Annotated in this window: 103 protein-coding genes, 4 tRNA genes and 4 pseudogenes (1 of these 111 cut by a window edge); 25 read left to right on the top strand and 86 right to left on the bottom strand. The window is 69.4% G+C overall.

Going from position 1 to position 115,060, the window contains the following annotated elements:
- The 10 genes and pseudogenes from rlmN to rpsB all read right to left on the bottom strand — a co-directional run.
- Positions 1-728 carry the 5' portion of a 23S rRNA (adenine(2503)-C(2))-methyltransferase RlmN gene (gene rlmN, locus ADK57_RS04630; protein WP_053748036.1) on the bottom strand. 379 nt of this gene lie to the left of the window's left edge, so the window shows 728 of its 1,107 coding nt (coding positions 1-728); its start codon is at positions 726-728; its stop codon lies beyond the left edge, outside the window.
- A 705-nt stretch (positions 729-1,433) separates the two neighbouring features.
- Positions 1,434-2,234, bottom strand: coding sequence for an alpha/beta fold hydrolase (locus ADK57_RS04625; protein ID WP_053748035.1), 801 nt, complete (start codon positions 2,232-2,234; stop codon positions 1,434-1,436).
- 32 nt (positions 2,235-2,266) lie between these two features.
- A pseudogene (locus tag ADK57_RS48770) lies at positions 2,267-2,395 on the bottom strand (IS256 family transposase); the annotation flags it as partial.
- A gap of 113 nt (positions 2,396-2,508) precedes the next feature.
- Positions 2,509-2,685: a hypothetical protein gene (locus ADK57_RS49780; RefSeq protein WP_159050010.1), complete on the bottom strand. Its 177-nt coding sequence runs from the start codon at positions 2,683-2,685 to the stop codon at positions 2,509-2,511.
- A 33-nt stretch (positions 2,686-2,718) separates the two neighbouring features.
- Positions 2,719-3,168: an SRPBCC family protein gene (locus ADK57_RS04620; RefSeq protein WP_053748034.1), complete on the bottom strand. Its 450-nt coding sequence runs from the start codon at positions 3,166-3,168 to the stop codon at positions 2,719-2,721.
- 161 nt (positions 3,169-3,329) lie between these two features.
- Entirely contained in the window at positions 3,330-4,544 is a 1,215-nt protein-coding gene (locus ADK57_RS04615; RefSeq protein WP_078972944.1) for a phosphatidate cytidylyltransferase, read from the bottom strand.
- Complete coding sequence (gene frr / locus ADK57_RS04610) at positions 4,544-5,101, bottom strand: ribosome recycling factor (RefSeq protein WP_053748032.1); 558 nt, start codon at positions 5,099-5,101, stop codon at positions 4,544-4,546. Before frr ends, ADK57_RS04615 begins: the two co-directional genes overlap by 1 nt.
- 130 nt (positions 5,102-5,231) lie before the next feature.
- Positions 5,232-5,990 carry a UMP kinase gene (pyrH, locus tag ADK57_RS04605; protein WP_053748031.1) on the bottom strand — a complete coding sequence of 253 codons (759 nt, stop codon included), beginning with the start codon at positions 5,988-5,990 and terminating at the stop codon, positions 5,232-5,234.
- 176 nt (positions 5,991-6,166) lie between these two features.
- The gene (gene tsf, locus ADK57_RS04600; protein ID WP_053748030.1) at positions 6,167-7,003 is read right to left on the bottom strand and encodes a translation elongation factor Ts; all 837 of its coding nucleotides are present in this window, start codon (positions 7,001-7,003) and stop codon (positions 6,167-6,169) included.
- A 97-nt stretch (positions 7,004-7,100) separates the two neighbouring features.
- On the bottom strand, positions 7,101-8,057 hold the full coding sequence (gene rpsB / locus ADK57_RS04595) for a 30S ribosomal protein S2 (protein WP_053748029.1): 957 nt from the start codon (positions 8,055-8,057) through the stop codon (positions 7,101-7,103).
- A gap of 270 nt (positions 8,058-8,327) precedes the next feature.
- Here rpsB and ADK57_RS04590 point away from each other — a divergent pair, with 270 nt between their 5' ends.
- Positions 8,328-8,924, top strand: coding sequence for a M23 family metallopeptidase (locus ADK57_RS04590; RefSeq protein ID WP_234389957.1), 597 nt, complete (start codon positions 8,328-8,330; stop codon positions 8,922-8,924).
- Between the two features lie 293 nt (positions 8,925-9,217).
- On the opposite strand, the gene ADK57_RS04585 is transcribed toward ADK57_RS04590, so the two are convergent.
- From ADK57_RS04585 to ADK57_RS04570, 4 genes and pseudogenes are all read right to left on the bottom strand, one after another.
- Positions 9,218-9,775 (bottom strand): TetR/AcrR family transcriptional regulator, encoded by a 558-nt coding sequence (locus tag ADK57_RS04585; RefSeq protein WP_053748027.1) that lies wholly within the window; start codon positions 9,773-9,775, stop codon positions 9,218-9,220.
- An 83-nt stretch (positions 9,776-9,858) separates the two neighbouring features.
- On the bottom strand, positions 9,859-10,701 hold the full coding sequence (whiG, locus tag ADK57_RS04580; protein ID WP_053748026.1) for an RNA polymerase sigma factor WhiG: 843 nt from the start codon (positions 10,699-10,701) through the stop codon (positions 9,859-9,861).
- 282 nt (positions 10,702-10,983) lie between these two features.
- Complete coding sequence (dprA, locus tag ADK57_RS04575) at positions 10,984-12,144, bottom strand: DNA-processing protein DprA (protein ID WP_053748025.1); 1,161 nt, start codon at positions 12,142-12,144, stop codon at positions 10,984-10,986.
- Positions 12,141-12,659, bottom strand: a pseudogene (locus ADK57_RS04570) (ATP-binding protein); the annotation flags it as partial. The gene dprA and the pseudogene ADK57_RS04570, both read right to left, overlap by 4 nt.
- Positions 12,660-12,944: 285 nt before the next feature.
- Between ADK57_RS04570 and ADK57_RS04565 the strand changes: the two are divergent.
- The 3 genes from ADK57_RS04565 to ADK57_RS04555 all read left to right on the top strand — a co-directional run bounded on the left by ADK57_RS04565 (position 12,945) and on the right by ADK57_RS04555 (position 16,457).
- Complete coding sequence (locus ADK57_RS04565) at positions 12,945-13,298, top strand: hypothetical protein (RefSeq protein ID WP_199830477.1); 354 nt, start codon at positions 12,945-12,947, stop codon at positions 13,296-13,298.
- Positions 13,299-13,336: 38 nt separating this feature from the next.
- Positions 13,337-16,063 carry a tetratricopeptide repeat protein gene (locus ADK57_RS04560; RefSeq protein WP_063785923.1) on the top strand — a complete coding sequence of 909 codons (2,727 nt, stop codon included), beginning with the start codon at positions 13,337-13,339 and terminating at the stop codon, positions 16,061-16,063.
- Between the two features lie 163 nt (positions 16,064-16,226).
- Complete coding sequence (locus ADK57_RS04555) at positions 16,227-16,457, top strand: hypothetical protein (protein WP_053748023.1); 231 nt, start codon at positions 16,227-16,229, stop codon at positions 16,455-16,457.
- Positions 16,458-16,562: 105 nt separating this feature from the next.
- Here the strand turns inward: ADK57_RS04555 and ADK57_RS04550 are convergent, their stop codons facing one another.
- From ADK57_RS04550 to ADK57_RS04535, 4 genes are all read right to left on the bottom strand, one after another.
- Positions 16,563-18,029, bottom strand: a complete 1,467-nt coding sequence (locus ADK57_RS04550; RefSeq protein ID WP_053748022.1) for a UvrD-helicase domain-containing protein — start codon at positions 18,027-18,029, stop codon at positions 16,563-16,565.
- A gap of 263 nt (positions 18,030-18,292) precedes the next feature.
- Positions 18,293-18,460, bottom strand: a complete 168-nt coding sequence (locus ADK57_RS50850; RefSeq protein ID WP_234389956.1) for a hypothetical protein — start codon at positions 18,458-18,460, stop codon at positions 18,293-18,295.
- Between the two features lie 109 nt (positions 18,461-18,569).
- A complete protein-coding gene (locus ADK57_RS04540) occupies positions 18,570-19,361 on the bottom strand; it encodes a DUF6083 domain-containing protein (protein WP_420711839.1) in 792 nt (263 codons plus the stop codon).
- A 233-nt stretch (positions 19,362-19,594) separates the two neighbouring features.
- Positions 19,595-19,867 (bottom strand): helix-turn-helix transcriptional regulator, encoded by a 273-nt coding sequence (locus tag ADK57_RS04535; RefSeq protein WP_053748020.1) that lies wholly within the window; start codon positions 19,865-19,867, stop codon positions 19,595-19,597.
- A gap of 618 nt (positions 19,868-20,485) precedes the next feature.
- Here ADK57_RS04535 and ADK57_RS50845 point away from each other — a divergent pair.
- The gene (locus tag ADK57_RS50845) at positions 20,486-21,046 is read left to right on the top strand and encodes a hypothetical protein (protein WP_053748019.1); all 561 of its coding nucleotides are present in this window, start codon (positions 20,486-20,488) and stop codon (positions 21,044-21,046) included.
- 254 nt (positions 21,047-21,300) lie between these two features.
- On the opposite strand, the gene ADK57_RS04525 is transcribed toward ADK57_RS50845, so the two are convergent.
- Both ADK57_RS04525 and ADK57_RS04520 read right to left on the bottom strand, forming a co-directional pair.
- Positions 21,301-22,467, bottom strand: coding sequence for a hypothetical protein (locus ADK57_RS04525; RefSeq protein ID WP_053748018.1), 1,167 nt, complete (start codon positions 22,465-22,467; stop codon positions 21,301-21,303).
- A gap of 40 nt (positions 22,468-22,507) precedes the next feature.
- On the bottom strand, positions 22,508-23,761 hold the full coding sequence (locus tag ADK57_RS04520) for a hypothetical protein (RefSeq protein WP_199830475.1): 1,254 nt from the start codon (positions 23,759-23,761) through the stop codon (positions 22,508-22,510).
- A gap of 612 nt (positions 23,762-24,373) precedes the next feature.
- Here ADK57_RS04520 and ADK57_RS04515 point away from each other — a divergent pair.
- Entirely contained in the window at positions 24,374-25,336 is a 963-nt protein-coding gene (locus ADK57_RS04515; RefSeq protein WP_159050009.1) for a hypothetical protein, read from the top strand.
- 124 nt (positions 25,337-25,460) lie between these two features.
- Here ADK57_RS04515 and ADK57_RS04510 read toward each other — a convergent pair whose 3' ends face one another.
- From ADK57_RS04510 to ADK57_RS04500, 3 genes are all read right to left on the bottom strand, one after another.
- Positions 25,461-26,525, bottom strand: coding sequence for an RNA methyltransferase (locus ADK57_RS04510; RefSeq protein ID WP_234389955.1), 1,065 nt, complete (start codon positions 26,523-26,525; stop codon positions 25,461-25,463).
- A 529-nt stretch (positions 26,526-27,054) separates the two neighbouring features.
- Positions 27,055-27,459, bottom strand: a complete 405-nt coding sequence (locus ADK57_RS04505; RefSeq protein ID WP_053748014.1) for a hypothetical protein — start codon at positions 27,457-27,459, stop codon at positions 27,055-27,057.
- 515 nt (positions 27,460-27,974) lie between these two features.
- Positions 27,975-30,671 (bottom strand): tetratricopeptide repeat protein, encoded by a 2,697-nt coding sequence (locus ADK57_RS04500; protein ID WP_199830474.1) that lies wholly within the window; start codon positions 30,669-30,671, stop codon positions 27,975-27,977.
- A 178-nt stretch (positions 30,672-30,849) separates the two neighbouring features.
- Here ADK57_RS04500 and ADK57_RS04495 point away from each other — a divergent pair, with 178 nt between their 5' ends.
- Positions 30,850-31,059, top strand: a complete 210-nt coding sequence (locus ADK57_RS04495) for a hypothetical protein (RefSeq protein ID WP_053748071.1) — start codon at positions 30,850-30,852, stop codon at positions 31,057-31,059.
- 163 nt (positions 31,060-31,222) lie between these two features.
- Here the strand turns inward: ADK57_RS04495 and ADK57_RS04490 are convergent, their stop codons facing one another.
- From ADK57_RS04490 to proS, 24 genes and pseudogenes are all read right to left on the bottom strand, one after another.
- Positions 31,223-32,293 carry a hypothetical protein gene (locus ADK57_RS04490; protein ID WP_053748013.1) on the bottom strand — a complete coding sequence of 357 codons (1,071 nt, stop codon included), beginning with the start codon at positions 32,291-32,293 and terminating at the stop codon, positions 31,223-31,225.
- A 598-nt stretch (positions 32,294-32,891) separates the two neighbouring features.
- Positions 32,892-33,791 (bottom strand): hypothetical protein, encoded by a 900-nt coding sequence (locus ADK57_RS04480; protein ID WP_053748011.1) that lies wholly within the window; start codon positions 33,789-33,791, stop codon positions 32,892-32,894.
- An 84-nt stretch (positions 33,792-33,875) separates the two neighbouring features.
- On the bottom strand, positions 33,876-34,835 hold the full coding sequence (locus ADK57_RS04475) for a hypothetical protein (protein WP_053748010.1): 960 nt from the start codon (positions 34,833-34,835) through the stop codon (positions 33,876-33,878).
- A complete protein-coding gene (locus tag ADK57_RS04470; RefSeq protein ID WP_420711838.1) occupies positions 34,832-35,338 on the bottom strand; it encodes a DUF6932 family protein in 507 nt (168 codons plus the stop codon). Before ADK57_RS04470 ends, ADK57_RS04475 begins: the two co-directional genes overlap by 4 nt.
- Before the next feature lie 404 nt (positions 35,339-35,742).
- Positions 35,743-36,147, bottom strand: a complete 405-nt coding sequence (locus ADK57_RS04465; protein WP_053748008.1) for a hypothetical protein — start codon at positions 36,145-36,147, stop codon at positions 35,743-35,745.
- Positions 36,144-38,228 carry a phage integrase N-terminal SAM-like domain-containing protein gene (locus tag ADK57_RS04460; RefSeq protein ID WP_053748007.1) on the bottom strand — a complete coding sequence of 695 codons (2,085 nt, stop codon included), beginning with the start codon at positions 38,226-38,228 and terminating at the stop codon, positions 36,144-36,146. The genes ADK57_RS04465 and ADK57_RS04460 overlap by 4 nt, the downstream gene beginning before the upstream one ends.
- The gene (locus ADK57_RS48765; protein WP_053748006.1) at positions 38,219-40,114 is read right to left on the bottom strand and encodes a hypothetical protein; all 1,896 of its coding nucleotides are present in this window, start codon (positions 40,112-40,114) and stop codon (positions 38,219-38,221) included. Before ADK57_RS48765 ends, ADK57_RS04460 begins: the two co-directional genes overlap by 10 nt.
- Positions 40,111-41,373: a site-specific integrase gene (locus tag ADK57_RS04450; protein WP_159050008.1), complete on the bottom strand. Its 1,263-nt coding sequence runs from the start codon at positions 41,371-41,373 to the stop codon at positions 40,111-40,113. Before ADK57_RS04450 ends, ADK57_RS48765 begins: the two co-directional genes overlap by 4 nt.
- Positions 41,374-41,790: 417 nt before the next feature.
- Positions 41,791-43,350 (bottom strand): serine/threonine-protein kinase, encoded by a 1,560-nt coding sequence (locus ADK57_RS04445; RefSeq protein WP_199830473.1) that lies wholly within the window; start codon positions 43,348-43,350, stop codon positions 41,791-41,793.
- A gap of 140 nt (positions 43,351-43,490) precedes the next feature.
- A pseudogene (locus ADK57_RS04440) lies at positions 43,491-44,597 on the bottom strand (YifB family Mg chelatase-like AAA ATPase); the annotation flags it as partial.
- 1 nt (position 44,598) lies between these two features.
- Positions 44,599-44,970, bottom strand: a complete 372-nt coding sequence (locus ADK57_RS04435) for a YraN family protein (protein ID WP_053748004.1) — start codon at positions 44,968-44,970, stop codon at positions 44,599-44,601.
- 118 nt (positions 44,971-45,088) lie between these two features.
- A complete protein-coding gene (locus tag ADK57_RS04430; RefSeq protein WP_030667243.1) occupies positions 45,089-45,397 on the bottom strand; it encodes a DUF2469 domain-containing protein in 309 nt (102 codons plus the stop codon).
- Positions 45,398-45,453: 56 nt separating this feature from the next.
- Positions 45,454-45,987, bottom strand: coding sequence for an NUDIX hydrolase (locus ADK57_RS04425; RefSeq protein ID WP_053748003.1), 534 nt, complete (start codon positions 45,985-45,987; stop codon positions 45,454-45,456).
- Complete coding sequence (lepB, locus tag ADK57_RS04420; protein ID WP_053748002.1) at positions 45,977-46,759, bottom strand: signal peptidase I; 783 nt, start codon at positions 46,757-46,759, stop codon at positions 45,977-45,979. Before lepB (ADK57_RS04420) ends, ADK57_RS04425 begins: the two co-directional genes overlap by 11 nt.
- A gap of 93 nt (positions 46,760-46,852) precedes the next feature.
- Positions 46,853-47,833: a signal peptidase I gene (gene lepB / locus ADK57_RS04415; protein WP_078972941.1), complete on the bottom strand. Its 981-nt coding sequence runs from the start codon at positions 47,831-47,833 to the stop codon at positions 46,853-46,855.
- Positions 47,721-48,815, bottom strand: coding sequence for a signal peptidase I (gene lepB, locus ADK57_RS04410; RefSeq protein ID WP_053748001.1), 1,095 nt, complete (start codon positions 48,813-48,815; stop codon positions 47,721-47,723). The genes lepB (ADK57_RS04415) and lepB (ADK57_RS04410) overlap by 113 nt, the downstream gene beginning before the upstream one ends.
- Positions 48,808-49,548 (bottom strand): signal peptidase I, encoded by a 741-nt coding sequence (gene lepB, locus ADK57_RS04405; RefSeq protein ID WP_053748000.1) that lies wholly within the window; start codon positions 49,546-49,548, stop codon positions 48,808-48,810. The genes lepB (ADK57_RS04410) and lepB (ADK57_RS04405) overlap by 8 nt, the downstream gene beginning before the upstream one ends.
- A gap of 45 nt (positions 49,549-49,593) precedes the next feature.
- Complete coding sequence (rplS, locus tag ADK57_RS04400) at positions 49,594-49,944, bottom strand: 50S ribosomal protein L19 (RefSeq protein WP_030041016.1); 351 nt, start codon at positions 49,942-49,944, stop codon at positions 49,594-49,596.
- A gap of 132 nt (positions 49,945-50,076) precedes the next feature.
- The gene (gene trmD, locus ADK57_RS04395) at positions 50,077-50,910 is read right to left on the bottom strand and encodes a tRNA (guanosine(37)-N1)-methyltransferase TrmD (protein ID WP_053747999.1); all 834 of its coding nucleotides are present in this window, start codon (positions 50,908-50,910) and stop codon (positions 50,077-50,079) included.
- Positions 50,907-51,452, bottom strand: coding sequence for a ribosome maturation factor RimM (gene rimM / locus ADK57_RS04390; RefSeq protein WP_053747998.1), 546 nt, complete (start codon positions 51,450-51,452; stop codon positions 50,907-50,909). The genes trmD and rimM overlap by 4 nt, the downstream gene beginning before the upstream one ends.
- 95 nt (positions 51,453-51,547) lie before the next feature.
- The gene (locus ADK57_RS04385) at positions 51,548-51,787 is read right to left on the bottom strand and encodes an RNA-binding protein (RefSeq protein WP_003973401.1); all 240 of its coding nucleotides are present in this window, start codon (positions 51,785-51,787) and stop codon (positions 51,548-51,550) included.
- A gap of 2 nt (positions 51,788-51,789) precedes the next feature.
- Positions 51,790-52,209: a 30S ribosomal protein S16 gene (gene rpsP, locus ADK57_RS04380; protein ID WP_053747997.1), complete on the bottom strand. Its 420-nt coding sequence runs from the start codon at positions 52,207-52,209 to the stop codon at positions 51,790-51,792.
- A 294-nt stretch (positions 52,210-52,503) separates the two neighbouring features.
- On the bottom strand, positions 52,504-53,106 hold the full coding sequence (locus ADK57_RS04375; protein WP_053747996.1) for a hypothetical protein: 603 nt from the start codon (positions 53,104-53,106) through the stop codon (positions 52,504-52,506).
- 260 nt (positions 53,107-53,366) lie between these two features.
- Entirely contained in the window at positions 53,367-54,782 is a 1,416-nt protein-coding gene (gene proS, locus ADK57_RS04370) for a proline--tRNA ligase (protein WP_053747995.1), read from the bottom strand.
- A gap of 200 nt (positions 54,783-54,982) precedes the next feature.
- Here proS and ADK57_RS04365 point away from each other — a divergent pair, with 200 nt between their 5' ends.
- Positions 54,983-55,840: a class I SAM-dependent methyltransferase gene (locus ADK57_RS04365; protein WP_053747994.1), complete on the top strand. Its 858-nt coding sequence runs from the start codon at positions 54,983-54,985 to the stop codon at positions 55,838-55,840.
- A gap of 94 nt (positions 55,841-55,934) precedes the next feature.
- On the opposite strand, the gene ADK57_RS04360 is transcribed toward ADK57_RS04365, so the two are convergent.
- The 6 genes from ADK57_RS04360 to ADK57_RS04335 all read right to left on the bottom strand — a co-directional run bounded on the left by ADK57_RS04360 (position 55,935) and on the right by ADK57_RS04335 (position 64,436).
- Positions 55,935-56,390, bottom strand: a complete 456-nt coding sequence (locus tag ADK57_RS04360; protein WP_053747993.1) for an AAA family ATPase — start codon at positions 56,388-56,390, stop codon at positions 55,935-55,937.
- Positions 56,391-56,757: 367 nt separating this feature from the next.
- Entirely contained in the window at positions 56,758-58,311 is a 1,554-nt protein-coding gene (ffh, locus tag ADK57_RS04355) for a signal recognition particle protein (RefSeq protein WP_053747992.1), read from the bottom strand.
- Between the two features lie 145 nt (positions 58,312-58,456).
- The gene (locus ADK57_RS04350) at positions 58,457-60,907 is read right to left on the bottom strand and encodes a [protein-PII] uridylyltransferase (protein WP_053747991.1); all 2,451 of its coding nucleotides are present in this window, start codon (positions 60,905-60,907) and stop codon (positions 58,457-58,459) included.
- Between the two features lie 26 nt (positions 60,908-60,933).
- Positions 60,934-61,272, bottom strand: a complete 339-nt coding sequence (locus tag ADK57_RS04345) for a P-II family nitrogen regulator (protein WP_006379495.1) — start codon at positions 61,270-61,272, stop codon at positions 60,934-60,936.
- A complete protein-coding gene (locus ADK57_RS04340; protein WP_053747990.1) occupies positions 61,269-62,609 on the bottom strand; it encodes an ammonium transporter in 1,341 nt (446 codons plus the stop codon). The genes ADK57_RS04345 and ADK57_RS04340 overlap by 4 nt, the downstream gene beginning before the upstream one ends.
- Positions 62,610-62,933: 324 nt before the next feature.
- Complete coding sequence (locus ADK57_RS04335; protein ID WP_053747989.1) at positions 62,934-64,436, bottom strand: hypothetical protein; 1,503 nt, start codon at positions 64,434-64,436, stop codon at positions 62,934-62,936.
- Between the two features lie 444 nt (positions 64,437-64,880).
- Here ADK57_RS04335 and ADK57_RS04330 point away from each other — a divergent pair, with 444 nt between their 5' ends.
- Entirely contained in the window at positions 64,881-65,537 is a 657-nt protein-coding gene (locus ADK57_RS04330; protein ID WP_053747988.1) for a bifunctional DNA primase/polymerase, read from the top strand.
- 105 nt (positions 65,538-65,642) lie between these two features.
- On the opposite strand, the gene ftsY is transcribed toward ADK57_RS04330, so the two are convergent.
- Positions 65,643-66,845 carry a signal recognition particle-docking protein FtsY gene (gene ftsY, locus ADK57_RS04325; protein ID WP_053747987.1) on the bottom strand — a complete coding sequence of 401 codons (1,203 nt, stop codon included), beginning with the start codon at positions 66,843-66,845 and terminating at the stop codon, positions 65,643-65,645.
- Positions 66,846-66,993: 148 nt separating this feature from the next.
- On the opposite strand from ftsY, the gene ADK57_RS04320 reads away from it, so the two are divergent.
- Positions 66,994-67,965 (top strand): LLM class flavin-dependent oxidoreductase, encoded by a 972-nt coding sequence (locus ADK57_RS04320; RefSeq protein ID WP_053747986.1) that lies wholly within the window; start codon positions 66,994-66,996, stop codon positions 67,963-67,965.
- A 313-nt stretch (positions 67,966-68,278) separates the two neighbouring features.
- Here ADK57_RS04320 and ADK57_RS04315 read toward each other — a convergent pair whose 3' ends face one another.
- From ADK57_RS04315 to ADK57_RS04300, 4 genes are all read right to left on the bottom strand, one after another.
- Entirely contained in the window at positions 68,279-69,697 is a 1,419-nt protein-coding gene (locus tag ADK57_RS04315) for a sugar porter family MFS transporter (RefSeq protein WP_053747985.1), read from the bottom strand.
- Positions 69,698-69,884: 187 nt separating this feature from the next.
- Positions 69,885-73,562 (bottom strand): AAA family ATPase, encoded by a 3,678-nt coding sequence (locus tag ADK57_RS04310; RefSeq protein ID WP_053747984.1) that lies wholly within the window; start codon positions 73,560-73,562, stop codon positions 69,885-69,887.
- A gap of 213 nt (positions 73,563-73,775) precedes the next feature.
- Positions 73,776-73,979 carry a hypothetical protein gene (locus ADK57_RS04305; RefSeq protein WP_053747983.1) on the bottom strand — a complete coding sequence of 68 codons (204 nt, stop codon included), beginning with the start codon at positions 73,977-73,979 and terminating at the stop codon, positions 73,776-73,778.
- A 382-nt stretch (positions 73,980-74,361) separates the two neighbouring features.
- Positions 74,362-74,643: an acylphosphatase gene (locus ADK57_RS04300; RefSeq protein ID WP_053747982.1), complete on the bottom strand. Its 282-nt coding sequence runs from the start codon at positions 74,641-74,643 to the stop codon at positions 74,362-74,364.
- Between the two features lie 168 nt (positions 74,644-74,811).
- On the opposite strand from ADK57_RS04300, the gene ADK57_RS04295 reads away from it, so the two are divergent.
- On the top strand, positions 74,812-75,891 hold the full coding sequence (locus ADK57_RS04295) for a CAP domain-containing protein (RefSeq protein ID WP_053747981.1): 1,080 nt from the start codon (positions 74,812-74,814) through the stop codon (positions 75,889-75,891).
- A 53-nt stretch (positions 75,892-75,944) separates the two neighbouring features.
- On the opposite strand, the gene ADK57_RS04290 is transcribed toward ADK57_RS04295, so the two are convergent.
- On the bottom strand, positions 75,945-76,529 hold the full coding sequence (locus tag ADK57_RS04290) for a flavodoxin family protein (protein ID WP_053747980.1): 585 nt from the start codon (positions 76,527-76,529) through the stop codon (positions 75,945-75,947).
- A 128-nt stretch (positions 76,530-76,657) separates the two neighbouring features.
- Here ADK57_RS04290 and ADK57_RS04285 point away from each other — a divergent pair, with 128 nt between their 5' ends.
- The gene (locus ADK57_RS04285) at positions 76,658-77,059 is read left to right on the top strand and encodes a winged helix-turn-helix transcriptional regulator (protein ID WP_053747979.1); all 402 of its coding nucleotides are present in this window, start codon (positions 76,658-76,660) and stop codon (positions 77,057-77,059) included.
- Here ADK57_RS04285 and mutM read toward each other — a convergent pair.
- From mutM to ADK57_RS04245, 8 genes are all read right to left on the bottom strand, one after another.
- Positions 77,032-77,892, bottom strand: coding sequence for a bifunctional DNA-formamidopyrimidine glycosylase/DNA-(apurinic or apyrimidinic site) lyase (gene mutM, locus ADK57_RS04280; RefSeq protein WP_053747978.1), 861 nt, complete (start codon positions 77,890-77,892; stop codon positions 77,032-77,034). The genes ADK57_RS04285 and mutM overlap by 28 nt on opposite strands.
- 81 nt (positions 77,893-77,973) lie before the next feature.
- Positions 77,974-78,786, bottom strand: coding sequence for a ribonuclease III (gene rnc / locus ADK57_RS04275; RefSeq protein WP_053747977.1), 813 nt, complete (start codon positions 78,784-78,786; stop codon positions 77,974-77,976).
- Positions 78,787-78,805: 19 nt separating this feature from the next.
- Complete coding sequence (rpmF, locus tag ADK57_RS04270; RefSeq protein ID WP_006139588.1) at positions 78,806-78,979, bottom strand: 50S ribosomal protein L32; 174 nt, start codon at positions 78,977-78,979, stop codon at positions 78,806-78,808.
- Between the two features lie 2 nt (positions 78,980-78,981).
- Positions 78,982-79,626, bottom strand: coding sequence for a YceD family protein (locus ADK57_RS04265; protein WP_053747976.1), 645 nt, complete (start codon positions 79,624-79,626; stop codon positions 78,982-78,984).
- 164 nt (positions 79,627-79,790) lie between these two features.
- Positions 79,791-80,849, bottom strand: coding sequence for an ATP synthase F0 subunit B (locus ADK57_RS04260; protein ID WP_053747975.1), 1,059 nt, complete (start codon positions 80,847-80,849; stop codon positions 79,791-79,793).
- Positions 80,850-80,947: 98 nt separating this feature from the next.
- Entirely contained in the window at positions 80,948-81,427 is a 480-nt protein-coding gene (gene coaD, locus ADK57_RS04255) for a pantetheine-phosphate adenylyltransferase (protein WP_053747974.1), read from the bottom strand.
- Between the two features lie 26 nt (positions 81,428-81,453).
- The gene (gene rsmD / locus ADK57_RS04250; RefSeq protein WP_053747973.1) at positions 81,454-82,038 is read right to left on the bottom strand and encodes a 16S rRNA (guanine(966)-N(2))-methyltransferase RsmD; all 585 of its coding nucleotides are present in this window, start codon (positions 82,036-82,038) and stop codon (positions 81,454-81,456) included.
- A gap of 77 nt (positions 82,039-82,115) precedes the next feature.
- Positions 82,116-85,349, bottom strand: coding sequence for a helicase-related protein (locus ADK57_RS04245; RefSeq protein ID WP_053747972.1), 3,234 nt, complete (start codon positions 85,347-85,349; stop codon positions 82,116-82,118).
- 165 nt (positions 85,350-85,514) lie between these two features.
- Between ADK57_RS04245 and ADK57_RS04240 the strand changes: the two genes are divergently transcribed.
- On the top strand, positions 85,515-87,341 hold the full coding sequence (locus ADK57_RS04240) for an HSP90 family protein (protein WP_078972939.1): 1,827 nt from the start codon (positions 85,515-85,517) through the stop codon (positions 87,339-87,341).
- The gene (locus tag ADK57_RS04235; protein WP_053747970.1) at positions 87,341-90,619 is read left to right on the top strand and encodes a proline-rich domain-containing protein; all 3,279 of its coding nucleotides are present in this window, start codon (positions 87,341-87,343) and stop codon (positions 90,617-90,619) included. Before ADK57_RS04240 ends, ADK57_RS04235 begins: the two co-directional genes overlap by 1 nt.
- Before the next feature lie 3 nt (positions 90,620-90,622).
- Here ADK57_RS04235 and ADK57_RS04230 read toward each other — a convergent pair whose 3' ends face one another.
- On the bottom strand, positions 90,623-92,458 hold the full coding sequence (locus tag ADK57_RS04230; protein WP_053747969.1) for a DAK2 domain-containing protein: 1,836 nt from the start codon (positions 92,456-92,458) through the stop codon (positions 90,623-90,625).
- 257 nt (positions 92,459-92,715) lie between these two features.
- Between ADK57_RS04230 and rpmB the strand changes: the two genes are divergently transcribed.
- Positions 92,716-92,901 carry a 50S ribosomal protein L28 gene (rpmB, locus tag ADK57_RS04225; RefSeq protein ID WP_003993230.1) on the top strand — a complete coding sequence of 62 codons (186 nt, stop codon included), beginning with the start codon at positions 92,716-92,718 and terminating at the stop codon, positions 92,899-92,901.
- Positions 92,902-93,101: 200 nt separating this feature from the next.
- On the opposite strand, the gene thiD is transcribed toward rpmB, so the two are convergent.
- On the bottom strand, positions 93,102-93,905 hold the full coding sequence (gene thiD, locus ADK57_RS04220) for a bifunctional hydroxymethylpyrimidine kinase/phosphomethylpyrimidine kinase (RefSeq protein WP_053747968.1): 804 nt from the start codon (positions 93,903-93,905) through the stop codon (positions 93,102-93,104).
- Positions 93,902-94,867 carry a thiamine-phosphate kinase gene (locus ADK57_RS04215; RefSeq protein ID WP_053747967.1) on the bottom strand — a complete coding sequence of 322 codons (966 nt, stop codon included), beginning with the start codon at positions 94,865-94,867 and terminating at the stop codon, positions 93,902-93,904. Before ADK57_RS04215 ends, thiD begins: the two co-directional genes overlap by 4 nt.
- 206 nt (positions 94,868-95,073) lie before the next feature.
- Between ADK57_RS04215 and ADK57_RS04210 the strand changes: the two genes are divergently transcribed.
- Both ADK57_RS04210 and ADK57_RS04205 read left to right on the top strand, forming a co-directional pair.
- Complete coding sequence (locus ADK57_RS04210) at positions 95,074-95,307, top strand: Lrp/AsnC family transcriptional regulator (protein WP_003997603.1); 234 nt, start codon at positions 95,074-95,076, stop codon at positions 95,305-95,307.
- A gap of 20 nt (positions 95,308-95,327) precedes the next feature.
- Positions 95,328-95,816, top strand: a complete 489-nt coding sequence (locus ADK57_RS04205; protein ID WP_053747966.1) for a DUF3515 domain-containing protein — start codon at positions 95,328-95,330, stop codon at positions 95,814-95,816.
- Between the two features lie 119 nt (positions 95,817-95,935).
- Here ADK57_RS04205 and ADK57_RS04200 read toward each other — a convergent pair whose 3' ends face one another.
- The 3 genes from ADK57_RS04200 to ADK57_RS04190 are packed head-to-tail and all read right to left on the bottom strand — an operon-like array spanning position 95,936 to position 98,935.
- Positions 95,936-97,093, bottom strand: a complete 1,158-nt coding sequence (locus ADK57_RS04200) for a D-alanine--D-alanine ligase family protein (RefSeq protein ID WP_053747965.1) — start codon at positions 97,091-97,093, stop codon at positions 95,936-95,938.
- Positions 97,094-97,151: 58 nt separating this feature from the next.
- Entirely contained in the window at positions 97,152-98,162 is a 1,011-nt protein-coding gene (locus ADK57_RS04195; RefSeq protein WP_053747964.1) for an NAD(P)H-dependent glycerol-3-phosphate dehydrogenase, read from the bottom strand.
- Positions 98,159-98,935 carry a lysophospholipid acyltransferase family protein gene (locus tag ADK57_RS04190; protein ID WP_053747963.1) on the bottom strand — a complete coding sequence of 259 codons (777 nt, stop codon included), beginning with the start codon at positions 98,933-98,935 and terminating at the stop codon, positions 98,159-98,161. Before ADK57_RS04190 ends, ADK57_RS04195 begins: the two co-directional genes overlap by 4 nt.
- Before the next feature lie 154 nt (positions 98,936-99,089).
- On the opposite strand from ADK57_RS04190, the gene cofC reads away from it, so the two are divergent.
- Positions 99,090-99,728 (top strand): 2-phospho-L-lactate guanylyltransferase, encoded by a 639-nt coding sequence (gene cofC / locus ADK57_RS04185; RefSeq protein ID WP_053747962.1) that lies wholly within the window; start codon positions 99,090-99,092, stop codon positions 99,726-99,728.
- Positions 99,729-99,737: 9 nt separating this feature from the next.
- Positions 99,738-99,941, top strand: coding sequence for a hypothetical protein (locus ADK57_RS04180; protein WP_053747961.1), 204 nt, complete (start codon positions 99,738-99,740; stop codon positions 99,939-99,941).
- Positions 99,942-100,012: 71 nt separating this feature from the next.
- Here ADK57_RS04180 and ADK57_RS04175 read toward each other — a convergent pair whose 3' ends face one another.
- From ADK57_RS04175 to leuC, 4 genes are all read right to left on the bottom strand, one after another.
- Positions 100,013-100,666: an HU family DNA-binding protein gene (locus ADK57_RS04175; protein ID WP_053747960.1), complete on the bottom strand. Its 654-nt coding sequence runs from the start codon at positions 100,664-100,666 to the stop codon at positions 100,013-100,015.
- A gap of 137 nt (positions 100,667-100,803) precedes the next feature.
- Complete coding sequence (locus ADK57_RS04170) at positions 100,804-101,034, bottom strand: hypothetical protein (RefSeq protein ID WP_053747959.1); 231 nt, start codon at positions 101,032-101,034, stop codon at positions 100,804-100,806.
- A gap of 277 nt (positions 101,035-101,311) precedes the next feature.
- Entirely contained in the window at positions 101,312-101,905 is a 594-nt protein-coding gene (leuD, locus tag ADK57_RS04165; RefSeq protein WP_053747958.1) for a 3-isopropylmalate dehydratase small subunit, read from the bottom strand.
- Between the two features lie 5 nt (positions 101,906-101,910).
- Positions 101,911-103,341 carry a 3-isopropylmalate dehydratase large subunit gene (leuC, locus tag ADK57_RS04160; RefSeq protein ID WP_053747957.1) on the bottom strand — a complete coding sequence of 477 codons (1,431 nt, stop codon included), beginning with the start codon at positions 103,339-103,341 and terminating at the stop codon, positions 101,911-101,913.
- A 189-nt stretch (positions 103,342-103,530) separates the two neighbouring features.
- On the opposite strand from leuC, the gene ndgR reads away from it, so the two are divergent.
- Complete coding sequence (gene ndgR / locus ADK57_RS04155; RefSeq protein WP_007384919.1) at positions 103,531-104,247, top strand: IclR family transcriptional regulator NdgR; 717 nt, start codon at positions 103,531-103,533, stop codon at positions 104,245-104,247.
- Between the two features lie 88 nt (positions 104,248-104,335).
- On the opposite strand, the gene ADK57_RS04150 is transcribed toward ndgR, so the two are convergent.
- Positions 104,336-104,854 carry a DUF4188 domain-containing protein gene (locus ADK57_RS04150; protein ID WP_053747956.1) on the bottom strand — a complete coding sequence of 173 codons (519 nt, stop codon included), beginning with the start codon at positions 104,852-104,854 and terminating at the stop codon, positions 104,336-104,338.
- A 115-nt stretch (positions 104,855-104,969) separates the two neighbouring features.
- Between ADK57_RS04150 and ADK57_RS04145 the strand changes: the two genes are divergently transcribed.
- The gene (locus tag ADK57_RS04145) at positions 104,970-105,614 is read left to right on the top strand and encodes a MerR family transcriptional regulator (RefSeq protein WP_053747955.1); all 645 of its coding nucleotides are present in this window, start codon (positions 104,970-104,972) and stop codon (positions 105,612-105,614) included.
- Positions 105,615-105,666: 52 nt separating this feature from the next.
- Here ADK57_RS04145 and ADK57_RS04140 read toward each other — a convergent pair.
- The 8 genes from ADK57_RS04140 to ADK57_RS04100 all read right to left on the bottom strand — a co-directional run bounded on the left by ADK57_RS04140 (position 105,667) and on the right by ADK57_RS04100 (position 109,673).
- A tRNA-Glu gene (locus tag ADK57_RS04140) sits at positions 105,667-105,739 on the bottom strand.
- A 120-nt stretch (positions 105,740-105,859) separates the two neighbouring features.
- A tRNA-Glu gene (locus tag ADK57_RS04130) sits at positions 105,860-105,932 on the bottom strand.
- Positions 105,933-105,996: 64 nt separating this feature from the next.
- Positions 105,997-106,069 (bottom strand) — tRNA-Glu (locus ADK57_RS04125).
- A gap of 42 nt (positions 106,070-106,111) precedes the next feature.
- Positions 106,112-106,183 (bottom strand) — tRNA-Gln (locus tag ADK57_RS04120).
- A gap of 91 nt (positions 106,184-106,274) precedes the next feature.
- Positions 106,275-107,006, bottom strand: a complete 732-nt coding sequence (locus ADK57_RS04115; RefSeq protein ID WP_053747954.1) for an HAD family hydrolase — start codon at positions 107,004-107,006, stop codon at positions 106,275-106,277.
- A gap of 94 nt (positions 107,007-107,100) precedes the next feature.
- Positions 107,101-108,585 carry a glutamate--tRNA ligase gene (gene gltX / locus ADK57_RS04110; RefSeq protein ID WP_078972938.1) on the bottom strand — a complete coding sequence of 495 codons (1,485 nt, stop codon included), beginning with the start codon at positions 108,583-108,585 and terminating at the stop codon, positions 107,101-107,103.
- Entirely contained in the window at positions 108,569-109,345 is a 777-nt protein-coding gene (locus ADK57_RS04105) for a fumarylacetoacetate hydrolase family protein (protein WP_053747952.1), read from the bottom strand. The genes gltX and ADK57_RS04105 overlap by 17 nt, the downstream gene beginning before the upstream one ends.
- Positions 109,346-109,481: 136 nt before the next feature.
- Entirely contained in the window at positions 109,482-109,673 is a 192-nt protein-coding gene (locus ADK57_RS04100; RefSeq protein WP_053747951.1) for a hypothetical protein, read from the bottom strand.
- Between the two features lie 611 nt (positions 109,674-110,284).
- Between ADK57_RS04100 and ADK57_RS04095 the strand changes: the two genes are divergently transcribed.
- The 4 genes and pseudogenes from ADK57_RS04095 to ADK57_RS04080 form a co-directional block, all read left to right on the top strand.
- Positions 110,285-113,989 carry a nitrate- and nitrite sensing domain-containing protein gene (locus tag ADK57_RS04095; protein WP_053747950.1) on the top strand — a complete coding sequence of 1,235 codons (3,705 nt, stop codon included), beginning with the start codon at positions 110,285-110,287 and terminating at the stop codon, positions 113,987-113,989.
- 9 nt (positions 113,990-113,998) lie between these two features.
- Positions 113,999-114,412 carry a roadblock/LC7 domain-containing protein gene (locus ADK57_RS04090; protein WP_030611534.1) on the top strand — a complete coding sequence of 138 codons (414 nt, stop codon included), beginning with the start codon at positions 113,999-114,001 and terminating at the stop codon, positions 114,410-114,412.
- A gap of 110 nt (positions 114,413-114,522) precedes the next feature.
- Positions 114,523-114,918 (top strand): DUF742 domain-containing protein, encoded by a 396-nt coding sequence (locus tag ADK57_RS04085; RefSeq protein WP_030611532.1) that lies wholly within the window; start codon positions 114,523-114,525, stop codon positions 114,916-114,918.
- A pseudogene (locus tag ADK57_RS04080) lies at positions 114,899-115,060 on the top strand (ATP/GTP-binding protein); the annotation flags it as partial. The gene ADK57_RS04085 and the pseudogene ADK57_RS04080, both read left to right, overlap by 20 nt.

Genomic DNA, 115,060 nt, shown 5'->3' with positions numbered 1-115,060 from the left:
TGCAGCGAGATGGCGAGACGACACTTGAAGCCCTCGTCGGCGAAGCGGTTGATCGCCGGGACGAGTCCGACCGTCGAGACGGTGATCCCGCGCTGCGAGAGCCCGAGTCCGTCCGGCTCGGGGTCGGTGAGCCGCCGGATGGCACCGACGACCCGGTTGTAGTTGGCCAGCGGCTCGCCCATACCCATGAACACGATGTTGCTGAGCCGCGCGGGACCACCGGGGATCTCGCCGTCCCTGAGGGCCCGCATCCCGTCCACGATCTGGTGCACGATCTCGGCGGTGGACAGGTTCCGGTCCAGGCCCGCCTGGCCGGTGGCGCAGAACGGGCAGTTCATCCCGCATCCCGCCTGGGAGCTGATGCACATGGTCACCCGGTCCGGGTAGCGCATCAGCACCGACTCGACGAGCGTCCCGTCGAACAGCCGCCACAGCGTCTTGCGGGTGGTGTCCTGGTCGGTCGACAGATGCCGGACGACCGACATCAGCTCCGGAAGCAGCGCCTCCTGGAGCCGGCCGCGGGAACCGGCCGGAATGTCGGTCCACTCCTGCGGGTCGTGCGCGTACCGCGCGAAGTAGTGCTGCGAGAGCTGCTTGGCTCGAAACGGCTTCTCACCGACCGCGGCCACCGCTTCCTTGCGCTCGGCGGGCGTGAGGTCGGCAAGGTGCCGCGGCGGCTTCTTGGCTCCGCGCGGGGCGACGAAAGTGAGTTCTCCGGGTGCAGGCATAACTCATCCAGTGTCGCAGATCGAATCGTGTGGCCTGGAGGCCGAGGCGTGCACGGTGGTCGTTGTCGGTCGTCCCTGGTCGTCCCTGGCCGTCCCTGGCCGTCCCTGGCCGTCGTGGGTCCCCTCGGACGGCCCGCAGACGGCCCGACCCGGCGGGCCTGCGGGGCCTGCGGCCTGCGGGCGCATCTGCGCAGGTCGGCTGGGGCTGGGGCTTGGTCCAGTCAGAAGGCCGTCGGTCCGCCACCAACCATGCGGTGGGTCGCCGTATGGCAGGGCGTCGGGACGTTTGAGGATCTTCAGATCGAGAGGCCGGACGATGCTGCGGAGCTCCCGCGACCAGCAGGCCTCGCTCGTCCGCCGGTTCGGGGCAGCACTCCGGGACGCCGCACCGGTCGCTGAACGGCGAAGGGAGCTGATCTCGTGGTGCCCTTGCGACGGCAGCCCACCGAACAAGAGCCTGCTGAATCAGGCCGGGCTGAAGGCGCGTTCGCTCCAACTGGATGATCTGTGCTTGAGCTGGGCCGGACAGCCGACCGATGTTCGAGTAGCTGCGGTGCGCAGCAAAGTGCCTGTTGTCCGCCCGGAGGCGTGAGGGGCGCCTACGCGGCACAGCCCTTTCGGTTGCGAGTCATGACCGGCAGGCTGACACCGCCCGACCCTCGTTCGCGGGAGTAATTGTCAAGCGCAGGCCTGGCTTTGGTGTTCTCAGGCGAGGCCCCGGAGGAAGTCCGAAAGTGCGGTGTGCAGGGTTTCAGGCTGTTCCAGGTGCAGGTCGTGGCCTGTGCCGGGGATGCTCATGGACATGGCTGCGGGTCGCTGCCGGAGCATCTCGTCGGCTTCCTGGGCAGGGATGAAGCTGGATTGGGCCAGGACGACCAGCGTGGGACAAGCGACCTGCCCCCACTCGTGCCGGAAGGATCGCTGGGCGTTCTCCGCCAGCGAGCGGACCATCACGTCCCGGTCGAAGCGAGGCCACCATCCGTCCTCGCGTTCCTCCAGCCCGGCCGCCCAGCCCGCGCCGACCGGTCCGCCTCCCAGGAACGCGGCTGCCGCCTCGCGTGAGGGGAACGGTGTCGGCCACGAGTCGAGCCATCCGCCGATGTCCACGGGACCGTTCGGGTTTGGACCCCCGGGGCCGGCCTCGATGAGCACGAGCGCGCGGACCAGCCCGGGATGCGCAGCGGCGGTGAGCATGGCCGTGTGCCCGCCCAGCGACTGGCCGACCAGGACAGGCCGCCGCAGCGCCAGCTGATCGGCAACGGCGATGACGTCGGCGACGTAGGCGGCGCGCGACACGTCCTGCGGGCGGCGCTCGCTGGCACCGTGCCCGCGCTGGTCGACCGCGACGACCCGGTACCGGGAGCTCAACCACCGTGCCGTCGTGTCCCATTCACCCGCGTGACCAGCCAGGCCGTGCAGCAACATGATGGGCTGTCCCGGCCCGCCCCAGTCCCGGCAGACAAGACGGATGCCGTCTCGCACCACCACGTGTTCGGACCATGCCACGTCGGACCTCCCGAGGGATGGGCTGGCCTTGATCATGCCGCGAGGATCTCGGGACGTTCGATGAGCTGCCCCCGTTCGAAGCGGGCTCCGGAGCGGGCGAGGGCGACCCGGTGGCGCGCGTTCACAGCCCGCCGACGGGCCTGGGCGGCCTCGACGAGCTTGCCGGGAAAGCCGTCCATCACACCGGGAAGAATCCCGAAGACCCCGCGTAAGGGGAAGACCCAGCACAGGCTGCCAGGCCGTGGCGCAGATCCGATCGGATGCCCCGGTCGGCTCAGAAGGCGCCGGTGATCACGACCACGACCCGAGTGACGTAGAGCCTTGTCCGGTGCCACCCCCCGCAGTACCGCCTCACCCGGCGCCGCCCGCCCTGGTCGATCAGCGCACCGCACCACTGGCACGGCAGATCACCGTGATACCTGCCGTCGTCACCCAGCCTCGCCTGCCCCATGGACGGACCCTAATGGCCCGCCCACCAGGTGGTCTACGCCGTCGGGTGCTCCAGCCGGTCCTTGAGCAGCTGCTCGTCGCGCGGCAGCTCCTTGCGGAGCTGTGGGCGGACGACGAGAGGTACGAGGACCCTGCCGAGGCCGTGGCCCTCGAAGTCGATGTCGATCGTGACACGGGAGCGTCGGCCCTCGTCGAGCGGCTCGATCTCACCGTGGACGCGCGGCCTGACGGGGCCGTCGACACCGTGCAGCCCCCAGCTGAGCGGCGGGACGACCTCGGTGAACTCCACGGTCATCGGCATCTCGCGGCTGCCGACACGCCGGGTGACCCGGACCCGGGAACCCTCGTGCAGCGGGCCCTCGTCGAGCCGCTGTGCGGAGACCGCGCTCAGCTGCCAGTCCGGCAGATGGGAGGGGTCCGTGACATACGTGTAGACCTCGCCGGGGCTGCAGTCGACGTCGATCACTTCTCGGATGGCGGACATCGCACCCTCCTTCCAGAGTGAACCCATTTGAGGGCTTACACCGGAATCGTCCCACTCGGCGGCCCGGGAGGCCATCGCCCGGAACACGTGGGGCCCCCGCCGAAGCGAGGGCCCCACGAAAACGACGTACAACTGCCAACGGACCCGAGGACGTGCGACGGTCAGCCGGACCCGACGAAGACCACCAGCAGCAGCCACACCACGGGAGCCGTCGGCAGGAGCGAGTCCAGACGGTCCATGATGCCGCCGTGCCCCGGCAGCAGCGTGCCCATGTCCTTGATGCCCAGGTCCCGCTTGATCATCGACTCGCCGAGGTCGCCCAGCGTGGCGCTGGCAGCGACGGCGAAGCCCAGCACCAGCCCCTGCCACCAGGTCCCGTCGTCGATCAGGAACTCCATGCACAGCGCGCCCGCCACCATGGCGAAGCTCACCGCGCCGAGCAGGCCCTCGCGGGTCTTGCCCGGGCTGATGCGCGGGGCGAGCTTGTGCTTGCCGAAGCGCCAGCCGATGGCGTACGCCCCGGTGTCGCTGACGACGGTCAGCAGCAGGAACGTCAGCACGCGACGCGAGCCGTCGTCGGCCGTGAGCATCATGGCGACGAACGTGGCCAGGAACGGGACGTAGAAGGCCGCGAAGACGCCCGCGGTGACGTCCTTGAGGTAGCCCTCCGGCGGCTCCGTCATCCGCCAGACCAGGACGGCCAGCGCGGTGAGCGCCATCGCCACCCACGCGCCCTCGGCACCCCGGACGTACCCCGAGACGACCATGGCCGCGCCGCCGAGCGCGAGCGGGACGAGGGGCGCCTTGATGCCCTTGCGCTCCTCCAGCCGCCTGGTCAGCTCCCACAGACCCACCACGACGGCGACCGCGATCACGCCGACGAAGGCGGCCTTGACGACGAACAGCGACGCGACGATCACCACACCAAGACCGACACCGACCCCTATGGCCGCACTCAGGTCACGACCCGCGCTCTTCTTCTGCGGCGCGGACGCCGGCTGCGAGGAGTCGGGCATGGGCTCCGGATTCTGCGGCGCCGCCCCGTAGGACGGCGTCTGCGGCATGTCGTCAGGGCCGTAGGACGAGGCCTGCGGCGGGTCGTACGGCGGCGACTGCCGTACGTCGTACGGCGGCTGCGGCGTCTCGTCGCGGAACAAGGGGCCGCTCAGCCGAGCGGCCCCCCGGTCGTCATCCTGGTCTCCGCCATGTGCGGGTACGTCGGGCACGATGGGCATGGGGCGAGTCTGTTGCGCGTCATGCGCATCGTACGTGGGACCCGCCGGGGCGGCCCCCTGGACAGGCCCCTGGTCGGTGGGCCCCCAGTACCCGGCTTGCGGCCCGGTGTGTGGCGGAGAGCCCCAGGAAGAGTCGTTCATCAGACCTCGAGCAGCTCCGCTTCCTTGTGCTTGAGGAGCTCGTCCACCTGGGCGACGTACTTCGCGGTGGTGTCGTCGAGCTCCTTCTCCGCACGACGGCCCTCGTCCTCGCCGACCTCGCCGTCCTTGATCAGCTTGTCGATGGCGTCCTTGGCCTTGCGGCGAACGGCGCGGATGGACACCTTGGCGTCCTCGCCCTTGCCCTTGGCGACCTTGATGTAGTCGCGGCGGCGCTCCTCGGTGAGCTCGGGGAACACCACACGGATGATGTTGCCGTCGTTGCTCGGGTTGACGCCCAGGTCGGAGTCGCGGATCGCCTGCTCGATGTTGCGCAGCGCGCTCTTGTCGAACGGGGTCACGACCGCCATGCGCGGCTCCGGCACGGAGAACGAAGCCAGCTGGTTGATCGGCGTCGGCGCGCCGTAGTAGTCGGCCACGATCTTGTTGAACATCGCCGGGTGCGCACGGCCGGTGCGGATCGCGGCGAAGTCCTCCTTGGCGACCACGACGGCCTTCTCCATCTTCTCCTCGGCCTCGAGGAGGGTCTCTTCGATCACCACTTGCTCCTGCGTGTCTTGAGTAGGCCCGGCTGCGGTTCCTTGGTGGGGGCGGCGGCCGGCTGCGTCGCGTCTTCTTCCTGCACGGTTCCCGACCGGCAGGACATTGTCCATCCCCCGGTCAGGGTCATCAGCCCTGGCTGACTTGGTCACCCACAAGCGTGCCGATCTTCTCACCCTTGACGGCGCGCGCGATATTGCCCTCGGCCAGAAGCTCGAACACCAGGATCGGGAGCTTGTTGTCGCGGCACAGTGTGACGGCCGTGGCGTCGGCGACCTTGAGGTCACGCGTGATGACCTCGCCGTAGCCGAGGGCGTCGAACTTGACCGCGTCGGGGTTGGTCTTCGGGTCGGAGTCGTAGACCCCGTCCACGCCGTTCTTGCCCATGAGCAGCGCCTCGGCGTCGATCTCCAGGGCGCGCTGGGCGGCGGTGGTGTCGGTGGAGAAGTACGGCATGCCCATACCGGCGCCGAAGATGACCACGCGGCCCTTCTCCAGGTGCCGGATGGCACGCAGCGGAATGTACGGCTCGGCGACCTGCCCCATGGTGATGGCGGTCTGCACCCGTGACTGGATGCCCTCCTTCTCCAGGAAGTCCTGGAGGGCGAGGCAGTTCATGACCGTGCCGAGCATGCCCATGTAGTCCGAGCGGGCCCGGTCCATGCCGCGCTGCTGCAGTTCGGCACCGCGGAAGAAGTTGCCGCCGCCGATGACGACGGCGATCTCCGCGCCGTCCCGCACGACCGCCGCGATCTCGCGGGCCATCTTGTGCACCACATCGGGGTCGACGCCCAGGCCCCCGCCACCGGCGAACGCCTCTCCGGACAGCTTCAGCAGAAACCGCCCGCGTACTTTGCCGTCGTCGCTCTTCTGGGCCTTGGTGGTCATGGCGTTCTCCTCATGGTGCACATACGAGGAGGCCATTGCCGGTGGGGTGTCGTTCGCAACCCATGCGCGGCAATGGCCTCCTCGTCAGATCTGCTGCCGTCCGCCACACATGTGACGGCGTACGCGGACGACTGCTGCCGACCCTATCGGGGTCGCGCGTCGGTCGCGGTACGGACTCAGATGCCGACCTTGATGCGCGTGAAGCGCTTCAGGGTGACACCCGCCTCGTCCAGAACCTTCTGGACGGACTTCTTGTTGTCGAGCGCGTACGGCTGGCCGAGCAGCGTGGCGTCCTTGAAGAAGCCGTTGAGGCGACCCTCGACGATCTTCGGCAGGGCGGCCTCGGGCTTGCCCTCGGCGCGGGTGGTCTCCTCGGCGACGCGGCGCTCGGACTCGACGACGTCGGCCGGCACGTCCTCCTTGGAGAGGTACTTCGGCGCGAACGCGGCGATGTGCTGGGCGATGCCCTTGGCGATCTCGGCGTTGGGCTTGTCGAGCTCGACGAGGACACCGATCTGCGGCGGCAGGTCGGGCATCGTGCGGTGCATGTACGCCGTCACGAAGCCGTCCGCGAACTGCGCGAAGCGGTCCAGGACGATCTTCTCGCCGAGGTTGGCGTTGGCCTCGTCCACGAACGCCTGGACGGTCTTGCCGGGCTCGATCTCGGAGGCGAGCAGCGCCTCGAGGTCGGCCGGGGAGCTCTTGGCGACGTGCTCGGCGATCGTGTTGGCGACGGCCTGGAACTTGTCACCCTTGGCGACGAAGTCCGTCTCGCACTTCAGCTCGACGAGGACGCCGGAGGAGTTGTCGTCGGCGATGATCGAGACCACGGCGCCGTTCTCGGCGGAGCGGCCCTCGCGCTTGGCGACGCCCTTCTGGCCCTTGATACGGAGCGCCTCGACGGCCTTCTCGACGTTGCCCTCGGCCTCGTCCAGCGCCTTCTTGCAGTCCATCATGCCAGCGCCGGTGAGCTCGCGGAGCTTCTTGACGTCGGCGGCGGTGTAGTTCGCCATGATTCTGGAATCTCTCTCGAAGTCCGAAGATCTACGGGCGCCGGACGGCGGGGGCTTCGTGGGCCCCCGCCGTCCAGAACCCGAAGATGGTGAGGGGTCAGGCCTGCTCGGCGTCCGCGGCGGGGGCCTCGGCGGCGGGGGCTTCGGCGGCAGCCTCGGCCGGAGCCTCAGCAGCGGCCTCGGCCGGAGCCTCAGCGGCGGGGGCCTCGGCGGCAGCCTCGGCAGCCGGAGCCTCAGCAGCGGGAGCCTCAGCAGCGGGGGCCTCGGCCTCGTCGGCCTTCTTCTCGCCCTCGAGCAGGTCGCGCTCCCACGCGGCCAGCGGCTCGCCCGCGGCCTTGTCGCCCTTGCCCTCGGTGGCGACACCGGAGCGGGAGATGAGGCCCTCGGCGACCGCGTCCGCGATCACACGGGTGAGCAGCGTGACGGAGCGGATCGCGTCGTCGTTGCCCGGGATCTTGTAGTCGACCTCGTCGGGGTCGCAGTTGGTGTCGAGGATGGCGACGACCGGGATGTTGAGCTTCCGGGCCTCACCGACCGCGATGTGCTCCTTCTTGGTGTCCACGATCCAGACGGCGCTGGGCACCTTCTGCATCTCGCGGATACCACCGAGGGTCTTCTCCAGCTTGGCCTTCTCGCGCGAGAGCACGAGAAGCTCCTTCTTGGTCAGACCGGACGCGGCGACGTCCTCGAAGTCGATCTGCTCGAGCTCCTTGAGGCGCTGCAGACGCTTGTAGACGGTCGAGAAGTTGGTGAGCATGCCGCCCAGCCAGCGCTGGTTGACGTAGGGCATGCCGACGCGGGTGGCCTGCTCGGCGATGGCCTCCTGCGCCTGCTTCTTCGTGCCGACGAACATGACCGTGCCGCCGTGGGCCACGGTCTCCTTGACGAACTCGTAGGCGCGGTCGATGTACGACAGCGACTGGAGCAGGTCGATGATGTAGATGCCGTTGCGCTCCGTGAAGATGAAGCGCTTCATCTTCGGGTTCCAACGACGGGTCTGGTGACCGAAGTGGACGCCGCTTTCCAGCAGCTCCCGCATCGTGACGACGGCCATGGCCGTTCTCCTTGAGTTTCTCGGTTGTGCCGCGGGTACCGGCGGTACCCGCGCCTGACGCCCGCGATGCGCCTTGCCGCTAGGGACCGAGAGGCGCTGACACCGGCTGTTTGATGGCCTGATGTCGGGGCGTGCGAAGTCGACCCGGTGACCCGGATCGCCAGAAGAAGTGTACGGGACCCGCGAGGCAGCGGGTGACGCCGCTGTCCACAACCGGGAAGTACTCCACAGGTCCCGACCGTGATCGGGCGGGTGCGGGACGGTTCTCGCATGCGAGCGATGCGATGTGCGGGTACGTGGACGGGATTGCTGTTACTTCTGACGGCGACGGTGCTGACCTGCGCCCCGCCGAACAGCCGGCCGATCCCTTTCGGCCCGGCGGCCACGGACACCTCCGTCCCGCCCCTCGGCCGCACCTGGCCCGTGGGCACCCGCCCACCGGTCCTGCGCGGCTGGGAACCCCCCGCGACACCGTACGGCCGCGGCCACCGAGGTATCGACCTGGCGGCCGCTCCCGGCACACCAGTACGAGCCGTCGCGGCGGGCCGGGTGTCCTTCGCGGGCCGGGTGGCGGGCAAGGGGGTCGTCTCGGTGGAACTGCCGGGAACGGGCGACCCGCCCCTCCGCACGACGTACGAGCCGGTACGGGCGTCCGTGAGGGAGGGGGACGAGGTGGCGGCGGGCGAGGTGGTGGGCACGGTGGAGCCGACGGGCTCGCACTGCACGAGTACGTGCGTGCACTGGGGTCTGCGGAGGGGCGAGACCTACCTCGACCCGCTCTCCTTGCTGCCTCCGTGGCTGCTGCGCAGGGCACCGTCGAGACTGCTGCCGGTGCTGGGAGTGCCGTTGCCTCCGCCGTCGTCCTAGGTGTGCTGCCCGGCGGATCATGCCGCAGACGCGGGGCCCGGCACGCCGATCTGCGGCGTTGCCGTCGGTTGCCGACTCCCCCATCGCGTCGACGCCCTCCTCCGCCTTGCAGCTCGACGCTCCCCCATGGCCCCGCTCACCTGCGTCGACGAGGCACCGCCGAATTCCTGCGACCTGATCCGCCGGACAGGCCTCAGCGGTGGGCAAACGTGCGGCTGGGGCGGCACCCGACCCGAAGAGGCGCGGCAGCCGCCGGCGCCGCACTGCACGGCCCACCCCGGCCGCAGCGGACGTCAGCCCCGCACACCCCGCAGAGCCATGCCCACGGCCGCCTCCGTAATCACCGAAGGCTCCTCCGCGGCACCCAGCTCAATCCGCCGCACAGCCGCGTCCACAACCCCCTGCAGCAGCATCGCCGCCATCCGAGGCTGCTCGTGCCCCATCTCCCCCAACGCCTCGACGATCATCGCGACGAGCCCCCCGTGCGCGGCCCGGATCTTCTCCCGGGCGCCCGCGTCCAGCTCACTCGCGGAGATCGCCACCACCGCCCGGTGGCGCCGGTCTCCGACGAGCGCCAGCTGCTGGCGCACATACGCCTCGACCTTGCCCTCGGGCGTCACGGCCCGCTCCATCGCCGCCGACACCTCCGCCGCCCAGACGGGAAAGTCGACCTCGCACAACTCCTCGACCACGGCGGCCCGCGAACGGAAGTACTCGTACACGGACGACCGCGCAAGCCCCGTCCGCTCGGCGAGAGCCGGGAAGGTCAGCGCCTCCGTCCCGCCCTCGGACAACAGGGAACGAGCCGCATCCAGCAGGGCGGCTCGCTGCATCGACCGGTGCTCGGCCACGGAGGCCGCTCGAATCCTTGGCACGTCAACCACTCTACGGACGGACCACCGCCGACGGGAGTGGCTCCGACCGCCTCGCCGCGTCAGCGACCGAAACTCGCCAGCTTGGCCCGCAACTGGAGCACGGACTTGGTGTGGATCTGGCTCACCCGGCTCTCCGTCACACCCAGCACGTTCCCGATCTCGGCGAGCGTGAGGCCCTCGTAGTAGTAGAGGGTGACCACGGTCTTCTCCCGCTCGGGCAACGTGTTGATCGCCCGCGCCAGGAACCGCCGCAGCTCCCGGTCCTCGGCCACCTCCACCGGATTGTCCGCGGCGGTGTCCTCCAGCGTGTCCATGAGGCTCAACCGGTCACCGCCCTCACCGCCGACGTGCAGCAGCTCCTCCAGGGCCACCACGTTCGCCAGCGACAACTGGCTGAAGACGGCGTGGAGTTCGTCGACCGCGATGCCCATCTCGGTGGCCACCTCCCCCTCGCTCGGTGTCCGCCGCAGCCGCGCCTCCAGGGTGGCGTACGCCCGCTCGACGTTGCGCGCCTTCTGCCGGACGGACCGCGGGATCCAGTCCAGCGCCCGCAGCTCGTCGATCATCGCGCCCCGGATCCGGGTGATCGCGTACGTCTCGAACTTGATCTCCCGGTCGACGTCGAACTTCTCGATCGCGTCGATGAGCCCGAAGACCCCCGACGACACGAAGTCCGCCTGCTCCACATTGGGCGGCAGACCGACGCTCACCCGTCCCGCCACGTACTTCACGAGCGGTGAGTAGTGCAGGATCAGCTGCTCGCGCAGCCGCTCGTCCCCCGTCGCCTTGTACGACCGCCACAGCTCGTCGAGCGTCGAGGGAGCGGGCGGCCGCACGCTGCCACCGTCACGGGCGGCTGGGGGGATCGCCGCCCGGTCGGACCCGGAGGTGTGCTGGGGCATTCGTCGCCTTGTGCCGTTCTGCCGTGAAGTGGGGATGCCTGGGGGAGCTGTCGGACTGATGTCGTTGTGATGCCGAGTCGCCTGTCTGTGGGGGAATCCACGTGAGCGTAGCGTGACTGAAGTGTCGCGGTGCGCGAAGGGCGTGGCTCGGACCATGCGCAGATACGTTCCGCTGGACGCCCCACCGAGTCACACCCGTCGCTCTACGTGATCATCGAATTGCGCCAACTGCGGGAATTCCCAAGGGCGTCAGGGTTCCCCCGGACGGCCGAACACGCTCGGTCAACGCCCGCGTCCACCACCGCCCACGGAGATCATTGCCTGGCGTGTCAACTTCCAGCCGTCGCCGTGTCGTTCGACGTAACCAAGTGATCGGAGCTCGTACAGCCTCGCGATCGCGTCGTCCCTGGTCGTCAGCGCGCCGCGCGCGATCTCGTCCGGTGTCGCCGCGCGACGCCCGGGCAGTGCCGCCAGGACCCGCCGGGCGGCGGCGTCGAGGAGATCACGCGGTAGCACGGGCCCGCGCCGGTCCGGGGCCAGCTCCCCCATGTCGCCGACGAGTTCGACGACTTCCGCGGCGTCCGTGACCAGCATCGCCTCCCCGCGCAGCAGCTCGTGCACACCGGCGGAGAGGCCGCTGGTGGCAGGCCCGGGCACGCCCATGGTGTGGCGGCCCAGACGCTGTGCCGCACGTGCCGTGACCAGCGAACCGCTGCGATGGGCGGCCTCGACGACGACCGTGCCCCGGGTGAGCGCGGCGATCACCCGGTTGCGCAGCACGAATCTGCTCGGCGTCGGGTGATCGCCGGGCGGCAACTCCCCGATCACCAGCCCCTGTTCCGCGATCCTGGTGATCAACTGGGTGTGTCCGCGCGGATAGGGCCGGTCCACTCCGCAGGCGAGTACGGCGACGGTGGCGCCGCCGGCGCCGAGAGCACCGCGGTGGGCGGCGCCGTCGACCCCGTAGGCACCGCCGGACACCACGACCCAGCCGCGTTCGGCGAGGTCTGCGGCGAGAGTGGCCGCCATGTGCGCGCCGTACTCGGTGCAGGCGCGGGCGCCCACGACGGCCACCGACCTCAGCGCCCACATCCGCAGACTGGGCCTTCCGCGCACCCACAGACCCAGGGGGCGTGCGTCCCCCAGGTCGTCGAGCTGTCCCGGCCACTCGGCGTCGCCCGGGCCCACGAACCGCACGCCCGCTTCCCGCGCGACGGCGAGATCCCGCGCGGGCTCGGCCGCCGCGACCCTGGCGAGCAACCCGGCCCACCGCTTGTCACCCACTCCGGGCAACGGGACCCCACCGTCCCGCAACCGCCGGACCACCTCCCCCACCCCGTACTCCCGCACCCACCGCCCGGCGACCTCGTCACCGGGTTCGATGACCCGAGCGAGAAAGACCCGCCCGATCAGTTCGCCGGCCGGATCCTCGCCGACGCTCACGTCAGCGCTCCGATGGCCATCGGGACGCCCCGTGGCACTCCCGTGCGCAGTTGCAGCGCCAGGGCGACGTCCGTCGCGTCGGGACGGTCGTGACCGACGAGGTCGGCGACGGTCCAGGCCACGCGCAGCACACGGTCGATCCCGCGAGCCGTCAGCACGCCCCGCTCCAGGTTCCGCTCCGCGTCGTCCATGGCACCGGATACGGCATGCCAGCGGCTGCGCAGCTCGCGTCCGGGGACCTCGCTGTTCGTACGCCACGGGGTGCCGGCCAACCGGGCCCCCGCTCGTTCCCTGGCCTCCCGGACCCGGTCGGCCACCGTGGCCGTGGACTCGCCTGGGGCACCGCGCTGGGTCAGCTGGGCGCGCGTGACCCGGTCCACCTCGACGCGCAGGTCGACCCGGTCCAGCAGGGGGCCGGACAGCCTGGCCTGGTAGCGCCGGATCGAGGAGGGCGGACACTCGCACAGGTCGTCCGTCCGGGAGAAGCGGCCGCACGGGCAGGGGTTGGCCGCCAGCTTATGGACAGGGTATTGAGCTGTCCGTTGTCCGCATCCTGACAGATCAAGTCCGCTGCATGGTGGCCCTGAAATTGGCGTGAACACGACGAGGAGGCAGCCATGGCGGCAAGCACATGATCTACCCCGCTACTTTGCGACTGGTGTCTGGTCTAGGACTGCGGGGCCGAAAGGGCTGAGGCGCTTTGCGCATTAAGCGGTATTGCTGCGAAATTGGAAGGGAAGGGTAGACCCGTCCCGTCAGCTGATCGGCGGGCATACCCGCAGGCGAGAAGGGAGCCTGGCATGACGCAGGGGTGGAAGATCACGATCATCGTGCTGGCGGCGGCAGGAATCGCGTCCACGCCGCTGATCTGGCTGCTGAGCAGTCCTGATGCGGGACAGATGGCCGGGGCCTCCATCCAAGCCGCCGTCGCCATCGCGGCATTGGTCTGGGCCTTGTTTCAACATCCGGAACGCCGCACGGAGGACACGGCGGAACGCACCGGAGAGGTGGACGCCCGCGACGGAGGTAAGGCCACCTCGGGCATCAGACGTCCCCAGGGGCGCGGCAGCGGTTCAGCCAGGGCGGAGCAGACCGGGAACGCCACGGCCACCGGCCAGGGCAGCGACGCCACCAGCGGCATCGACTACAGCTGACCGGCCCAGCCCTTGCAGCACGAGCAGGAAATGATCGCATGGGCCAGGAAGACAAGCGCCGACACGGCCCCGACGCCGCCGATGCAGCGGTCTCGGTGACCGGCAGCGGGGACGCTACTGCCGCATCCGGGGGTATGGCGGTAACCGGCTACCGGGGCCCGGCTCCCGGACCCGACGATGATCCCCACGCCCCGGTCCACCTGTCCGACACCGGGGACGCGACCAACAGTGGGGGCGGGGTCGTCAACACCGGTTACCTGAACATCGGCACTCTGACCATGCAGCAGCGCCCGCCCTCGGAACCGGCCCTCTGGCCGCACCAGGTCGGACTCATTCCGCCCGTGGCCCGTTCCTTCCAGCACCGCGCTTTGGCAGATCGGCTGCACACAGGGATCAACGGCAGCGGCACCGCAGTGCTGACCGGCATGGGCGGGGTGGGCAAGACGCAGCTCGCCGCCGAATACGCCCGCACCGCATGGGAACGCGCGGCTGAAACCGGCGGCTTGGATGTCCTGGTGTGGGTCACCGCGAGCGCCCGCTCCCTCATCGTGACCGAATACGCCCAGGCTGGCGTCGAGCTGTGGCGGGCTGACCCCAGCGACCCAGAGAAGGCTGCCCGCTCCTTCCTAGCCTGGCTCACCCCCAAGGCCGGAGCCAAGCCGTGCCGGTGGCTGATCGTTCTGGACGACGTCACTGACCCCGCTGACCTGCGCGGTCTGTGGCCGCCCGCCAGTCCCCACGGCCGCACCCTGGTCACTTCCCGCCGCCGGGATGCTGCCCTCGCCGCTCACGGTCGCCACACCGTGGAGGTCGGCCTGTTCACGAAGGACGAAGCCCTCGCCTACCTCACCTCATCCCTGCCCGGCCCCTGTGAATCCACCGACGAGCTGACATCACTGGCCGACGATCTCGGATACCTGCCCCTGGCCCTCGCGCAGGCCGGCGCCTACATCATCGACACCGGCGAGACCGTGGCCACCTACCGCCGCCTGCTGGCCGACCGGGCCAACGCCCTCTCCGAGATGGCCCCCGATGCCCTGCCCGACGACCAGGAACGCCCCCTGGCCGCTGCATGGTCCTTGTCCATAGACCGCGCCGATGCCCTGCGCCCGGCCGGCCTGGCCCGCCCATTGCTCCAGCTGACCTCCCTGCTTGATGCCAACGGCATTCCCAAGGAGGTCTTGACCAGCCAGCCCACACTGGCCTACCTCGCCGCACACCGCACCCGCACCGGCCCGTATCAGGCCCCGGCACCGGGCCAGGTCTCCCCCGAGGACGCCAAGCGAGCCCTGAGCGCCCTTCACCGGCTCAGCCTCATCGACCACAACTCTCCTACCGCGCACCAAGCCGTCCGCGTCCATCAGCTCATCCAGCGCGCCACCCGGGACAACCTCACACGCCACCAACGTGACCAGACCGCCCGCTCCGCCGCCGACGCACTCATGGCCGCCTGGCCTGCAATCGAACGCGATGCCGCCCTCGCCCAGATGCTGCGCGTCAACACGGCCGCCCTTGCCAACAGCACCGAGGGCGCCCTCTACTGGCCCAACGTGCATAAGGTGCTGCATCGCGTCGGCCGTAGCCTCGGCGAGTCCGGCCAGGCGAGCGCCGCCCGCGACCACTTCCAGCACCTCGCACAGACCACCCGCCAAGACCTGGGAGAGGACCACCCCGACACCCTCGCTGCCCGGCATGACTTCGCCTTCTGGCGGGGCCGGGCGGGGGAGGCGGCTGAAGCGGCGACCGCGTCCGCCGAGCTGCTGGAGGACCGGGTGCGGGTGCTGGGCCCCGACCACCCCGACACTCTGGACACCCGGCACAACCTCGCCCGCTGGCGGGGTTGGGCGGGCGATGCAGTCAGCGCTGCGACCGTGCTCGAAGAGCTGCTGGAGGACCGGGTGCGGGTGCTAGGCCCTGACCACCCCGACACCCTGGGCACCCGGCATGACATAAATTTCTGGCGGGCTCAAGCGGGGGAAGCTGCTGGCGCTGCGACCGTGCTCGAAGAACTGCTGGACGACCAGGTGCGGGTGCTCGGTGCGGACCACCCTGACACCCTCATCACTCGGAACAACCTCGCCACGTGGCGGGGGAGGGCGGGGGACGCAGCCGGAGCCGCCGCTGCGCTCGAAGAGCTACTCGAAGACAGGGTGCGGGTGCTCGGTGTGCACCATCCCAGCACCCTCACCACTCGGCACAACCTCGCCACGTGGCGGAGGACGGCGGGGGATGCAGCCGGAGCCGCCGCTGCGCTCGAAGAGCTACTCGAAGATCGGGTGCGGGTGCTAGGCCCCGACCACCCCGACACCCTCATCACCCGGCACGACCTCGCCTACATGCGGGGGGAGGCGGGGGACGCAGCCGGAGCCGCCGCTGGCCTCGAAGAGCTACTCGAAGACCAAATAAGGATGCTGCGCCCCGACCACCCCGACACCCTCATCACCCGGTACAACCTCGCCTACTGGCAGGGGAAGGCGGGGGACGCAGCCGAGGCCGCCGCTGCGTTCGAAGAGTTGCTGGACGACCAGGTGCGGGTGCTCGGTGCGGACCATCCCGACACCCTCAGAACCCGGCACAACCTCGCCTCATGGCGAGGGAAGGCGGGGGACCCAGCCGGAGCCGCCGCCGCGTTCGAAGAGCTGCTGGACGACCGAGTACGGGTTCTCGGTGCGGACCACCCCGACACTCTAGACATCCAGCGCCACATCGCCTACTGGCGAGGGAAGGCGCAGCCGGGGCCGCCGCTGCCGTTCCCGTTCCAGTAGGCCGAGGCTGTCATACATGCCGTGTACGGGCACGCAGAGTCCGCAGCGGGGTCGGCGTGACGCGTGGGCCGGATCCGTCGAGGGGTTATCCACAGGCCTGCGCGCGGTCGGCTTCCGAGCCCTACGGTAAGGATTTCGCTGATCACGAGCACGGGGGTGCACGGTGCCGTACGAGGTCGACCTGGCGGTCCGGGTGGAGGACGCATTGGATGAACTGCCGCAGGAGGGACGCAAGGAGGTGATGGAGACGATTGCCTCCGCTCTCGTGAGGCCGGGTGAGTGGCCGCAGCCCGGCGGGTGGCACGGGGCAGTTGTCTTCGGGCCTCGCTCGTGGGTCTGCTTCACCGCGTTCCTCGGCGGCATCGAGGTGATCGACGTCGGCTGGGCTGGCTGACGTCAGCCAGCACCCCGCAGGCCGACTCGGGTGCGGCCTACGGGGACCGGGCCGCACCCCCGCGGCCTGCCTGCGACACCGGACCCCTGGTCAGGGCTTCTGGAGTCACCCGCCCTTTGTCTGCCGTGCGGGGGTGTTCCGGGCCAGGCCACCGAGGTCGAGTCGGTGGCGAGCGCGAGTGACGGCGACGTAGGCGAGGCGGGCGTCCGAGTCGCTCACCGGCTCTTCCGCCTGGTGGGCCGCGCTCGCGCCGGGATCGATGTCCTTGGGCTGGGGAAAGTCGGTGCCGATCTTGACGGTCGACCATTCGCGGCCTTTGGCCTTGTGGGCGGTGGAGACGGTGACGTCGGCGTGTGCCTCATCGTCAAGTGCGGACACGGCAGCGAGGATGGCGTCGGGACCGTGGGTGTTAACGAGGTCGACGAAGGGCTGCAGGTCACGGCCGGCCGGATCGTGGGCGGCATAGTCCTGCAGGTCGCCCCAGGATGCGAACAGCACGAGTTCGGGGTGATGGGTGCGGCGTCCTCCTTTCAAGTCATGTGCCGCGAAAGCGAGTTGGGCAAGCTGTTGGCCTCCCCGGGTGAGGGCGACGCGGTGTCCCTCGTCGAGCAGGCGCATGACCTCCGTCATCGCGCCGATATTGGTCCGGCAGAGCACGGCGTCGGGGTGGTCGATGTTGCTGACCTCTGCGGGAATGCTGGTGGTTCCTGTTAGGCGGATGGGGGCGTCGGCGAGCGCGAGCCACCGGTTGGCTTCATCAGCGATCTGCGGCCCGAACCGGAACGAGCGTGTGAGGGTCAGCTGCTCGGCCTCGAAGCCGGTCATCACGTCCGTCGCGCCTCTCCATCCGTAGATGGCCTGCGCCGAGTCACCGACCATGACGAGCTGGGCGTGCTCCCGCTGCGCGGTGAACACCTGCTCCAGAACCGGGTTGGTGTCCTGGGCTTCGTCGAGGAAGAGGAAGTCGGCTTCGATCTTCGGTCTCGTCAGCGCCCACATCTTGAGGTAGTGGTCGTGTTCGAAGCGGACGACGCCGTGGTCGGGCCGTTGCAGATCCGCCCAGGCCTTGGCCGCGAAGGGGAGCACGGCATCGACGAACTGCCTGCGCTCGGCGGGCAGGTCGAGGCCTCGCAGGCGCGGCACGTGGTGGTGGGCCAGGGTGCCGTCGGCGGAGTAGCAGAAGCGGGTGACGGTGCGCAGCACGATGTGGGACAGGGTTCTCTGGTTGATTTCGCGGTCTGCGATCCGGACAGGGCGCTGGATTCCGAGGGCCTGACCGGTCCTCCAGGCTGGCTGGCGGGGGCTGTTGAGACGGTTGGCGTAGCGGTGGCCGAGGGCTGCGAAGGCGGTGGCGTGGGCGGTGCGGCACTGCACTGTGGACGGGAAGCGGGCCGCGGCATCGCGCGCGATGTCCTTGTTGAAGGCCAGGTAGCGGCCACGGCGTTTTGTGTCGGCTGCGAGCAGGCACAGCGTGCTGGTCTTTCCGGTTCCGGCTCCGGCCTGTAGCACGAGGTGCCGGCCGGAACGGAACGTGTCGGCCGCGTGGATCTGTTCAGGGGTGGGGGTGTGCAACAAGGGCTCCGTGGGACAAGGGCGCTAGGAGAGGGCACAGTTGGCGGCTGCGGCCGTCGTGGACGTCACAGTGGATTCAGTCGGGCGGACGCGCCCGGAGAAGTCGGTCTGCAGCACAGGTCAGGACTTCCTCCGGTGCGTGGTGGGTGAGCAAACGCTGCAGCTGCGCCTCCAGGCGGCGACGCCGTTGGCGTTGCTCGCGCGAGGTGGGCCGTGATCCGCTCGCCCAGGCCGTCCCGGGGTGGTAGGCCGCCGACGGCCACCTAGCGGATCTGTGCGTCGGCTCGGCGGCTGCGGACGACATTGAGCAGGACGCGGCCCTGACGGTCGAGGTAGTGCGTAGTCAGGCCGTCGATCGGCAGGACCGTATCCAGCCGGCGCCGAGGCCGGTGCAGGGCGTGACCTGGGCTGTTGCCCCTCCGTACCGCCATCAGCCGGATGGAATCGGCGCTCGCGGCGAACGTCAAGCAGTGCCGGGCCTGGTGACGCTCCCGGCTGTAGGCGGGCGAGTCAGGGAGATCTCAACGGCGTACTGATGCGTCACGACCGGGCCTGCCATCTTGCGTGGCTGCCGTGGTCGGGGCGGCGCCCATGCGTGGGCAGACGGGTGCGGATGTGCTCGTGGTGGCGGAACGGGTCGAAGGGCGCCCAGTCGGGGACGGCGAGGTCTCCGGCCGTGGGTGCAGCGGCATGCTGTTCACATCGCTGGGCGCGCCAGCGCAGCTGTTCTTGGTACGGCAGCGCGGAGAGGCTGTAGACGGCCATGACGTCTGACGGCAGGGCCAGCTGGCCGCGGTGCGCAGTCACGGGTACCAGGGTCCACCCGCCTTGCAAAACGCCGGGGCTCAAGATGTCGGCGGTGCAGCGGATTCGGCGCCGCGTCTGGGCGACGCACTGGATCTCGTCGACGGGACGGGAAGCCAGGTAGCGGACGTACAGCAGCTGCACGACGGGCCGGGCCGGACGGCAGGATGCCTCGCCCGGCGGCGGAGCGAGGACTCCGGCGTCGAGCAGACGGCGCGTGCGCAGGGCGAGAGACCGTCGCAGCTCGGACAACTGCGGCGCTGCTGATGGCGCCGGGCGGGCAGGGCACAGCAGGGCATGCGCCAGCCGGCACCAGCTGCTCCCGTCGCCCGCGGGGTGGGCGATGCCGCGGCTGACGTGCCACCGGCAGGTCTCCGGTACCAGGGCTGCGGGCAATTCGAGCGGATGCAGTTGTACCAGGCGGTCGTCGCCGCGCAGGTACCACTCGACTGGGTTGCCGCACGCGCGGCAGTAGGCGGTCTGGCCGCAGCGCAGCAGTCGGCTGGCGCTGTCGGGGGCGATACGCAAGGACCGCCGTTGCGGTCCGCTCGCGCGGCTGCCGTCCCAGCGCCGCGCAGAAGGAGAAGGTGAGGAGCACATGCGGGCGAACCTGCCAGCCGACACGCCGCGCTGGCAGCGCCCGGCCCGGTTGATACCCCGGGCAGAGCAGAGCGGGGCGATAACCGTGCGAATGGCTGCTCATGCATTCGATACCGCGTTGCCGGATCGAGTGAATCGCCTCTGGTGCCGGGTGCCCCGGATCAGCTGTTGGAGCGGTCGCCGGCTCCGGGCAGATCGTGCTTGTGGCAGAGGTTGGCGAAGAGCTCGTCGAACGGCGTGTCCAGGGCGTGCGCGAGGGCGTGCCACGTCTTGAGGGTGCCGATGGTGCGGCCCTGCTCGATCTCGATCACGGTGCGCCTGGCCAGGCCGCTGCGCGCCGCGAGCTCGTCGTAACTCCACCCACGGGCAGCCCGCAGACGCCCCAGCTCCAGCCTGAGCGCGTCGAGGTCGGGATCGGGCGGCAAGATCGTCACCCGACCATCCGACGGTGCAGACACCTGCCCTGTCAGTGCAGACCTCTGCCCTATTTCTCCTGGTGGCCCCCCGACGGGAGGGCAGAGGTCTGCACTACGGTGTCGGCCGCCCCGCCGTACAGCGCGGTGAGGCTTGGCGCGCCGGACCGGAAAGGGGAACAGGCACCCATGAGGCTGCGCACCGTGTGCCCTCAGGCGCCGCGGACCTGGACGGTGGAACTCAGGCGCCAGACCGGCGAGCTCGTCCTCGTCTGCCAGCAGTGCCCCCAAGACGGCCGACAGGTCTCCGCCGCGTCCGCGCGTTCGGCAGCCCTTGCCCACCTCGCCCGTCACGCCCGCGGCGACCTTCGCGCGCCTCATCTGCTCACCTGCCAGTGCCATGAAAGCGGCTGTATTTGGCATCGCCCCCACCGCGGGTGCGCCGGGCCCATCCGCCTGCTCCTGGCCTGCGAACGCGGTGGCCGCATCTGGCGCCTTGCCGACACCTGTGGTGCCTGTGCTGCGGCTACTGCGCAGGCCGCCATCGTGCCCGACACCGTGCTGGCCGCACCGCTCCATCCGCCATCCGCGAGGCCGCGCCGCAGCCGGCGCTCCAGAGGCCCAGGAGAGCGGGTCCGGGTGGGCGAGATCCTCGGCTACCTGGCTGTGGCCCTGCCCCAGGACATTTCCGCCGGGGCGAGGCTTCTCGCCCTGCAATGCGCGTTGCGCATGAACGCATCCATGCAGGTCGAGCTTCCCGCGGGTCTGCTGCGCGGTCTTCGCATCGAGACGATAGAGGCCTGCCGCGAGCTTGAGCAGGCACGTTGGCTGACCACGGCGGACAGTCCCCAGAGGGCCGGAGTCACCGCGCAGCTTCGCGATGCCACCCTGCTGGCACAGTCACCTGCCCGACCCGACCGGCGGCGCGCTGCCGACTGGGCAGTGCGTACCGGATGCCCCGCGCGGATCCGGACGGCAGAGCCCCGACTTCGGCTGTCGGGCCTCTATCTCGCGGCGCACAGCGATCCGTCCTCGGGAGAGGGTCGGAGCGAATGCGACCGGATCATCCGTGACTGCAGCATGCATCATCAAGGGTTCCACGGTGTACTCAGCCACCTGACGACGACCGGCATTCTGGAGGGGTGGCGGATCTGCCCTGGCTCAGGGGACGTGTACTGGACGCTTGCGCCAGAACGATGACGAAAGCCCTGACGGGCCGGCACGAAAGGAGGCCGTGAAAGATCACAGGGCGTGCTCGGGTTGATGGCGCTATTTGAGAACGGCTCTGTCCGCAGTCTCTGAATCCCCATCAGTGGTGATGCCGCTCCTTGAAAGGGGCTCTGCCTACAGTTCCGCGATGTTCATGGCTGAATGAGAAGCAGCGTCACATCCTTCTTACAATAACCGGCACGGCGAACTTTTCGCGCTAAGCTCTGTGCCCTGCCCAGCCAGCCTCACGTTTCTGAAGGATCTGCATCGCCCGAGTGAATCTCGACAGCGATCCCGCCACCAGGCATAGCAGGGCCGGTCATCGCTTTCTCCAACTCGTCGAAACTGGCCCCGCATCCTCGAAGGAAGGCGGAGATCAGGCGCCGCGAGCGCCCAAAAGTTTCCCTCGCCAGACCGAGACGCCCGACTACGGAGTTATCGATATACCTTTGGCGAGTCAGCCTTTCGAAGATAAGAATATCCATTTGTCGAGGAAGGACCCGGGCAACCGGTGCGTCGCTCTTCAGCCTCCAGCAGAGTTCTGCCAGGGAGGCGGAATAGTCCGGAGGCTCGGGCATGAAGGCGCCGATCGCCTCGGTGCGAATCTCGGGAGCAACCTTCGCAGCGGACAGAATCCCGGCAACAAACTTGTCAACCGAGCCTGAGATTTTCCTCATCTGATGCATCGGAACGGCACCCTCTGCAAGGCGTTCCGAAACGAGAGCGTCCCAGTCGCTTCTGTCGAGCGTGACGGCGGCCGAAGAAGCGGCAACCAATTTCAGGGTGAGGATGCTGACGCTTTCTGAGGCCAACCACCTAACGGCACGAGCCTCCTCGTCTTGGAGCCGAGGGGTCCAGTACTTGCTGATTCCCTGAAGGAGATCGATCAGCTGCTTGATCGCCAGAAATGGGTCAAGGAAAAGAACTTCGCCGCGCAGGAACCAGAACGCCCGCTCCAGGTCGGCTACCCTCTTGCATGTTTCTCGAACCTCGCGCTCCAAAGACAGTGCGCTGACGCCATGGGATCCAAGATCCGCCATCTTTCCAACGGCGTTGATTTCCCTGCGCTCGAAATCCTGGACGCTCTGGGCCGAGACATCCAGGCTGCGGCCCAGGTCGCGGATGCGGCCGCTGATGCCTCTGGCCATCGTCAGTTCTGCGGCGTCAGCACCCACGAGTTCACGCAGACCTCGGAGCCAGACCAGCCTGTCCAGCGGTTTCTCTGCGTTTTTCCCAGTACCCGACTTCACTTCGCCAATGTATTTGATAATGGAGAGGTGAGGGCTGAAGTCGAAGGCGAAAAGATCTAGATCTGTGACAAGGACCGGCTCCTGGTAGTAGCGCTGGAGATTGACCCCATACCGAGCATAGAACCCTTCCCAGAACCAGAGCTGGGCAACCCGGGCTTCCAACTGTTCACCGAGTGAAGGTGACTTAGGGGCAGATCCCCCGCTACCGCCCGAACGGGCTCTCGTGCCTGACTGCACGTTGGGCTTCCTTCCTCAGTTCGAGAATTGCCGCTGTCGTAATCTCATCGCTGGCCGCATCATCAGGCATCATAGACCGGTCCTCTTCCGGCGTCACGAACGAGCCCGGAATGTTTTCCATCTTCAGCGAAGAGGTGCCACCGGGAACGCTGCCTACACTTGCCTTGAGCCAGTCGAGGCCGTCGCGAACAATTTCTTCCTTAATGAGCTTCAGGAAAGCTCGCCCATTGGGAAGCTCCTCAACGCGCACGACTCCAGCAGACTCCAAGAGATGATAGTCCGTGCCGATGTTGGTGGCTGGACCGACGGACCCGGCGTTTAGGAGTTTCGAGACGAGGACGACGGGATCGCTGATCCGGCCCAGTCCGCTCTGAGCCTTTTCCTGCCCAAAGAGGATGTGAGCGAGGAACAGCTTGCGCAGGTGCAGTGCTTCTGTCGTCGTCGACTGGTCATCTTCAGTTTGAACCAGCGGGGAGAAGACATAGGTCTGTGAGAGCGGCTGACCCAGAGCGCTTGATTTCACGGTCGCGGCCTGAAGAAGGCCGACCTTGCGCGCGCTTCGGATGATCGCCGGATTGCCGCCCATTACGTCCAGAGTGGAACCAGGGCGAGCTGTTGCCTTCTCACAAATAGCGAGCAGGGCATCCCGTTCATTCGGTGGAAGGGACTGGAGGAAGGAGGCAATCTGGATCTGCCTAGTTCCCCAGACGTTCGGGTTGAAGACGACATCTTCGTTCAGGTCGCTGGAAAATACTCGGCGATTAACTGACGTAGCGAGGGAATAGTCCAGCCCCCGCGCGGCCGAGCTGTCTTTGATCCCTCGCTTGACGATCTGATCAAGGTGCTGAGTCTTGCTGAGCGGTGCCCACGAAGCAATCTCGATACTGTGAAGGAGGGCGAGTTCCTCCTCGGAAGGGCCCAGCATCCCCAAGACTTTGAAAGCTTGCTGGATTACGGTTCCTGAGACTCCGATGAACTCCTCGACATGCACAATGGTGCCGTCGGGGCTCAGTCCATACTCGATGACGTCCGCCTGCTTGAGAACCGGAAGGATCTGTGAGACCAGATCCATGTCGGCAATCCCGGCCTGCCTTGCGAATTGCCGAATAAGGTCGGAGCTGGATACCCGGCCGAATCCATGCAGGCGCGATGCAAAGTCCATGGCCTGACCGGCACGGAGCAATGTTGCGATATCGGCCCGGATGACGTTGTTCGTCACCAACGGAGCCTGCTGAAGAAGGAAAATGACTGCTCTTCCAAGCCGACGCTCAGCGGCGTCGGAACCGTCCTGGCCAGTCCCCGCCATGGCACCTGCCCCTAGATCATCAGTATGACTTGTCATCATAAGCCACCCGAGTGGTTGCACTCGGTTATATCTGGGGTGCCGTCGAGGAGACCAGGGGTGCGGCCGCCTTATCCGCGTGCTGCTTCCCGACACCCCGCTGAACGGCGGCTTCCTCGCCGCGAAGCTGCAGACCTCTACCTGTAGCCGGGCGCCGCGGAGATGCCACGCCCGGCAGGCCCGGACGCGGCATCTCCCTGATGCTCAGGTCAGCATGAGGAGACGGACATGTGGACCAGGTGGAGGAGCTCGCGGACCAGCCCGCTGGCCAACGTGGCGGAAGCGGCGTAGAACGCTGCTTGCCCAAGGCCCTGGACAAGACGGTGGCGGGCGCGTCGCCGCTTCGGGGCGGGGCGGTGCGTACGGTGGGACATGACGGTCTCCGTTCAGGGGATGAGTCGGCTGCCCCCGCACCGCGTGTTCCTGGCAGGGATACGGTGCGGGGCGCAGTTTCTGCTGGCCCCAAGCCTTATGGCTGACGTGCCCTGAATGCAGCTTCCGGGGCTCGAATCTCGATGTAAGTTCGGCGCCATGAACGGGAATCGGGCCACCACGTGGGTCGAGGGAACTTCGGCCGATCTGGTCGCCGACGCGCTCGCGCTGGGCGTGAAAGCCAGTCCCAGGATGGTGACCTCCTGGGTCGAGGACGGCATGCTCGCCAACCCCGAGCCGCGTAAGACCAGCGCGTACGGCAGCGATCCGCGGATCTTCTCGCCCGAGCAACGCGAGTTGTTCACAAGACTTCTCGAGGCTCGAGAGCGCTCCCCGCTGGGGCGCATCCCGCAACGCTCCCTGATCCGCGTCGTGCTGTACCTGTGGCTGATCGACGACACGATCGTGCTCACCCCGCAGGCGCGCCGAGCCTGGCGTACCCATGCGCGCGCCACCGGCCAGACGACCGCCGTCCGCCGAAGCCAGAACGTCCGCGCCATCGTCGAGCAACTTGCCCACCCCTCAGCCACCCTCAAGCAACGGCGCGCCGCCCAGCTCGTCCTCGAGGAGGGCGAGCGGACCGGGCGGATCGACATCGACAGACTGACCGCGGTCCTCACGGAGTTGTACTCGCCCTGGCCAGTCCAGCCGGGCATGCCGAGGATCGAGCGAGCCCTTCCCGGCCCGTTCGGGCCGGTCTCCGTCCAACACCACATCGCCATGTGGAAGGCCCGCCAGCAAACAATCCGCCGCCTCCGGCACGAGGAGATCGACGAAACCGAGCTCGAACGAGTGCGCGCCGTCTACAGACCGATGTGGGCCGACTATCAGGCCCGTCGGCCCGCCATGGCGACGATCGGCGACGGAGAGTTCGCGGCGTACTTCGCAGAGCCCGACACCATGGAGGGCCGCGCGAATGAGGCGGTCGATGCCTTTGTGGGAACACTCGCCGGCGAACTTGGGCTGATCGAAGCCGCGTCCCATGCCGCAGAGACGGCACGCCTCAGACTGGCGCGCTGACCGGGCCCGAGGCTGATCCACCGCATCCTCTCCGAGGAAGCCGACGGCATCGAATGATGCTGGATGCCCATCGGGCTTCGAGATCAACTCATTACCCCTTTGATCCGTATCTGGGTCACACGCTTCACGGGTTCATCCGATCGCGCCGGTCGTAGCGATCAGCCTCCGGGTCGGATGCGTCCTCGCCAGCGGGGAGCGGGAGGGGGGGTTGCCCTGTCGGCTGCCGTGGAGGCGGTACGGCAGCTGGACCGCCATTCAGCACCTCAATGCGCTGTCCGGGGCCTGCGTGCGCGGCGATGCGCCGCCGCTCCCTCTCGGAGGCAACGAACACCACCAGTGCCGCGAGGCGGTCCCGGATGGCAGCGACCCGACTGGCGACGGGGCAGATGACGCCGTACGGGATCATCCCCACGTACACCGGCACGCCCATGGCGAACTCGGCAGCGCCACCGTCTTCTACGAAGGGCTGGACGCCGGTTTCCCGACGGATGAACTCAAAGGCCAGCTTCTCCAGGGCGGTCTGCCGTTCGCGCAGCGCGTGGATGGCCGCCGCATGATCACCTTGCGCCGCAGCCCTCTCTCTGGCCTCCCGGCGCCAGTGCTCCCGCCGGACCCGCTCCTCGTCCGCGAGGCGGCGCTTCTCCTCCTGTTCCAGACGCTTCCGGCGTTCCTCCTTCTCCAGATGGGCGGCTTCTTGCTGGGCGTACTGCGGGGGCGTCCAGACCGAAAGCCGAGCCTGAAGGGGGCTGCGTACGGGGCCCCGCCGCCGGTGCAGCACTACCCGGCCGGTGAACACCCACCGCAGGAACTCTGCGAGCGGCACCTGCGGGCCCTCTTCCCACTGCCCACCGGAGAACTTAGCCAGGCCCTCCACCACGACCAGGCCGCCACCGTCGACGGCCTTCACCCGCACCGAGGGCACCTGTCCGAACCACGGCGGTCGGTACCGGTCGCTGAACCACACCGAGGACACGCCATCTGCCTGCATCCGCTCCGTACGGGTCCCGATGTCGTCCGCCGTGATGGGCGAGAGCTGTGCTTCCAGGGCCATTCGCCAAGCTCCGGCCGGATCGCTCGCCAGCACATCGGCCCGCCATGCGCCCTCCGGACCACGGACCTCTAACTCCGCATACACTCCGGCTTCTCGGGCGGCGGCTGCCAGCTCTAGCTTCAGCAGGTGGTGCGCCAACGTCTCCCCGGCGAGCGCGCATTCCGGGGCTCCTGGGGCGTGGGCGAAGAACCGCAGGCCGCTGGGGGACCGCTTGGCGTGCATCGGGTGCCGGCACTCGTCGCAGGTGATCGGTGCGAGCGGCCGGACTCTCCATACCGCCTCCCACGACCGCCCGCACCCGAGATCGGGTAAGTGCGCGAAGACCGTCCCCCACTGCGCGTGCACGGCCCGGAACGCCATCGGCCCCCCTGCTACATCGATGAGAAGGCCAGTGTGGCGGGCGCCACTGACAATGCATTAGAGCGCGATCCAGTTGTACGGGATCACCAGCGCAGCCGGGCGCGGTGTCCGCCATCTCCTCCAGTCACTCAGGCCGCGTCCGCGTGTCAGCGACGTCATCATGCGGGCTGCCGTTACCTGCCTTCCCCGAAGCCCGGGGAGATCCTTCCTCCTTGCAAACTACGAGAGCTCGGCCGAGTCTGTCTGAGAACGCCACATGGGCCCCGCACGGCGCGTGCGGGGCCCATGTGTGAAGCGGAGTCGGGTGCTACTTGATCGGGTGCTCGTCGAGCCAGTCGGCCAGATCGTGAGCAGAGCCGAAGACCGCCGGCCGGTTGGACGTCATCTCGTTAACGCCCAGGTCTTCGCCGGGCTCGAGGCCTTTCTCCATCTTGTCGATCAGAGCGTAGGCGTCGGTCCAGAACTCGGGGCCCACACTCTTCTCGCCGTTCATGGCCTTCCGCAGGACCCGGGCGGAGGCCACGATGTGCTTCATCTTGTCCCAGCACGTCCCAGCCTCCTTCGTGCACTCGTCGTCCAGGTAAGCGTTCGCGGCCTCGTCCTGGAAAGCCGCAGCCGCCTTACTGAAGCTGGGCGCCACGGCGGCAGGCTTGCTGTCGGCGGTCGAGGCTTTCGTGTCGCCGCCGCAGCCGCTCGTTGTCGCCATGGTCACCGTCAGGAGCGCTCCGACGGTTGCTGTCCCCCACCTGTATCTCCCCATGACGGGGGATCATCGCACGAACTTCTGACAGCACGTCGCCGGGCTTGAACCGAACTGGGCAGCCATGTCTGCCGCATCGGGCGGAAGTCACGCATTGCCGGGAGCTGATCATCAGCGCCGCGGATCTCTTTCCCGACGCCGGGTACGGTCACTCGACCGCTCTGCCCCATGCCTCATTCCCGCCCGCGCCAGTGGGCGAGGTTGTGCCGGGTAAGCAGGGCAGTTCGCCGTGGAAGGGGTGCGCTTCCAGGTTGCCGCTCTGGAAGCTACGAACTGGACTGTGGAGCCGACCACGATCTACGCAGACGAGCTGCGCGAGCGCCACCAGGGAGAGAACCGGTGCAGGTCGATGTACGCCGTCCACTCCGAGACGTGCCAGTACTGCACGCGGTGACACGGCCACTCCGACGAGCCAGAACGACCGGACACTGCTTGTGTCCAAGGTCGGCACCGTCCTTTGCTCGACTTCAGCTGGGTCTCAGTCCTTCCTGGCCGCAGCACATGGATCGCTGCCATGCAGGCGTGGGCGTGCCGTCCGGGTCCAAGCCGTACGGCCACAGTCTGCTGAACACCCCCCGGTGCACGGGCAGATGGTGCTGGGTACCGGTGCCGTGGTCGGCGGCCTTCTGGGCCAGGGCCACGGCAGCCTGGTGGTCCCCCGATGCGTCCCGCTTCTCGGCCAGGTCGATCAGGGCCTGGATGTTGCCGAGCTGAGCGGCCTGCCAGGCCAGTTCCTCGGCGGCCTTCCGGTGCCCCGCCGCCGCCCGGATCATGGCCAGGCGGGCCAGATCGTGGGCGTTGCCGGCGGCCTGCCGGGCCAGGGCATCGGCACCTGCCCGGTTCCCGATCCTCTCCCTCATTCCGGCCAGACGGACCAGGGCGTCGGAGTCGCCGTGGTCCGCCGCCCTCTGGAGAAGATCGTCGGTGCCCTTAGCGTCCCCTGCCGCCTCCCGCAGGTCGGCCAGGCGGGTCAGGGCCATGGTGTTGCCGTACCTGGCCGCCCGCTGGAGAAGAGCCTCGGCGGACTCCGGCTCCCCGACCCTCTCCCTCATTCTAGCTAGGCTGACCAGAGCGACGGCGGCGCCGTGCTCGGCGGCCTGCCCGGCCAGGGCTTCGGCTGCCTTCCGGTCCCCCGCCGCCTCCCGCATCATGGCCAGCTTGATCAGAGCCATGGCGCTGCCCTGATCGACGGCCTGTCCGGCCAGGGCTTCGGCTGCCTTCCGGTCCCCGGCCGCCTCCCGCATCATGGCCAACCGGGTCATGGCCATGGCGCTGCCGTGCTTGACTGCTTGCCGGTGAAGGGCCTCGGCGGCTTCGCGTTCGCCGGCCTTCTCCCGCTCCACGGCCATGCTGACCAGCGCGTCGGTGCTGCCGTGCTCGGCAGCCTGGCGGGCCAGGGCCTCGGAGGCCTTCCGGTCCCCTGCGGCCTCCCGCATCATGGCCAGGCGTCTCAGGGCGGTGATGCTGCCGTGCTGGGCCGCCCGCTGGTAAAGGGCCTCGGCCCTCTCTCGGTCCCCGGCCTCGTCCAGCATCCCGGCCAGGTGCTCCAGGGCGTCCGTGTCCCGGCGGTCGGCGGCCTGCTCGGACAGGGTATCGACGGCTTCCCGGTCCCCGGCCTCCTGCCGCATCCCGGCCAGGCGGACCAGGGCATCGGTGCTGCCGCGATCGGCAGCGTGTTGGAGGAGTGCCGCGGCGCCCTCCCGGTCCCCGGTCCTCTTTCGCAGCAGGGCCAGTCGGACCAGGGCAGCGGTGCTGCCATGGTCGACGGCGCGGTGGTCGAGGTGGTGGGCGACTTGCAGGCGGATCCGGGCTTCGGCTGCCGTAGCCAGGTTGTACAGGTCATCGGGGTGAGTGAGGAAGCTTTGCGCGGCGTGCCAGAAGGAGGCGGGCGGGCAGCAGTGGTTGCGTGTGGTGCGGCCGTGCTGTTCCAGGTAGTCGGCGAGCCGGAACACCGTTGCCGCGGGAGGCTGTACCGGTGCGGGCATGGTGCTGGAGAGGGTGGGCGGGCGGCGCGGGGGCCGGGGGATTGTGCAGCGCAGCGGGGCTTGTTTGCCGTGGACCTGTTCGGCGAGCTCGGCGTAGGCCCGTTGCGCCCAGTCGTCGGTGAGGTCGTCGTAGTCCGCCTGGCTGAGGTAATCGGGGGCGGCGGAGGTGAGGAAGGCCTGGGGAAGGTGGAGACCGACGCCGAGGCGGCGTGCGTCCATCGCCGCCTGAAGTAGTGCTCTGGCTGCGGGGCTGGCGTTCTCGTAGCGGCGCAGGAGTTCGGGGGCGCCGGCCAGGTCCTGGGTGACGCGCCCGTCGGCGCGGGTACGGGTCAGCGCGTCGCCCAGCAGCGCATCGCCGCCGCTGGCACGGGCGGCCGCGCCGGCCAGCGCCTCGGCATCGAACTCGTCAGGGACCTTCACGGTGCAGCCAGAGAGCAGTTCCCGGACCCGGCTGTGCCGGTCTACCTCGCCCGGCCTGGGCAGGGCCGTGTACTGCTTGAGGTAGTCGGACCAAAGCGTGCCCAGCACGAGAACGGGCCCGCGCTCCGGGCTGACCAGCAGATCGTGCACGTCCGCCGCGATCCGCTCACCAACTGTCCGGTCGCCCAGGTAGTGCTGGGCCTCGTTCAGCCACACCACTGTGCGCGGCCCGACCCGGTGTAGCGTCTCCAGCGCGGCCTCGGCCCGGGTCGGGGCAAAGGGATGCCACAACCGCCACCCCTCGGCCGCCAGCGGCTGGACGGCTTCCCAACACGCCCGTGTCTTCCCCGTCGACGAGGTTCCCACCAGCACCACGATCCGGCTGAAGCCGCCCGCGGCAACACGCACCGCATCGGCCAGCACCTCGTCATGCGGCCGGGGCACGTATCCGGGCAGCACCCGCCGTCCGAGCGGCCCGGAGCCGGGTCCGGCCGGGTGAACCTCCAGGGCATGGGGCTCCCAGTCACCGATCGGCCTGCCCAGGGCCGACCCACCCGCTTCGGCCGCGTCCAACTTCCCGGCCGCGACCCGCCGCAAGTCCAGCAGCTTCTGCACCGGGAGCTTCAGTACGCGGGCCAGCTCCACCACCGTCTGCGACGACGGCACAGGCATTTGGGGCGAGAACGCACCCGACACGACGGTACGCCCCAGCCCGGTGCGCTGGATGAGCTGTTTCTTGTTCAGCCCGGCCTGAGCCAAGCCGTCATCCAGTGTCCTGCGTAGTTCGCGCATAGCCGAGTCCGGAGTGTGACCGTTCTCTTCGTCGTGCACGTGCTCGCCCCCTGGGGCCGTGGTGTGTTCGCCGGTGTTCATCTTCGTCCGGGCGAACCACGGTGCACACCGTTTCCGCGACCTTCGACCACGTCAACACCCCACCATGTACAGGGAGTCCGTCGTGGCCGTCGTCCTGCTGACCACTGCACTCGTCATCGTCGTCGCGTTGCTCGCTGCGGCGGGCGCGGGCAAGCTCGCCCGCATGGACGGCGCCACCTACCCCGCCGCCCTCACTCGCGCCGCCATCACCTTCGCCGCGGTCCTCACCCTCGCCGCCTCCGTGACCGCAGCACTCGCTGCCCTGCTCACGTAGTCACAGGTACTCGCGTCTGGCCTGAATAGTGCAGGAGCCCCTCAATGCGGCGCGTCCCCGAAGGAGGCTCGGAGGTTGTTGAGGCGGACGATGCCGAGCACGGCGTGCTGAACGCCCTTTTGGAGACCTTCTTCGAACGGGTGCCCGGCCGTATACGCGCGGATCACATACGCGTCACGCGGGAGCTATCGATCGGCTCGTAAGAGCGGATTTCTCCTTCGGAGACTTCGATGATGAGCGAACTGATCACGCGTACGTCGTCTACGGGGTGCCAGCCCATCTCGACGCCGCCATCCACTGTGAGTTCATAGGTAGAGACGTTTAGGTCGGCACGGAACGCAACGGTCGCCTCCAGCGTGGCGTTTCGAGGGTCATCGCCGGCTTCCTCGCCCGTCGTCGCGTACTCAATGCGGATGTCCGACACATCGAGCACCTCATACACCTGGCGCAGGGTGACGTCATCCAGTTCGGGCTGGTGTTGGTGGCTGCCGGCCAGCAGGAGCGCCTCATCGGCCTCGAAGCCGCCGAGGTCCAAGTCCGGTTCGGCCCAGTCGTGATGAGTCCCCTTTGAGTCGCCCACCAGCGAGGAGAAGTAGTGGGTGATCCTGCGCTCCAGTACCTGCGGGCTCTTCACCAGCCTGAACAGCGCCTGGTTGAAGTCCTTCCAGTTCATCATCTGGGGAGGAGCCACTCCGAGAGCCTTGCAGGCGACCTGTACATCGCCGTCTTGGCTGAGCAGGGCGACACCGTCGAACGAGCCACCAGCCTTTACTAGGACGTCCCGCAGCCAGGCGGAGTCGGAACCCCCGGTCTTGACTCCCTGCTTTTTCCGGCCGGGCCCAGTCTGCATGATCTGGTCCCTCAGTCCAGCGCGTGCCGCGTCTCCGCTTAGCTCCACGATCGTGACGTCCGGCACGGCTTCCAGCTCCCTGAGAAAGTCCTCGGCGACACTCTGGCCGTCCGAAGGGAGTACTGGGGGCTGCACCTTGATGCCTGCCGCAGACATCGTCTTCACTGCGGACTTCGCTGCGACGCGGAATGTCTCGACCTCGCGGACGAGGTGCTCCGCCCACTCCAGGGCCACGAGCTCCGGAACCCATGTCTCGACTCCTGCGTCTGCTGCCAGGGCCGCGATCCGCCGCACCTTCCCTAGATGAGGGAGTCCGTTGCCGAGCGCGTTAGCGTCGAAGATGATCGCGCGGAGAAGATCCGGCAGAGCGGGTGAAGTGTCCATGCGCACATCCTGACAAGGCGAAGGCTTGCTCAGCAGGGGTTTTGAGAATCGCCCCGAGCGGCACCCACTAATGAGCTGTCCCGTAACCCCATGCGGCTGAGGGTCATGCTCCGTCAGGGCTGGCGCCGATGGCACCGACCGCGCGAAGCGAACGCCCGAGGTCTCCGGACATCGCTGGACCTACGTGCCTAACGTGCCAGAAGCCTGGTTAACGCCCTGACATGGGAGATTAGGTTGACAACCCTAGATAACGACGACTCTCAGGGGGTACGGCTGACTGACGCTCAGACGCATCTCTCCAGGGCGTGACCAGCACAGCGGAATGAGAACGGTGCTGGTTGGGGGGCCCGCCAGATGGCGAACCCCCCAACCGCTCTTTCACCTACTGGGTCGGCGTGCTGCCCGGCTCGCTGCAGCCAGGATCAGCCTCAGCTGCCGACTGGTCGTCCCCGGCATCGTCGCGAGCGTCGGTCCGCCGCTGCCGCCCCTCAATGATCTGGAGCGCGAGCGACCCAACGCTTGCGAGTGCAGAGATGGCGTTCAAAATGTCGTCGAGATTCAACTTCGGTCCTCAGGGTCGAGCAGGACCGTTCCGCCGCTACGCGGTCAGGCGCCCTCCACGCCCTCCGGCATGATGCAGCCGGCGGCGGCCCTGCACAGTGACTGCGCGAGGGACCGCAGGACCTGGTGCTCGCGGGACACGAGGTTCCGAGCGCAACAGCTCTCCTGGTGAACGGCGTGGCCGGAGCTGCACGTCCAGTTCCGCGACATGCAACGCCCGGAAATCTGCTGCAGCCTCAATCCAGGCCACGAGCGCTTCCAGGAGTACGTTCCACGCCGTTGGCTCGACACCGAGCAAGGCGAGAGCACGCAGGCGATCAAGTGCCCGTGCTGCCTCGCCCAGAGAGCTTTCACCGGAGTCGGCCCGGCTGACCAGGTCGCTGGGCGTCATCGAGTGGAGGTCGTCGAGGGAGATCTCGTCCAGTGCGCCCACGACCCACAGCGGGATGCGGGCAGACTTCAAGGCACGCGCGATGCGGTGGTGGCTTTCCCCCCAAGCCTTCTGGCGAGCTCGGAGTTCACCCATGACATCCGCGAGCCGCCAGAGTTGGACCACCCACTCCATCGGCATACCGAGCGCCATAGCCCGAACCGTGACCGCTTCCTCGGCTCTACCCTCTTCAGCCAGTCTCTCTTCGGCCACAACCAGGTGGTCAGCGTGAGTGCGGCACATCTCGGCGAACCTGGTGCCCTGGACGCACCTCGCCATGGACCGCAGCAGCCGTGCCTGTTTCTGAGCAGGCCGATGGACTACCGGGTGCTTGCTGAAGCTGTCAAAACCATCCCTGAAGTGGCCGTGCATGGCGGTGCACCTTGCCCGCCAGACGTTGTCGGCCACACCCTCCGGCACGGCGGCCATCAGCCGACTGGCCTCGGTCACCGAAAAGGACAGCGCGAGACCAGCTCTCAGCGCGAGATTGCCCCCGATTAGCTCCACGCTGACACTCTATCGGCTGAGGCGACACACCCCTTGTTCAGTCACCGGAGGCCGCGCCGCCCTCAGCAGGGAGGCCCGCCGCGCCTACGTGTCTTCGTCCAGTTCACTGTCGGGCGGAAGCTGGGACAGCTGGCCGGCCACCTCGATGAGCCGGTAACGCCGTTGGCTTCGCTTGCCCGCGGCGTTACGCAGGACGAAGCTCTCCAGCGCAACCTCAACCTCTTGGTCCAAGTGTTCCTTCACCACACCGACTAGGGACTCGTCGACGAACCCGTGGATCTCGGCACCGGCCGGAGTCTCGAAGTAGAAAATCTGCCGTCGAGTTCGCAGGCCGTCGAGACGTCCCTGCATCCGGATGATTTCCCGCTCCTCGCGGATGATCTGAAGACGATCTCGGAGCGACTCAGCCTGGAGTGCGGACAGACTGGAAACGATGCGTTCGCCTGTGCCTCGCTGCACCGCCAGGCTGATGTCGAGGTGCGGATTCGGCAGTTTGAAGATCAGGTCGGACACGGCCCGGCGCACCACTGGCGAGGCGCTGAACAGCGAGTCCAGCGATTCTTCGTCTTCTGGTCCTTCGGGCAGGGCACGGACCAGTTCCACCGCTCCGATCTCGGCCCACGAGACGCCCGCCGGGGCCAGCCGGTCTCGGTCCTCGTCGGCCGCCGGAACGTGAGGCTGCAGGTCGACGATGATCGAGCCGGCAGTGGAGGCGGCGACGTCGAGCCGGGCGACTTCGAAGTCCAGCGGCAGCAGCTTGACGACGTCTGCAAGGCGGGCACGCCGGGCTTTGGCGAGCCGCGCCACAGCCTTCTGCACGCGCTGGAGGAAGTCGCCTACCTCGCTGGCGGCGATGAGACCGCCACTGTCGGGATTAGCCAGCCGGAAGTTGAGGCCAGGACCGGCCGCGCTCTCCAGCAGGCCAAGGCCGCTGAACTTCTCAGCCGAGGCCTGCAGGCCAGCCCGGGCGAGCCGGGACAGCGGATCACCGCCCTCGGTCGTCCGAAGGGCCCGGACATACGTGTCGCGAAGATCGTTACTCACCAGCTCACCTCCAGATATCCCTTGATCGCCCCGGGGATCAGTTGCCCGTCAGACCCTTTCACCTTGGACCAGGTCGCATCCCAATGCTCCTCCTGCTCCGGAACACCGGCGACCACGGGGAAGCTGTCGATCAGTCCTCCCATGGGCTGGACACGGTTGGCCCAGCCTTGTGGTTGCCCAATCTGCACGCCCTGAAGTGTGAACAGAGGGATGAGCCGTTCATGATCCTTGTCTGTCAGCGGCAGCGTCGGGTCGATGAGGACGGCAAGATCCATATCGGCTGGCGGCGCCGCCTTATGAGAGCAGAAGCCACCATCCACCCAGAAGGTTCCCCGCTCAAGGACATCGCCGATCATGTCGGCGTACAGCTCGAAGGCGCGGAAGATGCGCCTTCGATGATCAGCATGCGGAGCCCGCTCCACAAAGATCTCTTCGATCTCGACCATCGTCGCAGCGTGACGACCAGGCGGCAAAAGGCCACTTTCCGTGAGTGCTGGAATCACATTCCCCCCTCGCGTCGGCCCCCACCGACTCGTTTCCCAAGCTCAAGGAGCCACCATAGCCACACCGCCTTACACCCGAAATAGGAACTTCACTCTCAGAGGGGACACGTGAAGCTAAATTCCCAGCGGCATCCTTGTTCCAGACCTGCCGCACGCTGACGCCCAGAGGCTCCCCGAGGGCGGATACTTCGCCTTCGAGGGTGGTCAGAGCGGGCTCTGCGAGCTGATCAGGAGCTTGTGGGCTCTTCCCACTACCTTCGCCTGGCAGCAAAGCGGCTGCCCGTGGCGAGACGGGCGGCCAGCGGATCGGCAGTGCAGGGGCGTGGATGAAGCGCCAGCGCCGGCTCGAGTTCCTGCTGGTGTGACCTTGAGAAGATCGCTGCCGACACCCAGACGGCTGCGTGCTACTGATCTTGGGATGCGCGGAACGCGCTCAGTCGGGGCACTGCTGTGAGCCGTTCGACCTCAGCGGTCAGTTTCGCATTCTCGATGGTCAGACGGCGAATGTGGTCTTCGTAGATGTGCAGGTGGCGGGTAAGTTCGTCCTTCTCCCTGCGGAGTCGGGCGACCGTCTCGCGGTCGCTAGCCGGGTCCTTTGGTGGTCGTGGTTGGCGGGTGCGCCGTACGGCGTCCTGTGAAAGGAAGTCGGTGACGGCAGCGTCAAAGTCTCGGTAGAGAGTCTGGCGTTTGACGCCGAGCCTGTTCGCGAGAGCAGTGACGGTGGCGGCCTTCCCTGCCTCTGCGGCCTGGGCCAAGAGTTCCTCGACGGCTTCCTGGACGGTCTCGGTGGTCAGCGTGTGTTTCCTCATGCCGAGGCTTCCCCGGGTTCGAGAGCGCCGACGCGGGCGAGGAAGCCCCGGATTTCAGCGCTGTCCTCTTCGAGGCGGACGCGGACCCGGGGCGCCAGCGCATCTGCGGCACGGAGCCGTGCGTCCTGTTCGGCTAGACGCTGGAGCCATGCCTGGATGTTGGAGTCGGTCAGGGCAACGTTGCGGCAGGCCAGGGGCTTGCACTGGCCGGGGTCCGGGGTCGTGTCGGCCTCGCCCGGCAGGCGGCAAAGGCGACGGTTGGCGTTGTCGGTGCAGGTGACGAACCGGCCGGGATAGATCTGGGGGTCGTTCCGTTCCATGAGCTTTCTCATCTGGCCGTCGTCGGGCGTCTTTCCGAGGAAGCGGACGCGGTCGCCGAACCTGTCCAGGCGGACGCGGGCTTCGTCGGCAGAGGGGCCGCGGAGGCGTTCGTGCTCGTGGCGGTCGACCATCAGGGAAAGTCCTTCGCCGCGGGCGAGGAGGGCCTCCTGCTGGGCTTCGGCCCGGAATCCTGCCTTGGAGGTGCCTGCGTATCCCTCGAACATCTGGACGCTGAGATGGCGATATTGGATGGCGCCGGCGATGCTGCCGCCGGGGCGGCGACCGATGAACCAGGCCAGAGTCCTGCGGAACTGGGCCGTACTCAGCCGCCAGGGACGTTTGCTGACGTCGGGGACATGGTCGGTGCGGCCGTGCCGGCGGCAGTAGTCGTTGATCCAGGTGACCAGCAGATTGAGGTCGTTGTTGGTGGCCTTGGTCGTCTTCGCCCCTGTGCTGCGGGGCTTGTTGTGGGTGTGGGAGCTGGGAGGGATCGCAAACAGCCAGCGCTGTCGCTTGGGTTGGAGCCGTTCGAGAACTTCGACGGCCCGGGCGACGGGGCGGCCGACGACCCAGGTGGCCTCGACTCCCAGCGGGGTGCCCTCGCCCTTGAAGGCCATGCTGGTGATCTTGCTGCGGGTGATCTTGCCAGTGCGGTCCGCGGCGATGGTCAGGCAACCGCGGCGAAGGTGCTTTACCTCGCTGTCTCTCATGCCAGAGAGATATGCGACGAGGGTATAGGAGGCCGCGGTCAGGATGCGTACGAGGACGGCCAGGTCCTCGTCGTAGGAGATCCTCCTCAGCCAGGACTCGCCGTCGAGCAGACCGCGGATCTCGGTCCGCAGGTAGGTGGAGTCGTCGACGCCGACGTCGCGGCGAGCTTGTTCGATCAACTCCCAGGATGCGGGTGCCATCAGGGTCTGCCGGTCGCAGTCGACCTCGCGGGCCAGGTGGCGAATATTGATCCCGTGCTGTCCGCCGGTGCCGCCGGGCAGCGGCCGCCGTTCTTCCCGATATCGGCGCATGAGGGCAGCGAGCCGGCGCCGGGCGCCCTGGCCAGTCTGCGAATCGCGGCGGGTCTTCTTCTGCAGGGCGAGCCATTCGTCCTGGGCGGCGAGGATGTCGTCGGCGAAGTCGTCGACGAACCTGAGCGACCAGATCACCAGGGGACTGACGACTTGCTCGGGGATGCGGGGGTTGGCATTCTCCCGTTTGCGGACGCGGGACTTTCCCTCGTGCCAGTCGTCCTCCAGCCGCTCCGGGTCGAGGGCGAGGTGATCGTCTGCGAGGTGTTCGCGCCAAGTCCAGAGCAGGCGGACGGAGCGGCGGTGGTTGGCCCGCTGGCCGGCCGAGGAGACCGTGGCCTGCAGGTGCCTCTGGAACTGCCGGAGGTCGTCGGGGGTGAGGGAGTTGAAGCGGCCGTAGGGCCGGGAGTCCAGCCAGTCGAGGAACTCCTTGAAGGCCTGGAAGTAGCCGTGGATCGTCACCATCTCGAGCCGCTGTTGCCCGGCCGGGGGCTTGGTGTTCAGCAGGGCATAGAACAGCAGTTTGACTGTGGGGCGGAAGCGGACCGGGATGGCCAGGAAGTTCAAGATCAGGGCAGATTGCTGGCGCTGGTGCAGCGCCGGTGACAGTCGCCAGACGTCATCGCGGAGGCGCGAGGTGTCGCTGCGGCGGACGCCACTGCGAAGGCGGCGGCGTCCTAGGACGAGGGCGTCCGGGCTGGCGGGTGTGTCGGGCAGAGGATGGTGAATCAGACCCATGCGGTGTCCTCCTCGCTGGGGCCGTCGAGGAGCGGAAGGACCCGGTCTGCAGGTTTGGCGGCCTCGGCGGCGGCCCGCTCCTGCGGAGTGAACCGGGGAAGGATGTCCTCGTTGATCGCCAGCCAGGCCTGTCCGAACCGGCGCCACCATGTCCCACGGTCGGTGCCCTCCCAGAGGGCGGCGAGTTCGTCGAGGAGGGCGAGCTGGGCGGGCAGGTGACTGGCTGTGGCGACCGCGTTGCGGCAGGCGAAGCAGGTCAGGAACGAGTCGCGGCAGTCGTCGGTGGTCTTGGTGCAGGCCGCGAATGGTGTGTCCCTCTCGCCGTCGAGGACCTCGCGGGCCGTGTCCGCGTCCAAGCCGATACCGGCGGTGGCCACATCACGGGCTTCGTCAACCGGGCCGGTGAGGACCTTCAGCTCACCGGTAGCCTTGCGGGTCCGCCGGTAGGCCGTGCGGGCAGCGTCCTCGGTGTCCTCCAACGCTTCGGTGATCACGTCCTCGGCCCAGTCCTGGACGTCCGGGTCGCCGGCGAGGTAGTTGCGGAAGAGGACGTCCTGCGTGTTCGACCGGATCGAGGACGGCAGGTGTCCGCCCGCGGCCCGCGTGTTGACCCGGTCCAGCGTGGTCTTGAGCCGGTTCAGATCCAGGACGAAGTCCGGAAGGTCGCACAGTTCAGGCTGTGTCTTCACCCAACCGGTCAACGTGGAGGTGAAGCTGAGCCGGATGTCGAAGGGGTTCTTGTGGCCGCTGGTGGCGTCCTTGCCGTTCATCTTCCCGTTCGTCCAGACCGACCAGATCAGTGCTGACCGGCTGAACTGTCGGCCACGGCGGGCCAGCCGTTCGCAGAACAGGTAGTAGCCGCCTGCGGTCTTCAGCCGTTCGCTCTGGCGGCCGACGTCCCAGGTCACCTCCTCGAACCAGCGATCGGCTCCGCGCCGGCGCTTGACGATCTCCAGGGCGACGGCCTGACCGTCGAGGAGACGATGCTCGACGGGGAGTTCTTTGATCGTTTCCGCGTTGCGTCCGGTAACGGCGACCCCGAACACGACCAGCGGGACAATGTCGTCGTGGGTGAGGAACAGCTGCCGCGCGGTCCGCAGCCGGGCCGCGGGGTCGGGCAGGTTCGTCGACCGCCAGTTCCCTCTGGCCCCCGGAACGTGCGGGATGCGGCCGGTGCGGGCTATCTCGGACAGTTCCACCCCGCGGTCGAGTTCCACCCCCGTCAGCTGGGTGGGATCGCCCTCGAAGCGGGCCAGCAGCCTCTCGCCCTCGCGGATGCGCTGGTAAATGTCGACGACCGAGCTACGTGCCGCGGTCACGATCTTGTGGAAGGTCGCGTCGTCGTAGCCGGGCTTGCTCCGAATCTTGCGCTTGTCGATCCTCGCGGCCTGCCAGATCGCGTCCAGGACCTCGGGCCGCAGCCGATCGGCAGGGACCTTCCGCAGCAAGGCGTGCACCAGCTTGAAGTGCGCGAACAGCGTCAGGTCGTTCATGCCCGCCTGAACGTGCATCCGGTAGCGCTTGAGTTGCGCGCCTGTGAGACGGGACAGGCTCCGCGGCGGGCGGGGCAGGGCGCCCAGGAACCGCACCAGCCTCTGGATGACATTCCACTGCCCGTAGGCGCTGGCGACGGTGTTGAGCTGGTTCTTCCCGAAGCGTGCCGCGAAGGCGCGGGCCAGGTCCTCGTGGAGTTCGGGCAGGGGAAGTCCCTCGAAAGAGAACATTGCCGTGCGATCGTCCTTGCCCGTGAAGTGGACGACGATCGCGGCGTCGGACGGAGCCTCGACAGCCAGGGGCGGCTCGTAGATGTCTTCCGGTTGAACGGTGCCGCGGCCGGGCGCCGTCCTGGGCACGGGCAGCGTCACAGTGTCCGGGCCGTTGTTCATGCCCACTCCTCTGCCAGGAAGCTGTCCTCGTTCCAGGCGTCCTCGAGGGTGCGGCATTCCTCGGCTTCCACCGCCTTTGCCATCTCCGCCAGGTATCGCCGGTCGGGGTGCTCCCAGAGGTCGGGAACCAACAGCAGACGCGTCTGCATCTCCAGTTCGCGCAGGGTGTGGAGGTATTGCTGTGTGGTCTCCAAGCTGGCGTGGCCGAGTCTGATGCGGACCCAGTCCAGCGGGTCGCCCCAGATCATCCGGTAATGGCGACGCTGAGCGGCCTCCATCTGTGCCAGCGACTCCAAATGGGCTCGCTGGAGCTGTTCCAAAGTCACAACGGCGAAACTGTGCCGCAGGGCATGCGGATGACAGTGGATCTTCACCCCGAGTCGGCGGCAGCGGCGGCTGGCCTCCCGGAACACCCACTTCCACGTGTGCAGCGTCAGCGGCATGCCGTCCTCTGCGAGCCAGAGGGCGGCCGGCTCCAGGCCGTGCTCGGTACTGGTGAACAGCCGCAGTCTCTCCTCCGCGTCCAAGTCCGCGACCTGGTGCCACTCATCGCCTATGCGGACCCGGTCGGACCCCGGCTCCACGATCAGCTTGTCCTCGACCGCCTCGTAGAGGCCTGCGGCCTGGGCTCGGGCCACCGCGTCGGCCCGGTCGATCTCGACGTAGTCGACGATCGACCGCAGGCCGCCGTCGGGAATGTAGATGTCGCGGCAGGAGCCGCCCTTGGCGATCTCCTCCGGCAGCCAGAACCGGTAGTAGGCGCTCAACCCGTCGTGGTCAGGCAGCTCGAACAAGGTCAGGGCTGACTGCTCCTCCAGCCGTAACCCGGTGCGGACCATCAGATCGCTGTAGGCGGCATTTCGGGCCGTGAGCTTTCCCCTGAACGCCGGGTCCTTCACCCCTGTCGGTAAGTAGCCGCGGATCCCGGTGTCCCGCCAGGTGCGGTATTGCTCCGGAGTCAGCCAGACGACCTTCTTGCGGCGGGCGTTCGGCCGCTTGTTCGCCGCCGTCTCCCCGCCCTTGCTGCTACTCCGACCCGATTCGCCCTGCCGTCGCCGGCTGGGGCGTTGCTCGATGGGGTTCTCGTCCGCGTACTTGCGTAGGGGGTTGCAGGCCCACTTGTAGAAGCCGTCGGCCATCGTCACCGCGTGGTTCCAGGACGAGCCGACGAGCCTCGATCCCCTGGGGTCGTCGCACCGCCAGAACTCGTAGACCTCCCGGTCCCGGACCGTGGCGTCCCGCCAGCTGCGAGGCCGCATGATTGCCCCGTAACCTGTCCCTTCTGCCCCTGCCGGGACAGAAGGTCGGTGGTTCCAGAGGAAGTCGCAGAACGTACGCATCTCGCGCGCAGAGCCCCACTTGGTGTGTCGGGATGCGCCGGCCATCCGCGCCGAGATCCAGTGGCCGTTCATCTGGGCGTCGTATGTGGCGTCGGGCGCGATCAGGAACGGCGTGTTCTCATCGATCCCCTCGGCGTCCAGCCAAGCAGCCATCACCGCCGTGTCGCAGGATTCCAGCAGTTCCTGCAGGAGGGGCCGAGGTTCACGAGGAAGTCGACGCCTGCGCCGTGTCACTCCCATGCGCCACTTGAGTTGTTCCTGCTTCACATGGAGCAGAACGATGTTCGGCACGAGTGGACACTGTCCACCACGACATAGTGCTCGAGAGCCTCTCTATTAGGAGGCCAGGAGGTTGAGGCCGCGTGCCTTGATGGTCTTGATGCCCTCGTTGAGGAGAGGGTGCAGCGAGCGCTGGACGAAGTCGTTGATGGCCCAGGTCACGTTGTCAATTTCAGCAGCCTGGAGGGCTTCGAGGGCCACGAGGGCGGTCTCCGCGTCGCGGATGGGCTGCAGGATGTTGGCGAGTACGTCCTGGACGTGCCAGCGGTTGTGTGAACGGCCGAGTTCAGGCAGCGTGCGAACGGTAAGCCGCAGGATCTCGTTGTCGTTGGTCGTCTGAACCGTCCGTCGACAGAAGTCGGCTAGCACGTCGCAGTAGGCGAACGGGAAGTCACGGTGGTTGACGTAGGAACAAAAGTTCTCGTAGACGACGAGGAAGCCAGGGCTGTTGTTCTGCCAGGCGAAGACGATGGTCTCAGCCGTCATGCCCGTCAGCACTCGCTGGACCTCGCCCTGGGCCACATCGTCTTTTGGATCGACACGCTGAGCCCAACTCACGAATTCCTCGACAGCGATGGCGTCGACCCCGGGGGTCTGCATCCTGGCCATAAAGGTGTTGGCGACGTCCTCCGGTGACCGCCAAGTGATCTTGTCGGCTTCGAGAGCGCGCTCGATCGCATCCATGAACTTCGCCGGTGTCTCATACCGCTTGTCGTGCCGGGCGGTCGCGCGAAGGATCACCGGGCGGAGGGGCCCGTTCTTGAGCGAGTCGTCGGAGATGGGCAGTTCACCGGTGAGTAGATGCTGGAGGATCTTCCCCAGCGAGAACACATCCGCCCGGGCGTCAGCATCCTTCGGACGCATCAGTTGTTCAGGCGCGGCGTAGACACCCGTTCCGAGGCCCTGCCGGAGGGTAGAAGTAAGGGCTTGGCTCATCAGCTCGCTCTCGCGGGCGAGGCCGAAGTCGCTGATCGCCCACCCTCCACCGGCAGTCCGGAGGATGTTGGCAGGCTTCAGGTCACGATGGAGGATCCCGGTCTTGTGTACGTAGGTCAGACCCGCGCAGAGCTGACGCATCACATCGGCGATCGCGGCCGGATTGTCCTTGAATTCGGCGATGACGTCCAAGAGGCTGCCGGTCGCGAGGGGCATCGCGTACCAGATCTCGTCACGACCGCTGCAATCCCCCTGCGCAAGCACAGGGATCACGTTTTGGTGGGCCAGGCCGGTTTGGAACCGCAGCTCCCGCTTGAAACGGTGCACCTCTTCGGTGTCGATGTTATCGACATCCCGGAGCACCTTCACCGCGACGAGATCGCCCGTCTTGCGGTCGAGGGCTCGGAAGACATCGGCGAAGCCGCCGGTACCGATCCGATCCTCAAGTCCGAAACGATCGCCAAGGAGTCTCTGCGACTCCGCGGCAGACGGCCGGCCCGCAGAAGTCCGCCGGAGCCCTGAACTCATCCACGCAGCTATCTCGTCGAGGTCCCAGATCGGCCCGACCGCAAGATCCGCCACCGGATCCGGGAAGCTGCCGCCATTCCTCAAGATCCCCAGCCGCTGCCGACTAACGCCGAGCAGTTCAGCCACCTCGCTCACACCACCCAGACGCACCATGCCGACCTCCAGTCAATCGTTGCCCCAACCGCAACAATAGTTATTTCATTGCGGTCACGTCAACGTTTTCCCGTGGCGGCCCCTCGGCCCCGGTAGCGCCCCGGCCTCCTTCGGACACCGTCCACCAACGCATAACAGGCGACCATCAGGAACTTCGCCGGGAAGCGCACCACGCCCGCGCTGCGTGCGATCACGACATGCCCGGCCTCCAGGGGCTGCCGAAGGGCGTCCAGGGCTCGACTGCTGAATTCGGGGGTTTCATCCAGGAAGAGAACACCTCGGTGCGAGAGGGAGACCGCGCCGGGCCGGGCGACGCCGGGGCCCCCGCCGACCAGCGCCTGCATCGTCGCCGAATGGTGCGGGGCGCAGTAGGGGGCGACGGCGATCAGGGGCTTGCCCGGCGGCAGCAGGCCCGCCACCGAGTGCACCGCCGTGACCTCCAGCGAGTCCTGGCGGTCGAGCGGCGGCAGGATGGCGGGCAGCCGCTCCGCGAGCATCGTCTTCCCGGCGCCCGGCGGCCCCTCCAGGAACAGGTGATGTCCGCCCGCCGCGGCGACCTCCACGGCCGTGCGCGCCGAGGTCTGGCCCACGACGTCGGCGAGGTCATGGCCGTGGTCGAGCTGTGCGGCACCCACGCCGTGCATTCCGGTGGCCGCGCCGGTGCCCGGCACCCGCAGGCCGGCGAGGAGCGGGTCGGGGCGGCCCGCGTCGTCCGGTTCCTCGTCCGGCACGGGCTCGTCCGCGAGGACCGCGATCAGCTGCCGCAGGCTGCGTACCCCCAGCACCGACACACCGGGCACCAGGGAGGCCTCGGCGGCGGCGCACTCCGGCACCACCACCTGCTCATAGCCTGCGTCCGCCGCGGCCAGCACGGCCGGGAGGATGCCCCGCACCGGCCGCACCCGGCCGTCGAGGCCCACCTCTCCGATCATCACGATGTCGGCAAGCACCCGCGGATCGATCCGCTCGGCCGCCCCCAGCACCGCCGCCGCAACAGCCAGGTCGAACCCGCTGCCACTCTTCGGGACCGACGCCGGACTCAGCCCCACGGTCAGCTTCTTCTGGGGCCACGAGGCGCCCGAATTGACCACCGCCGCCCGGACCCGGTCCCGGCTCTCCGTCAGGCTCTTGTCCGGGAGGCCCACCAGAGTGAACGCCGCGACCCCGGGCTCCAGGTCGGCCTGGACCTCGACCACCACGCCCTCGACGCCCACCAGCGCCACGGAGCACGTACGTGCGAAACCCATCTCAGGCCACCCCTCGCACATGCTCGACCACGGGGGCGCCGCGGCTGGGCAGGACGATCCCCACCAGGTCGATGCGCACGCCTCCCGGCGGTGCCCCTCCATGGGCGTGGATCCAGCGTTCGGCGAGGCCTCGCAGGCGCTCCGCCTTGTCGGGGCTCACCGCGGCCATCGGATGCTCGAAGAGCCCGGCCCGCCGCGTCTTGACCTCGCAGACCACCAGGACGTCGCCGTCCCGCGCCACGATGTCGATCTCTCCGGTCCTCCCGCAGCGCCAGTTGCGCTCCAGGACCGTCATACCGGCCGCCACCAGCCGCCGCGCGGCCAGCGCCTCGCCATACCTGCCGAGTGCACTGCGTGCCTGTTGGTTGTTCATGTCGGCACCACCTCCGGCGCCAACCGTCGCGCAAACAGGCCGACCAAGTTGATCTTGGTGGACTACTCACCGGTTGTGGAAAACCCCGTCACCCCGACGGGGAACCTCGGCCAGCCCCTCACCCGCCGGGCATCTCCAGGTCGTTCTTGTTCAGCTCCTCGATGTTCACGTCCTTGAACGTGAGCACCCGTACCTGCTTCACGAACCGTGCCGGCCGGTACATGTCCCACACCCAGGCATCCGCCATGGACACCTCGAAGAACACCTCACCCTGGACCGAGTGCACCTGCATCTCGTAGTCGTTGGTCAGGTAGAAACGCCGCTCGGTCTCGATCACGTATTTGAACAGACCGACGACATCGCGGTACTCCCGGTAGAGCTTCAGCTCCATCTCGGTCTCGTACTTCTCGAGGTCCTCGGCGCTCATGGCATGTTCCCCTTCAGCCGTGCGATCCCACCATTGTGCGCCAGCCCCGCGAGCCCCTAGACGATTTCGGTGTCCAGGGTCACGGGCCCGGCCGGGGGACCTTCGTCGAGCAGCCTTCGCAGCAGCTCGGCGAGTCTGGTCGGATACACCGTCTCATGTGCCCGGGTCAGTTCCCGACACGTCCACCAGCGCGCTCCGGCGACACTGCGCCGCTCCAGCTCGGTCAGCCCCATCGCCGCGGGCACTACCTCAGGCGTACCGGTCGTCCGGGCCAGGTAGTACCACTCGTCCTGGTCCCAGCGGCGGCCGGCGAACGGGAATGAGCAGGTCCGCCGCCACAGCACCGGGCCGAGCTCGACCTCGGTGATGCCGGTCTCCTCGGCGAGTTCCCTGAGCGCGGCCTCTTCACGAGTCTCGTCGCCCTCCAGGCCGCCGCCGGGCGTGAACCACCAGTCGTCGGCCGGATCGTCCGGCTCGTGGCCGTGCAGCAGAAGGATGCGGTCTTCGGGATCGAGCAGCACGACCCGGGCCACTTTGCGCAGACCGCCCTCGTACGAGTCCCGGCCCGCGTCCGTCGCCTCAGCGGGCACCGGCGGGCTCCGTCCGCGTCCGGGAGCGGGTCCGCCTGCCGAGCAGCTTGGCGACCGGGCCGTACGCGCCACCGCCGAGGACGAGGACGGCCCCGCCGACGATCAGCGCGCCGATCGTGCGGAGCGGGCCCGGCGAGGACAGCGCGCCGAGCGCCTCGAAGCCGGTCGGCCGCTCCAGCATGCCGTTCATGGGCCAGACGACGGCGTCCACCCGGGCCGTCACCGCGCTCCGCGACACCGTGCCGCTCGCCGCGTCGGTGAGGTGGGCCGTGGAGTCCAGGGAGCCCGCTCGCTCGTCGCCGAGCAGGAACAGCCGGCCCTCCGGCACCGTCACGGTCGGAAAGCCCGTGATCTCGGCCGTGCTTCCCTCGGGCAGATACGGTTCGTCGACCTGCTTGCCGTTGACGGTCAGCTTGCCCTTGGTGCAGCAGGCGACGGTGTCGCCGCCGATCGCGACCACCCGCTTGACCACGGGGGCGTTGGTCACCCAGGTCTTGTCCGTGAAGACGACGACGTCGCCGCGGCGTATCTCGCCGCCGTCGACGCGCTGGGCCAGGACCCGGTCGCCGGCGTCGATCGTCGGCGTCATCGAGCCGGTGGGCACGGTGTACGGGCGGTAGACCACCGCGCCCCAGGCGAAGCCTCCGAGGAACAGCACAAGGCCCAGTGCGACAGCCAGTCCGGACAGTCGCTGTCCGGTCCGGCTGCCCACCGGGCCTGTGTCCGTGCCGCCGCTGCGCGGGGCCGTACGCGTCGTGCTCTCGCCACCCATGGGTCCGCACCCTACCCGGCGGTACCTGACCCGGTCAGCCCTTCGGCCCCGACCAAGGTCACAAGCTGTACGAGGGTTTGTCGAGGCTTGACCTCAGCGGGTCTCGGCGACGGCGATCTTCCGACGGCGCCACAGCGCCACCGGCACCACACCGACGAGGGCGAGCGCGTCCGGCGCGACCGTCAGGGCTGCGGACCCCGACGACTGGGTGTTCAGGCCGGACTGGTCGAAGGTGTCGGGGACCGGCAGGGTGCCCCAGCGGTTGATAGGCCAGGCCTTCACGATGGCGCGGCCGACGACCTCGCTCACCGGGACCATGCCGTGGTTCTTGTCGTTCTGGTTGTAGCGCGAGTCGCGCGAGTTCTGCCGGTGGTCGCCCATGACCCAGATGGAACCCTTGGGCACCTTCACCGTGAACTGGCCGCCCTGGTCGTCCTGGCTGCACGGGGTGTTGCCGGGATAGACGTACGCGGCCTCGTCGAGCGCCTTGCCGTTGACCTTCAGCGGGCCGGTGCCCGAGCACGAGACGGTGTCGCCGCCGACGCCGACGACCCGCTTGATGAGGTCCTTCTCCTCGGCGGACGGCATCAGGCCGATCCAGCTGAGGAACGTCTGCACCGCGTTCGGGTCCGTCGTCGGCTCGCCCGCCAGCCAGTTGTCCGGGTCGTGGAAGACGACGACCTCACCGCGCTCGGGCTCGGACCCGAACCACGGGGTGAGCTTGTCGACCAGAACGCGGTCACCCACCTGCAGGGTGTTCTGCATCGAGTCTGAGGGGATCGAGAAGGCCTGCACCAGGAACGTCTTGATCAGCAGCGCGAGTACCAGCGCGATGCCGATCAGAATGGGCAGCTCCTTCCAGAAGGAGCGCTGCTTCTTCGCCTTGGGGGCCGAGCCACCCGACCCTTGGTCGTCCGTCCTGATCTCCTCGGTCCTCGTGTCGTCCTCGGTCGCCCCGGAGTCACTCCCGGAGGTCACGGCGCTGTTCGCGGCCGGGACGGCTGATTCCACGGGGCGCCCGCGGTGCTCCTCGCCGTCGTGCCCGGACCGTGCGCCAACCGCCACATCCCCCACGCCAACTCCTTACTCTGTGCCGCTGCCTGCCCCAAGTTCGGCGCAGGCCTACCACTCCCATAACGAGCGGGAGTTCCGCAGGGCTCGGGAGTTGGATCGATGCGTTCGGATCGTCGGGTGCAACCCTAAGCGACAGCTGGGGAGCCGCGGTCGACCCGGACCCCGAGTCGGACACGGAAGCATAGGTTTTCGGCTCCTCGAGCGTGGTCCAGTGGCCGAAGGGCCAGGCGATGACCATGGCCCGTCCCACCACCGAGTCCTCGGAGACCGTGCCGCCGTAGTCCGTGTCCTGGTGCGCGCGGGAGTCCGCGGAGTTGGCCCGGTGGTCACCCATCACCCACAGCCGCCCCTGCGGGACGGTGATGTCGAACGCCGTCGTGGACGGGGTGTTCCCGGGATACAGGTATTCCTCCGTCAGGGGAACGCCGTTGACGGTGACTCGCCCTTGCGTGTCACAGCACTTGACGCGGTCGCCGCCGACGCCGACGACCCGCTTGATGAGGTCCTTCTCGTCGTCGGACGGCAGCAGGCCGATGAAGGTGAGCCCCTCCTTGACCTGCTTGACGACGATGGGGTCGTCCTTCTTCGTGGTGGTCTGCTCGTCCTGCAGCCAGCCTCCGGGGTCCTTGAACACGACCACGTCCCCGCGCGCGGGCTTGGAGCCGAACCACGGGGTGAACTTGTCGACCAGGACCCGGTCGCCGATCTGGATCGTCTGCTCCATGGAGCCGGACGGGATGACGAACGCCTGGACGAGGAAGGTCTTCAGAACGAGGGCTATGAGGACGGCGACGCCGACGAGGAGGGGAATCTCCTTGACCGCGCCACGCCTGCGACGCCGCTTGACCTTGCGCTGGAGCTTGCGCCGCTCGGCGCGGGTACGACCGCCGCCGGCCGAGCCGGAGGAGCGTCGGGAGCCGGTGGGCAGCAGGTTGTCGGCCGCGCTCTCGGGCGCACCGCGCGGTTTGCCGCGGTTACCCATGGGCGCCGTCCGCTTGCTTCGACTCGCTCGCCTCCGGGGCGGGCACGCGCGCGTAGGCACCCGGGCGGTGCAGGCGGGTGAAGTGGCCGGCGGGCCAGAGGATCCAGTCGGCCCGTCCGATGACGACGTCTACGGGGATCATGCCGCCGCCCGGTGAGCCCAGGTGGTCGCGGGAGTCGCTGGAGTCGCTGCGGTGGTCGCCGAGGACGAAGAGGGTGCCCGCGGGCACCTGGACGTCGAAGGACACCGTGGAGGGGCTGTCACCGGGGTACAGGAACGTCGACTCGTCGACCGACCGGCCGTTCACCTCGATCTTCCCCTCCTTGTCGCAGCAGACCACGTGGTCTCCTCCTACCCCCACAACGCGCTTGACGTAGTCCCCGTCCCCGAAATACCCGGTTCCGTCGAACACGACGACATCGCCGCGCTGCGGCTCGGCACCGAAACGGTACGCCAACTTATTTACGAGAACGCGGTCCCCGATCCTCAATCCGCTTTCCATGGATCCGCTGGGAATCTGGAAGGGCTGCAGTACGAAGTTGCTGAGCAGCAGCAGGAACAACAGACAGAACAGCAGGGTGAGGGTGATCCGCCCGCCGGGTAGCCACTCGACGGCCCGCGACACCAACACGAAACGCGACCGGTCCTCCGGTCCCCCTGTGTCCGAGATCTCCTCGGCATCGGAAGGGCGGGAGGAGCGGTCGCGCTCCGTCTGCTGTGCTTCGGTGTCCATCGGGGCCAGATGCTATCCGGCCCTTCTGTGGGACCCCGCGCGCGATCAGTTGTCGCGCTTCTCCTTGATCTTCGCGGCCTTACCGCGCAGCTCGCGCAGGTAGTAAAGCTTGGCGCGACGCACGTCACCGCGGGTGACGAGCTCGATCTTCTCGACGATCGGAGTGTGCACCGGGAAGGTGCGCTCGACGCCGACGGAGAAGGAGACCTTGCGAACCGTGAAGGTCTCGCGGACCCCGGCACCCTGGCGACGGATGACTACGCCCTTGAACTGCTGCACACGGGAGCGGTTGCCCTCGATGACGCGGACGTGGACGTTGACGGTGTCACCCGGGCGGAAGGCCGGGACGTCGCTGCGCAGCGACGCGGAGTCGACGGAGTCGAGCAGGTGAGACATTTCGTCTGCTTTCCTCGCTGATGCCACAGGTCATCAACGGAAACTAGGTTTCTGGATGGAGCCGTACGGGTCGGGGCGGGCGTCGTGTCCCCCTGTGGCAGGGGCGCACGCCGGACGACGCACAACAGCGACCTATTCTTCCACGCCCTCCGGCCTGCGCCAAAATCGGCCGTACGGCTCCCCGTCGGGGTCCGGCGCCCAGCCAAGGATGGAGAGCATCTCGCGGTCTTTCTTGTCGAAGACCTTGGGATCGCAGCGCTCGATGAGGTCGGGCCGGTTGGCCGCCGTACGCTTCAGGGCCTCGTCCCGGCGCCAGCGGGCGATCTTGCCGTGGTGGCCGCTGAGCAGCACGTCCGGGATCCCGCGGTCGCGCCACCGGGGCGGCTTGGTGTAGACGGGGCCCTCCAGGAGGTTGGCCATGGCCCCGGGCGCGAAGGAGTCGTCCTGGTGCGACTCGGCGTTGCCCAGGACACCCGGCAACAGCCGCGCCACGGCCTCGGTGATGACGAGTACGGCCGCCTCGCCGCCGGCGAGGACGTAGTCGCCGATGGAGACCTCGTAGACGGGTATCCGGGTCGCGTACTCGTCGATGACCCGGCGGTCGATGCCCTCGTAACGAGCCGGCGTGAAGATCAGCCAGGGGCGCTCTGAGAGCTCGACGGCGAGTTCCTGGGTGAAGGGGCTGCCGCTGGGGGTGGGGACGATCAGTGCGGGCGCGTGGGAGCCCGTCTCGTAGCCGTCGGCGAGGACGGAATCCAGCGCGGCCCCCCACGGGCCGGTCTTCATCACCATCCCCGGGCCGCCGCCGTACGGGGTGTCGTCGACGGTGTTGTGCCGGTCGTACGTCCAGGAGCGCAGGTCGTGCACATGGACGTTCAGCTGTCCACGCGCGCGTGCCTTGCCCACGAGGGAGACGTTCAGGGGGTCCAGGTACTCCGGGAAGATCGTGACGACGTCGAGCCTCATGCGCTGTCTTCCCTGGAGGACGCGATCTCCGCCTGGTCGTCGATCAGACCCGGCGGCGGGGCGATGACCGCCCGCTGCTCCTCCAGGTCGATCTCGGTGACGATCTCCTCGACGAAGGGGATCATCACCTCGCTCCCGTCGGGGCGCTCGACGATGAAGAGGTCCTGCGAGGGCAGGTGGGAGATCTCGGTGATCCGGCCGACCTCCATGCCGTCCTCGGTGACCACGTCGAGGTCGATCAGCTGGTGGTCGTAGAACTCGTCCTCGTCCTCGGGCAGTACTTCCGGGTCGATCTCGGCGATCAGGAGGATGTTGCGCAGGGCCTCGGCAGCGTTGCGGTCGCGGACGCCCTCGAAGCGCAGCAGGAGCCGGCCGCTGTGGACGCGGCCGGTCTCGATGGTGAGCGGACCCGCCGAGGCGGGGTCGGTCGCCAGTACGGCGCCGGGTGCGAGCCGCAGTTCGGGCTCGTCTGTACGGACCTCGACGGTGACCTCGCCCTTGATGCCGTGGGCACGGCCGATCCGTGCGACTACGAGCTGCACTTTTCGAAGATCTCCTGTCGTAACGACCCGTAACGACTACGGGCCGGGGACGGCCCAGTGGCCCTCCCCGGCCCGAGCCGGTGCTGCTTTTGGCGTCAGCGGACGTGGTCGACGTCGACAAGGTCGACGCGGACACCGCGGCCGCCGATGGCACCCACGACGGTGCGCAGGGCGCGTGCGGTACGGCCGTTGCGGCCGATCACCTTGCCGAGGTCGTCGGGGTGGACCCGGACCTCCAGCACCCGCCCGCGACGCAGGTTGCGCGAGGCGACCTGCACATCGTCAGGGTTGTCGACGATGCCCTTCACGAGGTGCTCGAGAGCCTCCTCGAGCATGCTCAGGCCTCGGTCGACGCGGACTCGGCCGGGGCGTCGTCCTTCTTCTCAGCCTTCTTCTTCTGGGTGATGGCCTCACCCTTGCCCTCGTCGTCGCCGCCGAGAGCCTCGAACAGCGGACGAGCGGCCTTCTCGGCCGGCTGGAGCAGCGGAGCCGGGGCGGGCTCGCCCTTGAACTTCTGCCAGTCGCCGGTCTTCTTCAGGATGGCGAGCACGGGCTCGGTCGGCTGGGCGCCGACGGAGAGCCAGTAGGCCACGCGCTCGGCGTCGACCTCCATGCGCGAGGGGTTCTGCACCGGGTGGTACAGGCCGATCTCCTCGATCGCACGACCGTCACGACGGGTACGGGAGTCGGCGACGACGATGCGGTAGTGAGGCGAACGGATCTTGCCCAGACGCTTCAGCTTGATCTTGACTGCCACGGGAGTGGGTTCTCCTGGATTTGACGTGGTTGGGCACGGCGAGATGGCCGCGTGGGGTTGCGGTACCCGAGTGCCCGATGGACGCGTCAGCCGGAGGCGAGAGGGTTCCTGTGCGGCTGTCGAGTACAGCTAGCCATTGTGCCATACCCTGCGGCTCGCGTTGGACCGCGGGTGCACCGAGGCACGCCTGAGAGACACCCGGCGCGCCGCGAGGTGCCGCTGCGTACGACCGCAACGGCGCCCCGCGCCCATGCCGCCCGCTCGTCCGGCACCCACGAGATGCCGGTGTGGCAGTCAGCTCGCCGCCGCGCCCACGACCTCCGGGATACGGAACGGCTTCCCGCACCCCCCGCACACGATCGGCGCCTGGGCCAGCACCGACGGGACGACCCGGACGTTGCGGCCGCAGTCGCAGACCGCCTTGACCCGGACGCCGCCACCGGAGGAGCCGTGGCGGGCGGCCGGGCCGCGGAAGGTGCGGGACGTGTCGGCGGCGGTGGCCACCGAGTGCGCCTTGAGGGCGCGCTGGAGGCGCTCGATGGTCGGGCGGTAACGGCGCTTCGCCTCGGGGGTGAGCGTGACCAGGGAGAAACCGCTGCTCGGGTGCGGCTCCTCGGGGTGGTCCAGGCCCAGCTCCTCGGCGATCGCGAGGAATCTGCGGTTGTGGTAGCGGCCGGCACGGGACGTGTCGCGGATGCCGCGCGAGGCGGCGATGCCATGGACTGCCTCGTGAAGCAGTCGCTCGAAGGAGAGCTCGTGACCGCACGCGGACGACGACTCCCCGATCAGGGACTCTGGCGCGGCAAGATCGGGCAGCTCGGGGTGGTACCGCTGAATGTCGGCCCACGCCTCTGCCAGCTCTGCGGCGAGAACAGGTGGTGTCTGTGTCGTGCTCACGTAATGACAACGAGCCAGAGTGCCCCTGTGTTCCGATTCCGGGGCATCCCAAATAATTTGCACGTACCCGTCAGTTGCCGCTGATGCGTCCTGACGAGGGCGGGTGCGCTGATCTGCGGATAAGCCTCACAGCTCGTAACAAGCTGGTGCGTAGTCTGACGTACGCCCCGGCACGTAGACGATGTCCGCACGCCGGGGCACCTGTGATCCGCAGTTGCGCAAGAGGCGTTTCGGTCGCTCTCCCGCCGGAAGGGCGCTACTTAGTAAGCGCGCGCGACGATCGCGACGTTACCCGGCGCGTCACCGTCCTCCGGCACCGACCCGTCCTCGGTGACCAGACACCGTACGGTCACCGAGTGGTCGGCCAGCTTGGCCTCGCCCTCTTCGCCGAGGGTCGCCCAGGGGATGCGCGCCCAGCCGCCGGCGACGGCGGCCTCGACGGCCTCCTCGATCGTCGACACCTCCGACGTACGGGACTCGCGGCGCTCGCGGGACTGCTTCAGGAGCAGCGCCTGGTCCTCTTCGAGGATCGCTGGGAGGCTGCCGACGAGGGAATCCAGGGCGACCGGCTCCTTGCCGCCCGGGATGCGGCGGGCCAGCATCGCGGTGCCGTTCTCCAGGTCACGGGGCCCGATCTCGATCCGTACGGGCACGCCCTTCAGCTCCCAGTCGACGGCGCGGCGGCCGAAGGGGGTGTCCACCCGGTCGTCGACCTGGACGCGTACGCCCGCCGCCTTCAGCCGGTCGCCGAGCTCACGGACCTTGGCCAGAACCGCCTCGTCGCCCTTGATGGCGAGGACGACGGCCTGGATCTGGGCCAGGCGCGGCGGGACCCGGAGGCCGTTGTCGTCGCCGTGCATCATCACCAGGGCGCCGATCATGCGGGTGGTCGAGCCCCAGGAGGTCTGCCAGACGAGTTCCTGCGTGCCGTCCTTGGACAGGTACGAGGTGTTGAAGGCCTTGGCGAAGTTCTGGCCCAGCTCGTGGCTGGTGGCCATCTGGAGCGCCTTGCCGTCGCCCATCATGCCTTCGAGCGTGAGGGTGTTGATGGCGCCGGCGAACCGTTCCTTGACGGTCTTGCGGCCGGGGACGACGTCCATCGCGAGGACGTTCGTCATGAAGTCCTCGTAGACCTCGCGATGGATGTGGGAGGCGAAGTCGCGCGCGTCCTCGAACGTGGCGTGCGCGGTGTGGCCCTCCTGCCACAGGAACTCGGTCGTGCGCAGGAACAAGCGGGGCCGGAGCTCCCAACGGACCACGTTGGCCCACTGGTTGATCAGCAGGGGCAGGTCACGGTAGCTCTGCACCCACTTCGAGAAGTAGTCGTTGATGATCATCTCGGAGGTGGGGCGGACGACCGCCGGCTCCTCCAGCTCCTTGCCGCCGCCGTGCGTCACCACGGCCAGCTCCGGCGCGAACCCCTCGACGTGGTCCGCCTCGCGCGTCAGGTACGACTGCGGGATCAGCAGCGGGAAGTACGCGTTCTGGGTACCCGTCTCCTTGATGCGGGCGTCCATCTCCGCCTGCATCCGCTCCCACAGCCCGTACCCGTACGGTCGGATCACCATGGTGCCGCGCACCGGCCCGTTGTCGGCCAGCTCGGCCTTGTTGATCAGATCCTGGTACCAGCGCGGGAAGTCGTCCGCGCGGGGCGTGAGAACGGGTGCCTTTGCCATGGGCGCGATCGTACGGGCCCAGATTGCCGGTATGTGAATTCTCGCCACTCGCACAGCGAACCCACAAGCAGGGCCGGACAACCCCTGGACGCGCGGTCGAGTGCGGAGTTACCTGGCATACGGGGGGAGTGCGAGCGCATGTCACGGGGGCTACGGAATCGGGCACGGCGGCAACTCTCGGCAGATTGGGGCGCTTACCTATGACACCTACGCTCGTGCGGCAGCACCTGTCCCATACGGGAGAGCCACCCCGTGTGGACCTCGGTGCACGCGCGCGTGACTGGTCCGAGATCCAGGAGCGGATGCTGGTGCCGCTCTACGAGGCCGTCTACGAGCGACTGGAAGTCGGCCCCGCCTCGCGACTGCTGGGCCTCGACTGCGGCTCCGGGCTCGCCCTGCTGATGGCGGCCTCCAGAGGTGCCGCGGTGACCGGTGTCGACGACTCCTCCCCCCAACGGCTGGCCCTCGCGCGGGAGCGGCTGCTGCCGCAGGCGGGGGGCACGCGCGCGCGTGCCGGCACCCGGCTCGTCGAGGGTTTACCCGGGGAAGCGGCCGACGCGGACACTCCCGCGTACACCGTGGTGACCGCCTTCGAGCCCATCGGGTGTCTCGCGGGCGACTCGGAGGGGCTCGGGGAGCTGCTCGCCTCGGCGGTGCCGCTTGCCGCGCGGGGGGCGCCCGTGGTGCTGGCCGGCTGGGGCCCGCCGGAGCGGTGCGCCACGTCGTCCGTGCTGCGGGTGGCCACCAAGCTGGCGGATCCGTTGCGCAGTACGGGCAGTTGGCGCCCCGCTCTCCGTGACGACCTGGAGGAGGTCGCCCAGCGGGCCGGCCTCAAGCCGGACGGCTCCGGCCGGGTCGCCTGCCCCTTCGGGTACGCGGACGTCGACAGCGCGGTGCGCGGACTGCTGTCGACAGGCCTCTTCGACGCGGCGATCTCCGCGACGGACCGGGTCCAGGTCGACAAGGAGCTGGCGGAGGCCCTGCATCCGCATCAGCGCCGGGACGGCACGGTGTGGATGCCGAACGTGTTCCGGTACCTGATAGCGCGTGTCCCCTAGACGTCGGTTTCCTCCAGACGTCGGCTTCTTTCAGACGTCGGCTTCTTTCAGACGTCGGCTTCTTTCAGACGTCGGCTTCCTTCAGCAGGCGCGTTCAGCCCGGCGCCGGCCCGTGGCCGCCCATGCCGGAGCCGCCGCCGCGGGCCCGGCCGATGGTGTCGGTCTCGTCGATGAAGATGATCGACGGGGCCACCTTGCGTGCCTCGGCGAACAGTTCAGCACGCGGGAGGCGCCCACGCCCACGATCACCTCGATGAACTCGGAGGCGGACGCCGAGAAGAAGGGCACCCCCCGCCTCGCCGGCCACCGCACGTGCGAGGAGGGTCTTTCCGGTGCCGGGCGGACCGGCCGGCAGCACGCCCCTGGGCATCTTGGCGCCCGTCTTCCGGTAGGGGTCCGGGTTCTTCAGGAAGTCGACGACGTCGCTGAGCTCGCCCTCGACCTCGTCGATGCCCGCCACGTCCTCGAACGTCATGCGCTTCTGCCCCGACTCCAGCTCCACCGGCTTGGGCGGCTGCTTCCGGCCGAGCATGCCGCCCGCGCCGCCCATGCCCGCAGCATCAGGGCCGGCGAGATCAGCAGGTTGGCCGGAAAGCTGCGCTGCCGGACCACGGGCTCCGCGGTGACGCGGGTGCGCTCAGGTCGGTTTGGCCCGATCACGCTGGTGGAGCAGGGGCCCCGCACGGATGCGTGTCGCCGCCTCGGGGTCGAGTACGCCGGGGACCAGGACGCCCACGACCGTTCGGGGCGTGCCAGTGCGCGGACTCACTCCCGCTCACTGCTCAGGAACGGTGCCCTCGATACGCCAGGGCTCGTCAGTACCTGCGGGAACGCACTGGGGGGCGCCCCTCCGTGAAAGGAAGGGCGCCCCCAGCGACGTACAGACAGGCTCAGCGCTGAGCCGCGTGCAACAGCTGTCAGCCCATGAACTTCTTGAACTCGTCCGGCAGCTCGAAGTCCTGCGGAGCCTGCTGGCCCGGCACGCCGAACGCGCCCCCGCCCTGGGCCGCGGCGGCGCGGCGGGCGGCCTCCTCCTGCTCCTGCTGCTTGCGCTTCATCGGGTTGCCGGAGCGCTGCTTGCCCTTGGCCTTCTTCGGCTGCTTCTTGGAGCGGCCGGGGCCGCCGCCCATGCCCGGGACCCCCGGCATGCCGGGCATACCGCCGCCCTGGGCCATGCGGGACATCATCTTGCGGGCCTCGAAGAACCGCTCGACCAGGCCCTTGACCGCGCTGACGTCGACGCCGGAACCCTTGGCGATACGGGCGCGGCGCGAGCCGTTGATGATCGTCGGCTCCTGGCGCTCGGCCGGGGTCATCGACTTGATGATGGCGGCCGTGCGGTCGACGTCGCGCTCGTCGAGGTTGTTGATCTGGTCCTTGATCTGGCCCATGCCCGGAAGCATGCCGAGCAGCTTGGAGATGCTGCCCATCTTCCGGACCTGCTCCATCTGGGCCAGGAAGTCATCCAGGGTGAAGTCCTGGCCCTTCTTGGACGCCAGCTTGGAGGCCATCTGCTGGGCCTCTTCCTGGCTGAACGTCTTCTCCGCCTGCTCGATCAGGGTGAGCAGGTCACCCATGTCGAGGATGCGGGAGGCCATCCGGTCAGGGTGGAAGGCGTCGAAGTCGTCGAGCTTCTCGCCGTTCGACGCGAACATGATCGGCTTGCCGGTGACCGAGGCGATCGACAGCGCCGCACCACCGCGGGCGTCACCGTCGAGCTTGGACAGCACCACGCCGTCGAAGCCGACGCCGTCACGGAAGGACTCGGCGGTGTTGACCGCGTCCTGGCCGATCATCGCGTCGACGACGAAGAGGATCTCGTCCGGCGAGACCGCGTCCCGGATGTCCGCCGCCTGCTGCATCATCTCGGCGTCGATACCGAGGCGGCCGGCGGTGTCCACGATCACGATGTCGTGGACCTTGGTCTTCGCGTGCTCGATGGAGTCCTTGGCGACCTTGACCGGATCGCCGACGCCGTTGCCCGGCTCCGGGGCGAAGACGGCCACGCCGGCGCGCTCGGCGACCACGCTGAGCTGGTTGACGGCGTTGGGGCGCTGGAGGTCGGCGGCGACCAGGATGGGCGAGTGGCCCTGCTCCTTCAGCCAGCGGCCGAGCTTGCCCGCGAGGGTGGTCTTACCGGCACCCTGCAGACCCGCCAGCATGATCACGGTCGGCGGCTGCTTGGCGAAGCGCAGACGGCGGGTCTCGCCGCCGAGGATCGTGACGAGTTCCTCGTTCACGATCTTCAGGACCTGCTGGGCGGGGTTCAGCGCCCGCGAGACCTCGGCCCCGAGCGCGCGTTCCTTGACGTTCTTGATGAACGTCCGCACGACGGGCAGGGCGACGTCCGCTTCGAGGAGGGCGATGCGGATCTCGCGCGCCGTGGCGTCGATGTCCGCTTCGCTCAAGCGCCCCTTGCCGCGCAAGTTCTTGAAGGTCGCTGAAAGGCGATCGGAGAGAGTATCGAACACGGCGGCGTCGGTCCTCGGAGTCGGGGGCAGTGTGAGCGTCTTCCAGGGTATCCGGCCCCGCAAGACAATCGTCCCCGCCCGCTGCACACGGCGGGCGGGGACGGCACCCCGCTTCCGCGGGGACGGTGTGTCGGACGCCTCGGGGTCACCCCCGCAGCGTCTCCTCCAGTTTCCGCACCACGGAGGCCGCCTCGTCGTTCGGCAGCGGCGCCCCCTCCGGCCCGGTCACATAGAAAGCATCGACCGCGTTGGCCCCGAGCGTGCTCACGTGCGCGCTGCGCATCCGCACGCCCGCCTCCTCCAGCGCGTGCCCGATGCGGTGCAGCAGGCCGGGTACGTCCTGGGCGCGGACCTCGATGACCGTGGCCAGGCGGGAGGCCGCCGGGTGGACGGTGACCCGGGGCGGCGGCGCCACGACTCCCCGGCGACGCGGATAGGCGGCGTCGCGTTCGGCGAGGCGGCCCGTGATGTCGAGGGAGCCGTCGAGAGCGCGTACGAGATCGGCGCGGAGCCGGGCGGCCTGGGGCAGCGAGCCGTACTCGGCGGCGACCCGCCAGTTCAGCAGCAGGACGGAGCCCTCGACGCCGTCGGGCAGGTCCAGGGCGCGCAGCTCGGCGGTGCGGACCGTCAGGCGGTGCATGGCGAGGACGCCGGCCACCGCGGGCAGCACGCCCGTCTGGTCGGGTACGGCGATGAGCAGTTCCACGCCGAGGGGCTCGGGATCTCCGACCGGCTGCTCCTCGGTCGTCGGCGGCTCGGTCTGCGCACGCAGGGCGAGCACCGGGCCGCCGGTGGCGACCGCCTCGATCGCGAGCCGCTCCTGCTCGGCGGTCGGCGCGGCGGACTCGGGCTCGTCCGCGAGGTCCCCGGACAGGACCGCGTGGACCCGCTTGACCAGGTCGGCGACGAGCGAGCCCCGCCAGGACGACCAGGCGGCCGGTCCGGTGGCCAGCGCGTCCGCCTCGGTCAGCGCGTGCAGCAGTTCCAGGGTGCTCTGCGAGCCGACCGCCTCGGCGACCGAGCGCACGGTGGCCGGGTCCTCCAGGTCACGCCGGGTGGCGGTGTCGATGAGCAGCAGATGATGGCGTACGAGCGTGGCGAGCACCGCCACTTCCGCGCGGTCGAAGCCGATCCGGGCGGCCACGTCCTTGGCGATGATCTCGCCGGCCACCGAGTGGTCGCCGGGCCAGCCCTTGCCGATGTCGTGCAGCAGTGCGGCGACCAGCAGCAGGTCGGGGCGGCTGACGCGGCGGGTGAACTCGGAGGCGCGGACGGCGGTCTCGATGAGGTGCCGGTCGACGGTCCAGACGTGCACGGCGTTGCGCTGCGGCCGGCAGCGCACCCGCTCCCAGTCGGGAAGCAGGCGGGTGATCAGGCCCTCCGCCTCCAGCGCCTCCCACACGTCGATGGTGGGCTGGCCGGAACCGAGCAGGGTCACGAGCTGTTCGCGCGCCTCGGCGGGCCAGGGCGAGGGCAGGGGGCGCGCGGTGGCAGCCATCCGCCGCACGGCGTGCAGGGAGAGCGGAAGCCCGGCCTGCGCGGCGGCGGCCGCGGCACGCAGGGGGAGCACAGGGTCGCGTTCGGGGCGCGCGGCACGGGCGAGCACCACCTCGCCGTCCTGCTCCACCACCCCCTCGGCCAGCGGCGAGCGGTCGGAGACCGGCTTGCCACCCCCGAGCATGGCGCGCAGACGCGGCCGCACGGCGCGCGACCTGAGAACGCGCCCCACTTCGCGCCAGGTGACATCACTGGCGTAGGAGATGACCCGCGCCGCCTCGTACACCTGCCGCAGCAGCGTGTCGGCGTCGAGCAGACCGAGCTCGGCGGCGACCTGGTCCTGCTCCTGGAGCGCGAGCCGGTCGGTCGCGCGCCCGGTCGTCAGGTGCAGGGCGTCACGGACGTCGAGGAGCCGGCGCCGGGCGTCGTCGAGGCCCTCGCGCGGGGCGTCGGCCAGCCAGGAGGCGGCGACGGCGCGCAGGGCGGTGGCGTCCCTCAGCCCGCCTCGCGCTTCCTTGAGGTCCGGTTCCAGGAGGTACTGCAGCTCGCCCTGCCGCTCGGCGCGCTCGGCGCACAGCTCCTGGAGCTCGGGGAGACGTTTCGGCGCCTGGTTGCGCCAGTCGGCGAGGACGGCCGTACGCAATCCGGCGGTGAGGCCGAGGTCTCCCGCGAGGTGCCGGGCGTCCAGCAGACCCAACTGCACCTTCAGGTCCTCGCCGGCGGTCTTGCGGGCCTCGGCCGGCGTACGCACGGAGTGGTCGAGGGCGAGGCCGAGGTCCCAGACCGGGTACCACATGCGGTCGGCCAGGGCGGCGACCGCGCCGGAGTCGCTGCCGTCGTGCAGCAGGAGGAGATCCAGGTCGCTGCGTGGGGACAGTTCACCGCGGCCGTAGCCGCCGACGGCGATCAGTGAGACCCCGCGCAGCCCCTCCCCCGCCGCGTTGAACAGCCCGGACAGCCAGTCGTCGGTCAGTTCGGCGAGGGCGGCACGGCGCGGCGGCCCGGACCGCGCCCCCTCTGTGAGGAGGCGCAGCCGGGCCGCCGCGTAGCCGCTGGGTCCCGAGTCCTCTGCATCCTTGCGCACGTCCGTACTCGTCACCCAGTGGCTCCTGTTCTGTTCTTCTGTCAGAGCGCGTCCGGACCGCGCTCGCCGGTGCGGACCCGTACGGCGGTCTCGACCGGGAGGGACCAGACCTTGCCGTCACCGATCTTGCCGGTGCGGGCCGCCTTGACGATGACGTCGATGAGACCTTCGGCGTCGTCGTCCTCGGCCAGCACCTCGATGCGGATCTTCGGGACCAGGTCGACCGTGTACTCGGCACCGCGGTAGACCTCGGTGTGGCCCCGCTGACGACCGTAGCCGCTCGCCTCGGTGACCGTCAGGCCGTGAACTCCGAAGGCCTGGAGGGCTTCCTTGATCTCGTCGAGCCGGTGGGGCTTCACGACGGCGGTGATGAGCTTCATGCGTCCACCTTCTTCCCGGTGTCGGCCACCGGGGCCGGAACTGCGCTCGTGCGGTCGTAACCACCGCCGGCACCACTGAAGTCGTATGCGGTCTCGGCGTGCTCGGCCTGGTCGATGCCGGCCACCTCGACGTCCTCGGAAACCCGCATGCCGATCGTCTTGTCGATCAGGAAGGCGAGGATCGCGGAGGCGACGAGCGAGTAGGCGAGGACCGCGAAGACACCGGCGCACTGCTTCCAGAACTGCGTCATGCCGCCGCCGTAGAAGAGACCCTCGACCTCGGACTGGCCGTGGCCGCTGGCGAAGAGGCCGATCAGCAGGGAGCCGACGACACCGCCGACCAGGTGGACACCGACCACGTCGAGCGAGTCGTCGTAGCCGAGCTTGTACTTCAGGCCGACGGCCATGGCGCACAGGACACCGGCGATGACGCCGACGGCGATCGCGCCGAGCGGGGAGACCGCACCACCGGACGGGGTGATGGCGACCAGACCGGCGACGGCACCGGAGGCGGCGCCCAGCGTGGTGAACGCACCGTGGCGGATCTTCTCGTAGATGAGCCAGGCCAGCATGGCGGCGGCGGTGGCGACCTGCGTGTTGACGAACATCAGCGCGCCGACGCCGTCGTCGTTGCCGAGCCACGAACCGGCGTTGAAGCCGAACCAGCCGAACCACAGCAGACCGGCGCCGAGCATGACCAGCGGCAGGCTGTGCGGACGCATCGGGTCCTTCTTGAAGCCGACGCGCTTGCCGATGACCAGGATCACGCCGAGCGCCGCGGCACCCGCGTTGATGTGGACCGCCGTACCACCGGCGAAGTCGATCACACCCAGTTCGAAGGCCCAGCCGCCGGTGCCCCAGACCCAGTGCGCGACCGGGAAGTAGACGACCGTGGCCCACAGGGCGACGAACAGGGCCCACGCCGTGAACTTCACGCGGTCCGCGAGGGCACCGCTGATCAGGGCGGGCGTGATGATGGCGAACATCATCTGGAAGACCATGAAGACAAAGATCGGGATGGTGTATCCGGGCCACAGGTCTGTCAGGCCGATGTTGCTGAGGCCGACCCAGTCGGAGTCCCATCCGATGATGCTGCCGGAGTCAGTACCAAAGGCCATGGAGAAGCCGTACAGCACCCACAGGATGGTGACGATCCCGATACTGATGAAGCTCATCATCAGCATGTTCAGGGTGCTCTTGACCCGGACCATGCCTCCGTAGAAGAAGGCCAGACCCGGAGTCATGATCAGCACCAGGGCGGAACAGATGAGCATGAAGCCCGTGTTGGCGGCAGACAGCGTGGGTGCTTCTGCGGCGAGCGTGATGGCTGGTGCCATCGGCGTCTCCTCGTCGTTGGTACGGCCCCGTGCGGGCGAAGCCTGAGCGGATTGAGGGGTGGGCCGGTTATGCGCCATGAGATTGACGCAGCGCGGTTTCGGTCGAAGCCCCTCGTTGTTTCGCCGCCGTGACGAAGGTGCCCTGTGTGTTACGCCTAGATGAACTGGCAGATATTGGACGCGTCGATCGTTATCGTCGCGCAACCTTCGACGAAGGAAAGAAACCGGCCGCGGTCGGCCTTCCGATGACCTGGCACGGGGGAGCCGAGTCGGGCAGTTCGGGAGGGCCGGCCGCGGCCGGGGTTCAGGGATTCTCCTGGGATCTCAGACGGCCTCGGCGGTCTCGGGGAGCTCGATGGCCAGCTGGTCCGTGAGATCCACGACCACCGCGAGATCACCGAAATCGCGTACGGCCGTGTCGACCGTCTTTCGAATACGAGTGTTGACGCGCTCGGAGCGCACTTTCTTGGCCTCCAGCATGGCCTTCGTGGCCAGCTCCGCGCTCCGCTCGGGCTCGCGCTGGAGCAGGTGGACCGTGGCCATGCCGATCAGGTTGAGTGCGTACGAACGCTGGTGATCGAGATCCTCGGCGAAGAGCTCGACGGCCCGCTGCATCAGGGGCTCGGCCAGGGAGGCGTAGGTGGGGCTGCGACCGGCGACGTAGGCGAGGTCGCGGTAGGAGTGGGAGTTCTCGCCGTACAGCTCGGCCTCGGAGAAGAAGCGGATCCAGTCGGGGTCCGGCTCGTCCCACTCGTCGGCGTCGGCGAAGGTGTCCTCGGCCATCCGGACCGCCCTCTTGCACTTGCCGGGCTGCCCCATGTTGGCGTAGGCGCGGGCCTCCATCGCATACAGCATGGACTGGGTGCGCGGGCTCGCGCAGTCCCGGCTTCCGTACTGCGCGAGGTGAATCAGCTCCAGCGCGTCCTCGGGCCGCCCGAGGTGGATCATCTGGCGGCTCATGCTGGACAGCACGTACGAACCGAGCGGCTTGTCACCCGCCTCCTTGGCGGCGTGCAGGGCGAGGACGAAGTACTTCTGCGCGGTGGGCTGGAGCCCGACGTCGTACGACATCCAGCCCGCGAGCTCCGCGAGCTCGGCGGCGACCTTGAACAGCTTTCTGGCGGTGGCCTCGGGCTGCGACTCCTGGAGAAGGTCGGTCACCTCGTGCAGCTGGCCGACGACGGCCTTGCGGCGCAGGCCGCCGCCGCACTGGGCGTCCCACTGGCGGAACATCACCGTCGTCGACTCGAGGAGGTCCAGCTCGGGCTTGGACAGCCGGCCTCGGCGGGCCGAGGCCGCCGAGGACACGGACGGCTCGGGCTCGTGGTGCGAGGACGGGGGCGCGGGCACCAGCCAGCGCTGCATGGGCTCGATGAGGGACGGGCCCGCGGACAGGGCCAGCGAGGTCCCGAGGAAGCCGCGCCGCGCCAGCATCAGGTCGCTGCGCGAGAACTCGCTGAGCAGGGCCACCGTCTGCGGGCCCGTCCAGGGCAGGTCGACGCCGGTCGCGGAGGGTGACTGGCGGGCGGCCCGCAGGCCGAGGTCCTCGACGGAGACGACACAGCCGAACCGCTCGGAGAACAGCTCGGACAGGATCCGGGGGATCGGCTCACGGGGGTTCTCGCCGTCCAGCCAGCGGCGAACGCGCGAGGTGTCGGTGGAAATGTGGTTGGCGCCCAACTGGCGGGCCCTGCGGTTGACCTGGCGGGCGAGCTCGCCCTTGGACCAGCCGCTGCGCGCGAACCACGAAGTGAGCAGCTCGTTGGGGCGCTTGTCGGCGTTCATTGCGTTTGTCGCGCTCGTCCCGCCACCGCCGTTGCCGCTCACTGGAACGCCCCCATCCCTGAGACCACTTGTCACTGAGTGCGCCAAGCCTTATCAGAATGCCGGTAAATACGGCCGCCCGTCCGGCAGTTGCCATCCTTCGAACGGGAACCCGAGTTGCCTCCGGCATACCCACAAGTGCATGTGCCCCCAGGACTCGTGCACTCAAAGTAATCCTACGATCACGCGTCCATCCATGGCGATCCCGGAAACGCCACCATTCGCCACCCCTTCGAATGAACTCACGCCCACCTCCACACGATTCACTTGACAGAGGACAGCCGGGAGCGGCGGAGCGGTGCACTCGGGGGCGCACGCGGCCCAGCGCACCACCCAGGGTGCGTCCGAGCGCCTGCATGACACGGAAGTGACACCGGGAAGGCAACGGAGAGTCACAGTTCGCGTTCGCCACGTAACCACCGGCACGCCCGACACGTTGGAGGGGGCATGGGCTTCACGATCGGCGGCATTCGGGAGATCCGCTCCGGCTCGCGTCGGCGCGGTCGCTCGTCGGAGTGCACGACCGTCGCCGAGTTCACCGGACTCTGGGGCTGGGACGTCGTCCCGGGGGCGCGCGCCGCGGCCGGCGCCTGCTCGTGCGGGCGCGCCGACTGCGCCGCCCCGGGCGCCCATCCCCTCGACTTCGCGCCGCACGTCCAGGCCGGGGCGACACTCGACGAAGCCACCAAGACCTGGGCGGAGTTCCCCGGCGCCTCGGTGATGCTGCCGGTCGGCCGGGCGTTCGACGTGATCGAGGTGGCCGAGCCCGCCGGGCGTCGCGCCCTGGTCCGCCTGGAGCGCATGGGCCTCCCCCTCGGCCCGGTGACCGCCACCCCCGAGGGCCGCGCCCACTTCTTCGTCGCCCCCGGCGCCGCCGCCGAGCTCCCCCAGCTCCTCTACCGCATGGGCTGGGACGACCCCACCTCCCTCGACCTGCACGGCCTCGGCTCCGGCACGTGCATCACGGCTCCGCCGTCCGACCGGGGCGGGCTGGGGCCGGTGCGCTGGCTGCGGCCACCGTCGCTGGACACCGCCACGAAGCCGCCGGCGGCCAGGCTGCTGCTGGGGACGCTGGCGTACGTGACGCACCGGTCGCGCGCATAGTCGTACACAGCGAAGCGCCCGTCCCCAACTGCACCTTGGGGGCGGGCGCTTCTTCGGTCACATACGGATTTCCGCAGGTCCCTTCCACATACGGATGTCCGTAGGTCATTCACCGATAAGGGCATCCACGAACGCTTCCGGCTCGAACGGCGCGAGGTCGTCGGCGCCCTCGCCGAGACCCACCAGCTTGACCGGCACGCCCAGCTCGCGCTGCACCGCGACCACGATGCCGCCCTTGGCCGTACCGTCCAGCTTGGTCAGCACGATGCCGGTGATCTGGACGACCTCGGCGAAGACCCGGGCCTGCACCAGACCGTTCTGGCCCGTCGTCGCGTCGAGGACGAGCAGCACCTCGTCGAGGGGCGCGTGCTTCTCGACCACCCGCTTGACCTTGCCGAGCTCGTCCATGAGGCCGGTCTTGGTGTGCAGGCGCCCTGCGGTGTCGATGAGCACGACGTCCGCGCCCATCTCCTTGCCCTCCTTGACCGCGTCGAAGGCGACGGAGGCCGGGTCACCGGCTTCGGGGCCGCGCACGGTGTGGGCGCCGACCCGGTCGCCCCAGGTCTGCAGCTGGTCGGCGGCGGCGGCACGGAAGGTGTCGGCGGCGCCGAGCACGACGCTGCGACCGTCGGCCACCAGGACGCGGGCGAGCTTGCCGGTGGTGGTGGTCTTGCCGGTGCCGTTGACGCCGACGACCATCACGATGCCGGGCTTGCTGGTCTCGGGCTCGGTCTTGACCGTGCGGTCGACGTCGGTGCCGACCAGCTTGAGCAGCTCCTCGCGCAGCAGGACGCGCAGCTCGTCCGGTGTCCGGGTGCCGAGCACCTTGACGCGTTCACGCAGGCGTTCGACCAGCTCCTGCGTGGGCTGCACGCCGACGTCGGCGGTGAGCAGGGTGTCCTCGATCTCCTCCCAGGTGTCCTCGTCGAGGTGCTCGCGCGCGAGGAGCGTGAGCAGGCCCTTGCCGAGAGCGTTCTGCGAGCGGGAGAGGCGGGCGCGCAGACGGACCAGACGGCCCTCGGTCGGCTCGGGGATCTCGATCTCGGGGGCTTCGACAGAGGGAGGCTCCTCCACGGCGACGGGAGCCGAGCCGTCCGGGAGGTCCACCTCCTCTATCGTCCGGCGCGGTTCGTCGCGCGGCGTCTCGGCCTCGTCGCCGACGTGCGGCTCGGCCGGAGGGGCGGTGATGTCGGGCGTGGTGGGAGGCGGCGGGGGCAGCGGCTTCTTGCGCCGGCTGCCGACGACGAGCCCGCCGAGCACACCGAGCACGACCACGGCGATGACTACAGCAAGGATGACGGTTTCCATAACCCGTCCAGTATGCGCGACCCCTTCCCGCCAGGTCCGTCGCCGGCACCTCCGAACGGGGGCATGCCGAACCCCTGGATACCTGACGAACCGTCAGCTAATCTCCCCCGGCACCGACACCCCACCCGCCCGGCGAAGGGGGCTCCCCATGCCCGTCACGGTCGTACGTTTCAACCTCGTCGAGCCCGGCGCCACCCCGGCCTCGCTCGGCGCCCGCTACCGGGCCGCCCTGGAGATGGCCGCGTACGCCGACGACCGCGGGATCACCACCGTGCAGACCGAGGAGCACCACGGCGTCGCCGACAACTGGCTGCCCTCGCCGTTCGCCTTCGCGGGCGCGGTCTTCGGGGCCACGCGTCGGATCGCGGTCACGGTCTCGGCCGTCATCGGCCCGCTGCACGACCCGCTGCGCCTGGCCGAGGACATCGCCGTACTGGACCTGCTGAGCGGCGGACGGCTGGTGACGGTCGCCGGGATCGGGTACCGGCCCGAGGAGTACGCCCAGTTCGACGTGGAGTGGACGCGGCGGGGGCGGATCCAGGACGAGGTCCTGGAGACGCTCCTCAAGGCCTGGACCGGGGAGCGGTTCGCGTACCGGGGCCGTACGGTACGGGTCACCCCGCGCCCGTACTCCGACCCGCACCCCCTCCTCCTGGTCGGCGGCTCCTCCAAGGCCGCCGCCCGCCGGGCCGCCCGGCTCGGTCTGCCCTTCTTCCCCAGCGCGCATCTGCCGGAGCTGGAGGCGTACTACAAGGAGAGGCTCGTCGAGTACGGCACCGAGGGCTGGACCATGATGCCCGCAGCCGAGACGCCCCTGCTGCACCTCGCCGAGGACCCGGACGAGGCGTGGGCCGTGTACGGCGAGCACTTCCTGCACGAGGCCCGGACGTACGCCTCCTGGCAGTCCGCCGACATCCGCTCGGCGGTGCGGTCGGCGGCCACGACGGTGGACGAGCTGCGCGCCGAGGGCGTGTACCGGATCCTCACACCCGACGACTGCGTGGCGCAGGGGCTGGACAACCTCGTCCTGCATCCGCTGGCGGGCGGGATGCCGGTGGAGGAAGGGTGGCGGAGTCTGCAGCTGTTCGCGGAGCGGGTGCTGCCGGAGCTGGCCGGCTGACGCCTCCCACAACGGCCGGGCCGCGGGTCTCGGCGGTGACCCACATGCGTGTTCTTCCCGCGCCCGACTTGCGGGGGCGCACGGGGCTACGACTCGGCGCGCGCCGGGCACCTCTGAGATCGCGCTGCCGACCCCGCCGGCCTCGACACGGTCACGCCCGGAGATCAGCGGCGGCGGCAGCGTCCGTGCCGCACGAAGACCGCCGCCCCCGGCTCGGGCGGTGGCCGAGCCGGGGGCGGCGGACGGTACGAGGAGAGGGGCAGCGGGGACTTGGCCCTCCTCCCCGAGCTCGCGGGGCGCCTCGGTACGAGGCTCAGCCCATCTCCTCCAGCGCCTTGCCCTTCGTCTCCTTGACGTACTTGAGGACGAACGGGATGGAGAGCGCGGCGAAGACCGTGTAGATCACGTAGGTCACGGAGAGGTTCCAGTCGGCCAGCGACGGGAAGCTCGCGGTGATGGCCCAGTTGGCGATCCACTGCGCGGAGGCGGCCACGCCCAGGGCGGCGGCACGGATCCGGTTCGGGAACATCTCGCCGAGGAAGACCCAGACGACCACACCCCAGGACAGGGCGAAGAAGAGGACGAAGACGTGGGCGGCGATCAGCGCGATCCAGCCCTGGGTGGCCGGCAGCTTGCCGTCGACCAGATCGAAGGAGAACGCCCAGGCCTCCAGCGCGAGGCCGATCACCATGCCGACGGAGCCGATGAGGGCCAGCGGCTTACGGCCGACGCGGTCCACGAAGATCATGGCGATCACGGTGCCGACGATGTTGATGATCGACGTCGTGAAGGAGTAGAAGAACGAGTCCGTCGGGTCGACGCCGACCGACTGCCACAGCGTCGAGGAGTAGTAGAACGCGACGTTGATGCCGACGAACTGCTGGAAGACCGACAGGCCGATGCCGATCCAGACGATCGGCTTGAAGAAGAAGGAACCGCCGAGCAGGTCCTTGAAGGTGGACTTGTGCTCGCTGGTCATCGCGTGCTCGATCTCGGTGACGCGGGCGTCCAGGTCGACGCTCTTGCCCTCGACCTCTTCGAGGATCTCGCGGGCCCGCTCGTGCTTGCCGACGGAGATCAGGAAGCGCGGGGACTCGGGGATCGCGAAGGAGAGCAGGCCGTAGAGGACGGCCGGGACGACCATGACGCCCAGCATGACCTGCCAGGCTTCCAGGCCCATGAGCTTGCCGCGCTGGTCGCCGCCGGCGGCGTTCAGCAGACCCCAGTTGACCAGCTGCGAGATCGCGATGCCGATGACGATGGCGGCCTGCTGGAAGGAGCCGAGACGGCCGCGGTAGGCCGGCGGGGCGACCTCGGCGATGTAGGCGGGGCCGATCACGGAGGCCATGCCGATGGCGAACCCGCCGACGACGCGCCAGAAGGCGAGGTCGTACAGCGCGAAGGGAAGCGCGGAACCGACGGCGCTGACCGTGAAGAGGACGGCCGAGATCTGCATGCACCGGATGCGTCCGATGCGGTCGGCTATGCGGCCGGCGGTCGCGGCACCGATGGCACAGCCGATCAGTGCGATGGCGATGACCTGGGCCAGGGCCGCGGAGCCCACGTCGTAGCGGTCCCGGATGGCCTCGACGGCGCCGTTGATCACGGAGCTGTCGTAGCCGAAGAGGAAACCGCCCATCGCGGCCGCCGCCGCGATGAAGATGACATGCCCGAGGTGATCGGGGTGAGCCGTCCCGGCTCCTGACTTGGCTGCCTGCTCTGTGCTGGTCACATGTACTCCTCGGGCCACCGGCAACGCTGCCGACGGGGGTTGGCCCTTCGAGGTAGGTGGTACCTGAAGGTAAAAGCAACATCGCCGAGACTATTCCTTCAAGTTTCGAAGTCAAGAGGCGGCACCTGTGAGCTATACCCCGGCACGTGGCAGTGTTGCGTTCAAGTCTTGAAGAAATGAAGGAGGCTCAGCGAAGCCGCTGCGAGATGACCTTCGACACGCCGTCGCCCTGCATCGAGACGCCGTACAGCGCGTCGGCGACCTCCATCGTGCGCTTCTGGTGCGTGATCACGATCAGCTGCGAGGCCTCCTGCAGCTCCTGCATGATGCGGATCAGCCGCTGGAGGTTGGTGTCGTCGAGCGCCGCCTCGACCTCGTCCATGACGTAGAACGGGCTGGGCCGCGCCTTGAAGATCGACACCAGGAGCGCCACGGCGGTCAGCGAGCGCTCACCACCCGACAGCAGGGACAGCCGCTTGACCTTCTTGCCCGGCGGCCGGGCCTCGACGTCCACGCCCGTGGTGAGCATGTTGTCGGGGTCGGTCAGGATCAACCGCCCGTCGCCGCCCGGGAACAGCCTGCTGAACACGCCCTCGAACTCGCGGGCCGTGTCCCGGTAGGCCTCGGTGAAGACCTGCTCGACGCGCTCGTCGACCTCCTTGACGACCTGGAGCAGGTCGGCGCGGGTCTTCTTCAGGTCCTCGAGCTGCTCGCTGAGGAACTTGTGACGCTCCTCCAGCGCCGCGAACTCCTCCAGGGCGAGCGGATTCACCTTGCCGAGTTGCTGGTACGCCCGCTCGGTCGCCTTCAGCCGCTTCTCCTGCTCCGCCCGGGCGAACGGCTTCGGCTGGTTGCGCGGGTGCTCCGGGTCCTCCGGCAGCTCCTCGCCCTCGGCGGCGGGCGAGGGCGGCACCAACTGGTGCGGGCCGTACTCGGCCACGAGCCCCGCCGGTTCCACACCGAGCTCCTCCAGCGCCTTGGTCTCCAGCTGCTCGATCCGCAGCCGCTTCTCGGCACCGAGTACCTCGCCCCGGTGGACCGAATCCGTCAACTTGTCGAGCTCCGCCTTGAGATCGCGCCCCGCGGTCCGGGCGGCGGCCAGCTCCTGCTCGCGGCGGGCCTTGGCGGCGTCGGCGGCGGTGCGCTCCTCGTCGGCGCGGGCGAGGGAGACCTCGACGTGCGCGAGCAGCTGCCGCGCACCGGAGGCGACGGCTTCGGCGACGGCCGCCTCGTGTCTGAGACGCGCCCGCCGCTGTTCGGCACGCGCGCGTGCCTCGCGTTCCGCGCGGGCGGCCCGGTCGAGCGAGTCGGCCCGTCCGGACAGCCCCTTGACTCTTTCCTCGTGCGTACGGGCCTGGAGGCGGGCCTCCATCTCCGTCTGCCGGGCGTTGGCCCCATCGGCGGCGAGCCGGTCCCGTACCGAGGTGTCGGGCTCCTCCTCGACCGGCATCTCCTCGGCGACGGCGAGCCGCTCGGCGAGTTCCTCGACGTCCTGAAGGGCCTTGTCCAGCGCCTCCTGTGCCCGCGCGGCGGCGGCGACGGAACGTTCGGCCTCACCCGCGGCCCCGCGCGCCTGCCCGGACAGCCGCCCCAACTGCTGTGCCACGCCCGACTTCTCACGGTCGGCGGCCCTGCGCCGCTCCCCCAGCTCCTCGACCCTCGCGGCACACTCCTTGCGCCGCTCCCCCGCCGCGTGCTGCGCCTCGGTCAGCTCCTCGCACCGCACGGCGAGCTCCTCGAGCTCGGCGGCGGCCTCGTCCACGGACGCCTGCACTTCGAGCAGGCTGGGCGCCCCGGCGGACCCGCCCTGCGCGAAGTGCGCACCCAGCAGATCGCCTTCGGCGGTGACGGCGGTGAGATCGGGCCGCGCGTAGACGAGATCCTCGGCGTCTTCGAGGGTGCCGACGACGACGATCCCGCGCAGGAGGCGGCGTACGGCGGGCATGAGGTCGGAAGGGCCGCGGACCAGGTCGGCGGCGAAGAGCGTGCCGTCAGGGGGTGTGTCTGCGGGGGCGCCGGGAGCGGAAGGGTGGTCGGCGGCAGCCTGCGTGCCCCAGCGGTCGGCGTCGGTGTTCGTGGGTGCCGCAACCGGGCGCGCCTGCGCGCCGCTCCCCGTTCTCACGGCCGCCGCGCCCGTGTCCTCCGGCGCCCCCGCCAGCAGCAGCGCCGCCCGTCCCGCGTCCTGCTTGCGCAGCAGCCGGATCGCGTCGGCGGCCGAGGACGGGGTGGTCACCGCGATGGCGTCCGCGGCGGCGCCGAAGGCGGCGGCCAGGGCGACCTCGTGGCCCGGGGTCACGGTCAGCAACTCGGCGGCCGGGCCGAGGAGGCCGGTGAGGCGGTCCTTCGCGCCGAGGAGCGCGCCCGTGCCGTCCTTGCGGCGCAGGCCGAGCGCCAGGGTCTCGTGGCGGGCCTGGGTCGCGGCCCGCCTGCGCTCCGCCGCCGTGGCCGCCTCGCGGGCGGCCGTCAGCCCGGCCTCCGCCTCGGCCAGCTGCTCCTTCGCCGTCTCGTGCTGCTCGGCGAGTTCCGCGTCGCCGGCGTCGAGCCCGTCGACCTCGGCCTTCAGTGCCTCGTACTCCTCCTGTGCGGCGACCGCCCGGTCCTGCGCCTCGTCCCTCGCTGCGGCCAGCCGGTCGATCTCGGCCTGGGCGGAGGTCGCGCGCGAACGGGCCGCGTTGACCTGGCCGTTCAGGCGGGCCAGGCCCTCGCGGCGGTCGGCGATCGCCCGGGCGACGTCCTTCAGGCGCCGTTCTTCATGAGCCAGTTCGCGTTCCAGCTCGGCGCGGTGCGCGACCGTGTCCTCCAGGGCGCGCTCGGCCGCCTCCAAGGCCGCTTCCAGCTCGGCCTCCTGCTCACGGATCCGGGCGGCCTCGCGCTCCATGTCCTCGGGGTCACGGCCGCGCCGCTCCTCGGGAGGCGCCGAGGTCGCGCTCTTCACGCGTGCGTCGGCCAGCGAGATCGTGCCGCGCACCCGTTCGGCGAGCTGGGAGAGCTCGTACCAGGTCTGCTGCGCGCGCTGGAGGCGTGGCGTGAGCTGCCGCACCTCGTCCTCCAGGAGCGCCTCACGCTGGAGCGCCTTCTTCAGCTCCAGCTCGGCGGATTCCTTGCGCTCCTTGAGGGCGGCCTCGTCCTCGACTTCGGCCTGCAGCGCCTCCCGCAGCCGTACAAGATCGTCAGCCAGCAGACGAAGGCGCGCATCGCGCAGATCCGCCTGGATCACGGCGGCCCGGCGGGCGACCGCGGCCTGACGACCCAGGGGCTTCAGCTGCCGGCGCAGCTCATCGGTCAGGTCCTGCACGCGCGCGAGGTTGGCCTGCATCGCGTCCAGCTTCCGGAGCGCCTTCTCCTTGCGCTTGCGGTGCTTGAGGACGCCGGCCGCCTCTTCGATGAAGGCGCGGCGGCCCATGGGATCGGCGTGCAGGACGGAGTCGAGCTGGCCCTGGCCGACGATGACGTGCATCTCGCGGCCGATGCCGGAGTCGGACAGGAGTTCCTGGATGTCGAGGAGACGGCAGGTGTCGCCGTTGATCTGGTACTCGCTGCCGCCGTTGCGGAACATGATCCGCGTGATGGTGACCTCGGCGTACTCGATGGGCAGCGCCCCGTCGGAGTTGTCGATGGTCAGGGACACCTCGGCACGGCCCAGCGGCGGACGCCCCGTGGTGCCGGCGAAGATGACGTCCTCCATCTTGCCGCCGCGCAGCGACTTGGCGCCCTGCTCGCCCATGACCCAGCTGAGCGCGTCCACGACATTGGACTTGCCCGAGCCGTTCGGCCCCACGACACACGTGATGCCCGGCTCGAACCGGAGCGTGGTCGCCGAGGCGAACGACTTGAACCCTCGGAGGGTCAGGGCCTTGAGGTGCACGCCGCCGGACTCTACCTTCCGGGGGTGTCTCACTCCATGAACCCGCGGTTTCACCCATGAACGTGCAGGGCACACCAGACGTTAAAGAGGGTGAAAGGATGCGCGGGGGAAAGAAAGAAGGGACGCCGAAGCGTCCCTTGCAAACTCTGACAACTTAGCGGTTGATACAGGCTGCCCAACCACTGCGTGAGCTGTCGTGTAGCGATGCAGTGATCAGGTGAGCGCGGGCTCCGCCTGGTGTGCGTCGATGCTCTCCATGATCCTGTCGTGAGAAGCGGCAGCCGCGAGCGTGTCGTTCTCGGCCTGAATCCGTACAAGCTCGGATTCGAGGTCCTGGACGCGCTGCTGAAGCCGTCGCATCTCGGCGAGGAGTCGAGGGTCGGAGCCGCCGACGTAACCGAGAAGCGCCTTTGCCATGATGGATGGTCCTCCACACTGAGTGACCGACCGAAGCGGTGTGGGTCGTGAGGGATTCGCACCCGCGGTGCTTGACACTTTTGAGTTCGTGCTGCCGTTCTTCCATGCCAAACAGCTAAGGTGCGCGGGGTGCTTTTAGCGTCTCACCAAAAAGTTTGACGGTCAACACGATCACGCCCCGTATTGGCGGGCAACCCGGTGCTGCGCGGCCGGAAACGGCGGCGCTGCGACTCCTGCAGGACCCTCAGGGCGTGGCGATCATCCTTACGTGCGGAGCCTGCCACGGCAAGCGATTCTTGGCAACCACCAGGCCCTTTCTGCTCCGGGCACCTGCCAGTGGCATGTCCCTCCGCTTCCGCCTGGGCCGTTTTACAGAATCGGGTCAGCGGATGGCGAAGCCGTCGTAGCCCCCGCGAGGTGTGTCCCAGATCTCGGTGACACCGTCCACGCGGCCGGGCGTGTCGTCGCCCTGGAGCCAGTCGAGGAGTCCCTGGCATCCCACGCGCGGCCCCTCGGCGACCACCTGGACCCGTCCGTCGCCCAAATTGAGAGCAAAACCACTCAGGCCGCCGATCTCCAGGGCCTTGGCCCGCGTGAACCAGCGGAAACCCACACCTTGGACGCCTCCGCGCACCCAGGCGACCAGTCGCACATCCTCGCTCATGAGTGCAACCTAACCGGCCAATGTCTCTCGGGGCACTTCCTCCCCTGGCGCCATGCGGTACCGTCCCCACCCAATGAATCTCATACGAAACTCACTCGATCGTGTGAGTTTTGTGAGCTTGGTTGACCGGGGGGACGCGTCGACCGCCAGGACGAGGAAGGCAAGGACATGGGACGCCACCGACGCTCCGCCGCCGGCCGCGCCGCCACGGGCCGCGCCACGGGGGTCACAGAAACGCACGGCTTCTCCACGGTGAGCCACGGACACCACGACTCGTACCCGGGGGACCACCCGCCGATAGGCACCGCCACCTATCTGCACCCCGAGGAGCACGCCGAGGCCAACGCGAGGAGCGACGCCTACCTCTTCGCGACGGAGGAGGACTACGCCGCCTACCGGGGCGAGGGCTTCACGCCCGACGACGGCCCTCGGCGCGGCGGCTCGCACCGTCGCCGCAAGAAGCGGGCCGCGCCGGTGAAGACCGGTCTGCTCGGCGTCTCCGCGGCGGTCGCCCTCGGCACCGTCGCGGTCGCCACCGGCGCGGTGCCCGGCCTGGACAACTACAAGCTGGGCGGGGGCAGCAGCAGCGGCGCCGACAAGGTGCAGGCCGCGGACTCGCCGACCAGCATCGCGACCGAGCAGGGCGGCACCTCCGGCAGCGCCGAGAGCCGTGACGACGACGCGTCGACCAGTCGCAACGCCGACCGCTCCGCCTCGCCGTCGCCCTCCCCCTCGACGTCCTCGGCCGCGCCGACCGAGACGCCGTCGAAGAAGCCGAAGGCCACGCCCAGCAAGAAGCCGAAGACGACCCCCTCGCGTGCCGCCACCAAGGCGCCGGAGGAGACCAGTGCCCCCGTGACGGTGTCCGCGGAGACCGCCGCCGCGGTCGAGGTGCTGAAGCTCGTCAACGAGGAGCGGGCGAAGGTGGGCTGCAGCGCGGTCGCCGCGAACAGCTCACTGGCCGACCTGGCCCAGGCCTTCAGCAAGGACATGGCCGCCCGCGGCTTCTTCGACCACACCGATCCCGACGGGGCGAGCCCGTGGGACCGCGCCGCGAAGGCGGGCATCACCGACCTCGGCGGCGAGAACATCGCCCGGGGGCAGGCCGACGCCGCCGCGGTGATGGAAGCCTGGATGAACAGCCCCGGCCACAAGGCCAACATCCTGAACTGCGACTTCAAGACGCTCGGGGTCGGCGTGCACTTCGGGTCGGGTGGCCCTTGGTGGACGCAGGACTTCGGGTACTAGAGCCTGTCCGACCAGGTCGCCCGGCCCGTCCGAAGGGCGGGCCCGGCGACGGCTCAGGCGGCGGCGCGCCCCTGAAGGAACACCCGTGCCGTCTCCGTCACCCGGCGCCCCAGGTGTTCCGCCGTCGCCACGTCGGCCTTGTGGACGGCGTCCGGGCCCTCGTCGACGTTGGTCTGCGCGGCGGCACCCGCGAAGACGCCGAGGCGGTTGAGGTCGTGCTCGGAGCCCTCGCTGTTGTTCCAGCCCGGGTGCAGGCCGAGGTTGACCCAGTGCATGCCGTGCTGACCGGCGAGGATCTGGAAGAACTGCAGGGTGTGCAGCTTGTCGCCGCTCTTGGAACCGGAATTGGTGAAGCCGGCGGCCAGCTTGTCCTTCCAGTCCTGCCCGAACCAGCGCTTCGAGGACGCCTCGGCGAAGACGTGGAAGGCGCCGGACGCGGTGCCCATGTAGGTCGGCGAGCCGAAGACGATGGCGTCCGAGCCGTCCAGAGCCGCCCACTGCTCGTCGGTGATCTCGTCGACCTTGATCAGATGCACCTCGGCACCGGCCTCGACCGCACCCGAGCGGATGGCCTCGGCGAGAACGGCGGTGTGGCCGAAGCCGGAGTGGTAGGCGATGGAGACAACGGGGGTGGTCACGATGCGTACTCCTGACATAGGCAGCTCACCGGCGATATAGGCAGCTCACCGGCGATGACGAAAGGAAAGCACTAACTTTCAGTTAGTGCAACCTATCGGTTAGCGCTGCATTCGCGTACGCTGGGGACATGGACACCACGCAGGAGCGCACGGAGGCGCAGGACCTCCCGTACAACGTGTTCGCCAAGGCCTGCCCCTCGCGCGGCACCCTGGAGCACGTCACGGGCCGCTGGGGCGCGCTCACCCTCGGCGCCCTGCACGAGGGGTCGTTGCGCTTCAACGAACTGCGCCGCCGCGTGGACGGCGTGAGCGAGAAGATGCTCTCCCAGACGCTGCACGCCCTGGAGCGTGACGGCCTGGTGCGCCGCGAGGCCCAGCCCACCAACCCGCCCCGCGTGGACTACGAACTGACCCCGCTCGGACGCGAGGTCGCCGCGCGGCTGATCGGCCTCATCCAGTTCGTGGAGGGGCGGATGGACGACGTCCTCACGGCCCGCGAGCGCTACGACGAGACGCGCGGCGCCCGCTGACACCTCGGGCAGAAGTAGCTGGACCGGTTCATCCAGGGGCGTCGGCGCATCGGCGTGGCGCAGCGCTTGCAGGGCAGGCCCTCGCGTCCGTACGCGTCGAGCGAGCGGTCGAAGTACCCCGACTCCCCGTTGACGTTGACATAGAGACTGTCGAAGCTCGTCCCGCCCACGGCGAGGGCCGCGTTCATCACGTCCCGGACGTGGCCCAGGAGTTCGGCGGTGCGCGGCCGGGTGAAGTTCGCGGTGGGGCGCTCGTAGTGGATGCGGGCGCGCCAAAGGGCCTCGTCCGCATAGATGTTGCCGACGCCGCTGATCAACGACTGGTCGAGCAGGGCCCGTTTGATGGTGCTGCGCTTACGGCGCAGGGCCTGGTGGAAGACCTCGTCGTCGAACTGCGGGTCGAGGGGGTCGCGGGCGATGTGCGCGATGACGTCGGGCAGGCCGTCCGGGGTGGTGTCGTGCAACGACAGGCCGCCGAAGGTGCGTTGGTCGACGAAGCGGAGTTCCGTGTCCACCTCGTCGGCGAACCGGACCCGGATCCTGAGGTGCTTCTCGTCGGGCGCCGCGTGCGGCTGGACCAGGAGCTGCCCGCTCATGCCGAGGTGCGCCAGGATCGCCTGATCGGTGTCCTCCAGCGGCAGCCACAGGTACTTGCCGCGACGGCTGGGGACGCCGATGCGGTGGCCCTTGAGACGATGGGCGAAGTCGTCGGCGCCGGCGAGGTGACGGCGTACCGCACGCGGGTGCAGTACCTCGGCCTCGGCGACCGTCCGATGGGCGACCCACCGCTCCAGACCGCGCCGTACGACCTCGACCTCGGGCAACTCGGGCATGGGCTCCCCCGTCACTAACCGGTGTATGAGTCGAGCGCCCGCCCCTGACAGGGGGCGGGCGCTCGGATTGCGCTTGTTCGGTCAGGCGGAGACGGACGACGGACCCTCGCCGTCCTGGGCGACCCGCTCGGCCGCCTCCTTGGCTCGCTCGTCCGCGGCGGCCCGAATGGCCCGCCAGGCGGACTCCGCGGCCTGCTGCTCCGCCTCCTTCTTGCTGCGGCCGGTGCCGGTGCCGTACGAGACGCCTCCGACGCGGGCGGCAGCAGTGAAGGTCTTCTCGTGGTCGGGGCCGGTCTCCGTGACCAGGTACTCGGGGACACCGAGGCCTTCGGTCGCGGTGAGCTCCTGGAGACTGGTCTTCCAGTCCAGGCCGGCTCCGAGGTTCGAGGACTTCTCGATCAGCGGGTCGAACAGGCGGTGCACCAACTCCGCCGCCGAGTCCAGACCTTGGTCGAGATAGACCGCGCCGATCACCGCTTCCAGGGTGTCGGCAAGGATGGACGCCTTGTCCCGGCCGCCCGTGCCCTCTTCACCGCGGCCGAGCCGGATGAAGGAACCCAGGTCGAGCCCACGGCCGACCTCCGCCAGCGCACGCGAGTTGACCACCGCGGCCCGCAACTTGGCCAGTTGGCCTTCGGGCAGGTCGGGGTGGGTGCGATACAGCGTGTCCGTGACCACCAGGCCGAGCACGGAGTCCCCGAGGAACTCCAGGCGCTCGTTGGTGGGCAGACCGCCGTTCTCGTACGCGTACGAACGGTGGGTCAGCGCACGCACCAGAAGGGCGGACTCGAGCTTGTACCCGAGCCGCCCTTCCAACAGCGTGTGGGACGAGGCCGTGTTGTCCGCCGGGCTGCTCCCGCTCTCGCGGGGAGCGTTCTTCTTTGGCGTGGACACTGTGCCTCTCACCAGCCGCTCAGACCTCGAGGACCTGGCGCTTGTTATAGGTGCCGCAAGCCGGGCACGCGATGTGCTGCAGCTTGGGCTCGTGGCAGCGCTCGCACGCAACCAGGGTGGGGACCGCAGCCTTCCACTGCGACCGGCGGTGGCGCGTGTTGCTGCGCGACATCTTCCGCTTCGGAACAGCCACGGCTACTTCTCCTGCTTCTCGTCGACGCCGGCTTCGGCGCCGCTCATCTCGTCCTTCTCGCCGTCTCCGAGTGAACCGGCGAGTCCCTGCAGTGCCGCCCAACGGATGTCGACGGCGTCATGGTGGTGGGCCGGGTCGTCCGTGAGCCGCGCTCCGCACTCGGAGCACAGGCCCAGACAGTCTTCCTGGCACACCGGCTGCATCGGCAGTGCGAGCACCACCGCATCACGCAGCACGGGTTCGAGGTCGAACAAACCGTCCTCGATGAAGAGCCTGTCCTCGTCGTCCTCGGCGTCGTCGGCCGGCTCCGCCTTGGGGCGGCCCCGGTCGTCGGCGTCAGGGTACGAGAACATCTCCTGGAAGTCCGCTTCGAGCGACAGCTCAAGCGGCTCCAGACACCTTACGCACTCCCCCTTGGCCAGTGCACGGGCGGTGCCTGTGACAAGCACCCCTTCCATGACCGACTCGAGGCGGAGATCGAGCTTCACCGGGGCACCTTCCGGCACTCCGATGACCTCCTGGATCCCGAGATCCTTGGGGGCGTCGACCTCGCGGGTCAGGCGCTGCAGCGCGCCAGGACGCCGCCCCAGCTCGTGCGTGTCGAACACGAGAGGGTTGCGGTGGTCGAGGCGGGCGTTCAGAGCCATTCCTGCTTTCGATCTTCTGAGCTCGGGGGACGCTGCCCTTCGGTGTTCCCGGGCAGCGGTGATCGCGGACGTACACGCGACCGAAGAGCCAGGATACTGGACCTTTCGCTCACGACCCAATCCGGTCTGCCCTCCCGGCCACCGCCCCTTCTTGAAAGGGCTGATCAGCCGTTTCCGCGCCCCTGCTCGAAGGCCCGCAGCTGCTCCGCACTGATCATGCCGGTGTCGAAGAGGCTGGTCTCGTCGAGAGCGGGCATCTGCTGCTGCTCGGCGTAGCCCTGCTGGGCCTGGTGCGGGTCGTATGCGCCCTGCTGACCGTCGTAGCCCTGATAGGCGTACGGGTCGGCCTGCTGGTAGCCGTACGTGTCCTGCTGGGCGCCGTACTGCTGCTGGTAGCCGTAGGGGTCGGCGGCCTGCTGCTGGTAGCCGTAGGCCGGCTGCTGCTCGTACTGCTGGGGTACGGGCTGCTCGGCGGGCGCGGCCTGGGCGGCCGCGGTGTCCGCCTCCGCGAGGGCGGTGAGGTCGGCCAGGTAGTCGGCGTCGCTGGAGTGCTGGACGGTGCCGAGGTCGTCGGCGAGGGCGCCGAGGTCGTCCGTGGCGATCCGGCCGTGCAGCTTCTGGCGGCCGCGGCCGACGGCCTCCAGGGTCTTGGCCAGGACCGCCTCGAAGGCGCCGAGCTTGACGTCGACGTAGTCGTCCGCCGTGCGGCGCAGGGTTTCCGGGTCGTGGCTGCGCTCGGGAGCGTCCTCGTCCTCGTAGCCCTGCTCGTCGACGCCGGGTCCGGTGCCGAGGAGCTTCTCGCGGCCGCGGCCCACCGAACCGAGGGTCTTGGTGAGGACGACCTCGAAGTTGGCGAGCTTGGAGTCGACGTAGTCGTCGGCCTCCGCGCGGACGTCCTCGGCTTCCTTGCGGGCCTCGGCGAGGATGCGGTCGGCCTCGGCCTGAGAGCGGCGGGCGACCTCCGTGTCGGAGATCAGGGAGCCGCGCTCGGCGTGCGCCTGCCCGATGATCCGCTCGGCCTCCTGGCGGGCCTGCTCGACCATCTGCTCGCGGTCGCCGATCAGCTCCTGGGCCTGCGCGAGGGAGCCGGGCAGGGCCTGGCGCAGCTCTTCGAGCATCGAGAGCAGTTCGGCGCGGTTTACCACGCACGAGGCCGACATGGGCATCGACCGGGCGCCCGAGACCGAGGTCACGATCTCGTCGAGCTTCTTCTGCACGTCCACCTGTGCTCGCCACTCTCTACAGCTGTGTTGGAGACGGACGGAACGACTGTACGGCCATGGGGCGGCCGTCCGACACCGGGTGACGGGCCGTCAGATGCTCAGTCCTTCTTCAGGCGTTCGGTCAGGGCCTCGAAGACCACCGGCGGCACCAGGTGGGAGACGTCTCCGCCCCAGGTCGCGACCTCCTTGACCAGGGAGGACGACAGGAAACTGTAGGTCGGGTTGGTCGGGACGAAGAGCGTCTCGATACCCGAGAGGCCGATGTTCATCTGGGCCATCTGCAGCTCGTAGTCGAAGTCGCTCACCGCGCGCAGACCCTTGACGATGGCCGGGATGTCGCGCTGCTTGCAGAAGTCGACGAGGAGGCCGTGGAAGGCCTCGACCCGGACGTTCTCGTACTCGGCGGTGACCTGGCGGATCAGGCCGATCCGTTCGTCGACCTCGAACAGGCCCTTCTTGGATTTGTTGATCATGACCGCGACATAGACCTCGTCGTACAGACGGGAGGCGCGGGAAATGATGTCGAGGTGTCCGTTGGTGATCGGGTCGAACGACCCGGGACAGACGGCGCGGCGCACTTGAGATCCCTCGCTCTCCGGTCCGGTCATCGTGCGTCTTCGCACGTAGAGGCGGCGCGACCGTACCAAAACGTTCCCTCGCCGTAGCGACGGGCCCGGATCGCGTCGAAACCGTCCGGCCACCTGAATTCGCCGCCTCTGGTGCTGCGCTCCACGGTGACGAGGGCATCGGGCGCGAGCCAGCCCTCCGTGCGGAGTGTGAGCAGAATCTCCCGAAGATCGTCGTCCGTTACGGCGTACGGCGGGTCCAGGAAGACGAGGTCGTACGGCTGTGCCGGCGGCGTCTGGATCACCTGCTGGGCCTTGCCCGCCCGGACCTCGGCGCCGGGCAGGCCCAGGCTCTTCACGTTCTCCCGGACGATGCGGGCGGCCCGGGCGTCGGCCTCGACGAGCAGGGTGTGGCCGGCTCCGCGGGACAGCGCCTCCAGGCCGACGGCACCGGAACCGGCGTACAGGTCGAGGACCCGTTCACCGTCCAGCGGGCCGCCGAGCAGGGACTGCCAGGTGGAGAAGAGGCCCTCTCGCGCGCGGTCGGAGGTGGGGCGGGTGCCGGTTCCCGGTGGGACGGCCAGGCGGCGTCCGCCGGCTGCGCCGGCGATCACGCGGGTCATGTCCTCGGTCCTTGTCCGTACGTCGGTGGAGCTTGGTGGGGTTCCAGTCTCTCAGCCCGAGAGCTGTGCGCGCCGGGTCACCCCTTGTCGAGGTACTGCTCCCTCTCCTCGTCCAGCAGGGCGTCCAGGGCCGTGCGCAGGCCCGGGAGGCTGGTGAGGTCCGGGTCGGCGGTGACGAGGGTGGTGGCCTCCTCGCGGGCCTCGGCGATGATCTCCTCGTCCTCGATGACGGCGAGCATCCGCAGGCTGGAGCGGGTGCCGGACTGGGCCTGGCCGAGGACGTCACCCTCACGGCGCTGTTCGAGGTCGATGCGGGAGAGCTCGAAGCCGTCGAGGGTGGCGGCCACGGCGTTCAGCCGCTGGCGGGCCGCGCTCGCCTCCGGCATCTCGCTGACCAGGAGGCACAGGCCGGCCGCCGAGCCACGGCCGACGCGGCCGCGCAGCTGGTGCAGCTGGGAGACGCCGAAGCGGTCGGCGTCCATGATCACCATCGCGGTGGCGTTGGGCACGTTGACCCCGACCTCGATGACCGTGGTGGCGACCAGGACGTCGGTCTCCCCGGCGGCGAAGCGGCGCATGACGGCGTCCTTGTCGTCGGGGGGCATACGGCCGTGCAGAACCTCGACCTTGAGGCCGCCGAGGGGTCCCTTGGCGAGCTGGTCGGCGACTTCGAGGACGGCGAGGGGCGGGCGCTTCTCGGCCTCGTCCTCGGGGGACTTCTTCTTGCCGGCCTTCTTGGGGTCGTCCTCCTCGTCCCCGATGCGGGGGCAGACGACGTACGCCTGGTGGCCGTTCTCGACCTCCTCGCGCACGCGCTCCCAGGCCCGGGCCAGGAAGTGCGGCTTGTCGGCGGCCGGGACGACATGGCTGGCGATGGGTGAGCGCCCGGCCGGGAGCTGGTCGAGGACCGAGGTCTCCAGGTCGCCGAAGACGGTCATGGCGACCGTGCGCGGAATGGGCGTGGCGGTCATGACGAGCAGGTGGGGCGGCTGCTTGCCCTTGCCGCGCAGGGCATCGCGCTGCTCCACGCCGAACCGGTGCTGTTCGTCGACCACGACCAGGCCGAGGTCGTGGAACTGCACCTTGTCCTCGATCAGCGCATGCGTGCCGATCACGATGCCGGCCTCGCCGGTGACGAGATCGAGCAGGGCCTGGCGGCGGGCGGCCGCGCCCATGGACCCGGTGAGCAGCACCACCTTGGTGGCCCGCTCGGCGCCGCCCAGCATCCCGCCCTCGGCCAACTCCCCCATCATCTCGACGACCGACCGGTGATGCTGCTGGGCCAGCACCTCGGTGGGGGCCAACATGGCGGCCTGGCCGCCCGCGTCGACTGTGGCGAGCATGGCGCGGAGAGCCACCATCGTGTTGTGGGTGACCGTGAAGTTGTCCGTGACGTATGCATGACTCGGGTGAGCGACGCTGATGCACTGAACGGGTTTTCGCCCCACGTGCTCCACAGCACGGATCCCTCTTCGGAAGGTGTTGTGCTCGGGGCGCAAACGCACCCGCTCGGCCTTCCGCGTGAGCCGGAACGGTGCGTACTCCTCGGGAAGAGCCACCGAGACGTTGAAGGCGGCCTTTTCCGGAAGGACGCGGGCCCTACCGCCGAGCGAGCGGACCAGCCAGGCAACGTCCTCGGCGAGCCTGCGCGAGGCTGAACAGAGCGAGATGCTCAAGCCATCCTTGCCGACGGTGCCGTCTGTATCCAGAAGGCCTTGCAGCAGCGCGAGACGGTTCTTGATCGACGTGTTCTTGAACTCGTCGGGAACGAATTTCCCGTGCGATGTCACACCCCACAGGTTGAGCTCACGCAGGGTTTGAATCACAGGATTGAGCACACCTCCCGCCCGATGTGCCGGCTGAATCGTATGGTCACGACGGGACCCCTTCACGGGGACCAGCCGGCAGTCGGGCGCCACGGCTGTCGCCGCAGCGTCACGGATCTCGTCGTCGACGGTCGCCAGGCGCAGGTCGTGCCGGAATGATCCGTCCCCCAAGAGGAGACCGCACAGGTACGGATCGAGGGGCGGCCCCGAGTCATCTCCGAGATCAACCGGGACAGCCGCTGGGAGATACCACTTCGAAGAGCCGTCGGCTTCGAAGGTGTCCAGCCGGATCTCCCGAGTCGTCATGACCTTGGGAGCCTGCCCCCGGTGCCAACCACAACTCGTGCCGACGATCCAGAGATGCTCGTCGTCGCACTCGACAGAGCTTCCGTCGGACAGGACCAGGCGCCAGACCTCTCGCTCTCCTTGCGGGAAGACACCGTCGATCAGTGCGATCTCCCCGTCCGGCACGACAACCTCGTCCCTCACCCTCAAGTCCCCCATGCGGCGAAAACCGGCAGGGGTCAGCACGAGTGAGTCAAGCGGCTGTGCCTTGCCCGAGCCGACCTCGCCCTGGAGCAGCCGGTGCATCGGATGGTCCGTCGCCAGGTCGTCGAAGATCTCCCTGGAGACCTTCTGCTGGCCGTCGGTGAGGGTGAAGGGGAGGCGGGCGTCGAAGGCCGTGAGGAGGCCTTCGGGGGCGGGTTTGCGGGGGACCGCGGGGAGCAGGGCGTCGGCATGGCGGCGGCGGGCGAGGGCGACCTGGAGGACGAAGGCCTCGTCCCACTTGAGGCGGGAGCGGGCGTCGTCGATGTCGGCCTTGGTGTGGGGGCGGTGGATCTTGAGGAGGGCCTCGGGCAGGGAGACCAGTCCACGGCCCTCGCGCAGCGAGTCCGGGAGGGGGTCGAGGGCTTCCTGGGCGCTCGGCAGGACCGTCTGGAGCGCCTTGCCGATCTTCCAGGACTCCAGTTTGGCGGTGGCCGGGTAGATCGGGATGAGGGCGCCGGCCCAGGTGTCGACGGCCTCCTCGCTGTCGCCTCGGAGCAATTCGTACGCCGGGTGTGCGAGTTGGAGGCGGCGGTTGAAGACGGAGACCTTGCCCGCGAACAGCGCGCGTGTGCCCGGCAGGAGTTCCTTGTGGGGCTTGTGAACGCCGTTGCCGAAGAAGACCAGTTGGAGTCGGCCGCTGCCGTCCGTGATGGTCACCTCGAGGCGCTGGCCCTTGCCGCGCGGGGCCTTGGCCGAAGCGAAGGTGTGCAGGCGGGCGTCGGCGACCTGGGCGACCACGGTGACGTGCTCGTCCATGGGGAGGTCGGCGAGGTGGGTGAGCTGGCCCCGCTCCTCGTATCTGCGCGGGTAGTGGTGCAGGAGGTCGCCGACGGTGTGCAGGCCGAGGTGCTCGGCCATCACCTTCGCGGTGGCGGGGCCGAGCACTGCCTTCAATGGTTGTTCTAGTGGTTCTTCCAGTGCGGGCACGAGATCCATTGCACACCACGGCACTGACAATGCCGTATACGTCTCGGGAAACCCCTGGTCAGACGGCTGGTTGGGGCTTAGGATGGCGCGCCCTAGGCCATCCCCGCGGTCACCGCCTCACACGGGACCGCCCGACCCCGCGCCGTCGCCCGACCCCCCACCGGCGCAGCGACGATGGACTCCCAGACCTCACAGCCTTCCCCGGCACCCCAGTCACCCCATACGTTCCAGGTCGACCTGCGCGGTCTCGTGGACCTGCTCTCCCATCACCTCTACTCCAGCCCCAAGGTCTATCTTCGCGAGCTGCTGCAGAACGCGGTGGACGCGATCACCGCCCGGCGGGCCGAGCAGCCCGACGCTCCGGCGCGCGTGCGGCTGTACGCCGAGGGCGGGTCCCTGCGTGTCGAGGACTCCGGGGTCGGGCTCACCGAGGCGGACGTGCACACCCTCCTCGCCACCATCGGGCGCAGCTCCAAGCGCGCCGACGGACTGCAGGAGGCCCGCTCCGACTTCCTCGGGCAGTTCGGCATCGGCCTGCTCGCCTGTTTCGTGGTCGCCGGGCGGATCCGGGTGGTCAGCCGCAGTGCGCGTACGCCCGATGCGGCGCCCGTGGAGTGGACGGCGAGCGACGACGGTTCGTACACCGTGCGGACGCTGCCGGACGAGGCCCGTCCGGAACCGGGCACCACGGTGCACCTGGTGGCGCGGGCCGGTGCCGGGGAGTGGCTCTCCGAGGAGCGTGTCCTCGCGCTGGCGCGGGACTTCGGCTCGTTGCTGCCGTACGACGTGCGGGTGGGCGACGAGGCGGTCACCGACCTGCCCGCGCCCTGGGACCGCACGTATCCGAGCCCCGCCACCCGAAGGGTGGCCCTGGCGCGGCACTGCTACGACCTGTTCGGGTTCACTCCGCTGGACTCGATCGAGCTGGACGTACCGCTCGCCGGGATCCGCGGGATGGCGTACGTCCTGCCGTCGGCGGTCAGTCCGGCCCAGCGGGCGACTCACCGCGTGCATCTGAAGGGCATGCTGCTGACCGAGCGGGGCGAACAGCTCCTGCCGGACTGGGCGTTCTTCGTGCGCTGCGTCCTGGACACGGACAGCCTGCGGCCCACGGCCTCGCGCGAGTCGCTGTACGAGGACGAGACGCTGGCCGCCGTACGGGAGGCGCTGGGCGAAAGGATCCGGTCCTGGCTGACGGGCCTGGCGGCCGGTGATCCGGAGCGGCTGGACGCGTTCCTGTCGGTGCACCACCTGGGCGTGAAGTCGCTGGCGCGGCACGACCGGGAGATGCTGCGCACGATGCTGCCGTGGCTGCCCTTCGAGACGACCGACGGGCGGCTGTCCCTGGAGGAGTTCGCGCAGCGGCACCCGGTGGTGCACTTCACGCGGAGCGTCGAGGAGTACCGGCAGGTCGCGCCGATCGCGTCCGCGCAGGGCGTCGGAGTGATCAACGGCGGCTACACGTACGACAGTGAGCTGATCGAGGCGCTGCCGTCGGTACGGCCGGGGACGGTGGTCGCGGAGCTGGACGCCGACACCGTGACCGCGCATCTGGACGCGGTCGATCCGGCCGAGGAGCTGGCCCTGGCGGGCTTCCTGGCGGCCGCACGGGCCAAACTCGACCCCCTGGGCTGTGATGTCGTCCTGCGCGCCTTCCATCCGCTCTCCGTGCCCGCGCTGCACCTGGACGACCGGGCCGCGCGGCACGAGCAGGCCCGGGCGGAGGCCGAGGACCAGGCCGACGACCTGTGGGCGGGCATCCTCGGCTCGCTGCGGGGCAGCGCCCCGCGCGCGCGGCTGGTGCTCAACCACCTCAACCCGCTGATCCGGCGGATCAGTTCCCTGCGCGACCCCGAGCTGATCGGCACCGCCACCGAGTCCCTGTACGGACAGGCGCTGCTGATGGCGCAGCGGCCGCTCAGGCCCGCCGACTCGGCGCTGCTGAACCGGGCGTTCATCGGCCTCCTGGAATGGGCCACCCACGGCGAGGACGGTCACTGATGAGTGAGATCACGGACTTCGACGAGCTGCGCCGGGCAATGGCGGAGAACTCCGAGCAGCCGGAGGGACCGGCCCGCAACGCGCGCGCGGAGCAGCTGCTCGCCGAGGCGGAGAAGCTGAACATCCCGCTCGCGGTGATCGAGGCGCTCGGGCACCAGCTGAAGGTCTACAACTACAGCTCCGAGAAGGCCAAGATGTTCGTCCCCTTCGCGCGGCTGCTGCGCATGTGGGACGAGCGGCCCGAGGACTTCGACGAGTACGAGACGCACTCGCTGCACTGGGTCTTCAAGTGGATGTCGGCCGGCATGCTCGACCAGCCCCACATCCCGCTGGCCTCCATCGAGAAGTGGCTCGGCGAGATGGAGCACCGCTACCGGCTGGCCGGGCACTCCGAACGGGCCGTGCGCGGCGCCGAGTTCAGTGTGGCCGCGCACATCGGGGACGTGGCGCGGGCCGAGCGGGCGTACGCCGCGTGGCTGGCCGCCGACCGGGACGCCATGGCCGACTGCCACGCCTGCGAGCTGCACGGGCAGGGCTGGTGGCAGGCGGAGCGCGGGCGGGACGGGGAGGCGCTGGAGCTGTGGGCGCCGGTTCTGGAGGGCGCGTTCTCGTGCGCCCACGAGCCCCACACGGTCCTCGCGTCCTCCCTGGTGCCGCTGCTGCGGCTGGGCCGCGGGGACGAGGCGCGCGCCAACCATCTGCGGGGCTTCCGGCTCGTACGCGCCATGGAGAGCATGCGCGGCGCCTACGCGGACCACGTCGAGTTCTGCGCGCTGTCCGGCAACGAGGCGCGCGGCCTGGAGCTGCTCGCGGAGCGGCCGGCGTACTTCACGGACGACGGGCATCCGCGCAGCAAGCTGGACTTCATGGCCGTGGTGGCCCTGCTCATGGACCGCCTGACCGAGCTCGGGCTCGGCGACCAGCGGGTGCCCGGACCGGCCGACCGGGAGTGGAGCGCGCGCGAACTCGCCGCCCACGCGCGCGGGCAGGCCCTCGCGCTGGCCGCCCGCTTCGACGAGCGCAACGGCACGCGGCACGTCAGCGAGCGGGCGAGCGCGCGTATGGCACAGCGGCCGCTGGTGGAGCGGTTGCCGCTGGGCGTGCGGTCGGCGCGTGCGGTCTCGTCGCATCCCGTGGCGCCGCCGGTGGCCGTCACCCCTCAGGCGCCCGATCTGGCCGCGCTGCTCGCCGAGGCGCGACGGCTGTCGGACACCCTGCAGCCGAACGCCGTCGAGGCGTGGGCGGCCGTCGCGCAGGCCGCGGAAGGCGTCGAACTGGACGCCCGCGACCGCGCGGAGATCGCCGACCACGAGGCGATGGACCGGGGCCCCGAGGGCGTCGGCCTCTTCGAGCACGCCGCCGAGCTGTACGCGGAGGCGGGCGACCCCGGAGAGGCCCTGGCGGCACACGCGCGTGCGGCCTACGTCCGCGCCCTCATGGGCCACGTGGACGAGGCGCTGACGGCCGTCGCCGAGCCGTACGACGAGATCCTCGCGCTGTATGCGGAGGGCGGCACCGGCGTACGGCAGACGGCGTCGGTGCTGATGGGGCGGGCGCGGATTCTGATGCGGCGGGTGCAGGAGGTCGTCGAGTCCCTGGGAGACGACAGGGGCCTGGCCGACGAGTCGCAAGGGGAGCCGGCGCGGGGCGATGGCCCCTGGGACGAGACGGTCTCGGGCGACGGCCCTCGGGCCGCCGTGATCCCGGACGACGGCTCCCGGGGCGAGGCGCCCCCGGGCAGCGGTCACCAGGGCGAGACACTCCCAGGCGTCAACCCGCAGGGCACCAGCCCGGACGGCGACCCCCAAGGCGAGACACCCCCCGGCGACAACCCCCACGACACGACCCCGGACGGCGACCCCCAGGACGAGCCGGTCCCGGCCGGCGGCCCCCGGCGGGGCGTGGATCCGGTCGGCAGGTCCTCCGTGGGTTCGGTTCTCGCCGATGCCGAGGTGGCCGCGCGGGAAGTGCTGGCGCTGGTCGACGGGCACACCGGGGACGACGTACGGCTTGCTTCGCGGGCCGCCGAGGCGCAGGCGATGCTCGCGGAGCTGGCGGCGCACAGTGGGGACGTGGAGGTGGCCGCGGAGCTGTTCGCGCGGGCCGCGGCGGCGTTCGTGGGTGCGGGGCTGCCCTGGTTCGCGGTGGAGTACGAGGCCCGGCTGGCGGGGCTCGCACACCATCTCGGCGACCTGGCCGAGACGGAACGGGCGCTGCGGGCGGCCCTGGAGCACGGTGGTCCGCATCTGGAGGCGATCGGACGGGCCCAGCTGCACCTCCAGCTCGCCGAGGTCGTCGGCGGCAGAGGGCTGACGGAGGAGGCGGCCGAGCACGCCCTGGAGGCGGCGCACTGGGCCGACGAGGCCGGCGAGGGGCCGACGCTCGGCGCCTGGGCCCGGCAGCAGCTCGGCGGGTTCCTGCTGCGGCTGGGACGGTGGGCCGAGGCCGCGGAGGTGCTGGAGTCGGCGCTGCCCGACCTGAACGCCGAGACGCACGGCGACGGCGCGATCGTGCAGACGCAGTGGTGGCTCGGCGACTGTCTGAGCGAGCTCGGCGAACACCGCGCGGCAGCCGAACGGCGGCTCCAGGCAGCCGAGATCGCCCGGCACTGGCCCGAGCAGCACGACCACGCGACGCTCGCCCACCTCGCCGCCGAGTCCCTCGGTCACGCGGGGCAGCATTCCGACGCGGACCGGGCGTACGCGCGCGCGGGCGATCTCTGGCGGTCGCTCGGCAACGTCCACGGCCTCGTCCGCTCCCTGCGCGCCCGCGCGTGGCTCGCGCTACGTCCCGAGGAGGGGCCCGACGAGGCACGGGAGCTGATGGCGAGCGCCGTCCAGGAGTGCGAGACGGCGCTGGGCTCGGACGTGGCCGACGAGGACGCCCGGCAGCGGCTCGTCGCCGAACTGGGCCACACCCGCCGTCAGTTCGGCGACCTGCTGGCCCGTTCCGCGGCCGAGGACGCCGAGGACGACTCGATCCGGGCGGTGCTGGAGGAGTCCCTGGCCCAAGTGGCAGAGGCCATCGTGCTGTTCGCCTCCCTCGGGGCCGACGCCCTGCACAGCCGGACCGGCGCCGAACTCACCGCGGGCTGGCTGGAGGCCGACCTGAGCCGCCCCGCCCGGGCGGCCGCACGCGCGCGTGCGGTACTGGCGGCGTACGGCGCCGACGGGGACGAGGACGACGTGGCCGAGGCGCGACTGGCCGAGGCCCGGCAGCTGCTCCAGGTCGTGGAGGAACAGGCGGCGGCACAGGCGGACGAGCAACCGGCCGACTAGGGCCTACTCGACCCCGATGAGAAGCACGGCCCCCTGTCGCCCGCCCCGGTACACCACCGTGTCGACGGCCAGGTACGACTCTCGGACGCGCGCTTCGAGATGATCGGCGACGAACTCGGGTGCCTCGTCGCCCAGGACGAGGGTGACCAGTTCGCCGCCGGCCGCGAGCATGCGGTCGAGGACCGTTTCGGCGGTGACCGTGACGTCCGCCCCGATGACGGCCACGTCGCCCTCGATGAGGCCGAGGACGTCACCGGCCTGGCAGATGCCGGCCATGGTCCAGGACTGGCGTTCCGCGACGACGACCTCGGCGTACCGGGTGGCACCCGCCGCGGAGGTCATGGTCACGACGTCCTCGTCGAAGCGGCGGTCCGGTTCGTGCACGGCGAGCGCGGCGATGCCCTGGACCGCGGAGCGCGTCGGGATGAGCGCCACGCGGATGCCCTCCGCGCGGGCCTGCTCGGCCGCCGCGGCCGCGGTGTGGCGCAGTTCCGCGTCGTTGGGCAGCAGCACCACCTCGCGCGCGTGGGCGCGCCGTACGGCCTCGACGAGCTCTCCGCTCGCGGGCGGCTCCCCGGGGCGCGCGAGTACGGTGGTCGCGCCCGCCTCCGTGTAGAGCCCGGCCAGGCCCTCGCCGGGCACGACGGCCACGACGGCGCGCTGGGCGCGCTCCCGGGGCGGCCGTTCGGCGCCGGTGGTGTGGACGTCGCCGAGTCCGAAGTGCGTGATCCGGATCCGGTACGGCCGCCCGGCCTCGACGCCCGCCTCCACGGCGGCGCCCGCGTCGTCGACGTGCACATGGACGTTCCACAGCCCGTCGCCGCCGACCACGACGAGCGAGTCCCCGAGGGCGTCGAGCCGTTCCCGCAACCGCGCGACGGCCGCGTCGTCGGCCTCCAGGAGGTAGATCACCTCGAAGGCGGGCCCGCCGTGGCCCGAGGCGCCGTCCGCACACTCGCCGTCGTCGTCGAGGCCCGCGGCCCCGCGCGGCGCGCCGCCGTCGTCGAGGCCGGGCGGGCGTACCGGATCCGGATCACGCACGTCGGACTCGTCGCCGTCCGCCCCACCGGCACCGGATTCCCCACGCGCCCGGGACACCCCACCGTCGTCGCGTACCTCCGCGTGCTCCACGCGCGCGTGCACCCCCGCACCTGCACCCGACGGGTCCACCCCCTGCGCCTCCCCCGTGAACGTCTCCACCAGGGCCCCAAGAACCGCCACCAACCCCAGTCCGCCCGCGTCGACCACCCCGGTGCGCTCCAGGACGGCCAGCTGCCCGGGGGTCGCGGCGAGGGCGGCACGGGCTCCCCCGTAGGCCGCGCGGGCCACCGTCGCGCAATCGCCCTCGGCTCCGGTGGCCGCGTCGGCGGCGGCCGAGGCGACGGTGAGGACCGTGCCCTCGACGGGACGGGCCACGGCCTGGCGGGCGGAGTCGGCCGCGTGCCGCAGGGCGAGCATCAGGCCCCGGCCGTCGGTGTGAGCGGTCTCACCGTCGGCCGCGAGCACCTGGGCCATGCCGCGGAGCAGCTGCGCGAGGATCGTCCCCGAGTTGCCCCGCGCGCCTATGAGCGCCCCGTGCGCCATCGCCCGCGCGGCGTCGGCCAGCGCCGGTTTCCCGCCGGTCGGCAGGTCTGCCTCGTGTCCCGCGAACACCGCCTCGACGGCCGCGACGGCCGACTCGACGGTCAGATACAGGTTCGTACCGGTGTCCCCGTCCGCGACGGGATAGACGTTGATCGCGTCGATCTCCTCGCGCGCACGTCCCAGCGCCCGGAGCGCGAGACCGCACCAGGTGCGCACCGCGAGAGCATCGAAGAATGTCTGCGGCACCTGCGCCACCTGCGCCTCCTTGAGCTGCTGGACGTGGGACGCAGCGTAGACCTCCGGGCGGTGTTCACCGGAAGAGGGCCTGGAGCGAGGTCCTGAGCAGCCATGGTAGTTTCGTTCTGCTGGCGCAGTCGTTGTATGCTGCTCCGGTTGCCCGATCCACATCGGGCCATCCCCCTGGCACCGCCACTCAGATCTCTGATCCTGCGATCTCGATCCCGGCATGCCGGGATCCACCGTAAGTGCATCTGAAGTCTTTGGAGTGACCCGTGGCTGCCAACTGCGACGTCTGCGGCAAGGGGCCGGGCTTCGGCAACAACATCTCGCACTCGCACCGCCGTACGTCCCGCCGCTGGAACCCGAACATCCAGCGTGTACGTACTGTGGTCGGCGGGACGCCGAAGCGCGTGAACGCTTGCACCTCGTGCATCAAGGCCGGCAAGGTCTCGCGCTGACGCACAGCTAAGCGCGCGGCCACTGCTGGTTCGCTGCTCAGAGCCGGTCCACCTGGTGTGGACCGGCTTTTTGCATGCTCACGCCCGGACGGCCCCGGCACCTGCCGGACGCCCTCGCCGCCGACGACCATGCACACCCGGCCGGGCGGACGCCCGCGTAAACGCTCGCGCAAGCGTTTACGCACCACTCGGCCGACCGGCTACGCGCCGCCGCCCGCCCTGAAGCGCCACCCGTGATCCACGGGCCCGATCCCCCCGCCGAGCGCGAACCCGGCCGCGATCGCCCCGGTGACGTACTCCTTGGCCGCCCTCACCGCCTCCGGCACGGCCTGCCCCTTCGCGAGCTGCGACGCGATCGCCGACGCGAGCGTGCAGCCCGTGCCGTGCGTGTGCCGGTTGTCGTACCTCGGCGCGCGCAGCCAGTGTTCCTCGGAGCCGTCGGTGAGCAGGTCCACGGCGTCACCGGGCAGATGACCGCCCTTGATGAGCACCCAGCGAGGTCCGTACTCCAGGACGGCCGCGGCGGCCTCACGCATCAGGGACTCTGCCTCGACATGCACACCCGTGAGTTGTGCCACCTCGTCGAGGTTCGGCGTCGCCACGGTCGCGACCGGCAGCAGCTTCGTCCGTACGGAGTCCAGCGCGGACGCGGCGAGCAGCGGGTCGCCGTGCTTGGAGACCCCGACCGGATCGACCACGGCCGGGGCGTCGGTCTCCCCGATCAACTCGGCCACCGCCTCCACGAGTTCGGCCGAGGCGAGCATCCCGGTCTTGACCGCCTGGACGCCGATGTCGTCGACCACGCTGCGGTACTGCGCCCGTACCGCCTCCACAGGAAGCTCCCAAGCCCCCTGCACACCAAGGGAGTTCTGCGCGGTGACCGCCGTGACGACACTCATGCCGTGCACGCCGAGCGCGAGCATCGTCTTCAGGTCTGCCTGAATTCCCGCGCCGCCACCGGAGTCGGAGCCCGCGACCGTGAGCACACGGGGCAGTCCGCTCATGACTCGATGTCCCCGAAGTGGTCCCAGCCGCCCTTCTTGGTCCACGGCGCCCCGTCGACCGTCACCTGGGGCAGCGCCGACGGGTTGAGCACCTCGCCGATGACCTTCCAGCGGGCCGGCAGCTTCACGTCCGGCGGGAAGGTCGCGACGATCGCGTGGTCCTCTCCCCCGGTGAGCACCCACTGCATGGGATCGACGCCGACCGCCTGCCCGATGTCGTTCATCTGGGACGGGATGTCGATCGCACCGGAGCGGACGTCGATACGGACCTTGCTGGCCTCGGCGATGTGCCCGAGGTCGGCGATCAGCCCGTCGCTGACGTCGCACATCGCGGTCGCGCCGAGCCCGGCGGCGGCCGGACCCGCGTGGTACGGCGGCTCCGGGCGCCGGTGCGCCTCCACGAAGGCGCGCGGCGAGCGGAAGCCGCGGGAGAGGACGGCGAATCCGGCCGCGGACCAGCCCAGCCAGCCGGTCACCGCCACGAGGTCGCCGGGCTGCGCGCCCCCTCGCGTCACGGGTTCGTTGTTGCGCAGATCGCCGAGCGCGGTGATCGACACCATGATCGTGTCGCCGCGTACGACGTCCCCGCCGACCACGGACGCTCCCGCGACCTGACACTCGTCGCGCAGGCCGTCCATCAGCTCGACCGGCCAGGTCACCGGGAGTTCGGCGGGGACGACCAGGCCGAGCAGCAGCGCGGTCGGTACGGCGCCCATGGCGGCGATGTCCGCGAGGTTCTGCGCGGCTGCCTTGCGGCCCACGTCGTAGGCCGTGGACCAGTCGCGGCGGAAGTGCCGTCCCTCGAGGAGGATGTCGGTGCTCGCCACGACCCTGCGGTCGGGAGCGGCCACCACCGCGGCGTCGTCGCCGGGTCCGACCCGGACCGCCGGGGTCGTGGTGAGACGGGAGGTGAGCTCCCTGATGAGCCCGAACTCACCGAGCTCACCAACAGTGCCCTTCATTGCCCTTACGCCCCTTCTGTACCTGTCCGTGCCCGGTCGCGCGTCACCAGTGTCCTCGATACGGTCGAGGAGACCGTCAACTTCTGTCGTGCCTGCACCCCGGCGCGCAAGCCCTGGTCCCCGCAGGTCTCCCCGCGGCGAGCGGCGACGCGATACCGTGGCGTTCCTTTTCCCCACATGATCCTCGTGGCCGCCCTGGAGGTTCCGTGGTACAGGCGTACATCCTGATCCAGACGGAGGTCGGCAAAGCGTCGACCGTCGCCGAAACGATCAGCAAGATTCCTGGGGTCATCCAGGCCGAGGACGTGACAGGACCGTACGACGTGATCGTGCGCGCCCAAGCGGACACGGTCGACGACCTCGGTCGCATGGTGGTCGCGAAGGTCCAGCAAGTGGACGGCATCACGCGCACCCTGACCTGCCCGGTCGTGCATCTGTAGCCCCCGTCTACCCTTGGCCGGTGAACTTCTTCCGCCACCGGCACCGCAAGCCCGTCGGGCCCGCGCTCGTCCTGCTGATCACGGTCGCGGGCTGCTCCTCAGCAGACGACAGTGCGTCGGCGGCGGTTCCCAGTCCGGACGCGAAGGCCACGAAACGCTGCCGAGAGCTGGACGAGGCGCTCCCGGCCGAGGTCGACGGCCAGGATCGCCGTGATCCCGAGCCCTCGTCCGCGCTGACCGCTGGCTGGGGGAACCCGGCGATCATACTGCGCTGCGGGGTGCAGCGGCCTGCGGCGATGAACGATCCCGACGCGGACGGGGTCGACGTGAACGGAGTGGGGTGGTTGTTGCAGGAGCAGGACGACGGGGCGTTCCGGTTCACCACGACGTTGCGCGAGGCGTACGTCGAAGTCACCATCCCGAAGGACCGCACGGGAGACGGAATGGCCCCGCTGGTCGATCTGGCGTCTGCCGTCAAGAAGGCGATCCCCGAAGGGATCGCCAACTAGGGCCCGTCCGGCGCGTCATGCCGCACACGCGGGGCCTGGCACGCCGATCTGCGTCGCCGAGGCACCGCCGAATTCCCGCGACCTGATCCGCCGGACAGACCCGGCCCCGACCAGCCGGCTCAGCGCAGCCCCGTCGGCCTGCGCAACGCCGCCTGCACCAGCCGGTCCACCAGCTCCGGGTAGCTGATCCCGCTCGCCCGCCACATCTGCGGGTACATCGAGATCGGTGTCATGCCGGGCATCGTGTTGATCTCGTTGATCACGAACTCGCCGTCCTCGGTGAGGAAGAAGTCCGCGCGGACCAGGCCCTCGCAGGAGGCGGCCTCGAAGGCCTCCACCGCGAGCCGCTGCACCTCGGCGGTCTGCTCGTCGGTCAGCGGGGCGGGCACGATGCCGGGTGTGGAGTCGATGTACTTCGCCTCGAAGTCGTAGTACGCGTGCGTGTCCGGCGGCGGGATCTCCGAAGGCACGCTCGCACGGGGCCCGTCCTCGAACTCCAGCACCCCGCACTCGATCTCGCGGCCGCGCAGCGCCGCCTCCACGAGGATCTTCGGGTCGTGCCGCCGGGCCTCGGCGATCGCCTCGTCGAGCCCCGCCGGGTCGTCGACCTTGGTGATGCCGATCGACGATCCCGCGCGCGCGGGCTTCACGAACAGCGGCCAGCCGTGCTCGCCGGCCAGGTCGACGATCTTCTTGCGGGCGGCGGACTCGTCCCGCTCCCACTCGCGCGGCCGGATCACCACGTACGGGCCCACCTTGAGCCCGAAGGAGGTGAACACGCGCTTCATGTACTCCTTGTCCTGGCCGACGGCCGAGGCGAGCACACCCGCACCCACGTACGGCACACCGGAGAGCTCCAGGAGGCCCTGGAGGGTGCCGTCCTCGCCGTACGGGCCGTGCAGCACCGGGAAGACGACATCGACCTCGCCGAGCGCCTTGGGCACCGATCCGGGCTCGCTGTAGACGACTTCGCGGTTCGCGGGGTCGACCGGGAGCACCACGCCGCCCTCGTTCGACTCGGCCAGTTCCTCGACGTTCGGAGTCCGGCGCGCAGTGATCGACATGCGCTCCGGTTCATCGGCGGTGAGCGCCCACCGGCCGTCCTGGGTGATGCCGATCGGCAGGACGTCGTACTTCGTCCGGTCGATGGCCTTGAGGACGGCGCCAGCGGTGACCACGGAGATTCCGTGTTCGGAGCTGCGCCCACCGAACACGACGGCCACGCGCGGCTTGCGAGGCGGCTGCTCAGGGCTCTGGGGGAGGTTCTCAGTGCTCATATCGCGTTGAGAGTACCCGGTGGTAGTGGTCGGAGACAGCGTGCCTCGACGGCGTTGCTCAGCGTCGTTCCGGCTTCGCGCTGCGCGACATCAGCTCCTTGAGGGCGACCACCGGTGGCTTGCCCTCGTGGACGATACCCACGACCGTCTCGGTGATGGGCATGTCGACGCCGTGCCTGCGGGCCAGATCCAGCACGGACTCACAGGACTTGACGCCCTCGGCGGTCTGCTTGGTGACCGCGATGGTCTCCTCGAGGGTCATGCCCTTGCCGAGGTTGGTGCCGAAGGTGTGGTTGCGGGACAGCGGCGAGGAACAGGTCGCCACCAGGTCGCCGAGCCCGGCGAGTCCGGAGAACGTCAGCGGGTCGGCGCCCATCGCGAGGCCCAGACGGGTCGTCTCGGCGAGGCCGCGCGTGATCAAGGACCCCTTGGCGTTGTCGCCCAGCCCCATGCCGTCCGCGATGCCGACGGCGAGACCGATCACGTTCTTGACCGCGCCGCCGAGTTCGCAGCCGACGACGTCCGTGTTGGTGTACGGGCGGAAGTACGGCGTGTGGCAGGCGGCCTGGAGCCGCCGGGCGACCGCCTCGTCGGTGCACACGACCACGGAGGCGGCGGGCATCCGGGCGGCGATCTCCCGCGCGAGGTTGGGCCCGGTGACCACGGCGATACGGTTCTGCCCCACCTTGGCGACGTCCTCGATCACCTCGCTCATCCGCATCGCGGACCCGAGTTCGACGCCCTTCATCAGCGACACGAGGACCGTGTCCGGCGCGAGCAGCGGCGCCCACTCGGCGAGGTTGGCGCGCAGCGTCTGGGAGGGCACGGAGAGGACCGTGAACTCGGCGCCGGCAGCGGCCTCGGCCGCGTCCGTGGTGGCGCGCATGTTCTCCGGCAGCTCGACACCGGACAGGTAGTCGGGGTTCGTCCGGGTGGAGTTGATCGCTTCCGCGACCTCCGCCCGGCGCGCCCACAGAGTGACCTCGCACCCCGCGTCGGCGAGCACCATGCCGAAGGCCGTGCCCCACGAACCGGCGCTGAAGACCGCTGCCTTGACCGGCTTGCTCACGTGCCCTGCCCCTCTTCCTGTTCGACCTTCGGCTGCGTCTGCGCCCGGGTGCGACGCCGCTGCTCGACCCGCTCGCGGCGCGGGTCGTAGGGCGTGGTGGGCGCCTTCTCGCCGCGGATCTCCTCAAGGTGGCGGGTGATGGCGGCCATGATGACCTCGGTCGCCTCCTTCAGGAGGTCCGGAGTCATCTCCTTGTCGTAGAAGCGTGCCAGGTCCACCGGCGGGCCCGCGAGCACCCGGTGGGTCTTGCGCGGAAGGAGGTTGGGCTTCCTGGCATACGGCGGCAGCACCTCGTTGGCGCCCCACTGCGCGACCGGAATCACCGGGCACTTGGTCTGCAGGGCGACCCGGGCGGCCCCGGTCTTGCCGGTCATGGGCCAGCCGTTCGGGTCGCGGGTGAGGGTGCCCTCGGGGTAGAAGGCGACGCACTCACCGCGCTCCACGGCGTCGATCGCGGCGCGGAAGGCGCTCAGCGCGTCCGTGCTCTCGCGGTAGACGGGGATCTGTCCGGTGCCGCGCATGGCGGCGCCGACGAATCCCTTCCGGAAAAGGCCGCTCTTCGCCAGGAATCTCGGAACACGGCCGGTGTTGTACTGGAAGTGCGCGTACGCGAAGGGATCGATGTGCGAATTGTGGTTCACCGCGGTGATAAATCCGCCCTCGACCGGAATGTTCTCCATTCCGCGCCAGTCCCGCTTGATCAGAACCACCAGCGGCGGTTTGCAGAGGACCGCTGCGAAGCGGTACCAGAACCCGATTCTCCGGCGGGGCACGCGGACACCTTCCTCTAGGGCCTGGGGGCCGCACAAGTGTCGCCCCAGGCCGCCGGTCTGTCGAGAACACCGTACGCCCCGGCTCCACAACCGCCAGATGACCCTGGTGACGGCTGGGTGACAATGGCCGCGACAAGAGAGGGACGAAACGCTCGTGCAGTGGACCTTGGTCATACCCCTGAAACCTCTGGCGCGGGCCAAGAGCAGGCTCTCGGACACCGCCTCCGACGGGCTGCGCCCGGGCCTGGCCCTCGCCTTCGCCCAGGACACCGTGGCGGCAGCCCTGGCCTGCCCCGCGGTGAAGGATGTGGCAGTCGTCACGGGCGACGCCCTGGCCGGTCGGGAGCTGGGCTCGCTGGGCGCCCACATCGTCGCCGACGAGCCGGGCGGCGGCCTGAACGCCGCTCTGGCGCACGCGGCGGCAGTCGTACGCACGACGCGCCCCGAAAGCGCCGTCGCGGCCCTCAACGCGGATCTGCCGGCGCTGCGTCCTCTGGAATTGGGGCGGGTCCTGGACGCGGCTACGGAATTCCCCCGCGCATTTCTCCCCGACGCCGCCACAATCGGCACCACTCTGCTGACCGCCCGAGAAGGCGAGGAATTGCGCCCCGCCTTCGGTACGGATTCCCGAGCCCGCCATCACGCCTCCGGCGCCACGGAACTCACCCTCGACGCGGTGGATTCCGTACGCCAGGACGTCGACACCGGCGCCGACCTGCGCGCCGCTCTCGCCCTGGGGGTGGGCCCACGGACGGCCGCGGCGGCCGCGCGACTGTTGATTCCCGGGCAGTAGGCTGCCGTCATGCAGGCGACCGCATACACGTACGACCCCGACAGCCACAGCGGCCAGGTGCTCCTCGACGACGGCACCCCGGTGCCCTTCGACGCGCCGGCGTTCGACGCGGGCGGGCTCAGGCTGCTGCGGCCCGGGCAGCGGGTGCGTATCGAGACGGAGGGCGAGGGCGAGGCCCGCCGGATCACCCTCGTGACGCTGCACACCTTCTGAGACCCCCGTAAACACGCCGCGGGCCGGACTCCGTGGGGAGTCCGGCCCGGCGCGTGAGTGCCCCTGTGCCCTTACCTCTTGCGGGCGGTGGCCTTCTTGGCGGTGGTAGTGCGAGACGTCGACTTCTTGGCGGGGGCCTTCTTGGCCGTCGCCTTCTTCGCCGGAGCCTTCTTGGCCGTCGCCTTCTTCGCGGTGGTCTTCTTCGCGGCGGTGGTCTTGGCGGTCGCCGTGGTCTTCTTGGCGGGCGCCTTCTTCGCCGTGGTCTTCTTCGCGGTGGCCGTGGTCTTCTTGGCCGTCGTCTTCCTCGCGGTGGTCTTCTTCGCCGCGGCCGTCGCCCTCTTCGCCGGGGCGGCCTTCTTCGCGGCGGCCTTCTTGACCGTCGCGGAAGCACCGCCGGTCAGGCTGCCCTTGGGGGCCTTCTTGACGGCGATGTCGCCCTTCGGGAGCTTCTTCGAGCCGCTCACCAGGTCCTTGAAGCCCTGGCCCGCACGGAAGCGCGGCACGGAGGTCTTCTTGACCCGAACCCGCTCGCCCGTCTGCGGGTTGCGGGCGTAACGGGCGGGACGGTCGACCTTCTCGAACGAACCGAAACCGGTGACCGAGACCCGGTCACCGGCGACGACCGCACGGACGACGGCGTCCAGGACCGCGTCGACAGCCTCGGCGGCCTGCTGACGGCCGCCCATCTTGTCGGCAATCGTTTCTACGAGCTGCGCCTTGTTCACGTCTTCCCCTTCGGAGACATTGCCCGAACGAAAGTGTTCAAGCGTTTTCGCACGTTAGGCAGATATATACCGCAAATCAAACACGAAACGGGCTTATCACCCGTGCGCCGCAACGAACTCGACTGTCCTGGACTCGTTCAGCGTTCCTCTTCCGGGAATCGACCCGCGTCGAGGTCCGCCACGAACCGCTCCAGACGCCTTGTCGCATCGGCGAGATCGTGCTTGGCCGCGGCCGTAATGACCAGCAGCTTCCGGGTCAGCGCCATCCGTACGCCCTCCGGGACTTGCAGTGCGCGCACTCTTGTGTGCGCTTCCTTGAGTTGGTTCGCGACTGCCGCATAGAGCTCGAGTTGGCCGTCGTGTTCCATGCACAGATTGTGCCATCTGGGGCGAGTTGTCGCCTGCTCAGGGTGCAACTGCCGCCTCAAACAGCCTCCCGGGCGCCTGTCGGAGCCACGGTCACAGTGGACGCGTACCCCGGCAACAACCGTCGTAACGTGGGAAGTTGAGGAGCCGCGTCGCGGCGCGCAGGGCCGTTCGGGTGCAGACACAGCTGTACCCCCGATCGGGCTGATCGGGGGTACGGCGGGGGTGTCGCGGTGGCCGAAACTCGACCTGTTCAGTTGCTCCGGGCGGTCGCTCCGGTCAGACCTGGATCGTCCTCGGCTTGTACGAGGGGCGCTTGGCCTCGTACGCGGCGATGTCGGGCTCGTTCTGCAGGGTGATGGAGATGTCGTCCAGCCCGTTCAGCAGCCGCCAACGGGCGTTCTCGTCGAGTTCGAAGGCCGCGGTGATGCCCTCGGCGCGCACCTCGCGGGCCTCCAGGTCGACCGTGATCTCGGCCTCGGGGTCGTTCTCGGCGAGCTCCTGCAGCGTGTTCACGATCTTCTGCTCCAGAACCACCGTGAGCAGGCCGTTCTTGAGCGAGTTGCCGCGGAAGATGTCGGCGAAGCGGGAGGAGATGACCGCCTTGAAGCCGTAGTTCTGCAGCGCCCACACGGCGTGCTCACGGGAGGAGCCGGTGCCGAAGTCGGGGCCCGCGACCAGGACGGTCGCACCCTTGCGCTCGGGCTGGTTGAGGATGAAGGACGGGTCCTTGCGCCAGGCCTCGAACAGCCCGTCCTCGAATCCGTCCCGGGTCACCTTCTTGAGCCAGTGAGCAGGGATGATCTGGTCGGTGTCGACGTTGGAGCGGCGCAGCGGGACGGCCCGGCCGGTGTGCGTGGTGAATGCTTCCATGACTCTCAGACTCCAGCGGGCGTACGGGTCTCGGCGTCGGACAGGTCGGCCGGGGAGGCCAGGTGGCCCAGGACCGCCGTAGCGGCTGCGACCTGCGGCGACACCAGGTGCGTACGACCGCCCTTGCCCTGTCGGCCCTCGAAGTTGCGGTTGGAGGTGGACGCGGAGCGCTCACCCGGGGCCAGCTGGTCGGGGTTCATGCCCAGACACATCGAGCAGCCCGCGTGCCGCCACTCGGCGCCGGCCTCCTTGAAGACGACGTCCAGGCCCTCGGAGACGGCCTGCAGACCCACCCGCGCGGAGCCCGGGACGACCAGCATCCGTACGCCGTCGGCGACTTTGCGGTCCTTCACGATCTCGGCGGCGGCGCGCAGGTCCTCGATGCGGCCGTTGGTGCACGAGCCTACGAAGACGGTGTCCACCTTGATGGAGCGCAGCGGCTGCCCGGCCTCCAACCCCATGTATTCCAGGGCCTTTTCGGCGGCGAGGCGCTCCGAAGCGTCTTCGTACGAAGCAGGGTCGGGGACGTCGGCCGAAAGCGGCGCGCCCTGGCCGGGGTTGGTGCCCCAGGTGACGAACGGCGCCAGCTCGGCGGCCTCGATGACGACCTCGGCGTCGAACTCGGCGTCCGTGTCCGTCTTCAGCGTCTTCCAGTACGCGACGGCCGCGTCCCAGTCCTCGCCCTTGGGGGCGTGCGGGCGGCCCTCGAGGTACGCGAAGGTGGTCTCGTCGGGGGCGATCATGCCCGCGCGGGCGCCGGCCTCGATCGACATGTTGCAGATGGTCATCCGGGCCTCCATCGAGAGCTGCTCGATGGCGGAGCCGCGGTACTCCAGGACGTAGCCCTGGCCGCCGCCCGTACCGATCTTGGCGATGATCGTCAGGATCAGGTCCTTGGCGGTGACACCGTCGGGCAGATCGCCGTTGACCGTGATGGCCATGGTCTTCGGGCGGGCCATGGGCAGCGTCTGGGTGGCCAGCACGTGCTCGACCTGGGAGGTGCCGATGCCGAACGCCAGACCGCCGAAGGCGCCGTGCGTGGAGGTGTGGGAGTCGCCGCAGACGACCGTCATGCCCGGCTGGGTCAGACCCAGCTGCGGGCCCACGACGTGCACGACGCCCTGCTCGACGTCGCCCAGCGGGTGCAGCCGGACACCGAAGTCGGCGCAGTTCTTGCGCAGCGTCTCCAGCTGGACCCGGGAGACCGGGTCGGCGATGGGCTTGTCGATGTCGAGGGTCGGGGTGTTGTGGTCCTCGGTCGCGATGGTCAGGTCGAGCCGGCGCACCTGGCGACCGCCCTTGCGGAGGCCGTCGAAGGCCTGCGGGCTGGTCACCTCGTGCAGCAGGTGCAGATCGATGAAGAGGAGGTCGGGCTCGCCCTCGGCGCGCCGGACGACGTGGTCGTCCCAGACCTTCTCCGCGAGTGTCCTACCCATCGCTTTCCCTCCGGCCGGCAAAAGGAGCACCGGCCCAACTAGAGATCTTGAGGAAGCGGCGCCCGCGCCCCTGTGTCCGGGCATCCGCCGCCAGGCCCCTTGTTCTGCGGGCCGCTGTGTCTTCCAGAGTGGCGTGTTCCACCGAAAATTGAACTTGCGTTTCACAGAGTGAGACGCGAGTATCGTTTCATGGACAACAGTAGCGGCGTCGGCGTTCTGGACAAGGCGGCCCTTGTTCTGAGCGCTCTGGAGTCCGGTCCGGCCACCCTCGCGGGTCTGGTCGCGGCCACCGGACTGGCACGACCCACGGCCCACCGGCTGGCCGTGGCTCTGGAACACCACCGCATGGTGGCGCGCGACATGCAGGGCCGTTTCATTCTCGGCCCTCGCCTCGCCGAGCTGGCCGCGGCCGCCGGCGAGGACCGCCTCCTCGCCACGGCGGGCCCGGTGCTCACCCACCTCCGTGACATCACGGGCGAGAGCGCGCAGCTCTACCGCCGCCAGGGCGACATGCGCATCTGCGTCGCCGCGGCGGAGCGCCTGTCCGGCCTTCGGGACACCGTCCCGGTCGGTTCGACGCTCACGATGAAGGCGGGCTCCTCCGCCCAGATCCTGATGGCCTGGGAGGAGCCCGAGCGCCTGCACCGCGGCCTGCAGGGCGCCCGCTTCACGGCCACCGCGCTCTCGGGCGTACGACGCCGGGGCTGGGCCCAGTCCATCGGCGAGCGCGAGCCGGGCGTCGCGTCGGTCTCCGCGCCCGTGCGCGGCCCCTCCAACCGCGTGGTGGCCGCCGTGTCGGTCTCCGGCCCCATCGAGCGCCTGACGCGCCACCCGGGCCGCATGCACGCCCAGGCGGTCATCGACGCCGCCGCCCGCCTCTCCGAGGCCCTGCGCCGCACCGGCTGACTCACCCGGGAGACCGGGCTTCAGGGACACAGCGAGAAGGGCCTGCCTCAACGCCGCGGCAGGCCCTTCTCGCTTCCCCGATCCCCCCTCAGGCGGTCTTCTCGCCCGCCCCGGCCGAGCGGTGCGCGAAGCGCTGCGCCGCCCGCCGCCCCCGGCTCTCGACCGGCAGCACCCCCGTGGCCGCCGCGAGACCGAAGGGCGGCATGTCGAAGTAGATCGACTCGTACGACCCCTCGGGCACGACATAGGCCTCGTGCCACAGCCCGAAGTGCCCGCGCACCTTCCCCGCCCGCTCCTTGCGGTTGACGATCCCCCACACCCGGTGGTGGAACATGTCGGGCGAGCTCGCGTACGCGTAGAGCTTCTCCTTGGACTCCCAGTACTGGACGACGTAGTACGTCCGCGGCGAAGCCGTCAGCAGTACACGCGCCAGCAGCCCCCGGTCGCCGTCCCGCGCAAGCTCCCCAAGCATGCGGAACATCGACAGCATGACCGGCAGCCACTGGTGCACCGCCCAGAAGTGGTTGACGCGCATCCCGATCAGCAGGACCACCACATCGCCTTCGGCCGCCGCGGTCGTGCGGCCGGCTGTCGGTTTCGCAAACACGGCGACCCCCTGGTTCCCCGGTCGGATAGCGGCACTATCCTTCTGAGCGATGCTTGGATAGTGACACTTCCCAAGGGGTGGCGCAAGAGAGTGGCGCCGAAGAGAGGCGCGAGCGATGCGACTGGCGGAGTTGAGCGAGCGCAGCGGGGTGTCCACCGCGACGATCAAGTACTACCTGCGCGAAGGGCTGTTGGCGCCGGGCCGCCAGATCAACGCGACCACGGCCGAGTACGACGAGGAGCATCTGCGCCGGCTGCGGCTGGTGCGCGCGATGATCCAGGTGGGGCGGGTGCCGGTGGCGACGGTCCGCGAGGTGCTCCGGCACGTCGACGACGACTCGCTGGGGCGCACAATCCGGCTGGGCGCGGCCCTGTGGGCACTGCCACAGGTTCCGGAGCCGGACGCGGAGGACGAGTACGTCAGGGCCGCGCACGGCGAGACGGAGCAACTGCTGGGGGCGCTGGGCTGGTCCAACGCCCAGGCGCTGGTCACGATCTCCCCCGCGCACCGCTCACTCGTGGTGGCGGTGGCCGCACTTCGGCGGCTGGGCTACGACTGGAGTCCCGAACTGCTCATGTCCTACGCCCGGTTGATGCACCAGGCGGCCGTCCTCGACCTGGACTTCATGGAGACGCACCCCTCGGAGGCCGAGAAGGTGGAGATCGCGGTGCTGGGCGCGGTCCTCGTCGAGCCGATGCTCCAGGCGCTGCACCGGCTGGCGCAGGAGGAGGAGTCGGCACGGAGATACGGCTTCGAGTAGACCCGGGAACGCCTACGGGCCCCCACCGAAGTGGAGACCCGTAGGACTCGAGTACCCCCGACCGGATTCGAACCGGCGCTACCGCCTTGAGAGGGCGGCGTGCTAGGCCGCTACACAACGGGGGCCTGGACACTGCGTTTCCGCAGGTCCGAGCTGGTCTACCTGGACTCGAACCAAGAATGACGGTACCAGAAACCGTAGTGTTGCCGATTACACCATAGACCAATGTGGTTTAAACCAATGCGTACCCCCGACCGGATTCGAACCGGCGCTACCGCCTTGAGAGGGCGGCGTGCTAGGCCGCTACACAACGGGGGCCCTAGCGATCCTGCATCTCGGGAACAGTGGGTGCTACCCGAGCTGTTCCCGCGGGAAGGATCTGTACCCCCGACCGGATTCGAACCGGCGCTACTGCCTTGAGAGGGCAGCGTGCTAGGCCGCTACACAACGGGGGCTTCGCGGAGTTGATCTCCGCTTTTGCAGATGAGCTCTGCGAGCTGGCCTACCTGGACTCGAACCAAGACTAACTGAACCAGAATCAGTCGTGCTGCCAATTACACCATAGGCCACTGGAACGCAAGCCCCGGAAGGGATCTTGTTCTAGTTTGCTCCTCCGGGTTCCGGCCTTTCGGCCCGCTCCCCGGCGGCGCAGGAAGAACATTACCCGAAGGTGGACGGGGCTCCAAAACGGGTATCCGCGCCGAGGATCGCGGGGAGTTCGGCGAGCGAGGCGATCCGGTGCGGCCCGGCAGGAGGGTCACCGACGGTGTGCACGCCCTCGCGGTCGATCCAGACCGACAGCAGTCCGGCATCGGCGGCACCCCGCCCGTCGATCTCCGGGTGGTCGCCCACGTACGCCACTTGGTGCGGGGCCAGCTCCAAGGCGTCGCAGGCGGCCAGGAAGGCGCCGGCCTCGGGTTTGGAGACGCCGAGTTCCGCCGCGCACAGGATGACCTCGAAGCGGTCGTGCACGCCGAGGACACGCAGCTTGCGGTCCTGGACGTGGATGCTGGAGTTGGACAGCACGGCGTGGCGATGGCTGCCGGCCAGGGCGTCCAGAACCGGCAGGACGTCCGGGAAGAGGGCCCAGGCGGTCTCGTAGTGCCCGATGTACCGCTCGAACCACGCGTCCGCGTCGGCGTCGCTCAGCTCCTCGCCGAGGAACACCCGTACCCGGTCCCGGCGCTGCCCCTGGAAGGTGGTCTCCCCGGCCGAGAACCGCGCCCACTGCCGGTCCGTGATCGCACGCCACCGCACGATGGCCTGCTCGACGCCGTCGTACGCGTCGAGCAGCCCCTCGGCCGCGAGATGCGCGCGCATGCCGACCCGGTCGGCCTCGGTGTAGTCGAAGAGGGTGTCGTCGACGTCCCAGACCACGGCGCGAATGCTCATGGTCCGACGGTAACGCGGGGCCACGCGGGCCGTCCGGCGGAATGACGAAGGTGCGGCACCCGACCCGGGGTGCCGCACCTCACGGACGTACGGGTTACGCCGCCAGCTTCGCCAGGGCCGCGTCGATGCGTGCCAGCGTCGTCTCCTTGCCCAGGATCTCCAGGGACTCGAAGAGGGGCAGGCCGACCGTGCGGCCGGTGACCGCCACGCGGACCGGGGCCTGGGCCTTGCCGAGCTTGAGGCCGTGGGACTCACCGGCGGCCAGGACGGCCTCCTTCAGGGACTCCGGGGACGCCCAGTCCGCCGACTCCAGCTTCTCGCGGGCGGTGCGCAGCAGGGCGTCCGAGCCCTCCTTCATCGCCTTCGTCCAGCTCGGCTCGTCGAAGACCGGCTCGGAGAGGAACAGGAAGTCGACGTTGTCGGTGATCTCGGAGAGGACCTTGAGGCGGGTCTGGGCGTGCGGGGCGATCGCCTGCCACTTCGTCTCGTCGAAGGCCTCCGGTGCCCAGGGGGCGAACGGGGGCTGGAGCCACGGGCGGCAGCGCTCCGTGAAGTCCTTCACGTCCAGCAGCCGGATGTGGTCTCCGTTGATCGCCTCGCACTTCTTCAGGTCGAAGCGCGCCGGGTTGGGGTTCACGTCCGCGATGTCGAAGGCCGCGATCATCTCGTCGGTCGTGAAGATGTCCTGGTCGGCGGAGAGCGACCAGCCAAGGAGGGAGAGGTAGTTGAGCAGGCCCTCGGGGAGGAAGCCGCGCTCGCGGTAGAGGTTGAGCGACGCCTGGGGGTCGCGCTTCGAGAGCTTCTTGTTGCCCTCGCCCATCACGTACGGCAGGTGGCCGAAGGACGGGATCCGCTGGGCGACGCCCAGCTCGATCAGCGCCTTGTAGAGGGCGATCTGCCGTGGGGTCGACGACAGCAGGTCCTCGCCGCGCAGGACGTGCGTGATCTCCATCAGCGCGTCGTCGACCGGGTTCACGAGCGTGTAGAGCGGGGCTCCGTTGGCTCGTACGATCCCGTAGTCCGGGACGTTCTCCGGGGTGAACGTCAGCTCGCCGCGGACCAGGTCCGTGAAGGTGATCGTCTCGTCGGGCATGCGGAAGCGGACGATGGGCGTACGGCCCTGCGCCGTGTACTCCTCGACCTGCTCGTCGGTCAGGTCGCGGCAGTGGCCGTCGTAGCCGGACGGCTTGCCGGCGGCGCGGGCGGCCTCGCGGCGGGTGTCCAGCTCCTCCTGGGAGCAGTAGCAGCGGTAGGCGTGGCCGGCGTCGAGGAGCTTTTCGGCGACGTCCTTGTAGAGGTCCATGCGCTGCGACTGGCGGTACGGGGCGTGCGGGCCGCCGACCTCGGGGCCCTCGTCCCAGTCGAAGCCCAGCCAGCGCATCGAGTCGAGCAGCTGGTCGTAGGACTCCTCGGAGTCGCGGGCCGCGTCGGTGTCCTCGATGCGGAAGACCAGCGTGCCCTGGTGGTGCCGGGCGAACGCCCAGTTGAACAGGGCGGTGCGGACCAGGCCCACATGGGGGTTACCGGTGGGCGACGGGCAGAAACGTACGCGGACGGGTGCGCTAGCCACGCTTGACAACCTTGTTGGTGAGAGTGCCGATGCCTTCGATGGTGACGGCGACCTCGTCGCCGACGGTGAGCGGCCCGACGCCTGCCGGGGTGCCCGTGAGGATCACGTCGCCGGGGAGCAGCGTCATGGCCTCGGTGATGTTGACGATCAGATCCTCGATGGAGTGGATCATCTCGCTGGTGCGGCCGAGCTGGCGCTGCCGGCCGTTGACCGTGAGCTGGATGGTCAGGTCGGACGGGTCGAGGTCCGTCTCCACCCAGGGGCCGAGCGGGCAGGAGGTGTCGAAGCCCTTGGCCCTGGCCCACTGCTTCTCGCGCTTCTGGACGTCGCGGGCGGTGACGTCGATCGCGCAGGTGTAGCCGAGGATGACGTCCTTGACGCGCTCGCGCGGGACCTCGCGGCACATCCGGCCGATGACCACGGCCAGTTCGGCCTCGTGGTGGAGGTCCTCGGAGAAGGTGGGGTACTGGATCTCGTCGCCGGGGCCGATCACCGAGGTGGAGGGCTTGAAGAAGGCGAACGGGGCGTCGGGCACCTCGTTGCCGAGTTCCTTCGCGTGCTCCGCGTAGTTGCGGCCGAAGGCCACGACCTTGTTCGGGAGCACCGGCGGCAGCAGCCTGACCTTGCTCAGCGGGACCTTCGTACCGGAGAGTTGGAAGTCCGCGAACGGGATGCCCTTGATGATGTCGAGGACGAGTTCGTCCGGCCTGTCACCCTCGACCGCACCGAAGGCGACGTTCCCGTCGATGGAGAATCTGGCGATGCGCACGGGATCCTTGCGCCCCTCACTGAGCTGGCTGGAGTCTGACGCTCCAGGCTAGCGCGGCAAGGAGCGGGCGCCTCGCGCATTTGCGTGGGGCGCCCTTGACATCAGTGGCGACGTCAGTGATCTACTCCTGAGTGATCTACTTCTGGACGGAGCCGGCCGCGACGGGCATCTCCATCAGAATCGTGCGGCGGGGGTTGGCGGTCTGAACCGGGAGGTCGACGGAGTGCTCCGGCTGCTCCGGGGTCTGCAGTTCGTCGGCGTCCTCGAGGTGTGCCAGCGTCGTGCGCCGCGGGTTGGCGGTGTTGCGGAACATCATCGTCGTCTTCACGGTTGTACGAGACCTGTCCTGTTACGGGCGCCGGGGGGCCGAGAGTCGAAGGCCCTCCGGACCGGCGCGGGTTGTCGGATTTGCCATCCCTGTAAAGCGTCAGGCTAAACATGCAATTCCCCTCCCGAGGCGCACAGACCCCGGGATACGCATGTGAGTTTGCTCACTTACCTATATTCAAAACGGTCAAAACGGGCTGGCGACCCACCCCAACGAAACGGACATTGCCCCCCTGAAGCCATCATTCCGCTCCTGATCATGGCGACTGGGACACCGCTTGCATCCGGGTGACTCGCGGGCATACGCCCGGTATGGGTGAGTTAAGTTTCTACGTCCGGTGACCTGGCACTCACATGGTGTCACGTAGGTCACGGCATGACCCACGGGCCTTGTTGGAGATCCGGCACTGTGCTGGAATTCCACGGACCGCCGCAGGATCGAGCCGGCGCACAGGGGGCGCAGAGAAGCGCCGAGTGGCGGCGAGATAGGGGGAACCAGCGCGGGGTCACTCAAGACCACCACGGGGGGCGTATTTCAGGACGCCCCCTACGACGCCGACACCGTCCTTCCGTTCACGCGGAGGGGCGCCTGGTCCAGAGGTTGCGACGCTAGTGCAGGGACGTTTCAAGAGGGATGGCAGTGCTTCGGCGGAGCCGGAGCCGCACGGCGGGACTGGCCCGACGGCCGGCAGCTCCTCGCCCCAGCACGCCCAGAACCCGGGTCCGGCCCCGTCCGGTGACGGCGGTGAGCGCTCCGGGCGCCCCGGCGCGTCGGCATCTTCCGGCCCCGCCACTCCGACCACGCCGCCCGTGAAGCCGCCGAAGGGCCAGAGCGGCCCCGGCCCGCGAATAGCCCTGCGCAACTGGCGTATCTCCACGCGTCTGGTGTCGCTGCTCGCGCTCCCGGTGGTGGCCGCCACCTCGCTGGGCGCCCTGCGCATCAACCAGTCCATGGACGACATCCAGCAGCTCGACAACATGAAGCTGCTGACGGAGATGACCAAGCAGGCCACCGAGCTGGCCGCCGCGCTCCAGGAGGAGCGCGACCAGTCGGCCGGTCCGCTGGCGCACGGCTCGGCCGCGACCGACTACACGGTCAAGGGCTACCGGGACAAGACCGACCGGGCCATGACCGCCTTCCAGGACGCCGCCGAGGAGATCGACACCTCCAGCAAGGACGGCAACCTCCAGGGTGTCCGCGAGAGCCTCGTCGGCCTCATCCGCGACCTGGGCGGCCTCGAGAAGATCCGCAGCGCCGCCTACGAGACCAAGAACAACTCCTCCCAGACCGTCGAGGGCTACCACCGCCTGGTCACCCACCTGCTCGACCTCTCGCAGGACATGGCGGAGGCCACCAGCAACCCCGAGATGATCCAGCGCACGCGCGCCCTGTCGGCGTTCTCGTCCGCCAAGGAATACGCGTCCATCCAGCGCGCGATCCTCGCGGCGGCGCTGCCCACCGGCAACACCACGTTCGGCAAGCTCTCCGAGAACGACCGGCTGTACGCCGAGGGCGCTCTGGAGAGCGAGGACTCCGACCTGTCGAGCTTCCGGAGCATCTACGGCACCGACAACGCGCCCGAGCTCCTCAAGCCCATCGAAGAGGGCAACCCGACCATCCAGGCCACCGACACCTACGCCAGCCGCGCCCTGCGGACGACGGGTGGTCTCACCGACCTGGACAAGCGGTCGTACAAGGACTGGGTGGACGACAGCTCGACCAAGATCGAGCAGATGGGCAACATCGAGCACACGCTGCTCGAGGACATGGAGCAGAAGGCCCGCGAGCTGCGCAACGCGTCGGAGCGCGAGGCGATCATCTCCGGTGCGCTCATCCTGCTCGTGCTCGGCGTCTCGCTGGTCGGCGCCTTCGTCATCGCCCGCTCCATGATCCGCTCGCTGCGCCGGCTCCAGGAGACCGCCAACAAGGTCGCCCAGGACCGGCTGCCCGAGCTGGTCAAGCAGCTGTCGGAGTCCGACCCGCAGGACGTCGACACCTCCGTCGAGTCCGTCGGTGTGCACTCCCGGGACGAGATCGGCCAGGTGGCCGCGGCCTTCGACGACGTGCACCGTGAGGCGGTCCGCCTCGCCGCCGAGCAGGCCCTGCTGCGGGGCAACGTCAACGCGATGTTCACCAACCTCTCGCGCCGCTCCCAGGGTCTGATCCAGCGCCAGCTGTCGCTGATCTCCGAACTGGAGTCCCGCGAGGCCGACCCGGACCAGCTGTCCTCGCTGTTCAAGCTCGACCACCTCGCGACCCGCATGCGTCGTAACGGTGAGAACCTCCTCGTCCTCGCGGGTGAGGAGCCCGGCCGCCGCTGGACCCGTCCGGTCCCGCTGGTCGACGTGCTCCGCGCCGCCGCGTCCGAGGTGGAGCAGTACGAGCGCATCGAGCTGGCCTCCGTGCCGACCACCGAAGTGGCCGGCCGGGTCGTCAACGACCTCGTGCACCTGCTCGCCGAGCTGCTGGAGAACGCGACCTCGTTCTCCTCCCCGCAGACCAAGGTCAAGGTCACCGGTCACGCGCTGCCGGACGGCCGGGTGCTGATCGAGATCCACGACACCGGCATCGGCCTCTCCCCCGAGGACCTCGCCGCGATCAACGAGCGGCTGGCGTCGCCGCCCACCGTGGACGTGTCGGTCTCCCGCCGCATGGGTCTGTTCGTGGTCGGTCGGCTGTCGCAGCGCCACGGCATCCGCATCCAGCTCCGCCCGTCCGACTCCGGTGGTACGACCGCGCTGGTCATGCTGCCCGTGGACGTCGCCCAGGGCGGCAAGAAGCCCCAGCCCAAGCCCGGTCAGGGTGCCGGTGGCGGTGCCGCCGCGGCTGCCGCCGGTGTCGCGGCCGCCCGCCGTGGCAGCGGCCAGCAGGGCGGTGGTGTCCTCGGCGGCGCCCCCGCCGGTGCCCTCGGTGCCGGTGCGCCCACGGGTGGCCGGCTCAGCGCCGGTCAGGGGCCGCGCGCCGCGCTGCCCGGGCGTGACGGTGGCGGTCGTCCCGGCGGTGCGCCGGGCGGAGCGCGCGGGCCGCAGGGTCCGGGTACGCCTCCGCAGGGCCGCCCCGCTCCGGCCGGTGCCGGTTTCGGCGGTCAGGCGCCGGGTGCCCCGCAGGGCCTGCAGGCCGCGGGCACGAATGCTCCGCAGGGCCAGGACGCCTTCGGGGGCGGCCGTGGCTCCGTACCGCCGCAGCCTCCGCAGTCGTCGAACTCGGGCAACGAGCAGCAGCAGGGCCGGCGCCGTCGGCCGCAGCTGCCGGGCCGCGGCGGTCCGCGGGCCGAACTGCCCGGCGGCAACAATCCGCAGCCCCGGCCCAGCTGGAGCGACGAGAACGCGCAGCCGCCGGTGCCGCGGGCCTCGCTCGACACCCCGCGCGGCCATGACGAGCAGGACTCGGCGCAGACCTCCCGCATGCCGCGGATCGACGACCGGCAGGGCCCGGGCGCGACCGCGGAGATGCCGGCGATCCCGCGCGGCGACAGCCGTCAGGGCCCCGGTGCACCGGCCTCCGGCGGGAACAGCGGCCCCCAGAACACGGGCCAGTTCCCCCGTCCCGGCAGCAACGGCGTCCAGGACTCGGGCCACTTCGTCCGCCCGGACGTCTTCGGCTCCCCGGTCGGCCAGGGCACCTCAGGGGCGTCGTCGAATCCGTCGTCCACCGGTCAGTTCGCGATGCCGCAGTCGTACGACAACGGCTCCACCGGCCAGTTCCCCGCGCCGGGCTACGGCAACAGCTCCACCGGCCAGTTCGAGCGTCCGCAGCCGAACGGCACGCACGGCGGCGCCGACTTCGGTGCTCCGCGTCCGCCGGTCCCGCCGCGTCCGCAGCAGCGACCCGCCCGTCAGGAACCCGAGGCGCTGCCGCCGGCGGGTCCCGGTGACGGCCGTACGCCGCTGTACGACACCCTCGAGACCAACTGGTTCCACGGTCAGCAGAACGGGCAGCAGGGCAACGGCTCCGCTCCCGCTCCGGCGGCCCCGCAGCAGCAGCCGCAGGCTCCTGCCGCTCCTCAGCGTCCCGTAGCCAGCTCCTGGCGCAGCTCTCCGAACGACGATCTCGTCCGGCAGGCAGAGCGCGTCAGGCAGCCGGCCGCGGGCGGCGTCACCACTTCCGGCCTGCCGCGCCGGGTGCCCAGGGCGAACCTCGTCCCGGGTACGGCTCAGCAGCAACAGCACCAAGCCGGTCCGCAGGTCTCGCGTGCGCCTGACGACGTACGTGGCCGGCTGACCAATCTCCGTCGGGGCATCGCTCAAGGTCGACAGGCCGGTACCACCGGCCAGACCGGCAGCTTCCCGAGCCCCACTCACCAGCAGGAGCGTTAGTTGAGTCCGATGAGCCAGGCGGCACAGAACCTGAACTGGTTGATCACCAACTTTGTGGACAACACCCCAGGGGTGTCCCACACCGTCGTCGTGTCCGCCGACGGCCTCCTTCTGGCAATGTCCGAAGGCTTCCCGCGCGACCGTGCCGACCAGCTGGCGGCCGTCGCCTCCGGTCTGACGTCCCTGACGGCCGGGGCTTCCCGGATCTTCGAGGGCGGCAGCGTGGCACAGACGGTCGTCGAGATGGAGCGGGGATTCCTCTTCCTCATGTCCGTCTCGGACGGCTCGTCCCTGGCCGTCCTCGCCCACCCCGACTGCGACATCGGCCTCGTCGGCTACGAGATGGCGCTCCTGGTCGACCGCGCGGGCGCGGTGCTCACGCCCGACCTGCGCGCCGAACTCCAAGGCAGTCTGCTCCACTGACCGCTCAGGATCCACCCGCCTCACCAAATCACCGTCCGGCCGCCACAATCCCCCCACCGGCCCCTGTCCGACGGCTTGCTGACCGACTTGCTGTCCCGCCCGGAGGATTCATGACCCCGCCCACCGCCTCTCATGATCCGTACGCGGAGCCGTACGAGGATGAGGGCGACCAGCCGCTGGTACGTCCGTACGCGATGACCGGCGGCCGGACCCGGCCGCGCTACCAGCTCGCCATCGAGGCCCTGATCAGCACCACGGCCGACCCGGCGGCGCTCATGGGGCTGCTCCCGGAGCACCAGCGGATCTGCCATCTGTGCCGCGAGGTGAAGTCGGTCGCCGAGGTCTCGGCGCTCCTGGCCATGCCCTTGGGCGTGGCCCGCATCCTCGTCGCGGACCTCGCGGAGGCCGGACTCGTCGCCATTCACCAGCCCGGCGGCGACGAGAGCACCGGTGCTCCGGACGTGACACTGCTCGAAAGGGTGCTCAGTGGACTTCGCAAGCTCTGACGGAGGCCGGGCGACCACCTCCGCGAAGATCGTGGTGGCCGGTGGCTTCGGCGTGGGCAAGACCACGTTCGTCGGCGCCGTCTCGGAGATCAACCCGCTGCGCACCGAGGCCGTGATGACGTCTGCTTCGGCAGGCATCGAC

Origin of the sequence: Streptomyces sp. MMG1533, from assembly GCF_001279775.1 — a bacterium.
In the GTDB taxonomy this organism is placed as follows: Bacteria; Actinomycetota; Actinomycetes; order Streptomycetales; family Streptomycetaceae; genus Streptomyces.
This window is presented reverse-complemented; position numbering and strand designations above follow the sequence as displayed.

Bases quoted from the DNA above. Each gene is read 5' to 3' on its own strand.
- ftsY (WP_053747987.1), bottom strand. From the start codon at position 66,845: ATGGAAACCGTCATCCTTGCTGTAGTCATCGCCGTGGTCGTGCTCGGT.
- rplS (WP_030041016.1), bottom strand. From the start codon at position 49,944: ATGTCTCACCTGCTCGACTCCGTCGACTCCGCGTCGCTGCGCAGCGAC.
- ADK57_RS49780 (WP_159050010.1), bottom strand. From the start codon at position 2,685: ATGGGGCAGGCGAGGCTGGGTGACGACGGCAGGTATCACGGTGATCTG.
- ndgR (WP_007384919.1), top strand. From the start codon at position 103,531: ATGGACAACAGTAGCGGCGTCGGCGTTCTGGACAAGGCGGCCCTTGTT.
- whiG (WP_053748026.1), bottom strand. From the start codon at position 10,701: ATGCCCCAGCACACCTCCGGGTCCGACCGGGCGGCGATCCCCCCAGCC.
- ADK57_RS04300 (WP_053747982.1), bottom strand. From the start codon at position 74,643: ATGAGCGAGGATGTGCGACTGGTCGCCTGGGTGCGCGGAGGCGTCCAA.
- lepB (WP_053748002.1), bottom strand. From the start codon at position 46,759: ATGGGTGGCGAGAGCACGACGCGTACGGCCCCGCGCAGCGGCGGCACG.
- mutM (WP_053747978.1), bottom strand. From the start codon at position 77,892: ATGCCCGAGTTGCCCGAGGTCGAGGTCGTACGGCGCGGTCTGGAGCGG.
- ADK57_RS04085 (WP_030611532.1), top strand. From the start codon at position 114,523: ATGACCCCGCCCACCGCCTCTCATGATCCGTACGCGGAGCCGTACGAG.
- ADK57_RS04115 (WP_053747954.1), bottom strand. From the start codon at position 107,006: ATGAGCATTCGCGCCGTGGTCTGGGACGTCGACGACACCCTCTTCGAC.
- ADK57_RS50850 (WP_234389956.1), bottom strand. From the start codon at position 18,460: ATGGCGGTACGGAGGGGCAACAGCCCAGGTCACGCCCTGCACCGGCCT.
- ADK57_RS04385 (WP_003973401.1), bottom strand. From the start codon at position 51,787: ATGCTCGAGGAGGCTCTCGAGCACCTCGTGAAGGGCATCGTCGACAAC.
- ADK57_RS04345 (WP_006379495.1), bottom strand. From the start codon at position 61,272: ATGAAGCTCATCACCGCCGTCGTGAAGCCCCACCGGCTCGACGAGATC.
- tsf (WP_053748030.1), bottom strand. From the start codon at position 7,003: ATGGCGAACTACACCGCCGCCGACGTCAAGAAGCTCCGCGAGCTCACC.
- proS (WP_053747995.1), bottom strand. From the start codon at position 54,782: ATGGCAAAGGCACCCGTTCTCACGCCCCGCGCGGACGACTTCCCGCGC.
- ADK57_RS04515 (WP_159050009.1), top strand. From the start codon at position 24,374: ATGCAGCTTCCGGGGCTCGAATCTCGATGTAAGTTCGGCGCCATGAAC.
- ADK57_RS04490 (WP_053748013.1), bottom strand. From the start codon at position 32,293: ATGGACACTTCACCCGCTCTGCCGGATCTTCTCCGCGCGATCATCTTC.
- ADK57_RS04330 (WP_053747988.1), top strand. From the start codon at position 64,881: ATGGGCTTCACGATCGGCGGCATTCGGGAGATCCGCTCCGGCTCGCGT.
- ADK57_RS04430 (WP_030667243.1), bottom strand. From the start codon at position 45,397: ATGAGCGCCGAGGACCTCGAGAAGTACGAGACCGAGATGGAGCTGAAG.
- ADK57_RS04465 (WP_053748008.1), bottom strand. From the start codon at position 36,147: ATGAGGAAACACACGCTGACCACCGAGACCGTCCAGGAAGCCGTCGAG.
- rpsB (WP_053748029.1), bottom strand. From the start codon at position 8,057: ATGGCCGTCGTCACGATGCGGGAGCTGCTGGAAAGCGGCGTCCACTTC.
- ADK57_RS04145 (WP_053747955.1), top strand. From the start codon at position 104,970: ATGCGACTGGCGGAGTTGAGCGAGCGCAGCGGGGTGTCCACCGCGACG.
- ADK57_RS04360 (WP_053747993.1), bottom strand. From the start codon at position 56,390: ATGGGCGGCGCGGGCGGCATGCTCGGCCGGAAGCAGCCGCCCAAGCCG.
- rsmD (WP_053747973.1), bottom strand. From the start codon at position 82,038: ATGACCCGCGTGATCGCCGGCGCAGCCGGCGGACGCCGCCTGGCCGTC.
- ADK57_RS04090 (WP_030611534.1), top strand. From the start codon at position 113,999: ATGAGCCAGGCGGCACAGAACCTGAACTGGTTGATCACCAACTTTGTG.
- ADK57_RS04435 (WP_053748004.1), bottom strand. From the start codon at position 44,970: ATGAACAACCAACAGGCACGCAGTGCACTCGGCAGGTATGGCGAGGCG.
- ADK57_RS04460 (WP_053748007.1), bottom strand. From the start codon at position 38,228: ATGGGTCTGATTCACCATCCTCTGCCCGACACACCCGCCAGCCCGGAC.
- ADK57_RS04285 (WP_053747979.1), top strand. From the start codon at position 76,658: ATGGACACCACGCAGGAGCGCACGGAGGCGCAGGACCTCCCGTACAAC.
- leuC (WP_053747957.1), bottom strand. From the start codon at position 103,341: ATGGGTAGGACACTCGCGGAGAAGGTCTGGGACGACCACGTCGTCCGG.
- ADK57_RS04305 (WP_053747983.1), bottom strand. From the start codon at position 73,979: ATGGCAAAGGCGCTTCTCGGTTACGTCGGCGGCTCCGACCCTCGACTC.
- ADK57_RS04200 (WP_053747965.1), bottom strand. From the start codon at position 97,093: ATGAGCACTGAGAACCTCCCCCAGAGCCCTGAGCAGCCGCCTCGCAAG.
- ADK57_RS04180 (WP_053747961.1), top strand. From the start codon at position 99,738: ATGCAGGCGACCGCATACACGTACGACCCCGACAGCCACAGCGGCCAG.
- ADK57_RS04560 (WP_063785923.1), top strand. From the start codon at position 13,337: ATGGGCCAGGAAGACAAGCGCCGACACGGCCCCGACGCCGCCGATGCA.
- ADK57_RS04170 (WP_053747959.1), bottom strand. From the start codon at position 101,034: ATGGAACACGACGGCCAACTCGAGCTCTATGCGGCAGTCGCGAACCAA.
- ADK57_RS04340 (WP_053747990.1), bottom strand. From the start codon at position 62,609: ATGGCACCAGCCATCACGCTCGCCGCAGAAGCACCCACGCTGTCTGCC.
- ADK57_RS04565 (WP_199830477.1), top strand. From the start codon at position 12,945: ATGACGCAGGGGTGGAAGATCACGATCATCGTGCTGGCGGCGGCAGGA.
- lepB (WP_053748001.1), bottom strand. From the start codon at position 48,815: ATGGGTAACCGCGGCAAACCGCGCGGTGCGCCCGAGAGCGCGGCCGAC.
- ADK57_RS04295 (WP_053747981.1), top strand. From the start codon at position 74,812: ATGGGACGCCACCGACGCTCCGCCGCCGGCCGCGCCGCCACGGGCCGC.
- ADK57_RS04240 (WP_078972939.1), top strand. From the start codon at position 85,515: ATGGACTCCCAGACCTCACAGCCTTCCCCGGCACCCCAGTCACCCCAT.
- ADK57_RS04320 (WP_053747986.1), top strand. From the start codon at position 66,994: ATGCCCGTCACGGTCGTACGTTTCAACCTCGTCGAGCCCGGCGCCACC.
- ADK57_RS04245 (WP_053747972.1), bottom strand. From the start codon at position 85,349: ATGGATCTCGTGCCCGCACTGGAAGAACCACTAGAACAACCATTGAAG.
- ADK57_RS04450 (WP_159050008.1), bottom strand. From the start codon at position 41,373: ATGCGGCCTCGCAGCTGGCGGGACGCCACGGTCCGGGACCGGGAGGTC.
- ADK57_RS04215 (WP_053747967.1), bottom strand. From the start codon at position 94,867: ATGAAGGGCACTGTTGGTGAGCTCGGTGAGTTCGGGCTCATCAGGGAG.
- ADK57_RS04495 (WP_053748071.1), top strand. From the start codon at position 30,850: ATGTACAGGGAGTCCGTCGTGGCCGTCGTCCTGCTGACCACTGCACTC.
- trmD (WP_053747999.1), bottom strand. From the start codon at position 50,910: ATGAGGCTCGACGTCGTCACGATCTTCCCGGAGTACCTGGACCCCCTG.
- ADK57_RS04445 (WP_199830473.1), bottom strand. From the start codon at position 43,350: ATGGTGCGTCTGGGTGGTGTGAGCGAGGTGGCTGAACTGCTCGGCGTT.
- ADK57_RS04265 (WP_053747976.1), bottom strand. From the start codon at position 79,626: ATGGCTCTGAACGCCCGCCTCGACCACCGCAACCCTCTCGTGTTCGAC.
- lepB (WP_053748000.1), bottom strand. From the start codon at position 49,548: ATGGACACCGAAGCACAGCAGACGGAGCGCGACCGCTCCTCCCGCCCT.
- leuD (WP_053747958.1), bottom strand. From the start codon at position 101,905: ATGGAAGCATTCACCACGCACACCGGCCGGGCCGTCCCGCTGCGCCGC.
- ADK57_RS04590 (WP_234389957.1), top strand. From the start codon at position 8,328: ATGCGAGCGATGCGATGTGCGGGTACGTGGACGGGATTGCTGTTACTT.
- ADK57_RS04365 (WP_053747994.1), top strand. From the start codon at position 54,983: ATGACACCTACGCTCGTGCGGCAGCACCTGTCCCATACGGGAGAGCCA.
- ADK57_RS48765 (WP_053748006.1), bottom strand. From the start codon at position 40,114: ATGAACAACGGCCCGGACACTGTGACGCTGCCCGTGCCCAGGACGGCG.
- ADK57_RS04620 (WP_053748034.1), bottom strand. From the start codon at position 3,168: ATGTCCGCCATCCGAGAAGTGATCGACGTCGACTGCAGCCCCGGCGAG.
- ADK57_RS04235 (WP_053747970.1), top strand. From the start codon at position 87,341: ATGAGTGAGATCACGGACTTCGACGAGCTGCGCCGGGCAATGGCGGAG.
- pyrH (WP_053748031.1), bottom strand. From the start codon at position 5,990: ATGACCACCAAGGCCCAGAAGAGCGACGACGGCAAAGTACGCGGGCGG.
- ADK57_RS04615 (WP_078972944.1), bottom strand. From the start codon at position 4,544: ATGAACGACTCTTCCTGGGGCTCTCCGCCACACACCGGGCCGCAAGCC.
- thiD (WP_053747968.1), bottom strand. From the start codon at position 93,905: ATGAGCGGACTGCCCCGTGTGCTCACGGTCGCGGGCTCCGACTCCGGT.